The organism is Pseudomonas sp. YeP6b, assembly GCF_025642995.1.
Lineage (GTDB): Bacteria > Pseudomonadota > Gammaproteobacteria > Pseudomonadales > Pseudomonadaceae > Aquipseudomonas.
In genome coordinates, this window is sequence record NZ_CP080090.1 from 1462151 (window position 1) to 1577493 (window position 115343).

The window sequence follows — 115343 nt, forward strand, 5'->3', positions numbered from 1 at the left end:
GCTGTTGACCGTCGTTGCGGTTGCCGGGCTTGGGGGCAGGAGCACTGGGAACAGGCGCGAGCGGCTCAGCCTCGCTTTTGCCGAACATCTTCTTAAGTGCTTTGAGCACGGTGATCTCATTAATTGGTTAAGGAATGTACGCCGGCCAGTGTAATGCAAGAATCGGGCGCGGCGTAGTGCGTTGGTCATACGGCTACATAATGTATGGATTTCAGCCCAGCCGGGCGCTCAACCAGGTGCCGATATCGCGTATCTCTTCAGGTAACACTTCGTGGCCCATTGGGTATTCCTGCCATGTCACGGTGACACCACGGCTCTTCAAATGCTCGTAGGCGCTGCGGCCCATGGCGTTCTGCACCACGTCATCGTACTGGCCGTGCAGGCACAAGGTCGGAATACGCTGCTGGCTGGCGGAAATTTCCAGCTCGTCACCGAAGGTCGGCGCATAGGTGGAGAGGGCGATAACGCCACCCAGTGGTCCCTGCCATTTCAGGAAGGCGGTGTGGAAGACCACGGCGCCACCTTGGGAAAATCCAGCGAGGAAAATTCGCGAGGCGTCTATTCCGGTCCTCTTCTGCTCTTCGATCAAGTCCGTGAGCATTTTGGCGGACACTTCCAGCTCTTCCAGGCTGATCGAGCGGGCCGGGCTCATGGCCTTGATGTCGTACCAGCTGGGCATCTCGTAACCGCCATTGATGGTCACCGGACGCGTCGGCGCCTGGGGCAATACAAAGCGTGTGGACTGCAAGGTTTCCTGTAGCGCCTCGGCCACCGGCAGGAAGTCGTAGCGATCGGCACCCAGGCCATGCAACCAGATGACGCAGGCGTCTGCGGGCTTGGCGGGCTGAAGAATCAAGGGTTCGGTCATGTCTGCTCCATATATGTGCGTGCGCTCCGATAGGGTGCGTCGGAACGGTGCGCGACAGGTTGATCTGTTAAGAGAATGTCGCAAGGGTGAAAGTTTTTCTATTGACCATGGGCTGAAACGGCTCAGCCATCACTCTGGTACGGGCCTTGCTATGTGTAGGTCGATGTCAGAACTATCCCATGACGGTAACACTATCAGTGACTGCCGCTTGTGGGATAGCCACTGGAATTACCGCGACAACTTCATGCCGCTTGACCCCAAAAAAAGCCAACACGGGTTGATATCGCCTCATAAGGGTGCGCTGAGGTTGGAGCTCCGACACAACAAGAGCAAAACTGGAGGTTTGAATGAAGGTATTGAAATCCACCCTGGCCATTGTGACCGCGGCCGCTGTACTGGGTGTCAGTGGTTTTGCCCAAGCCGGCGCCACCCTGGACGCCGTGCAGAAGAAAGGCTTCGTGCAATGTGGCGTGAGTGACGGCCTGCCGGGTTTCTCGGTGCCGGATGCCAGCGGCAAGATCCTTGGGATCGATGCTGACGTTTGCCGCGCTGTGGCCGCTGCCGTTTTCGGTGATGCGACCAAGGTCAAGTTCAGCCAGTTGAATGCCAAGGAGCGTTTCACCGCGCTTCAATCCGGCGAAGTCGACATCCTGTCGCGTAACACCACCATGACCAGCTCTCGCGATTCGGGCATGGGCCTGAAATTCCCAGGCTTCATTACCTACTACGACGGCATTGGCTTCCTGGTTAACAACAAACTGGGCGTAAAAAGTGCTAAGGAACTGGACGGTGCAACCATCTGCATCCAGGCCGGTACCACCACTGAGTTGAACGTCTCTGACTTCTTCCGCGCCAACAACCTCAAATACACCCCGATCACCTTCGACACCTCTGATGAAAGCGCCAAGTCGCTGGAGTCGGGCCGTTGCGACGTGCTGACCTCCGACAAGTCCCAACTGTTCGCCCAGCGCAGCAAGTTGGCCTCGCCGAAAGACTACGTGGTGCTGCCGGAAACCATTTCCAAAGAACCACTGGGCCCAGTCGTGCGTAACGGCGACGACGAGTGGCTGGCCATCGTGCGCTGGGTTGGCTACGCCATGCTCAACGCTGAAGAAGCCGGTATCACCTCGAAAAACGTTGAAGCTGAAGCCAAGTCCACCAAAAACCCGGACGTTGCGCGTCTGCTCGGTGCTGACGGCGAGTACGGCAAAGACCTGAAAGTGAAAAAAGACTGGGTTGTACAGATCGTCAAGCAAGTCGGTAACTACGGTGAAGTGTTCGAGCGCAACCTGGGCAAGAGCACCCCGCTGGAAATCGACCGTGGCCTGAACGCGCTGTGGAACAACGGCGGCATTCAATACGCACCACCTGTGCGCTGATCGCTGATGGTTCTATCACCCGGTGGGCCAACCGCCGGGTGATGTTCTGTTCCATTATTTCCGGGGCACTTCATGCAAAATCAAATCGGCGCACCAAAGCAGAAGCTCAGCTTCAGCGATCCCAAAGTGCGTGCGTGGCTTTTCCAGATCATCACGATTGTGGCGGTGGTCTCGCTGGGCTGGTACCTCTTCAACAATACGCAAACCAACCTTCAGCACCGGGGCATTACCTCGGGTTTCGACTTTCTTGAACGCAGTGCCGGCTTCGGCATTGCTCAGCACCTGATCGACTACACCGAATCGGACACCTACGCCCGCGTCTTTGTGATCGGACTGCTCAACACCTTGCTGGTGACCGTGATCGGCGTGGTCCTGGCGACGTTGCTGGGTTTCGTCATCGGTGTGGCGCGTCTGTCGCCGAACTGGATGATCAACAAACTGGCGACGGTGTATGTGGAGGTGTTCCGCAACATTCCGCCGCTGCTGCAGATTCTGTTCTGGTATTTCGCGGTGTTCCTGACCATGCCGGGGCCGCGTGCCAGCCATAATTTCGGTGACACGTTCTTTGTCAGCAGCCGTGGCCTGAACATGCCGGCTGCATTGGCGGCTGACGGCTTCTGGCCGTTTGTGGTCAGTGTGGTCATCGCCATCGTGGCAATCGTGCTGATGACGCGTTGGGCCAACAAGCGCTTTGAAGCGACCGGGGTGCCGTTCCACAAGTTCTGGGCTGGCCTGGCATTGCTCATCGTGATCCCGGCGTTGTGCGCCTTGATGTTCGGCGCGCCGCTGCACTGGGAAATGCCCAAGCTGCAAGGTTTCAACTTTGTCGGCGGCTGGGTATTGATCCCTGAACTGCTGGCGTTGACCCTCGCGCTTACTGTCTATACGGCAGCGTTTATTGCCGAGATCGTGCGTTCGGGCATCAAGTCCGTCAGCCACGGCCAGACCGAAGCCGCGCGCTCCCTGGGCCTGCGCCCTGGGCCGACGCTGCGCAAGGTCATCATCCCGCAGGCCCTGCGGGTGATCATTCCGCCGCTGACCAGCCAATACCTGAACCTGGCGAAAAACTCGTCGTTGGCCGCCGGTATCGGTTACCCGGAAATGGTGTCGCTGTTTGCCGGTACGGTGCTCAACCAGACCGGGCAGGCGATCGAGGTTATTGCCATCACCATGAGCGTGTACCTGGCGATCAGCATCAGCATTTCCCTGCTGATGAATTGGTACAACAAGCGCATTGCGCTGATCGAGCGGTGAGGAAACACACATGAGTTCGCATACGTTCAAACCTGATATGCCACCGCCGAGCAAAGTCTTCGGGCCGATCGCATGGATGCGCGCCAACCTGTTTTCCAGCTGGCTCAACACCCTGCTGACGCTGTTGGCGTTTTACCTGATCTACCTGATTGTGCCGCCGATCCTGCACTGGGCCATCCTCGACGCCAACTGGGTCGGGACCACACGCGCTGATTGCACCAAAGAGGGCGCCTGCTGGGTGTTTATCCAACAGCGCTTCGGGCAGTTCATGTACGGCTACTACCCGGGCGATCTGCGCTGGCGCGTGGACCTGACCGTGTGGCTGGCCATCGTCGGCGTGGCGCCGTTGTTCATCTCGCGTTTTCAACGCAAGGCGATCTACGGCCTGAGCTTTCTGGTGCTGTACCCGATCATTGCCTACTTCCTGCTGCACGGCGGCATCTTCGGCCTGACCAACGTGGCCACCAGCCAATGGGGCGGCCTGATGCTGACCCTGGTCATCGCCACGGTCGGCATTGCCGGCGCGTTGCCGTTGGGCATTGTGCTGGCGTTGGGGCGGCGCTCGAACATGCCGGCGATTCGAGTGGTCTGCGTGACCTTCATCGAATTCTGGCGCGGCGTGCCGTTGATCACCGTGCTGTTCATGTCGTCGGTGATGCTGCCGTTGTTCCTGCCCGAAGGCATGGGCATCGACAAACTGCTGCGCGCGTTGATCGGCGTGATCCTGTTCCAGTCGGCCTACGTGGCTGAAGTGGTGCGCGGTGGCTTGCAGGCGATTCCCAAGGGGCAGTACGAAGCGGCCGCGGCGATGGGCTTGGGTTACTGGCGCAGCATGGGCCTGGTGATTCTGCCGCAAGCCTTGAAGCTGGTGATCCCGGGCATCGTCAACACGTTTATTGCGCTGTTCAAGGACACCAGCCTTGTGATCATCATCGGCCTGTTCGACCTGCTCAACAGCGTCAAACAAGCCGCCGCCGACCCGAAATGGTTGGGCATGGCCACTGAAGGCTACGTGTTCGCCGCCCTGGTGTTCTGGATTTTCTGTTTTGGTATGTCGCGCTATTCCATTCATTTGGAACACAAGCTCGACACAGGCCACAAGCGTTAGGAGTTGTTGTTATGAGCGAAGCGATCAAACAGCCTGTGAGCCCTGAAGGCATTATCCAGATGCAGGGCGTCAACAAGTGGTACGGCCAGTTCCACGTGTTGAAAGACATCAACCTCAACGTCAAGCAGGGCGAGCGTATCGTGCTGTGCGGCCCGTCGGGTTCGGGCAAGTCCACCACCATCCGCTGCCTCAACCGCTTGGAAGAGCACCAGCAAGGCCGCATCGTGGTCGATGGCGTGGAACTGACCAACGACCTCAAGCAGATCGAAGCGATCCGCCGTGAAGTCGGCATGGTGTTCCAGCACTTCAACCTGTTCCCGCACCTGACCATCCTGCAAAACTGCACGCTGGCGCCGATGTGGGTGCGCAAGATGCCCAAGCGCAAGGCCGAAGAAATCGCCATGCATTACTTGGAGCGTGTGCGCATCCCGGAGCAGGCCCACAAGTTCCCGGGGCAACTGTCCGGCGGCCAGCAACAGCGCGTGGCCATCGCGCGTGCCCTGTGCATGAAGCCGAAAATCATGCTGTTCGACGAACCGACCTCGGCGCTGGACCCGGAAATGGTCAAGGAAGTACTCGACACCATGATCGGCCTGGCCGAAGACGGCATGACCATGTTGTGCGTGACCCACGAAATGGGCTTTGCCCGCACCGTGGCCAACCGCGTGATCTTCATGGACAAGGGCGAAATCGTCGAGCAGGCGGCGCCGAATGACTTCTTCGACAACCCGCAGAATGATCGGACCAAGTTGTTCTTGAGCCAGATTTTGCATTGATCGACGTTTGAAGCGATAAACCCGGCCTGGTGCCGGGTTTATTTTTGCTTGTCTAGGACGCTTTGAGGGCGTCTTGCGTTTCGTTGTTGAGGGTGTAGGTGAAGGCGTTGCGCAGGTCTGCGCCTTCGGCCAGTTCTTTGGCATCGGTGAGCAAGTAGGGGTAACGATCCAGCAGGCGCATCAGCACCATCAACGGCTTGGGCGGTGCTATTTCGCCGCGTTCGTAGCGTGAGAATGCGTTGTGCCCGCCACCGGATAGCAACTCCACGGTTTGTTTTTGCGTGAGGTGCAGTTTGCGGCGGATGCGCTTCAGTTCGGCGCCCATCATCCGTCGTGCGGCGTGGAGCAGATCATCACCTGCCTTGGCATGGCGTTCGCAGCTATCGGGGTCATACATGCCGTCCTCGCACACCTGGCATTCCCAGCCCGACAGATCATCAATGCGCCGCTCCATACCTTTGATGCACAGGGTTTCGCTGCGGCCTTCAAAGCGTGTCATGGCGTCGGGGGCGCCACAGATATAGCAGTGTTGGGTGTTCATGGGTTCATCCCTTTGAAGGAGATCACCGGTGGGTTACTACCGGAGCAGTAAGTGACCTTGATGTAAATCTCCCGACCGTGTGAATGGATGTGGTAGACGTCATGCCAGACGCGGTGATCGGCATAAGTGGTCATCGACTGGTACAACATCCTGTTTTGCAGTTCGAAGACGACCGCTTGCATCTCAGTGAGATCAAGGTCGAGAGCCTCGCCGGTTTTCTTTGCCGCACGTGTGAAAGCCTTGGCACCAAGCCGCCTCACATCTGCCTTGACCACTGCCAGATCGTAATGAGGTGTGTACTTTTCCATAAGACACCTGAGTCCAACAATTACCCTCAGAGGGTAATTTTACCAATCGAAAATTCAGTTCCTTTTGTTGCCTCCGAACCCTAGTGCGTTGCCTTTGTAGGCAAGTCCGAATAGGCTGTAGGAAAATTCATCCTATGATTGGACGAAAGCGAAAAACCCATGACAGACATCGCCCCTCTGATCAAACGCTCCCTCGTTGACCAGGCCCTGGAGCAGTTGCGTCGGCGCATCACCGAAGGCAAGTGGGCCATCGGCGAGCGCCTGCCCACCGAGCCTGAGCTGTCTGCCGAGTTAGGCATCAGCCGCAACACCGTGCGCGAAGCCATGCGTGTGTTGGCGTTCTGCGGCTTGATCGAAATCCGCCAGGGCGACGGCAGTTATTTACGCTCGATGACCGACCCGCTGGGCGCGATGCGCGCATTGTCCCACTGCACCTTGGAGCAGGCGCAGGAGACGCGGCAGATTCTGGAAGTGGAGGCCATCGGGCTCGCGGCACTGCGCCGTACTGAAGACGATCTGAAACATTTACGCCAAGCCTTAAGCGTCAGCGCCGAGCTGTACCACGGTGACCTGGAGGCCTACATCAGCGCAGACCTGGTGTTCCACAAACACTTGGTCGATGCCGCGCACAACCCGGCCTTGAGCGAGCTGTACCAGTATTTCTCCGCCATTGTCGGCGCCCAGTTGCGCCAGACCCTGAATATCTCACCGCGTCGCCAGGCCGTGTTCGACCTGCATATCGCCCTGCTCGACGCCGTGGAGCACCAAGACCCGGAACGCGCCAAATCCCTCTGCCGGCAGTTGATCAATGAACCTTGAAGCCAAACGCACTACCGAACTCAAAACGCTGCTGATCGACGCCGAAGCCGACGACGACGTGGTGCAGCACACCCCGCCGGTGGTCGCGCGGCCGTGGCTGTTGCTGCTGGGCTTGATCCTGGTGGCGTTGAACCTGCGCCCGGCGCTGTCGAGCCTGTCGCCGCTACTGGCTGACGTCTCACACAGTCTCGGATTGTCGGCGGCCAAAGCCGGCTTGCTGACCACCTTGCCGGTGTTGTGCCTGGGGCTGTTTGCGCCCATGGCGCCGATCCTGGCCCGGCGTTTTGGCGCCGAGCGGGTCGTGCTGGGGATTCTGCTGACGTTGGCTGCCGGCATTATTCTGCGCAGTTCGTTCGGTGAGGTCGGCCTGTTCGCCGGCAGCCTGATTGCCGGTGCGAGCATCGGCATCATCGGCGTGTTGCTGCCGGGTATCGTCAAGCGTGACTTTGCCAAACAGGCCGGCACCATGACCGGCGTGTACACCATGGCGCTGTGCTTGGGCGCCGCGTTGGCGGCCGGCTCGACGGTGCCGCTGAGCCGGTATTTCGGCGACAGCTGGAGCATCGGCCTGGGCTTCTGGATTCTGCCGGCGCTGGTGGCGGCATTGTTCTGGTTGCCGCAAGTCGGGCAGAAACACGGCGCGCATCAAGTCGCCTATCGCGTGAAGGGTTTGCTGCGCGACCCGCTGGCCTGGCAGGTGACCTTGTACATGGGCCTGCAATCGTCGCTGGCCTACATCGTGTTCGGCTGGTTGCCGTCGATCCTGATCGGCCGTGGGCTCACGCCGACTCAAGCGGGGCTGGTGCTGTCGGGCTCGGTCATCGTGCAACTGGCCAGTTCCCTCGCCGCGCCGTGGTTGGCTACGCGGGGTAAGGACCAGCGGCTGGCGATCGTGGTGGTGATGCTGCTGACCCTCGGCGGCCTGTTCGGGTGCTTGTATGCACCGCTCGACGGCCTGTGGGGTTGGGCGATCTTGCTGGGCCTGGGCCAGGGCGGCACCTTCAGCCTGGCGCTGACCTTGATCGTGTTGCGCTCGCGGGACGCCCACGTGGCCGCCAACCTGTCGAGCATGGCCCAGGGCATCGGCTACACGCTGGCGTCCCTCGGGCCGCTGGCGGTTGGCCTGGTGCACGATTGGACCAGTGGTTGGTCGGCGGTCGGCTGGATTTTCGCGGTGCTCGGTTTGGGCGCAATCATCGCTGGGCTTGGCGCCGGACGCGCACGGTATGTGCAGGCTACCTGCGAGAAGCGCTGAGGCTACACCGTGCGTGTCCGGTTTGAGGTCGCCGTTACAGGTACTTCACTTCCACTGTTGTCGAACCATCGATAGTCACTTCACTGCTCAGGTCCATGTCCTCGGTACCGTAGATGATGCTTTGTACATGCAGGTCGACGACCAGCTCCTTCGTCGGCAGCGGTAGGTTGTCCCCGTCGATAGTGGCAACGGACATATAGTAGCCTGGCGCCCAGTCGTCTTCCTTGGCCCAAGTGGTGTTGTCCCAGGACGTAATGGTCTGCACCGCCACGCCGTCGGCGATAGGTTTTTCCAGCCACAGCAAGTAAGCGCCCAATGTTTGCGTGCCTTCGAGCATGCCCAGACGGTAGTAGGATTGAACGCCCGAGGCGCGGTTGTCGGTGGAACGAAAAGCAAATGCAAGCGCTGCGTCGCAGCTTATGGTCAGGGTCAGGGTGTGATTGCCGATGACGGTGGGGTTGTCCGGTTTCAAGTCTTTAGCGGCGATCTTGCCGTGATCAATCACGCCCCCGTTGGACATATTGGGGGTGCAGGCGCTGGGTGTGATCAGGCCCTTGACTGCCAGGTCGACACTGCTGGCAGCTGAAACACCGGTGGCAGCAGTCAGTAACACCGCGGCGGTGACGGCAGGGAAAAGCATTTTCATTTGTTGGGTACTCCTGGGGGTTGAAAGAGGTGGGTACTACAGGTAAACCACTTCCAGCGTGGCGGAGCCGTCCATGAGCGTCTCCACACTCAAGTCCAAGTTCTGCTTGGCGTTGATCACCGCTTCCAGCGTCAAGGTGCTGGTCAGGTTCTGGATAGCCGAAGGCCCGGCGGTGCTGCCGGCCACATCGGTAAAGCCGAGCAAGCTCTTGGAGCCGATATCGATGGGGTTGCTGTTGGACGTGCGCCACGCCAGGCCACCGGTGGTGGATTCGGTGCCGTAGGTCACCGGCAGGGCATCGGCCACTGTCTGTTTGGGATCGAAGCTCACCGAGTACACGCCGAGTTTGTTGCCCGCGCTGTCCAGCCCCAGCCCGTAATAGATCTCGCTGCTGACGTGGGCGCTGCCGTCGCGGTTATCGCGCATGCGCAGGGCGAAACGGCCGGGGGCGTTGCAACTGATAGTCAAGGTCAGCGACTTGAGCGGCAGCCGAGTGCCCGTGGCCTGGTTGAGGTCCTTCTGGGAGATCTTGCCGAAGTCGATCACACCGCCGGCGGACAGCACGGGGGTGCAGGCCATGGGCGTGATCAGGCCGCCGACAGTCAGTTCGGCGGTGGAGGCGGCTTGGGCCGTGGATGCGTTGGTCAACCACGCACAGGCAGTTAACGCCATCAACAACGTTTTCATAGTTAAGCTCCTATAAGTACTTCACGGTCAGCGTCATAGAGCCGTCGATGGGGACTTCTTGCGTCAACGACAGCGTGTTGGCCGGGGCGATGCTGGGCTCGATCGACACCACCGCGGTCAACCGTTGTATCGACGCCGGAGTGGTCAATGTTTTGTTGGGGGTGAATGCGCTCAGGAAGTGCGGCGACAGGATGGTCGTCGGAGCCCAGCTAGAGGGGCCACTCGAGCCGATGGGGTACATCTGGACGCCGTCGGCCATGATCGAATCGACTTCTAATATCACTGAGCCCAGCCTTTGGGTGCCGTTGATCAACCCCAAGCCGAACTTAAAGCTTTCATCGCCGGCGTAACTGGAGCCAAGGCGGTTGTCCCGTGGCTCCAGGGCCAACAAGGTCGATGCTGCGCAGTTGATCGACAGTTGCAGGCTGTGAGGGGGCAGCTTGGTAGGTTGATCGAGGTTCAGGTCGCTGGCAGCAATCTTGCCCAGGTCATACACGCCACCATTGGACAGGCTCGGTTCGCAGGCGCTAGGGGTTATCAGGCCAGTGACGCTCAGGTCAACGCTGGAGGCCGCCTGTGCCGCCAAGCCGGTGGCCAGGCATGAAAAGGCGGTCAGTAAGATCAGAATCGGTTTCATCGTGTGCCTATAAATAGTGAATTTCGAGAGTGCCCGCACCGTCCAGCCGCACCTCACTGCTCAGATCCAGTGAGCCCAAGGGCGCTATGACCGCTTCCAGGCTCAACGTGGCGTTGAGGTTTTGAATGGCGCTGGGGCCGCCGGTGCTGCCGGATGCAGCGCTAAAACCCAGGTAGCGATTGGCGCCCACGGCAGCGACGCTTGCACTGGCGCTGCTCCAGGGCTGCGTGCCGGTGGCGGAGTCGGTTTGGAATACTCGAGCGAAGTTGTCGGCGGTGATGCGCGCAGGGTCGAACAACAGCCGGTAGCGGCCGATCTTCTGTCGGCGCGCGTCCAGGCCCAGCCCATAAGCGCTTTCATCGGCGCCGCCGGTGGCTGAGCCCAGGCGATTGTCTTGCATGCGCAACGCGAAGGCGGTCGGCCCGTCGCACGTCACACTCAGTGACAAGGGGCGTGGGGCCAGGACGGTGTCCTTGTCCAGATTCAGGTCGCTGACCGACAGCTTGCCCAGCTCCACATGGCCGCCGTTGGACAGCACGGGTGTACACGCCGCCGGGGCAAAGCGCGCTTGCAGGCGCAGTTCCCGCGAGCGCCCGGCAGCGACGGCGTCGAACAACCCGGCGACATCCCAAGTCACGGCATCGCGCACCCGCGCGGCGTCTTCGCGGGCCCAGGCACTGGCGTTGATTTGCATCGACAAGTTGCGCCCGGTCACTGCCACGCCGCCGCGCATCGGCACGAGGCCGTGGTCCGGTTGCCAGTGCAGTTGGGCGCTGACAGCGGAGGGCGGCTGCCCCTGGCCCGCAATCAAACCCAACTCCACCGCCTGGCCGTCCAGCACGGCTTCGCTGACACGCAGGCCGTAGCTGCCGCGCTCGGTAAAGAGAAAGCGCTCCGGCCCCGCGCTCAGCCCGCGATAAAACACGCCCAGGTCGGTGGGCTGCGGGCAGTTCAGCGTCAGGCTGATACGCCGCTCGCCCAGCAAGCGTTCGGGCGCGGGGGCCAACGCCACGGCGCGGTTCATCAGGCCGAAGTCCAGTTGCGCCTGGCTAAGGTTGAGCTGGCATTCTTCGGCGCCCCAGGCACTGGCGCTCAGCAGCACCAGGCTCAGGGGGTAAAACGTGTATTTCAGGCCCATGGTGTGAGTCCTCATGGCTGGTGGCACCGGGCCGGTGCGGTTTCGAAATACACCTCGGGGTCGGCGTCTTCCGGCAGTTCAAAGGTGAGTCGGCAACGTGGCTGCCCCGGTGCCTTGACCCACAGCGGGCGCGGGTCAAGCACGTCGGGCAGGAACACTTGGCTGCCTTCCTGCATCAGGGTGATGAACTCGCCTTCAGTGGTGCTCACGGTTGCGCCGCGTGGCAGCGGCTGGCCGTTATCGGTGGTCACGTTCAACAGCGCACGCCGGGTGAGGGCCACACCGAATTGGACTTTGTCCACGGCACCACGGCCGGCGGCGATCACTGCCAGGCCGTTGTGGATATCGGCGTTGCGCGGCAGCGAACGGGTCTGCACTTCCACCGGGCTGCGCCCATAAGCGCTGACTTGCGGCACCACGGCCTGGCCTTGCCAGTCGGTCCATACCGGGCCGCTTGGGGTGGTGACCTTGATGCCGGCCATTTCGCCCACCGACACCAGTGCAAACGTGTCGCGCACCGGGTACGGCGAGAAGGTCACGCCGTCCCCATGCAACACCACCCCGCCGCGCGCGCCACCTTGGTAGCTGGCTCGTTCGTCGTCGCTGCGGGTGTAGTTGAAGTCCAGCTGGCTGTACCACGGCAGTGCCGACACGCCGACCGACGACTCGACTTCACGGTCACGGCTGTCACGCTCCACGCCCACTCGGTAACTCAGTTGATCGTTGAGTTGCTCGTTCACGCCCACACCCAGGCGGTGCTCGCCGCCGGCGTTGCGTGCCCACGCGCGACCACGGCGGGTTTCACCCAGCGGCACGCTGATGTTCAGGTAAATGCTGTCGTCGTTCTGCTGGCGGCCGCCTACCTGCCATTCGGCGCTGGCCGACACCGACACCCGGCCAAAACTGGTGCCCCAGGACGCCAGCGCGCGGCTGCTGCTTTCACCGTTGTAAGACGCCGTGCGTGAGACCCCGGCGCTGAATGCACCCAAGGCCGGATGCGCCCACGACGCAGTAGCGCTCTGCTGGTCGCGGTAGCGCGAGCGCTGTTGATCGTCGCTATTGCCGACGTAGGTTGAATCCTCAAGGTCGCGGTAACCCTGGGAACGCCAGGAAGCTGCGGTGCTCACCGACCAGCTGTCATTCAAGCGCTGCGACCAGGACACATCGCTTTGCACCCCGCGCTCTGTGCCCTCGCGCTTGGGGCTGGCTTGGGCTGCCTGTGCGGAGAACTGCAGTTGGCTGTCCTGCCAGGGCAACCAGCCAAGGCTTGCGCCTGCTGAGCGATAGGCGTCCGCCACCAGCCCGCCTGCGCTGAGGCTCAGTTGCGGGTGCAGCGGGCCGCTCCAGCCCGCGCTGACCACCCAGGGCTCGCGGCCATCGCTGTCGCCGATCTGGCGCACACGCCCGGCCGCCACCGAATAGCCCGGCGCCGGTAGGCCCAGGCCGAGCATAGCGGCGGGCACGGTAAAGCGGCGTTCTTCGCCGGTGGTTTCCTTGACCGTGACTTCCACGTCGGAACGGCTGTTCAAGCGGCGCACATCGGGCAGGGCAAACGGCCCGGCGGGTACCACGGTGGAGTGGATCAACGCGCCGTTCTGACGGATTTCCACCTGGGCCGGGCTGTTGGCGATACCGGTGATAGTCGCGCCCTGGTTCTGGTCTTGCAGCGCAGTTTCGGTCAGCACTTGGGCGCCGGTAATCTGCGTGCCGGCCAGCACCGGGTTGTAGAGGCTGATTTGCCCGGCCTGCAACACTGCCTGCTGCTCGGCGAATGTGCGCTGGGCGTAGGCATCCAAGTGGGTGGTGCGCGAGCGGCGGTCCTGCCAGGTTTTCACCTGGCGGCTGCGCACGATCCAGTCGCCGGCGTTGAAGCCGACTTCGGTGTTGGCTGAGCCGAAGCGGCTGGTGGTGTCGCCGAACTCGTTGTAGAGGCCGGTCAAGTCGTAGTTGAGCAGCAAGGCCTGGCCACCGGTCTGGTAGCCGGAGATGTCTTGCTGGGCAGGGCGCAGGGCGTCGGTTGACACCACCAGGGCCAGGCTCAGGGCGGCGGGGTCTTGCTCGATCACGGTTTGCGGGTAGCGTTCGATAAACCGCTGGCAGGTGGGCACCCCGTTCTCATCGGGCACTGTCAGGTTGCCCGCATCCAGCAGGGCGCGGTTGAAACAGAGGCTGCCCTGGCGGTCGAACTCCACATCCACTCGGCCGCGACGCAGGCCGTTGACACTCAAATTGACGGCATGCCGGCCTGCCGTGAAACGCGGGGCTTGCAGCAGCAGGTTGGCCAGTTCCGGGTCGATGCCGCGCCGTGACAAGGTCTGGGGGTCGAAGGAACCGGCGATCAGCGCGTCACCCGCCAGCGCTGTCTCGCACGGCAGTGCGCCGCCCAGGGTCAGTGCCAGCCCGGTGAGTAGGGTGCGTGCGCGGTGCGGTGAAACGCCAGGCACGGCGCTGCCGTCGCGGTCAGTTATTACTGTGCTCACAAGGTCGTACTCAAGTGTTGGGTGGCTTTGGCAAGCCACTCTTTTTTATAGGGCGATGAGTTTTTATAAGGTGATGAGTTTTTAGAGGGTGAGGGGTGCTTCGTAAGGTGCCACGGCAAAGCCATACACCGTGGCCGGCTGCAGTTGCACGCGGTTTGCGCCGGTGCCGCTGGCTGTTACGTTCAGGGTTTCACCCGGCAGCACATAGGTGCGCGGCAGCAGGGCCGAGCCGCTGCCGGGCAGCAGTCGCAGTTCCTGGGCCAGGCGCACCACGTAAGGGCTCGGGTTGTGCACGCTCAATTGGTCACGGTTCAGGCGCCACTCCAACCCGGTCCAGGGCGTGCGGTTGGGGGCCAGGCCCTTGGGATGCACAATCACCGGCAGGTTCTGGCGCACCGTCACACCGACTTGGGCGTGGCCGGCCTGGGCCGCCGAACGACCTTGTGGCATGCCTTCGAAGATCACCCGTTTCAAGCGTTGGGTGGCCAAGGGCTCGGGCGATTGCAGGATGAAGCGGATGAGCTGGCTCTTGCCCGGTTCGACCCGGGCCAGGGGCGGGGTGACAAACAGCAGCGTCGCCTTGTCTTCGGGAATGTCTTCAAGGGTGACGTGCAGCAGGGCCAGCTTATCGTCGGTGTTGGTCACGGTCACCGACGCTTCGCCATCGGCCTCGTTAACGATCACCACCGAGGTGTCGGGCACCATGCCGTCGGCCAGCGCCAAGGCAGGGCCGCCGATTGCCAGCGTGAGCGCAGCGAAGTAAAGACCGCTCACGCGAGCGAAGATGAAGGCGCGGGTGAAAAAGGGTAGGGCAGGCATGGCTACAAGTACCTCAGGTCAAGCACGATGGAACCGTCCAACGGCACTTCCTGTTTGAGAGTCAAATAGGCGGCGGCATTGATGGACGTGTTGATTTGCAGGCTGGCGTTCACCAGGCGGTGGGGTTCGGGCACCAGCGTGCCCGGGCGGGCGAACCCCATGTAGATGTTCGGGAAGGCATTGGACTCTGGAAACCAGGTCTCCCCTTTGTTGCTGGAGGCCAGCACGAGTAGGCGCTCGCCGTCGCCCATGGCCTCGCGAAATCCCAGGGAAACCGTGCCCAGCCGCTCGGAAGGCACATGGATATTGGTACCCAGGCCGTAATAAAAGCCCGGCCCCAGCGAGGAGTCGGCGCGATTGTCCACACCCACCAATACGTACAGCACCGGCTCGTTGCAGCTCACACTCAGGTCCAGCGTTTGAGTGGGCAAGGGGCTGAATTCGTGCTGGTTGAGGTTGCGTGCCGGCAGCTTGCCGTGGTCGACGATGCCATTGGCAGACAACGTGGGGATGCAGGCGCTGGGTGTGATCAGACCGGTAACGTTGAGCTCAATGCTGGACGACGCCAGCACCAGCGAGCTGGCACCGAGCAGGCAAAACGTGGCGATAAAGCGTGAATAAATATGCTTCATGGGATGGGGGCCGGCTGCCTGATTCATCGTGTGTGTACAGGGCAAGGGCAGACGTTTTAAGGCCTGCCTTTGCTCGACTCGGATGCCGTTACAAGTAGCGCACGGTGAGGGTCACCGAACCGTCGATGGCGACTTCGTTGGTGAGGGTCAGCTCACTGGTTTTGGCGATCTGGGGCTGAACGTACAAGTCCGCGGCCCACAGTTGGACTGGGATCGGCGAATTGACGCCGGCCACGGCGGGTGCGAGGAGGTTGTCGCGCATCAGGTTGCGCTCGGAGCTCCAAGTGACGCCACCGTCGTAGGAACCGACGCTGTTGATCGGCACGCCATCGGCGACCGAATTCAACAGCTGCAGGGTCATGTTGCCGAGTTTTTCCGTGCCGTTGATGAGGCCCAGGCCAAACTCCATCAAATCGTTGTTGCTGTCAGACCCTTCGCGGTTGTCCTTGGCCTCCATGGCCATCAGGGTGGCGGCGTCACAGGTGACGGTGAATTGCAGGATGTTTAGGGGCAGAGCGGTCTGTTTGTCGGCGTTCAAATCCTTGGCCGAAATTTTGCCGTAGTCCACCGCGCCCCCGTTGGACAGCGCCGGGACGCAGGCACTTGGGGTAATCAGACCTTTGACCGTCAGGTCGACGCTGGAGGCGGCAAAGGCAGTGCCAGCAGCCGCGAGCATCAGGCCGCCGAGCACGGTATTGAGGGACTTGCTCATGGTGTTGCTCCTAAATGAGGGACTGAGGAGAAGCTCAATTACCAGTACTTGAGTTGCAGCGTGGCCTGGCCGTCGATGGGCACTTCATCGAGCAGGGTCAGGTCGCGGGACGGCACGATGACGGTGAAGGCGCGCAGCCGCGCCCTGAGGTCTTTAATGGCGATGGGCGTGTTCGGGCCGCCCGTTGCCGCGAACGAGGTCAGTGCTTCGTGCCCCAAGTAGGGCGATAAGCTCCAGTTAGCGCCGCCGTTGCGCGAGACGATCACGTTGACTGCGGTTTCATCCGCAATCGGATCGAATAACGTGAAGGCGACACTCCCCAGTTTTTGGTCTTCAGGCGTGGTCCCCAGGCCGTGGTGCGCCGGGTTGATGGCCGAGGTGCCGGCGCGATTGTCCGCGGTGGTCAGGGTGAAAAATGTCTCGCCGTCGCAATGCACTTCAAACTGCATTTCGGAGGGGTCCAACAACGTGGGTTTAGTCTGTTGCAGGTCCTTGGCGGTCATTTTTCCATGGTCGATCACGCCGCCATTGGACAGGTTTGGGGTGCAGGCATTGGGGGTAATGATCCCAGTGACACTCAAGTCGGTATTACTGGCCGCAAATGCGCCGGGGGCGCAGGCAGCCAGCAGCAGGGCAAGAGCGGCGGGCGTGAATCTTTCCATGGGCACAGGTCCTTGTGAGCGATGCAGTGAAGCCGGTGGGTTACAGGTAGCGCAGTTCCAGGGTGGCGGAGCCGTCGATCGGTTGTTCCTGGGTCAGCGTCAGGCCACTGGTGGCGGCGATAGAGGGATGGATCGTCAAGTCGCTATTGAGCGTCATGATCGCGATGGGCGCCCAGTTGCCGCCGGCGTTGTTACCGAAGGCGGTGAGCCTGCTGCGCATCCAGATAGCGTCCTCGCTGTTCTCGATCCAGGTGGCGCCGTTGTCCCTTGAGGCCAGCTTGCTGACCGGCTGGTTGTCGGCGCGGTAGTTGGTGAGAACGATCAGGAAGTCGCCGAGCCGCTCTGTTTCATTGATGAAGCCCAGGCCATAGGAATCATCGCCAGGGCTGCTGGCCGAGCCTGCGCGGTTATCCACACCGTTGAGTGCAAACAGCGTCGCGGCCTCGCAGCTCACGCTCAATTGAAAGGTGGTGGTCGGCAATGGGGTTGCCTGGTTTTCCTGCAAGTCCTTGGCGGCGATCTTTCCATAGTCGGCCATGCCGCCCTGGCTCAGCATCGGTGTGCAGGCGCTGGGGGTTATCAGGCCTTTGACGGTCAGGTCGACGCTGCTGGCGGCGAATACAGTGCCGGCGCCGATCATCAACAGTGTCGCGGCGAGGGTGCTGAAGGGGCGAGTCATGGCATTACATCCTTGTGGTTAGCGGTGGTTTACAGGTACTTCACTTCAAGGGTGGCGGAACCGTTGATGGGGACCTCGTTGGTCAGGTTCATCCCCGCAGTGGGGGCGATAAGGGTGTGTATGCCGAGCTCTGTCGTCAGGTGCTGGACCGGAGTGGGGGCCCAACTGCCCGTTGAACGATCACCAAACGAGGCGAGATAGGAGGCCGGCCACAGATCGCCGGGAATGTTTTCCCGCCAGGTGAGGCCGTTATCCTGGGACTCGAGCACGGAGATCGGTGCGCCGTCGGCTGTTGGGGTGGCGAACACCAAGGCGTAATTGCCCAGTTTTTTTCCGTCGACCAGGCCCAGGCCATAGGTGTTTGACGGGTCATGGGAATTGCCCTGGTTATCGATGCTCTTCAGGGCCAACAGGGTTGGCGCATCGCAGGTGATCTCCAGTTGCAGGGTGTGGGTGTCAAGCGATGTCCAGTTGTCCGGCTTCAAATCCTTGGCCGCGACTTTTCCGTGGTCGACGATCCCACCGCTTGAAAGGCTGGGCGCGCAGGCGCTGGGGGTAATCAGGCCCTGGACGGTCAGGTCGATGCTGCTGGCGGCGAATACAGGGCCGGCGCCGATTATCAACAGGGTCGTGGCGAGGGCGCTGAAGGGACGAATCATGGCATTGCATCCTTGTGGTTAGCGGTGGTTTACAGGTACTTCACTTCAACGGTGGCGGAACCGTTGATGGGGACCTCGTTGGTCAGGTTCATCCCCGCAGTCGGGGCGATAAGGGTTTCCACTCTGAGTTCTGAGGTCAGGTGCTGGACCGGTGTAGGTGCCCAGTTGCCCGTTGAACGATCACCAAACGAGGCGAGGTAGGAGGCCGGCCAGATATCGCCTGGAAAGTTTTCCCGCCAGGTGAGGCCGTTATCCCGGGACTCGAGCACGGAGATTGGTGCGCCGTCGGCTGTTGGGTTGACGAATACCAAGACGTAATTGCCCAGTTTTTTGCCATCGACCAGGCCCAGGCCATAGCTGTTCAGCGGGTCATGGGAATTGCCTTGGTTATCGATGCCCTGCAGGCCCAGGAGGGTTGGCGCATCGCAAGTGATCTCCAGTTGCAGGCTGTGCTTGCTAAGGAGCGTCCAGTTGTCCAGCTTCAAATCCTTGGCCGCGACTTTTCCGTGGTCGATGATCCCGCCGCTTGAAAGGCTGGGCGCGCAGGCGCTGGGGGTAATCAGGCCCTGGACGGTCAGGTCGATGCTGCTGGCGGCAAACACGCTTGAGGCGCCGGTCACCAACAAGGTGGTGCTCAGCAGGGCGAAGAGGTTTTTCATTTAGGGCGCTCCAGTACGTTGAGCCACGCCGTGGGGACACTCGCTGCCAGTTGCTGCTGGAACGGGGTCAACGGTTGCTAGGCGGCTGTTCACTTTTTAAGAGTTGCCGGGGGCGGCGCACCGTCCCCGGCAAGAGTGGGCGGTAATCTAGCGAGGGGGGGTTATGGGGGACATACAACTATTACGACAATGACGCTGAGGAGGGAAAACAGCCTGTTCCGTGTCAGAATAGTTAACGGCTTAATGTAGGCAAAAGATCAGTTTCGTAGTTGTTGTATCGCCAAGCTGGCATTCGAAAGGCTAGCTTCGCTGCGCGATGACAGTCACTTGAGTGCTTTTGAGACGCCACAGCGTGCTCAGCCTTCAACTGTCGCGTCAGCGCTCCTCATCCAGTTCCAGGCTTATCGCTGAACCACGGGCGCTGCACCACCGACAACAACTACGAGGTGAGCGAGAGTGCTTTCGAGCGATGTCTCTTCGCAGCAGGGTCCATCGCGTTTCGTCCCCCCAGAACACTGGCGACACCTGGTGGTATTGGTGGCGGAGGATCATTCGGCCTATCGGCTGCTGCTGGGCTGGTTCATGCAAAAGCTCGGGCTGGGTCACGAGGTGGTCGGTGATGGCTGTGAAGGTTTGGCTTGCATCACCCGCAGACGCTTCGACCTGGTGATCAGCGACTGCCATATGCCGCGCATGGATGGTTATGCCCTGGCCCGTGCAATACGCCTTCACGAGCTGGAAAACGGCCAGCGACGGGTACCGATTATCGCGCTCACCGCCAACCTGCTGCCTGATGACCCCCAGCGCTGCCGCGATGCCGGAATGGATGCCTGGCTGCTCAAACCACTCACGTTCGCACAGCTGTGCGAGGTGCTTGCGCGGTGGCTGCCTGGCCCTCCGTGCGAAATGTCGGCACCGGAGTCTGAGGCCGCCATGGGCTGGCCAACTCGCGCGGGTATGGTCCAAACCTTTGGCAGCGAACAGGTGGTGGACCAGATGCTCGCCAGCCTGTTGTACGAAGCCCGCAACGACTGTGCGGACCTTGCGCATGCGCGCATCACCTCGAACACCCAAGTCGTGTTGGATCGGCTGCACCGTCTGTTGGGCGGCTTGGCGTTCTTAGGCTGCGATGATCTGGAGGTGCGGGGCAGTGTGCTGATTGAGCAGGTCCGCACCGATGGCGTGGCGGTGCACCTGTTGAGCCTGGAGGTGTTTGAGCACGACCTCGAACGCTATTTCGCGTACGTCAGTGCGCTATGACGTACTTTTTGTAGGAATTCATTCCTTCTGTTGTGGCTTTTGTATGTGGGTGCTTTCTTTTTATTTTGTAGGTTTATAGGTAGTCGCTACAGGGCATTGGGCGCGGCTGAAAAGTGCGTGCGACCGGCGGTTGTTGAAGATCGCCGGCGGGGGTATTTTGCCCGGATTCAAGTTGCCATCATCCGTGAGTATCTATGCTTCGAGTAATCATTGCCGACGATCACCCCATTGTCCGCATCGGGCAACGGGTGGTGATTGAAGCGAGCGGCCAGTGCAAAGTCGTCGGTGAAGCCAGCGGCCCCGATGAATTGCTGGTACTGCTGAGCACCACACCCTGTGACTTGCTGGTGACCGATTTCGCCATGCCCGGCGGGCTTCAAGCCGACGGCTATGTGTTGCTGAGCCTGCTACGGCGCCAGTACCCGACGCTGCCGGTGATTCTGGTCACCATGTTCGCCAACGTCGCCACCTTGCGTGCCTCTTTCGCCCATGGCGCGCGGGCCATCGTCGCTAAAAAAGCCTCGGCCAAGGAGCTGCCCTTGGCAATCAAGGCGGTTGCCAAGGGCCAGACCTACGCCAGTGAGTGCTTGCGCGAGCAGTTGATCGAGGCCGGTACGGGGGATCAATCGCAAACGCCGCAGTTGTCCGGCAAGGAGCGCGAGGTGGTGCGCATGCTCGCCAGCGGCATGACCGTCAGCCAGATTGCGGCGCGGGTCAACCGCAGCATTTCCACGATCAGCAAGCAGAAAAGCACGGCCATGCACCGGCTGTGTATCTCGACGGATGTGGACTTGTTCGCCTATGCGCGTGCCGCTGGGATGGTGCCGTAGAACGTTGCAGATAGATCACGACCGTTAACTAACCGCGCGCGCCGGTGGGATTCGTATTACGTGTATTCAGCGTGAACAAACCATCCTTTAACTTGACGCCGTTGCCCTGCCAGTCGTGTGGGCGGCATCCATTCCTAGTCTATTAGATGAGTCGAACTTTCAGGTTGGCGACGCGCCTTTTTGTGCCTGTTCAACCTGTGAATAATCGACCGAAAGTGAGCAGTGAATGCAAGCGTCTCGTGTACTTATTTCCGCCGCATTATTGCTGGCCGGTGTTTCAAATGTGATGGCCGCGTCCAGCGTGGATCTCGGTGTCGTCGGTGTGATCACACCCTCGGCCTGTACGCCAATCTTGTCCAATAACGGGGTGGTGGATTACGGAAAAATCTCGCTTCAGGAGTTCCCTGCGAACGAGAAAGAACTGCCAGACGCAACGCTGCAGTTGGAGGTTAGCTGTAATGGGCCGATGATGATGGCCGTTAAAATTACGGATAACCGCCCCGGTACCGCGACGTCTACGAATGGGGGAGGGGATACGTCAAGTTTTGGTTTGAACTTGGCGAGCAACGGTCAAAAGATCGGTCGGTACCAATTGAAAATGGCCAATGCTACCGCCGATGGTCAAGTCGGTAGCCTGATCGAATCCTGGGAGGGGAGTGATACGTGGTTGGAGGCCAACAATGCGGTCTGGCAGCCGGGGTTCAGGCGCACCGTCAGAGACCCGAGTAGCGCAGGGCTTACGCCCTTGACAATGACGGCCTTCAAAGTCGATGTCGTCGTGAGCACAACCCTCACGCGTAAGCAGTATCTGCCATCGGCTGAAGAAACAAAGATAGACGGCAGCGCCACCCTGGAGGTCAAGTACCTGTAACCCCGCCGGGCATCACTCATTCCCGTGGCGAATAGCCATGGCTTTCCGGCGTGGCGCGGACTATCGTTCAGCACCCCTGACCATCGTGCGAAACCTGCCCATGAGTGATGCCCACAACGCCCTGATCACCGAGTTTTACAGTGCCTTCCAGCGGCTGGATGCTGAAGCGATGGCAGCCTGTTACACCGACGATGTGCTGTTCAGCGACCCGGCGTTCGGCGAGCTGCGCGGGCGCGATGCCGGGGACATGTGGCGCATGCTGACCACCCGCGCCAAGGACTTTTCCCTGACGTTCGACCATGTGCGCAGCGATGAAGCCACCGGCAGCGCGCACTGGGTGGCGACCTACTTGTTCAGCGCCACCGGCAATACCGTGATCAACGATATCGGTGCGCGGTTCGTGTTTCGCGATGGCAAGATCTGCGAGCACCACGACCACTTCGACCTATGGCGCTGGTCGCGCCAGGCGTTGGGCCTCAAGGGGCTGCTGCTGGGCTGGTCGCCTGCGCTGAAAAACGCCGTGCGCGCCCAGGCGCTCAAAGGCTTGAAGGCATTCCAGGCCAGTCGTTGATAAGATTGGCGCTCCTCTGGTTTGCCGAAATGACCTGTGACTGATCTTCCTGAACCCAAACCCTGGTTCGTCTACCTGGTGCGCGCCGCCAATGGCTCGCTGTATTGCGGCATCAGCAATGACCCGGTGCGCCGTTTTGCCTCGCACCAGAGCGGCAAGGGTGCGCGGTTCTTCCTGTCCAGCCCGGCCGTGGCGTTGGTATACACCGAGCAATGCGCGAGCAAGGGCGAGGCGCTGCGCCAGGAGCGGCTGATCAAAAAGTTGAAGAAAAGCGCCAAGGAGTGCCTGGCGGCGAGTGGTTCATTGATTTGACTGATGGGTTCCCATCGCCCCCGCGCTGAGTGTTGCGGGCTAAGCTAGCGGCTCACTGACTTGAGCGGAGCCAAGCATGTCTGAGTTGATCCTGCACCACTACCCGCAGTCCCCCTTCGCTGAAAAAGCCCGCCTGCTGCTGGGTTTCAAAGGCTTGTCCTGGCGCTCGGTATTTATCTCGCCGGTAATGCCTAAACCGAACCTGATCGCGCTGACCGGCGGCTACCGCAAGACGCCGGTGCTGCAAGTCGGCGCCGATATCTACTGCGACACCGCCTTGATCGCCCGCCGCCTGGAGCAGGAAAAGTCCACACCGGCGCTGTTTCCTCAAGGCCTGGAACTGGTCACCCAAAGCTTCGCCGCCTGGGCCGATTCGTTGGTGTTCTCGCATGCCGTCGCACTGGTGTTCCAACCCGAATCCCTGGCCGTCAAGTTCGCCAAGGTGCCGCCGCAGATGCTGGAAGTGCTGGTGGCTGACCGCGCCAAATTGTTCAGCGGCGGCACTGCCGCCCGCGTGCAATTGGACCTCGCCAAGCATCAATGGCCGACGATCATCAGCCGCATCGATCAGCAATTGCAGCACCAGGCGGGCGACTTCCTGTTCGGGGAGCCGTCGATTGCCGACTTTGCCCTGGCGCACCCGTTGTGGTTCCTCAAAGGCTCGTCGGTGACGGCGCCGTGGGTGGATGCCTATCCGGCCGTCGCCACCTGGTTGAACCGGGTGCTGAGCTTCGGCCATGGCACCGCCAGTGAGATGAGCGCCGAGCAAGCCCTGGAAGTGGCGCGTAACGCGACACCTGCGGCCTTGCCGGATGAACAGTTCGAAGACTTGAACGGCTTCAAGCCCGGCCAGCAAGTCAGCATTTGCGCCACCGACTACGGCACCGACCTGGTGGCCGGCGAGCTGCTGTTTGCCGGGCGCGAAGAGCTGATCCTGCGGCGCGCCGACGAGCGCGGCGGCACCGTGCATGTGCACTTTCCACGCCTGGCTTTCCGCATTCAAGCGCAATGATCGTTCCCCTCGCTCTGGGTGGGAACGCAGCCCGTGACGCTTGCGTCGCCCCTGCGCAGGCGTCAACGGCGGGACGCGGAGCGTCCTGAGCGGCATTCCCACGCAGAGCGTGGGAACGATCGTGATAAAAATATTTGCAAACAAAGGTGAGGTAAATCCACCGCCCATCCGTGTAGTGCTTGAAACTGCGATCTATTCGCATTAACAGCGTTTTCTACACGGGTTCTCACAGCATGAAATCGACGGCGGGCGGTTGGGTAAAACAGTGGCTGGGAGCCTCGGTATTGGCGGTGTCGGGGCTGGCGTTGCTGCCCCTTGGCGTGGCGCGCGCGCAGGAGCAGCAAAGCGCCCAGTTCAACTTTGCCCTGGCGGCCAAACCGCTGCCCCAGGCCCTGAGTGATTTCAGCCGGGTCACCGGCATCAGCGTGATCTACACCGACGAAGCGCCCTACGGCCTCAGCGCCCCGGCGGTCAGCGGGCAGATGAGCGCGACCCAGGCCCTGCAACGCCTGCTCGGTCACTCAGGCTTTACCTTCCGCCAGATCGACGCCCGCACCCTGGCCCTGGAGCCCGTGCCCACCGACGGCGCGGTCAACCTCGGTGCCACCACCATCAGCGGCGCCGGCCAGACCCAGGACAGCACCAGCTACCAGCCACCGCCCACCAGCTCGGTGATGCGCTCCCATGGCCTGCTGCTGGAAACCCCGCAAACCGTCAACGTAGTGCCCGCCCAAGTGCTGCGCGACCAGACCCCACGCAACCTGGATGACGCCCTCGCCAATATCAGTGGCATCACCCAGGCCAACACCTTGGCCAGCACCCAGGACGCGGTGATGCTGCGCGGCTTTGGCGATAACCGTAACGGCTCGATTATGAAAGACGGCATGCCGGTGGTGCAGGGCCGTGCCTTGAACGCCACCGCCGAGCGCGTCGAAGTGCTCAAAGGCCCGTCCTCACTGCTCTACGGTATTCAGGACCCAGGTGGCGTGGTCAATATCGTCAGCAAAAAGCCCGAGCTGGTGCAGTCCACTTCCCTGACCGCGCGCGGCTCGACCTTTGGTGGTGGCAAGAACGGCAGCGGCGGCAACCTTGATACCACGGGCCCGATTGGCGACAGCGGCTTGGCGTATCGCCTGATCGTTGACCATGAAGACGAAGATTACTGGCGCAATTTCGGCACCCACCGCGAAACGCTGGTGGCACCGTCCCTGGCCTGGTACGGCGACACCACCCAGGTGGTGTTCGCCTATGAACACCGCGAATTCCTCTCGCCGTTCGACCGTGGTACCGCCATCGACCCCAAGACCAACCGCCCGCTGAACATCCCCACGACCCGTCGCTTGGATGAACCCTTCAACAACATGGAGGGCCGCTCCGACCTGTACCGCCTGGAAGTCGACCACGACCTGAACGACGACTGGAAGGCGCATTTCGGCTACAGCTGGAACCGCGAGACCTACGACGCCAGCCAAGTGCGCATTGTTTCGGTGAACCCCAACGGCACCCTGACCCGCAGTATGGACGGCACCCGGGGCGCGTTGACCACCGACCGCTTCACCACGATGAGCCTGGAGGGCAAGGTGAACGTCGGTGGCATGCAGCATGATCTGGTATTCGGCCTGGACGATGAGTACCGCAAGATCTATCGCGCCGACCTGATCCGCCAGTCGCAAGGCAGTGCCTTCAGCTACCTCAACCCGGTCTACGGCAAGGATGTGCAAGGCACCACCGTCAGCGCCAAGGACAGCGCTCAGACCGACCTGCTGCGCAGCGACTCACTGTTCTTCCAGGACGCCATTCACCTGACCGATCAGTGGATCCTGGTGGGCGGCGTGCGCTATCAGATGTACGACCAATACGCCGGTAAAGGTGTGCCATTCAAGGCCAACACCAACGGCAATGGCCAAGCCTGGGTGCCGCGTGCCGGCCTGGTGTACCGCTACACGGATGAGTTGTCGTTCTACGGCAGCTACACCGAGTCGTTCAAACCCAACTCCACCATTGCCGCGTTGGCCGATGGCAGCACCTTGACCGGCGACCTCACACCGGAGGAATCCAAGTCTTGGGAATTGGGGGCCAAACTCGACATTCCTGGGCGGATTACCGCCAGCGCGGCGTTGTTCAATATCGATAAACGCAACGTGTTGGTGTCGGTGGGTTCGGGGGCGAACACCATTTACAGCATTGCTGGCCAAGTGCGTTCCCGTGGCCTGGAGTTGGACGCCACCGGCCAGTTGACCGACCAATGGAGCGTGATCGGCAGCTACGCCTTCACCGATGCCGAAGACATCAAGGACAAAGACCCGACACTTGAGGGTAACCGCCTGCAAAACGTGGCCAAACACACCGGCTCTCTCTCGGCGGTCTACGACTTCGGCAATGTGTTCGGGGGTGATCAACTGCGGGTTGGCGCGGGCGCCCGTTATGTCGGCGAACGCGCTGGCGATGCCGCCAACGACTTCAACCTGCCCGGCTATACCGTTGCAGACGCGTTTGCCACCTATGACACCAAGATCGAAGGCCAGAAGGTCAAGTTCCAGCTCAATGTGAAGAACCTGTTTGATCGCACTTACTACGCCTCCGCCGCGAGCCGGGTGTTTGTGTCGCTGGGTGATGCGCGGCAGGTGTCGGTGTCCAGTACGCTTCAGTTTTAATGTGTAAAGCGAGGCTTGTTGTGGCAAGCCCGCTCGCCACGACAGCCCCCGCTCGCCACAAAGGTAAGGAGCTGGTAGCGTTGCCGCCACTGAAGACTTTGCGGGAAAACGGTACTGATGCAGTTGGGCAGATGGATACACACCAGCACCCTGTTGGTGGGCTTGAGCTTTTTACTGGGCGGCTGCGCGAGTGTTTCGCCGACCTCCAACGCCCTTGATCAATTGCTGGCCGACCCGGCGCTGCAGGGCGCCACGGTGTCGCTAATGGTGCGTGACGCGCGCAGCGGCAACACGCTTTACCAACACAACCCACGCACACGGCTGGTGCCCGCCTCCAACCTCAAACTACTGACCACCGCCGCAGCGATGGACGTATTGGGGCCGCAATACCGGTTCGCCACGCAACTGCTGAGCAACGGCATACGCCAGGGCGATCGCCTGACCGGCAACCTCTACCTGCGCGGCCTGGGCGACCCGACCATTCAGTTCGCCGACTACCAGGCCCTGGCGGCGCAACTGGCCAGCCAAGGCGTTCGCCAGGTGCAAGGCGATCTGGTGTTCGACGACACCTGGTTTGACGCCGAGCGGCTGGGCGTCGATTGGTCCCATGACGATGAAACCACCTACTACGGCGCGCAGATTTCAGCGCTGACCGTGTCCCCCAATTCGGATTTTGATGCAGGCAGTGTGCTGGTCACGGCCAAGGCGCCGGTGCGCGTCGGCGTGCCTGTGAACGTCGAGATCTTCCCGCCCACCGACTACCTGCAATTGAGCAACCGCGCCGTCAGTGGGCCGGGTAACACCTATGGCATCAACCGCCGCCACGGCACCAACCTGCTGCAGCTCAGCGGCGCCGTGGCACCGGGCCGGCAGAGCCCACAACTGGTCAGCGTCTGGGAACCGACGCAACTGGTGGCCAATCTGTTTGAACAAGCCCTCAAGCAGCAGGGCATCACCGTGCTGGGCCGTCGAGTGATGGGGGCTACCAGCCCGGCCGGCGTGACCGTGCTGGCTGAGCATCAATCGGCGCCGTTGCAGGAACTGATCACGCCGCTGCTGAAACTCTCGAACAACAACATGTCCGAAGCGTTGCTCAAGGCCATGGGCCGCCAGACCGCGAATAGCGGCACAGCGGCGGCGGGGGCGATGGCAGTGGCCGGGTTTCTCAAGCGCCAGGGTGTGGATACCGCGACGCTGAAGCAGGTCGACGGTTCCGGCCTGTCGCGGCAGAACCTGGTGTCGGCGCAAACCCTCACCGACCTGCTGCTGGCCGCGAGCAAACAGCCGTGGTTCAACGCCTGGTACAACGCGCTGCCGATTGCCGGCAACACCGACCGCATGACCGGCGGCAGCCTGAGTTATCGCCTGCGCAGCACGCCGGCTGAAAACAACCTGCACGCCAAGACCGGCTCCATGGGCGGCGTGTCGTCCTTGAGCGGCTACATCACCGACGCCCATGGGCGCCAGCTGGTGTTCTCGATGCTCAGCAACAACTACGTGGTCGCCGGCGCGCAGGTGAAGGCCTTGGAGAACCGCGTGGCGGTGGCCCTGTCACGCTGGGGCGATTGATTCAGGGCTGATAGCCCATGCGCCAACTCACGGCCCGGGTCGCCGCCAGCAAGCGCTGCGCCGCCGGGCCATCCTCGTCGGCATGGAACAGTGAAGTGGGGCCGACCACGGTCATCACCGCCGCCACGTGCCCGACCGCGTTGAACACCGGCGCCGACAACGCATCGACGCCGGGCATCAGCAAACCATGCACAAAGTGCAGGCCACGGCTGCGGATCTGTTCACAGGCGGTGGCATACGCCTGATCGTCCGCCAGCGCATGGGCGATACCGGCCTGAATCTCACGCTCGCGCAATTCCACGGTTTCCCGCGATGGCAGGTAAGCACTGAACACCAGCCCGGTGGACGAGCTGAGCAGCGGCAACACCGAGCCCAATTGTGTGACCACGGTGATCGCGCGCACCGCAGGCTCGATGTGCACCACGGTCGCGCCCTGGTTGCCCCACACCGCCAAAAAGCAGGTTTCATTCAGTTCATCGCGCAGCTCCGCCAGGGGCAGGGCACCGACCTTCAACACATCCATGCTGCCCAGCGCGGCCAGGCCCACACGCAATGCTTCGCGGCCCAGGCCATAGTGGTTGGTGGCGGTATTCTGTTCAGCAAAGCCTGAGGCAATCAGCGCCTGCAAATAGCGGTGGACCTTGCTGGCTGGCATCTGCACATGCTCGGCCAGGCGCGACAGCGAAGTGGCCGGGGACAGTTGCGCAAGGGCCTTGAGGATGTCGGTGCCGACTTCGGCCGAGCGGACTTTCTGTTTACCGGTGTCGCGGGGCTTTTCCATGGAAGGGCGAGAATCCGAGAGATGAATGGGCGTCTTTATAGCTTGACGGTCGATAGTGATCAAATTACGTTATGCGTAACTGGATTACGATAAAAACAACTTCCGCTCAGAGGATGATCCATGCACCTCGAATACCAATCGGGCTTCGGCAATGAATTCGCCAGTGAAGCCCTGCCTGGCGCGCTGCCCGTCGGCCAGAACTCCCCGCAAAAAGCCCCTTACGGCCTGTACACCGAGCTGTTCTCCGGCACTGCCTTCACCATGGTGCGCAGCGAAGCCCGCCGCACCTGGCTGTACCGCATTCAGCCGTCGGCCAATCACCCGGCGTTCGTCAAGCTTGAGCGGCAGTTGGCCGGTGGGCCGTTGGGCGCGGTGACGCCGAATCGGTTGCGCTGGAACCCATTGGATATTCCCGCCGAGGCAACGGACTTTATCGACGGGCTGGTAGGCATGGTCGCCAACTCGGGGTCGGAAAACCCCTCAGGTATCAGCATTTACAACTACCGCGCCAACCGCTCGATGGAGCGCGTGTTCTTCAACGCCGATGGCGAACTGTTGATCGTGCCGGAGCAGGGCCGGCTGCGCATCGCCACCGAGTTGGGTGTGCTGGAAGTGGCGCCGCTGGAAATCGTGGTGCTGCCGCGTGGCCTGAAATTCCGCGTCGAACTGCTGGACGCCCAAGCGCGCGGCTACGTCGCGGAAAACCACGGCGCGCCACTGCGCCTGCCGGACCTGGGGCCGATCGGCAGCAACGGCCTGGCCAACCCGCGCGACTTCCTCACCCCGGTGGCCCACTATGAAGACCACAAAAAACCGACAACGCTGGTGCAGAAGTTCCTCGGCGAACTGTGGGCCTGCGAGCTGAACCATTCCCCGCTGAACGTGGTCGCCTGGCACGGCAATAACGTGCCGTACAAATACGACCTGCGCCGTTTCAACACCCTCGGTACGGTGAGTTTCGATCACCCGGACCCGTCGATCTTCACCGTATTGACCTCGCCCACCAGCGTGCACGGCTTGGCCAACCTCGACTTTGTGATTTTCCCGCCGCGCTGGATGGTCGCCGAAAACACCTTCCGTCCGCCGTGGTTTCACCGCAACCTGATGAACGAATACATGGGCCTGATCCTGGGCGCCTACGATGCCAAGGCCGAAGGCTTCCTGCCTGGCGGCGCGTCGCTGCACAGCTGCATGAGCGCCCACGGCCCGGACGGCGAGACGTGCACCAAGGCCATCAACGTGGAACTGGCGCCGCACAAGATCGATAACACCATGGCCTTCATGTTCGAGACCAGCCAAGTGCTGCGCCCGACTCAGTTCGCCCTGGAATGCCCGCAACTGCAACCCTCTTACGACGCGTGCTGGGCCTCGCTACCCGCCACCTTCAACCCGAACCGGAGATAACCGATGACTCAACCCATGCCAACCCGCAGCTGGGTGACCTCCGCCAACGGTCACCGCGATTTTCCCCTGCAGAACCTGCCGCTGGGCGTGTTCAGCATCAACGGCTCGGCACCGCGCAGCGGCGTAGCGATTGGCGACGCGATCCTCGACCTGCATGCTGCCCTGGACGAGTTTGACGGTGAGGCGCGTCGCGCTGTCGAAGCCACCGTTGGCGGCCAACTGAACGCCTTTTTCGAACTCGGCCGTGGCCCGCGTGTGGCCTTGCGCGAACGCCTGCTGGAGTTGCTCGCCGAAGGCAGCAAGCTGCAAACCCGTGACGCGCAGGTGCTGCACCGCGCCGTTGATTGCCAGATGCACCTGCCGGCAAAAATCAGCGACTACACCGACTTCTACGTCGGCATCGAACATGCGCAGAACGTCGGCAAGCTGTTCCGCCCCGACAACCCCTTGCTGCCCAACTACAAATACGTGCCGATTGGCTATCACGGCCGCGCCTCAACCATTCGCCCCTCGGGCACCGAGGTACGTCGCCCTAAAGGCCAGACCCTGCCGGCCGGCCAGACCGAGCCAACCTTCGGCCCCTGCGCGCGCCTGGATTACGAATTGGAACTGGGCATCTGGATCGGCCAGGGCAATGCCATGGGCGACTCGATTGCGATTGGCGACGCCGCCGAGCACATCGCCGGTTTCTGCCTGCTCAACGACTGGTCGGCGCGGGATATCCAGGCTTGGGAATACCAGCCGTTGGGGCCGTTCCTGTCGAAAAGCTTCATCACCAGCGTCTCGCCATGGGTGGTGACGGCCGAAGCGCTGGAACCGTTCCGTAAAGCGCAACCGGCGCGTCCGCAGGGCGATCCACAACCGCTGCCGTACCTGCTGGACACGCGTGACCAGGCGGCCGGCGGCTTTGATATCGAACTGGAAGTGTTGCTGAGCACCGCCGCGATGCGTGAGCAAAACCTGCCGGAACATCGCCTGACCCTGAGCAATACCCAGCACATGTACTGGACCGTGGCGCAAATGGTTGCGCACCACAGCGTCAACGGTTGCCAATTGCAGGCCGGTGACTTGTTCGGTTCGGGCACCTTGTCCGGGCCGCAGCCGGGGCAGTTCGGCAGCCTGCTGGAGATCACCGAAGGCGGCAAAAAGCCGATTGAACTGGCCTCCGGCGAGGTGCGTAAGTTCCTCGAAGACGGCGACGAAATCATCCTGCGTGCGCGTTGCAGCCGCGAAGGGTTTGCCTCCATCGGCTTCGGCGAATGCCGTGGCACCGTGGTCGCGGCACGCTAAGAGGGCAGGGCGATGGAACTCTACACGTACTACCGCTCTACCTCGTCCTACCGGGTGCGTATCGCGCTGGCGCTCAAGGGGCTGGATTTCACCGCAGTGCCAGTCAACCTGCTGGTGCCACCGGGCGGTGCCAACCACCAGCCTGAATACCTGGCGATTAACCCACAAGGTCGGGTGCCGGCCTTGCGTACGGATGACGGCGAACTGTTGATTCAGTCGCCGGCAATCATCGAGTACCTGGAGGAGCGTTATCCACAGGCGCCGCTGCTGTCCAAAGACCTGGCGACCCGCGCCCATGAGCGTGCGGTGGCGTCGATTATCGGCTGCGATATCCATCCGCTGCACAACTCCAGCACCCAGAACCTGCTGCGCCAGTGGGGGCACGATGAGGCGCACGTGGTCGAATGGATCGGGCACTGGATCAGCCAGGGCTTGGGCGCCGTGGAGCAGTTGATCGGGGATAAGGGTTATTGCTTTGGCGAACAGCCGGGGCTGGCGGATGCGTTTCTGATTCCGCAGCTGTACGCGGCGGAGCGCTTCAAAGTGCCGCTGGCGGCGTACCCGCGCATCGGGCGGGTAGCGGCGTTGGCGGCGCAGCATCCGGCATTTGTGCAGGCGCATCCGGCTAATCAACCCGATACCCCTGCCACACCCTAAATCAATGTGGGAGCTGGCAAGCCAGCTCCCACAGTTGATCGGCGTCATCCTTATAAAAATAACAGGTACCTTGCGATGCACAATCAGATTGCCAGCTTTCGCGCGGCACTCGACGCCCGTCCGGTGTCGCGCTACCAGTGGTTAATCCTCCTGTTGCTGGCGTTGCTGCTGGTAACCGATGGCTATGATGCCCAGGTGCTGGGTTATGTGGTGCCGGCATTGGCCAAGGATTGGAGCCTGGAAAAAGCCGCGTTCGGCCCCGTGTTCAGCGCCAACCTGCTGGGCCTGACGTTGGGCTCGTTGCTGGTAACGCCGCTGGCCGACCGGTTCGGCGTGCGACGTATCCTGCTTGGCTGCGTGTTGATCTACGCAAGCCTCACGGTACTGATGGTGTTCGCCAATTCCCTGACCAGCCTGATGGCCGCGCGGTTTATCTGCGGCATCGGCATGGGCGGCGCGATGCCGAGCGCCATGGCGCTGATGTCGGACTATTCGCCGCCCCGCATGCGCACCTTGATGGTGACGTTGGCAGCCTGTGGTTTCTCGTTCGGCGGCGCAGCGGGCGGTTTCGTGGCGGCGGGGTTTATCGAAGGCTACGGGTGGCAGGCGGTCTTCCTGGCCGGTGGTGTGACGCCGTTGCTGCTGTTTCCTTTCCTGGTGTGGCGGCTGCCTGAGTCGCTGCCGCGCCTGTTGCGCGATGCATCGCCATATACGCGGTTGCGCACAGTCACGGCGCGCATGCTGCCCGACTGGCAACCGCCGCCGGCGAGCGAGGCCGAAAACCGCCAGGAACAAGGCAGCAAACTCACGGTGGTGGAGCTGTTCCGCAACGGCTACGCGCGCCCGACCCTGCTGATCTGGGCGACGTTTTTTGTCAGCCTGATCCTGCTGTATTTCATGATCAGCTGGTTGCCGTCGCTGCTGCTGGAAAGCGGCCTGGAATTGAAGGAAGCCAATCTGGTGACCTCAATGTTCCTGTTTGCCGGCACCTTGGGCGCGATTGGCATGGCCTGGTTTGCCGACCGCCTGAAAAGCAAAGTGCGGCTACTGTCCGGTGTGTTGGCGGCGGCTGCCGTGTGCACCGTTCTGCTCGGCTTGAACCACGATAATCCGCGCTATCTGGTGGCCTGTGTGTTCGCCGCGGGGTTCTGCATTATCGGCGGCCAGCTGACCCTCAATGCGTTCGCCAGTAATTTCTACCCGGCGCACGTGCGCGCCACCGGCACCGGCTGGGCGCTCGGAGTGGGGCGATTTGGTTCAATCCTGGGGCCGCTGTTTGGCAGCCTGTTGCTGGCAATGCATATTCCGGTGGAGCAGATTTTCTTCTTCTGCGCGATTCCGGCGGTGATCGCCGCGTTGTTGATCATTCAAGTGCGTTCGCCTGGCTCAAATGCGCCGAAGGACCCGCTGCACAGCGATATTCTCAAAGCGCCGGCCAATCACTGATTCAACGCGAATCAAATGTGGGAGTTGGCTTGCCTGCGATAGCCATGGGTGTCTACGCAACTTTTTGTGTTGCTTTTAGCCTGCGATGGTTTAGGTAGATTGAGTACATATCCGTTGCTGCGGTAACGGCTTCGTAGGGTTCCGCTCTTACAGCGGCTCACTTTTGGAAAGACCCAAAAGTAAGCAAAGGTCTTCGCCCCACCACTCGGTGCCTCGCCTAGGCTCGGCATGCCCTCACTCCGGCTTGAATCCGTGGGCCGCCGCCATGGGCCATCCTTGGCCCATCGCGGCTAACCCGGCGTCCTGCCGGGTTACCCACGGATTCAAGCCTGCGTTCGGCCATCGTGGTTAACGGGGCGCCTCAGATCAAGATCAAAAGCAGATCAAAAGCAAAGAGCACGGCGGCCTAGTAGCCGACCTGAGTGGTAGAAGCAAAAGCAAGGCAGAAGCAGAGCAGAAGCAGAGCACCACCCTATCTAGCTGATGTAATGAGATCCCAATGTGGGGCGCGGGCTTGCTCGCGAAGGCGGTGGGTCAGTTACACATGAGCTGGCTGACCCACCGCCTTCGCGAGCAAGCCCGCTCCCACAATTTTGACCGAGTTCGGCTGCCAGACCGCAGTGCTCTGCTTTTCTGTGGGAGCTGGCTTGCCTGCGATGGCATCAACTCGGTGTACTTGATAGACCGAGGTGTCTGCATCGCAGGCAAGCCAGCTCCCACATTAGATTGAGTTCAGCGTCCACTATCAGGTCGGCTGTCAGGCCGCCTTGGCTTCGCTTTTGATCTAACCACTCAGGTCGGCTACTAGGCCGCCGTGCTCTTGCTTTTGATCTTGATCTGCTTTTGATCTTAGGCGCCCCGTTAAACCACGCTGGCCGAACGCAGGCTTTGAGCGTGGGTAAACCGGCAGGACGCCGGTTTAGCCGCGATGGGCCAAGGATGGCCCATGGCGGCGGCCCACGGTCCAAAGCCGGAGTGAGGGCACACCGAGCCTAGGCGAGGTGCCGAGTGGTGGGGCAAGAGCCCTTTGGTTACTTTTGGGGCTCTTTTTCCAAAAGTGACCCGCTGTAAGAGCGGAACCCATAGCAGCCGTTACCCAAATAACGGATATGTACCCAGCGCCCCCGCGACAACCAAAGAACTCAACCCATAAAAAGATGTGTAGATACCTATGCTGCGATAGCGGTGTATCAGTGACAGATGTATGGCTGACTCACCGCTATAGCAGGCAAGTCAGCTCCTACCCCATTAATGCACCACTGAGTTGGGCGGCAGGTGCCCCAGCCGCTCTGTCAGGCGCAGGCGCTGGATCGGGTCTTCGCTGAGCAACAAGGCGTGTTCCAGGTCAAAGCGCTCGGCGCTTGGGCAATCCAGGCGCTGGTACAGACTGGCCCGCGCCAGGTAGTCGGCGGCGCTGGCATTGCCCAGCTCCAACACACGTTCGGCATCGACCAGAGCGGCCAATGGGTTATCGTTGGAGAGGTGCAACTGGCGCAGGTTGCGTGACAAGCGTTGCAGGATCGAGCGTGGTTCGGCGCTGAGCAGATGGTCGGCCTGCAACTTCAGATTCGGCCCGTACTGACGGTGCAGCAACTCGCGGCAGTCATTGGGGTACAAACGCCGCCCACCGCACGGGTCCAGCAGGTGATCGGCACCGGGCACCCGCAGCAGGAAATGCCCCGGGAAGTTCACGCCCGCCATCGGGATATCCAGGCGCCGCGCCATCTCCAGCGCGATCAGCCCCATCGCCAGCGGCTGCCCGCGTTTGCGCTGCAGCACCTTGTCGAGCAGGGCGGCGGCGGGGCGCAGGGGGGTGAAGTCGTCCTGGGCGAACCCCAGGTCATTCAGGCGCCGCAGCAGCGGCTGGCCGAGTTCATCCGCCGGCAACATGGGCATGCCCACGCTGACCTGTTGCTGCAGCACGGCGAGGTCTTGCAGGATCACCTGCGGCTGCACGGCCGGGTCATGCTCGGCAGCAATCCACAGCGCCGCTTCAAACAGCGCAGGGGGTGAACGGTCCAGGCAGGCGAAAAAGGCTGTGCGGGGATTCATTGCATTCTCCGACGGATGCCCCTGTTTTAGCCTTGCGGTGAATTTTCGTCCAGTGACTTAAGCAATATCCGACCTGCTTATGTCGCTGGGGCTGTGAAATCGGGCGGCTTATTCCAGCGCACTTCGGCAGTTTCCTGGCGTAAGCCTATACTTGGGCCTCTACCAGAAGTGATTCGGGAGCCCGACGATGTTTGCTCTCATGCACAGCACCCGCCTTGAATCGCTGCACCTGAGCATCGACCCGGCGACCGGGCTGAAGGCGGTCATCGCCATCCACAACAGCCGCCTGGGACCTGCCTTGGGCGGTTGCCGTTACCTCGCCTACCCCGACGATGAAAGTGCCGTGGCCGATGCCGCGCGCCTGGCCCAAGGTATGAGCTACAAAGCCGCCCTGGCCGGTTTGCCGGTGGGCGGCGGCACGGCAGTGATCATCCGCCCCGTGCATGTGGAGAGCCGTGCGGCACTGTTTGAAGCGTTTGGCCGCTGCATCGAAAAACTCGACGGCCGTTTCATCACTGCCATCGACAGTGGCACCTCGGTCGCCGACATGGACTGCATCGCCCAGCACACCCGCTTCGTCACCAGCACCACCGCCGCCGGCGACCCGGCGCCCCATGCCGCCATGGGCGTGTTCACCGGCATCCGCGCCGCTGCCATGGCGCGCCTGGGCAGTGACAACCTCGAAGGCTTGCGCGTGGCCGTCCAGGGCCTGGGCAATGTCGGTTACGCCCTGGCCGAGCAACTGCACGCCGCTGGCGCCGAACTGCTGGTCAGCGACATTGACCACGGCAAAGTGCAATTGGCCATGGAGCAATTCGGCGCGCACCCCATCGCCAACGACGCCTTGCTCAGCACCCCGTGCGACATCCTCGCGCCTTGCGGCGTCGGCGCCGTGTTCAATCGCCACAGCGTCGGCCAACTGCGCTGCGCCGCCGTGGCCGGTTCCGCCAGCGCGCAACTGACCAACCTGGACATCGCCGACCAGTTGGAGGGGCGCGGCATCCTTTACGCCCCGGACTACGTGATCAACTCCGGCGGCCTGATCTACGTCGCCCTCAAACACAGCGGCGCGGAGTTGGCAGGTATCACCGCCCATCTGTCCAACATCGGCACACGCCTGACGGAAATCTTCGCCCACGCCCAAGCCGAAAAACGCTCCCCCGCACGGGTGGCGGATGAGCTGGCCGAACGCCTGCTCTACCCATAAGCCAGGCATTAAAAAGGCCCTGAATCAATGATTCAGGGCCTGTTCAATTCGGGCTTTATTCCGCTGCCGGGTTCAGCAACTCGGACAGCGCGTCCGGCTGGCTCTTGAACGCCTTGGCAAATACATCGCGGTTCTTCGCCATGTAGATCCCGGCTTCCTCCACCTGTTGCTCGCTCAGGGACGGCACGGCTTTTTGCAACACTTCTGCCAGCAACTCAGCGAGTTCAAGCATCTTGTCATGACGGTCAGCTTCGGCTTTATCCATGAACAAACGCTCCAGATCTCGGCTGCTGCGGTATACCACTTCGACGGCCATTCACCACCTCACATGCCTTCACGATAGTTGTCTTTTGCGACTACTGTATTTATATACAGCTAAAAGGGTAAGCCAAACCACGGGGTTTGGGTAGCAGTTTTTTAATGTAGCTGGGAAATAGGGGTTTGCTAGAACGGAAATTTCTGACAACACGCTGAGGTTGCCGAGTAATCCTACGGTGGCTTACCTTCTCCGGGCCTTGCATCGCGGGGCCGAGCTTGGCGGCTCGAACACGAAAAAGAGAACTTTCTTGATTAATACCGGAGCCGCACCATGGAAAACAATACTCACCGTACCGCCGATGCTTTGAATTCCGAGCCGCCCGTCACGCTATTCAGCGTCACACCTACAGTGGACACAGAAACCCTTCTGGCAAACGCCAGCGAAACCCTAAGCAGCGCCCGTGAAATGGCCAATATGCTGGCATTCGACCTTGAAGGCCCGCAGCGAAGCCTGGTCTTGGCGATTCACCAACTGGTCGAAATGGGCGGCTTATTAGTCGACCGAGCGCTGGAGCAAGTCGCACCCGCCTGAGGCAAAGCGCGTAACTGTGGCGAGCGAGCTTGCTCGCGTTGGGCTGCGAGGCAGCCCCAATTCAGGCGAAGGTATTCTTCCAGTTAAAACCCATTTGCAGGTTTTAGGGGCGCTACGTGCTGGAGCGTCAGCCCGGCCCAACGGGAGCAAGTTGTGTTGTCACCCTGTGCCTCACGTCACGTCGCCATCATCTTATACCTGCCTCTGGCCTTTTTTCTGCATGCAGAACACCCGTTACGTCCAACCCGCATTATCCGGTCGAGCCGACCTAAGGAAGCATCATCGTGAAATTCAACTGGGCCGAAAAGCTGCGTCAAAATGTCCATGGGCTGGCTGAGTCGCTGGGCAATCTGTTTGTCGAGACGTTCCACTACCTGGCGTTGTTCGCCATTGGTGCGGTGACCGCCTGGGCGGCGGTGATGGAATTTTTGGGAATGCTGGAAACCGGGCACATCAAGATCGATGACATCTTGCTGCTGTTCATCTACTTGGAACTGGGCGCAATGGTCGGGATTTATTTCAAGACGAAGGTCTACGTTACTAACATTCCTAGTAGTGGCTACCAGATGCTTGCAAAGCCCGCTAATGCGGGGCCATGGCGAGCATGAACCGCTTCTGATCGCCGTGTGGTTGGTCTGATTCGTTTAATTTCTGAACAGTGGTGGGTAGGATGACGCAAGAAGTGAAATGGGCTGAAAGCCTGCGCAAAAAGCTGCATGGTGGTGCTGATTCGATTGGTAATTTATTCGTAGAAACGTTTCATTACCTCGCCCTTTTCGCAATTGGATTAATCACCGTTTGGGCTGGAGTATTTACATTTATAGATATGCTTCAACAGCCGAAAATAACGGTTGATGATATTTTGCTGCTTTTTATCTATCTAGAATTGTTAGCCATGGCGGGAATTTATTTTAAAACTAATCACATGCCCTTAAGATTTTTATTGTATATCGGCGTAACTGCATTGATTCGATTGTTGATAAGTGATGTTTCTCATCACAATGCGCCGGATACCGGAATTCTTTACGTGTGTGGTGGTGTGTTGCTGCTGGCAATTTCGATTTTGGTGGTTAGGTATTCATCTTCGAAATATCCCTCTGCAAAAGAAAAAACAGATTGAAAGAGTTGTCTTGAATGGAAGGGCTGCTTTCGGGTGGCCTTTTTTTGACTTTCAGGTTTACATTACGCGGCTTATGCTGTCAGGGTAACGGGGCAATGGGTGGGACTGACACAAATGGGAATGCCATTCAAAAGCACATTGATCAATGTGACAAAAAAGTCAGTAAATGGCGTTCATGTGAGCAGGCTGCTTCCAGTGAAGCAACACCACTATTACGACTGGAGTCGTCGTTCCGGATATTCGAACCGGTTTGTTGTTGTGAAAGATAATACTATTTGGTGGATGTCTTCTGATTCGACAGATGGCAGTAGTTGGTCAAGTGAGAATGTTCTTATTTCAGGGGTAAGTGACTTGTGATGAGAAATTCGCATAAATTATTTATGAGCTAGCCTATGAGCAGCCTGTGAAGAATAATGCTTGAGGTGAAGAATGGCACTGCTAACCAAAAATGTATTTATAGATACGCAGGTGTTTTGTAATCTCGCTTTGGATTTTTCAGCCAAAAATATTATATCGTTTGAAGAGCTTTGCCAAAAAGGCGAGCTTTCACACGTTACTAACACAGTTGTGGTGCAAGAAGTAAGAAAAAAAATTCTGGAGTTCATAATTGATGGGTTGAAAGGCATAGAAAGCTTTCAAAGGCGCTGTGGGTTTTTAAAGAATGACAAAGGAATAGCTGATAAGCTATTTCCAGAGATATCAGAATATGAGCTTAAAGAGAAAGGATATTCTGATTTTCAAGATTTTTTAGAAGCTTCTAATGCAAAAATTATAGATATGAAAAAGGTGGAAGGAAACGAAATTCTAGAAATTTTTTTCAAACAGGCTCGACCATTTGGTCTTGGAAAAAAAACAGAATTTCGTGATGCATTTTCCCTCCTGTCTTTGCGCTCACACCTGAAACGTGGCGAGAAAATGTATGTTGTATCGCTTGATGGGGACCATAAGGCTTTTTGTAGCGCACATGAACAATTTATCCATGTTGAATCATTAAATTCGCTGTTAGATATTTGCTATAAACATATAGACGAACGATCAAAATTTGTGGAGAAATTTTTAATAGAAAAAAAAGAAGATATTATTATTGCACTGAAAAATCAGATTGAGAACGCAGAAGGCTACAATGCATCGACGTGGGAGGATGCAGAAGTAGATGAGTTTAGGGTGACAGAAATCGGTGAGTTTGAGCCTGATATTACGCACCTCGACAACGATGGCTGCCGAATAAACTTCAACGTTACCGTGAAAATTGAGGTTGATGTAATTGGACCGGACACCGCAAGCGGTCGTTACGACAGGGAAGATGATATTCTCTATACGTTTGAAGATACTCAGCGAAAAGAAGAAGAAGAGCATGATTTTTCTGTCGAAATAGACTTAACCTTTGAGGCGGATGAAGGTGGGTTTATCAATGAAGATTTTGAACTGGCTGTTGAAGGGCTAACAAAAGGCATCGAGTTTGGGGTGGAAGAATATCCGTGGGAAGATCCTAGGATGTAATTTTTTTGAGTGATCATCAGCAACAGATAAGGAATTCAAGATGTATTACATTGAAGTTAAAGATAAATATAAACTTTACTATGATGAGTCGAATAATATGCGCGTCTTTTCGTTACGAGAAGGCAAGTATAATATTGATAATGACCCTAACCAAAAAATATCACCTATTTTCGTTTTGGCCGGTATTGCACTTAAAGAAAATCAGTCTGATTTGAATTTTGAAGCGCTACAGCAATCACTAAGGTTGCAAAAAACGGCAGATGAGTTGAAATTTCGAAATATTGTTGCCATCAAATCAAACTTTACGCCTCATCAAGCGTTGAAGTTTACGCTTGGAAATCGGCGGATTAGCAACATTCTTTCATGGCTGATTGATAATGATGTATCAATTCATGCGTTTTCGATAAATACTGCATATTGGTCGTCTCTCGATATAATTGAAGATTTGCTTTATTTCAATGCGGATAAAGAAGAGATTCTTAGTCAGCATTATTATAAAGACTGTTTGTATAAGATGATTAAGCTCGACAAAGTTGGGTATATTGATCTATTGAATCGCTTTGGCTATCCAAAAATTGAAAAAGAACAGGCTGTTCATTTTCTTAAAGCTCTTCATGAATTTAATCAGGAGATATGGGGAAAGCTCGTACCAAAGGATTTGGAAAGGATTGACCAAAACAGTGATTGCTCCAATCTGATGAGGTTAGGATACTTCATCTACAAGCGATTGACGCTCAACGCTGATGATCTCGAATTTCGCTTGGTTTACGAGAAGGATGAAAAGGTATTAATAGGTGATTTCTCCACATTTTATATCAATAGAATTTCGACATTTCCTGAATCTGAGCATGTGTTGGATGATGAGGATCAGGTAGAGCCGCTAATTGATTCCGTTTTTTCTGCTATGGATAAGGCGGATAAATATGATTATAAATTTATTAGCTCAGTTGGTAGTCTTCCAATCCAAGTGGCAGATTGCATCGCTGGGATATTTCGTGTCTTATTAGCATACCTTGAAGACGCATCATTGGATGACGTGACGTTTTTCAAGAAAGGGCTGAATGCTATGGAAGATGCGACTTTTTCTAAGCTGAAAAGCCTTTTAGAAAGGTCAATTGAGGAGTGCGGTCTGTTGTTCCACGCAGTCATGGTACCTGCCGACCTAGAAAAATACGAAGAGCTGTTTGCTGATCAATTAGTGCGGCATGGCCCAAATGGGATGTTTTACAACACTCAATGAGCCCATAAGGGCATTTTAGTGTATGGCGGGCCGATTTTTCAAAACAACAGTGTTAAGTACTCTAAGTGCGTTCTCGAGAGGGCCGCTTTTTATTTGAGTATATTTGACTGAGTATTCATCTGCTTTGTGGCGATTAATCGCCTGCCTCCGTTTTGATCACAAACTCAATGAGTGATTTTTCTAGTTTGGAGTTAGGGGTAGATATACTGTAAAGACAGTTCGACTTGATGTCCAAAACTACCGCGGTTCCATCTTGGTAAGACTCTATCTTCACCCTTTCAAACTCTAGTGGAACGTCTTGTATCAGCCGTTGAGCCGATAGAATTGCATTCTCGTTGCTGTAAATTGAAAAGGATATTTTGTCGTGTAGTGTAATGGTCTGGTTTGAAGAGTAAGAGTGTGTGATTTTTACACGCGAATTTTCAGAGTTTTGTATATATGTAGACAGTTCGAGTAGAGATATTTTAATCTGCGAAATAAATATTTTTGATTGAATTGCTTCCTCCAGGCTTTTTAGAAATGGTTTGATGGACTTTGATGAAGAGTCAATAGTCAGTATTAAAGATTTTTTCGTGATGCTCTGAATGCTGAATATGCATCTACTAACCTTGAAGAACGAAACTGGTTCTCCTGACTCATATATATTAAATTCGTTTAAAACGACTATTTTTTCTCTTATCCAAAATGCCCCTGTTAAAAATTCCCCGGCCGTGATTATGTCGTAAATTCCATGGTCAGATTTCGTGTTTTTATGATTTCTTATTCTTTCGAATAATGTTACTTCATCAAGGTCAATTTTTAAGCTGAAAAGTTTACGCACTTTCAGCCTCCGCACCCTTTGCTGTTGGGAGAACTGCTTGCATGAGTTTTGAAATTAAAGTTCTTGCGGTAGTTTCAATTTTTGTATGAATGTCTCGCTCTATGGTTCCTGAAGGTGGAAACCTGTTCGTTGAATACTTTTCCAGTGACATGTATCTGTAAAAACCTTTTACTTTTTGAGAGAACCTACTGCAATTTTCAGCATCTTCAAATTTTATCTCGATTTCATAAATGTCCGGTGTCGCTGAATCTTCACTACATGTCCATACTACGTGGGACGTGTAAAATCCTTTTTCATGTAATGAGTCTACCTCTTTTGAATTTAGTACTCCTTTTCCATTCAATGACGCACGAAATACATGAGTGCCAGAGTCGATATCGTCATTTTCAGCTTCAAGTTCATCTGAGCTTCCCGAGGATTTATTGATTTTTTCCGGGTTGAAAACTGAAACTTTTGAAACATCTTTTAATGAGTATCCTTTGATTGCTTTGATCAGTTCCTCTAGGAATTGTGACCTGATCTTTGGGTTGTCTAAGAACTCTAGCGAAATCGTTTCTATCTTTGGAGGTGTTTCTTTGTCGTTACAGAGGATTTCGATAAGATGGTTTACCCATTTTTCAGAGTCTTCATTATAAGGGGAGCGAAGTGTAAGTTCTCCTTTTTCTTCCGTGATTACGATGGTGGATTCTTTTGTGATTGTCTGTTGAAGTTGACTTTTATTGGGGTTTATGTCTGTGTAGGTTATTGTTAGCCTGATTTCGTTTTGATGTTTGGCAATGGTGGCAGATGCGTCTTTCGGATAGTCTTTAGAGTTTATTATACTTTTTAATTCATTTGCAGCTTGTAGCACTTCTACAGAACTTGTGTTGGTGATAAATCTTGAGGTGGTTTTCTCTCGTTGAGTGATCGACTGAAGATTCGACGTTAATTCGTCATAGTCTCTATAGCCAGTGAACATTCGGGAGTAATAGAATGAAAGGTCTTTTCTTTCTGTTTTGGGTGAGATAATAATGCCACGCTTAAAAAATATTTCTGCTAGGCTTTGATTGCTGACTTTTGAACTGTTTACGGCATCACAAATTGCTTTGTCATTTGGCATATATATGCTTTGTTTTTCTATACTCACCAGTCCAACTCCTCTTTACTAAAGAAATCACTCACGGTAGGAATGAGCTCAAACTCTATTTTTTCTATAGTTTCCGATTTACCCCATTTCTTTATGTATTCTTGGGAGGCTGTCCTAAAATAATTTTTTGCCATGTCGCTTTGGTCAGATGCAATCGCGCGTATTGATATCTTTTTGTTGCTATTTAAAATCTGGTAGTTAGATAGAGAGTCAAGCAAGAAGAACATATCTTTCCAATCATCTATTCTCGCTTTGTAGTAAATTTTGTACCCAGCATCGATGGATTTGATTGCCTCTTGCTTTGCGTTAAATAAATGTTCTTCTTGATACTCAATGATCATGAAAGGAGCAGAGATCAGCTCGAGGGTCGCTGGTCTGGAGCTTGGAAGGTTTTTGGCTTTGTGAAGGTTTAGATCGGGGTAGAAGAATTGATAGTTTGCTCTATTGAACTCCCCTCTAGAGTCGAGTTTTTCCAAGTCATCTATAACGGTCTTTATATATTTTATGCTGCTTGGTTCTAGTATGTGTATTTGCTGGTCTTTCTGTAGATCTATGTTCAGGATATTGATGTCTTGTTCGCTTTCCGCGCTAGTACTAGATTTTTTTGAGCTTTTTTTTCCATAGAAAATGTCGTAGAAAGTGCTGTCCCATCCGCCGTCGTGATTGTATACGAATAGCATGCCTCTAATTTCAAGATCTTCTTGGGTTAATGAGTATCGGGTTTTCCATTCATCGCTATAACGAGCGCAGTCTATTGAGTGTGCCAATGACTTTAATGCTTTTCGAATAGCAAATTGTTTTATTGTTCCGGTCGCGTAGCTTTTAAGATCTGTGTTAAGAGCGATTGTTTTTTCTGTGTACGGATCTATATAAGAATAAACTACGTCTGTAGGGTGATTGTGTGCTTTCTGCTCTGAGCCGGGCTCGGTTTTAGGTGGGTTATGTTTCTGGGGTAATACGCATTCGAAATTTTGGTCTGATGGAGGATGTGTGTTCCATTTCAACCAAGGAATAATTTCGTTCGCAACTTTACCAGCAATTGCGGCAATACCAGCTCTTTCTCCTCCAGCCATTTTATTTCCTTATTCCTGAGTTGATCTGCTGTCCATGCGCGAGCTTTAACTCCATAAGTCATTTTGACAAATGGCATGTTAGCAGGCTAAACGCCAGCATAGATCAAAAACTATTGGTGTCAATAACCACTGTGACCGGATTTCTTGGAAGCTTTCCAGTTCGCATCCAGCTCTTTGCCTGTGCGATGTGAGTCATTGCGCCGAGTTCGTAAAAACAAAGAATGACGCCTAGGGCGCGAAGGATCTGCTCTAGGACATCTCAAGATGTCGTGAGGGAGAAAAACTCTACAAGCTTGGCGATTGAGGATTGAGCGTGTTGAAGGTGAGGTCCAGGAACATCATCTGCATCTCAGTTTTGGAAAGTTAATATGAGCAAAAATATTAAATTTATTTTCAGAAAACTCCCGGCAATTTCGTCAAGACCAACCACATGCCGGTGCGCTTCCTGATCTACGTGGCGATCACTGCGCTGACGCGCCTGCTGATCTCCAACGTGTCCCACCACAACCCGCCGGACATCGGCATCATCTACCTGTGCGGCGGCATTCTGCTGTTGGCGTTTGCGATTCTGGTCGTGCGCTACGCTTCGTCGGCGTTCCCCTCGGTGAAAGTCGAAGGCCCGCGTCGCAAAGGCGAGGCGAGCCTGGAGACCGAGAAGGGCGAGCTTTAAAGCCCGACGCTGAAGGGTAGGGTGTGGGCGGGCGGTCGCTGCAGGAGCTTGTGGTCGCCGTCCGTCATCACCGCCAGGATTTCCATGGCGCTGTGGCCCTGCTCGATGGCGATGCCGAACTGAATACTTTGCACCAGCCGTTTGAGCCGTTGCGGGTCGTTGCGTTGTTCGGCGCTGATCATGCGTTTGGCAACCACGCCGTCCTCATTCGAGAGGGTGAGCATGATGCTGCCATCCAGCCGTTGGATGCTTAGGTTGACGCGGTATTTAGGCGTGAAGGTGTCGGTGATGATCTGAAAAGGATTGTCCATGGTGCGTTACCGCCTGATAAGAGCATGCATTCATTGACGACCGGTGTCTGGAATAGTTCGCATTGCCTGACCACCGGCCACTCCGTCGCTGAGGGTTCACAAAGTCCGTTTGCCTCATAGGCTGTACAGCAAAGGGCGTGCCGTATAGCGACCTATCTGACTGTTTCTAACCCCTGTGGGGGCGGGCTTGCCTGCGATTGCGGTGGATCAGCTTAATAATTTCTGGCTGACAGACCACTATCGCGGGCAAGCCCGCTCCCACATTGGATTGATGTTGTGGGCTATTTCAGGGCAACACAGAGAAAACGATCGCAGACAGCGCAATTAGCCCGATCACCACCACAAATACATTCGATACCTGGCCCGAGTACTGGCGCAGAGAGGGCACGCGGCGAATCGCATACATCGGCATCAGGAACAACAGGCACGCAATGATCGGCCCGCCCAGGGTTTCGATCATGCCCAGGATGCTTGGGTTGAAAGTGGCCACGGCCCAGCAGGTCAGCACCATGAACAACGCGGTGCAGCGTTCCAGCCCTTTGGACGACATTGAGCGGTTACGCCCACGCAGGGATTTGACGATCAAACCCTGGAAGCCTTCGCTGGCACCGATGTAGTGGCCGAGGAAGGATTTGGTGATTGCCACCAGCGCAATCAACGGTGCGGCGTAGGCGATCACCGGGGTCTGGAAGTGGTTGGCCAGGTACGACAGGATCGAAATGTTCTGCGCCTTGGCAGCGGCCAAGTCAGCTGGCGACAGGGCCAGCACGCAGCTGAAACAGAAGAACATCACCGTCAGCACCATCATGCCGTGGGCCGTGGCGAGGATGCCGCTGCTTTTGCGCTCGGCCTGGGCGCCGTATACGCGCTTCTGGTCGACGGCGAAGGCGGAGATGATCGGCGAGTGGTTGAACGAAAACACCATCACCGGGATCGCCAGCCACAAGGTCTTGAAGAAAGCCGGCAGCGGCATGCCCTCGCTGGCGGAGGCGAAGAACGCGCCGTTCCAGTTGGGGATTAAGCTCACGGCCAGCAACAGCAGGGCGGCGACGAACGGGTACACCAGCACGCTCATGGCTTTGACGATCACGCCCTGGCCGCAGCGCACAATGGCCATCAAGCCGAGGATCAGCACCAGCGACAGGATCGCCCGCGGCGGCGGGGCCATGTGCAGTTGGTGTTCCATGAAGCTGCTCAAGGTGTTGGTCAGCGCCACGCTGTACACCAGCAGAATCGGGAAGATGGCGAAGAAGTACAGCAGGGTGATCAGCTTGCCGGCGCCGACGCCGAAGTGTTCTTCGACCACGTCGGTGATGTCGCCGGATTTGCCTGACAGCACAAAGCGCGTCAGCCCACGGTGAGCGAAGAAGGTCATAGGGAAGGCCAGCAGTGCCAGCACGATCAGTGGCCAGAAACCGCCGACGCCGGCATTGATCGGCAGGAACAAGGTGCCTGCGCCGATGGCCGTGCCGTAGAGGCCGAGCATCCAGGTGGTGTCGTGTTTGGTCCAGCCTTTGGTCACGGTTGTTGCTATAGCAGGATTTTCGGCAGCAGGTGTACGTACATCGGTCATCGATATTGCCTCGTTATTATTTTTGCGCGGGCTCACGTTGGGGCGGGTAGAGGTGCTCCGATCAGCACTCCACCCAGCTGACCGCCAGGCCGCCCCGTGAAGTTTCTTTGTATTTGTCATGCATATCGGCGCCGGTATCGCGCATGGTGCGGATCACCCGGTCGAGGGAAATGAAGTGTTTGCCGTCACCGCGCAGGGCCATTTGCGTGGCGTTGATCGCCTTGACCGCAGCGATGGCGTTGCGCTCGATGCACGGCACTTGCACCAAGCCGCCGACCGGGTCACAGGTCAGGCCGAGGTTGTGTTCCAGGCCGATTTCGGCGGCGTTTTCCAGTTGTTCCGGGGTGGCGCCGAGGATATCGGCCAGGCCGGCGGCGGCCATGGCGCAGGCTGAACCCACTTCGCCCTGGCAGCCGACTTCGGCGCCGGAGATCGAGGCGTTTTTCTTGCAGAGGATGCCGACAGCGGCGGCTGCCAGGAAGAAATTGACCACGTCGTCGTCAGACGCGTCCGGGTTGAACTTCATGTAGTAATGCAGCACCGCCGGGATGATGCCTGCCGCACCATTGGTGGGTGCGGTGACCATGCGCCCGCCGGCGGCGTTTTCTTCGTTGACGGCGAGGGCGAACAGGTTGACCCATTCCATCGCCGACAAGGTCGAGGTGATTACGTTGGGCTTGCCGATTTCCAACAGGCTGCGGTGCAATTTCGCCGCTCGGCGTGGCACATCCAGGCCTCCGGGCAAGATGCCTTCATCGCGCAGGCCTTGCTCCACGCATTCGCGCATCACCGACCAGATATGCAGCAAACCGCTGCGGATGTCTTCGTCGCTGCGCCACGCGCGTTCGTTGGCCATCATCAGCTCGGAAACCCGCAAGCCGTGCTTGTTGCACAAGGCCAGCAGTTCGACGGCGCTGGAAAAGTCGTAGGGCAATTCAACATCGCTGGTCGGCGCGATACCGGAAGCTGCTTCGGCCGCCTCGATGATGAAACCGCCGCCTACCGAGTAATAGGTTTGTTCGCTCAGCAACCCATTGTCGCCATAGGCGTGCAGGGACATGGCGTTGGGGTGGTAGGGCAGGCTTTCGTCCAGCAGCAGGAGGTCGGTGTGCCAGTTGAAGGCAATTTCCTGTGTGCCCGCGAGCAACAGTTGGCCGGATTCGCGCAATTGCTGGATACGTGCGTTGATCGAGGTGGGGTCGACTTTGTCTGGCCATTCACCCATCAGGCCCATCACGCAGGCGCGGTCGGTGGCATGGCCCACGCCGGTGGCGGACAGCGAGCCGTACAGGCGCACCTCGACACGGCGCGTGTCACTCAGTAAATCTTGGTCGGTGAGTGCCTGGGCAAAGGTCGCCGCCGCCCGCATCGGGCCGACGGTATGGGAGCTGGAAGGGCCGATGCCCACCTTGAATAGATCGAAAACACTGATAGCCATGCTAAAGCCTTACAAGCAATGGAGTAGAAATCGCTGCCATGTTTTGTAGAGCAGGCGGAATTGGCGCGATACTGAGCCTCTGGATCGGCACTGACCAACGAATTATCCTAAGACACCCTTTAGCAGGACTAAACTCTATGCCCCGGCCCCTTCATGGTCAGACCTACGTCTGGCTGCACGTTTTTTCCTGCGCTGCGCGGCATTTGTCGTTCACCCGCTGCGCCGAAGAACTGCACATCACGCCGGGGGCGGTGAGCCAGCAAATCCGCCAGCTGGAGGAGCGTCTGGGTTTCCGGCTGTTCCATCGGCGTGCGCGCGGTGTGGAGTTGAGTGCCGAGGGGCAACGGCTGGCGGCGACGGTGGGGGAGGCTTACGGCAGCATCGATGCGGAGTTGCAGCGGCTGGACGCGGGGATGATCAGCGGCACCTTGCGCCTGCGCTCAATCCCGTCGTTTCTCGGCAAATGGCTGACCCCGCGTTTGCCGCGTTTGCAGCAACGCTTTCCGGATATCCAGCTGCGCATGGTCGCCGAAGACAGCAGCATTGCCCTGCACGAAGGCGACTTCGACTTGGCCATCGACTTGAACGACGGCAGCTACCCCGGCCTGTTATCCACAGCCCTGCTCGATGAGCAGATTTTTCCGGTGTGCGCCCCCAGCCTGTTGCGCGGCCGCCCGCCACTGCATGGCCCGGCCGACCTGGTGCATTTTCCGCTGCTGCACGACATCACCGCCTGGCGTGGGAGTTATGAATACGCCGAGTGGGAGTTTTACCTGAATGCCATCGGCTACCACCAGGCCGACGTACGGCGCGGCCACACCTTCAACCGCAACCACCTGACCATCGAAGCCGCCATCGCCGGCATGGGCGTGGCCATCGCGCGGCGCACTTTGCTCAATGATGAGTTGGAGCGTGGCACCTTGATCGTGCCGTTCGGCCTGGCCGTGCCCAATCACAAACGCTACGTGCTGCTGTATGCGCCGGGCGCACTGAGCCATCCGGGCGTACGCGCGGTACATGACTGGCTGGTGGAGGAAGCGGGGATTTTTCGCGGATTGCACCCGTTGGGAGAGGGGCAATTATGAGGTTCGCTGGGCGTAAGAAGATGTAACTAACTCCCCACCCTAACAGCGTTTTTGCTCGTCGTCAGACTTAATTTGTAATGTGGGATTTATCTTTGCAAAGGGCTTGAAATGTTCTTCTGACTGCTCAATTGTGTAGTCAAGAGGTCATGGTTTCACCACCCCGGTGTTGCAGTTTGTGACCTCCCGCGAGCTAGCTGAAATAAGGGAAGAACTATGCAAATCCAAGTCAATAGCGATAACCATATTGAAAGCAGCATCCGACTGGAGGAGTGGGTACGTACTACCATTGAGAGCACGCTCGAACGTTATGAAGAAGACCTGACCCGCGTCGAGGTCTACCTGAAGGATGAGAATGGCGACAAGCCCGGTCCCCACGATCTAAGTTGCCGCCTGGAAGCGCGGCCAAAAGGCCATCAACCACTGTCGGTCCTGCATAAGGCCGATACCCTGGAACAGGCGATTGATGGCGCAGCTACCAAGCTTGAGCATGCGCTGGAACATCTTTACGGCAAATTACGCGGCAAACCACGCGCCGCCGGGCAAGCATTGCCTAATACCAAGGTCGACGAGGCCGAGCTCGAAGAGGAATTTCTGGAAAACGAACAGGCTGCGCTTAACAGCTGATAGCTGAGTGTTTTTTCAACCCCAATCAAACGGGCCTGCATCTGCAGGCCCGTTTTCGTTTACCGCCCGCGTCGGAAGAAATACCCACTCAACATCGCCAACCCGCCCGCGCCAAGGCCTGCAAAGAGCATGGCCCAACCGGCACCCTGGCGCAGCGCCGCCCGGGCATCTGCGGGGGGCAGCACCAACGCGTCCAGCTTGCCTGCCGCAATGTTCTGGCTGATCGCGGGCCAGTCCAGCGCCGAAGTTTGGGGCAGCAGGCTGGAAAGGTGATGGCTGATGCCCAGCAACAACACCAGGCCCATCAGTGCGATGTTGAGCGCCAAGGTGATCAGCCGTGCGCTGAGGTCAATGCCTGAGGCCATGCCCGCGCGGTCGGCCGAGACGGAGCCGGTGGTGGTGTTGGTGGTCGGTGAGTTGGTCAGCGCCAACCCGACGCCGGTTATCACGCAACTGAGCAGTACCCATACGATGGTTGGCTGCTCGGCCGTATTGATCGCCGCCATGACGATAAACCCCGCGCCCATCATGCCCAGGCCCAAAGGAATGATGCGCTCGGCGCCGTAGCGCAGGGCCAGGCGCTCGGCCAGCGGCGGCACCAATAAGGTCGGCAAGGTGTAGGCGAGTAGGGCGCCGCCGGTGGTCAGCGTGTCGTAGCCCAGGCCCGCCTGGAAGTAGAGCGGCAGGTAGATCATGAACGGCCAGAAGCTGAAATTCATGCCGATCGAGCCCATCAGCGCGCCGTTGAAGCGCTGGATGCGGAACACCGAGAAATCGAACATCGGGTGCGCGCTGCGTCGCTCGACAGTAATGAACAACAGCAGCCCGGCCAACGACAAGCCTGCCCAGCCAAGCATGGCCGGCGTGCCAAAGCCGTTCTCGCTGCCCTGGGTGATGAAGTAAACCAGCGCGAAAACCGACAGCGTCAGGGTCAGCATGCCGGCGATGTCGAGGCGATGGCCGGCCGGGTCACGGGACTCTTGCACGCTGATGCGTAGCAGCACGAGTGTCAGCAAGGTCAGCGGCACATGCACCAGGAACACCCAGCGCCAGTCCGCGACCGCCAGGATCAACGCCCCCACCATCGGCCCAAAGCCCAGGCCCACACCTGCGATCACGCCCCATATCGCAAAGGCCCGAGCCCGCGCTGCCGGCTCACGGAACTGGTGCGACAGAATCGCGAACTGGCAGATCATCATTGCCCCGGCCCCCACGCCCTGGACAAACCGCGCCGCGATCAGCGTGGGCGCATCGTTCGCCAAGCCACACGCCAGCGAGGCCAAGCCAAACAGCCACAGGCACAACACCAGCATGCGCCGCCGCCCAAAGCGATCGGCCAGTGTGCCGGCTGCCATCAGTACGCTGGTGCAGGCCAGGGTGTAGGCATTCATGATCCATTGCGCGTCTTGGAAGCCCGTGCCCAGTTGCTGTTCCAGGGTTGGCAGGATGATCGGCACGCTGGAAATTTCCAGGCCGAACATCAGGGCTACGAGGCAGACGGCGGTGAGGGCTAGGCCATCTTTGGCGGTGCGCGGTGCGCTGACGGCCGATACGGCTGCGGCGGGCGGCATGGGATATTCCTTTCGATTAGGTGAGCGCACTATTCTTACGGGAACAAGATTCTTTATTTGTGATAAGTTTTCCGTTGATAAGGGAATCAAGAGCGACAATGAAATCATGGCCACACCGCGTTTTGATGGCGTTGAACTCTTTCTGCAAATCGTCGAAAGCGGCAACCTGACCGAGGCCGCCGAACGGCTGAACCTCACGCGTTCGGCCGTGGGTAAAGGGTTGGCGCGACTGGAGGCTCGCCTGGGCACGAGCTTGTTGCAGCGCTCCACGCGCCGCCAACGGCTGACCGAGGACGGGCAGGCCTACTACGAACATTGCCTGCGTGCGCTGGCCGAACTTGAAGCCGCCGAATCGGTGCTGGAGAGTGGCCGGCAACAGCCGCGTGGAAGGTTGAGGGCGAGCCTGCCGTTGGCGTTCGGTCATCACTATGCGGCGCCTGCTTTGTGGGGCTTGATGGACCGTTACCCGGAGCTGGAGATCGAGATTTCGTTCTCTGACCGGCTGATAGACCTGGCTCAGGAAGGTTTCGACGTTGCCGTGCGCATCGGCCCGCTACCGGACACCGACCGCCTGAGCGCACGCCGCCTGGGCGAGCAGTCCGTGTGCCTGGCCGCTTCACCGGCGTACTTGCAGCGTGTCGGGCGGATTGAGTGCATCGATGACCTCGCCGCACACCGAGGCATTGCCTACCGTTGCAATACCTCGCATCGCTCGGGTGTGCCGTCGCCCTTGGTGCTGGACGACCTCCAGGCCGTGGCCGACGCCGCCATTGCGGGCGTGGGCCTGGCCTGGTTGCCGAGCTGGCTGATTGCGCACTATGTACTGCGCGGCCAACTGGAAGCGGTCCTGCCGAGCTACCGCGACCAGCCTGCGCCGATCCATGTGATTTGGCCCACGGCCGCACACATGCCGGCCAAGACTCGCTGCGCCATCGATGCCTTGGTCGCCGGCACGCCGAGTTGCTTGGCAGGTAGTTAGACCCCGTTGCCATCAGGTCAGCCGATCCCCTGTGGGGCTCGACAGCTCCCCCAGTTGATCTTCTTCGTGGGTGAGATTTGGACTTGTCGCGATGCTTCTGCGAGCCGAGATCTGACCGACACAACCGATCCCCTGTGGGAGCTGTCGAGCTTTAGCGAGGCTGCGAAAGCGGTGGGTCAGGCACCTTAGATAGCGCCTGTGCCGCCGCCTTTGCAGCCTCGCTGGGGCTCGACAGCTCCCCCAGGTTTTGCACCGTTTGTAAGGTCCCACTCCTTAACTGGAGCTCTATGACTCAGGCAATCAGAACGCGATAGACGTCTGCACGTACACCGTGCGCGGCTCGCCGACGTATTTGCCCTTGTTGTTATCGTCGAACGAGCGTGTGTAGTACTGCTTGTTGAGGATGTTTTTTACCCCGACTGCCACGTTCAAATCCGACAGCTGTGGGCCGAAGTCATACGCCGCGCGGCTGCTGAACAGCATGTAGCCGGGGATGCGTCCATTGGCACCGTCGTCCGTTTCGGCCTGGGTGTTGGCGTTGTCGGCGAACTGGCTGCTCTGGTAGCTGCTGTCCAGGTTGAGCTTCCAGCGGCCTTCGGTGTAACCGACGCCCAAGGTGCCTTTGTGCTTGGACGAGAAGGGCACACGGTTGCCTTTGGTCGAGCCGTCTTCGCGGATGGTTGCATCGACGTAGGCGTAAGTGGCGTACACATCAAAACCGGCCAGCGCCGGGCTCAAGCCGTCGAGGGCGTAGTTGATGCTCGACTCGATGCCCTGATGGCGAGTCTCTCCACGGGCGATTACCGAATCGTTGGTTTGGTTGCTGTCGTACTGGTTGTCGAAGTTGATCAGGAACGCGCCGATTTCCGCACGCAGGGTGCCGTTGTCGTAGCGCGTGCCGAGTTCCCAGGTGCGGGCTTTTTCCGGTTTCACTTCGCCGCTGGTCACGCGGTTGGGCATCTGGCTGTACTGCACGCTGCCGAACGAGCCTTCGGTGTTGGCGTAGAGGTTCCAGTCTTCGGTGAGGTGGTAAAGCACGTTCAACGCCGGCAACGCGGTGTTGTAGTCGCCCTTGTATTTCACGTTGGTCAGGTTGTTGGTCTGCTGGGACTCGATCATCTCGTAGCGAATGCCCGGGGTGATGGTCCACTTGCCGATATCAATGCGGTCATCGAGGAAAAACGCATTGGCTTCAGTGGCGCCACGCGTATCGCGGTCGTTGCGGCTGTTGGTGTCGGGCAGTTGCTGGTTGGCGCTGATTGGCGTGCGGTAGCGCAACTCGTGGCCGGCTTCGTTGATGTAGCGGTAGCCGACGCCGACTTCGTGGCTGGTCGGGCCGAGGTCGAAGCCTTGGGCGAAGCGGGTTTCCAGGCCGCGTACCCAGTACTCGCGCGGCGACAGCGAGAGGAAGTTGCCCTGATCCAGGTAGCCATTACGCAACGTGGTGGTGAAGAAGGTATTGGCGGTGAATTCGCGACGGTCTTCCTGGTAGCGGTAACCGGCGTTGAACATCGTACGGCGGCCCCAGAATTTGTCGTAGGGGCGCGTGGATTGGTACGGGTCGGCCTTGTAGTCCTTGACGTTCAAACCGCCGGGCATATCGGCCTGGCCTTCGTAGTACTGCGCCATGGCGTTGAAGCTGTTGGCATCGTCGAGCTGGTATTTGCCCTTGAGGATCAAGTCGTCGATGCGCGTGTTGCTGTTTTCGCGCCAGTCGCCGCCACGGGTGCCGGAGTACAGAATCGCGCCGCCCAGGCCGTTATCGGCCGTGCCGCCGGCCAGCAGGTTACCGGTGGTCTTGAAGCCATCGTGGCTGGAAGACGGACTGGTCTCGGTCTGTAAACCGCCTTTGACGGTCGGTGCATCCGGGATTGCGCGGGTGACGAAGTTGACGATGCCGCCGACGTTCTGCGGGCCGTAGCGCACCGCGCCGCCGCCGCGAACCACGTCCACCGCATCCATATTGCCCATGCTGATCGGCGCGAAGGACAGTTGTGGCTGGCCATACGGCGCGAAGGGCACCGGGATGCCGTCCATCAGCACCGTAGAGCGCGAAGCCAGGCGTGGGTTGAGCCCGCGAATGCCGAAGTTGAGCGCCATGTCATGGCTGCCGGTGCCGTTGTTTTCCGGTGCGTTGACGCCGGGGATGCGGTTGAGCACGTCACGCGCCTGGGTCGCGCCCTGGCGCTCGAATTCCTCGCGGCGGATCACATCACGCGCGCCGGGGTGTTCGAACACGTTAGTTTGCGCCGCGTCGCCGAGCCAGTCGCCGACCACGTTTGAAGTTTGCAATTCGAGCGTGGCAGGGGCGCTCGCCGGTTGCAGGCTGTAGGCGTTTTCGCCCTCGGCGCGGGCTTGCAGGCCGGTGCCTTCGAGCAGTTTTTGCAGGCCTTCGTCGGCGCTGTAGTTGCCCGACAAACCACGGCTCTGCATACCCGCCGTGATCTCGGAACCGAAGGAAATCAGCACGCCGGCCTCACGACCGAATTGATTCAGCGCCGCTTCCAGGCTCGCCGGCGCAATGTGATACGGCTTGGCGTCGGCGGCCATGACAGGTGCCAGCGCGGTAAGACTGAGGCTGGCGCCCAGTAGGAGTTGGCGCAAGGTACGGGCGAGGAGCGTCGGTTGCTGGGGCATGAAGGGCGGTCCTGAGAAGGAAGGATCAAGGTGGCTTTCCTTCTCTGTCACGCGAGGTGTGGAAAACGGCTCATATTTTTTAAAAATAATTTACGAGCGTGCCTGGACGGTCACCCAGTAGCGGGTAAATCGCCGCACTTTCACTGGCAGGCTGACTTCCAACAGGTCGAGGATGCGTTCGCTGTCATCCAATGGGTAACTGCCGGACAGCAGCAAGTTAGCCACTTGCGGGTCGCAATTAACCTGGCCGCGGCGATAACGGCCCAGCTCGGCGAGGAATTCTTCCAGGCGCATGTGCGCAGCCACCAGCATGCCGTCTGCCCAGGCGCCGCTGTTGGCATCGGTAGGGCGCGGGGTGTCCCAGCCTTTGCGGGTGACGTTGACTTGGCGCGAGGCCTCGACCGTCAGAGCTAGGCCGCTGTAGCGGTTGGGCATCACGTCGACATGGCCATCGAAGACCGCCAGTTGGGTATGGTCGTTGAACTGGCGCACGTTCAGCCGTGCAGCCTGGCTGCTCAGCAGGCCTTGCCCGGTCAGCACGTGCAGCGGCGTATCGCCGGGGCGGGCGGTCAGCAGGATTTCGCCTTCAAGCAGGCGGACCAACCGTTGGCGGCCATCAAAATGCACATCCACCGCGCTGCCGGTGTTGAGCTGCAATTGGCTGCCATCGGCCAATTGCACCTTGCGACGCTGGCCGACGGGGCTGCGGTAGTCGGCGCTCAGCGGCGGCAGAATCTGCTGTTGGCGCAGGCTCCAGGCCGCAGCCGAACCGGCGCCGAGGATCAGCAGCAGCTTGAGGGCCTGGCGCCGGCTGCTGGATTTCGGCGCGTTCAACGCCGCGTGCGCCAGCGGCGAGGGCATGCCTCGCAGGCGTTGGTTGACGCGCTGGATATGGTCCCAGGCGCGTTGATGTTCGCTGTGGGCCTGGAGCCATTGCTGCCACGCAGCTTGCTGGCGCGGGTTGAGCGCGCCTTGCTGCATTTCCATCAGCCAGTGCACGGCTTGCTCGGCGACTTGCGTGGAGAAGTTCATAGGGCGAAGTAGCAGCGCATGGCGGCTTTGTTCAGGTGGCGTTTGACGGTGGCGATGGAGATGCCCAGTTCGGCGCCGACTTGCGCGTAGGTCAGGCCGTCGAGCTGGGCCAGCAGGAAGGCGCGTTTGGCCTGCACGGGCAGGCCGTCGAGCAGTTGGTCCAGCTCCAGCAGCGTCTGCAGGATGATTGCGCGTTCTTCTTCCGACGGCGCCACGTGTTCGGGCATTTGCGCCAAGGCGTCGAGGTAGGCGCGCTCCAGGTCCTGGCGGCGGTAGAAGTTGAACAGTACGCGCTTGGCCACGGTGGTGAGAAAGGCGCGGGGTTCGATCAGCGTCGGTATTTCCCGCGCGGTGAGCACGCGGATAAAAGTGTCCTGGGCCAGGTCGGCGGCGCTTTGCGGGCAGCCGAGCTTGCGTCGCAACCAGCCGGTGAGCCAGTGATGATGGTCGTTGTACAGAACTTCGACGGTATTGGACGGCTGCAACGCAATCACTCCACAAGCATCGGCATGCTTTAGAGAACAAGAATTGTTCGCATTGTAGGGTGCGTGACAAGGTTCGGCAATCCGGTAAGGCCGGTGATTCATCCGTTCTCTTTTGCTTATGAGAATATTTATCATTAATATTGCGCGCTGATGAACCTGGCGCCTCCTGCATGAAAAGCAAACGCACACTTCCCGTTACCTACCGTCTAGCCGTCACCTCGCGGGTGCTGGCTGCCGTGGTGGGCGGTTATCTGATGGCGTCCCTGGCAGCCGTCTGCCTGGCGCTGTGGATGCCGACGTCGCGCGCCGACGCGGTGATCACCGGGATGATGAGTTCGTTTGTGTTCTACCTGTTGGCGGTGCTCTGGTGTTTTGCCTGCCGCACGGCGTGGCGCGCCTGGGCGGGTGTGATGCTGCCGAGCGCGCTGTTTGCGACCCTGGCCGGCGTGGGTTTCTGGATGGCACGCACATGAAAGAGGGCTTTCGCCAGGCGATGGCCTGGTTGCACACCTGGGCCGGATTGATTTTTGGCTGGCTGCTGTTTGCGATTTTCCTGACCGGCACCTTGGCCTATTTCAAAGACGAAATTACCCATTGGATGCAGCCTGAAGTGCAGGCCCACCCACTGGACGATGCGCGCAGCCTGGCCGCCGCGCAAACCTATCTGCAGCACCAGGCGCCCAACGCCGCGCGCTGGTTTATCACCCTGCCTGGCAGCCGCGACCCCGGCCTGTCGGTGATGTGGCAAGACAAAGTCGACCCCGGCAAGCGCGGCAACTTCATCCAGAAAGTCCTCGACCCAGTCACCAGCCAACCCGTGCAGGCCCGTGAAACTATGGGCGGCGAGTTCTTCTACCGCTTTCACTTCCAACTGCAAATGCCCTACCCGTGGGGCCGCTGGCTGTCGACCATCGCCGCGATGGTGATGTTTGTCGCGTTGATCACCGGCATCATCACCCACAAGAAAATCTTCAAGGACTTCTTCACCTTTCGCCCGCGCAAAGGCCAGCGTTCCTGGCTCGACGGGCACAATGCGGTGGGCGTGCTGGTACTGCCGTTTCATTTGATGATCACCTACAGCAGCCTGGTGATCTTCATGAGCATGGTGATGCCCGCGCCGATCGTGGCTTCCTACGGCGACGACAGCCGTGGGTTTTTCAATGAAGTGTTCCCCAACACCAACAATGCGCCGGCGCTCGGCCAGCCGGGTAAATTGCTGCCGTTATTGCCGATGTACCAGCTAGCGCGCGAGCAATGGGCAGGCGGGCATGTTGGCCGTTTAGTGGTCAACAACCCGGGCGATGTGAACGCCTCGGTCAATGTGGTTCGGTCCGGTTCCGACCGCGTGGTGCATGATTTTGGCAGCAGTGTGTCGTTCAACGGCACCACCGGCGAGTTGTTGCGGGTCAGTGGCGAGCAGTCGCTGCCGGCGGCGATTAGTGGCAGTTTCTACGGCCTGCACATGGGCCATTTCGCCGGCCCGGTGCTGCGCTGGTTGTACTTTATCTGCGGCTTGGCGGGTACAGCCATGATCGGCACCGGCCTGGTGATCTGGCTCGGCAAGCGCCAGCTCAAGCACGCCAAAACCGGTGTGATGCCGTTTGAGCTGCGGCTGGTGGAAGTGCTGAATATCGCCAGCATGTCTGGGCTGATGATCGCTATTGCGGCGTTTTTCTGGGCCAACCGTTTGTTGCCGATGAGCTTCGCCGAGCGCTCCGACTGGGAAGTGCAGGCCTTCTTTATCGCCTGGGGCTTGAGCCTGCTGCACGCCGTGCTGCGTCGAGGCCGCCAAGGCTGGGTTGAGCAACTGAGCGTCGGCGCGTTGCTGTTTGTGGCGATTCCCCTACTCAACGCGCTGACCACCTCGCAGCATTTGGGTGTGTCACTGCTCAGCGGTGACTGGGCCATGGCCGGCTTCGACCTGACGTGCCTGGCCAGCGGCCTGTTCCTGGCCTGGGCGGCCTGGAAGATGCAGCGCCGCATGGCGCCGCAGCCCAAGGCCGAACGCGCGCAGGCATTGACGCTCAAGCAGGAGGCGAACTGAATGCTGCTCGCCCTGTTGATGTGCTACGCCGGGTTTGCCGCGTTGTGCCTGTCTACCGATCGCCATCACGGTGAATTGCTGCACAGCAAACCATCGCCCAGTCGGCGCTTGAGCCTGCGCGCATGCGGTTGGCTGCTGCTGATGCTGGCGATCTGGCCGGCCGTCGCTGGCTCGGGTTGGGCCCAGGGTTTGGTGCAGTGGTGCGCCGTCTTGATGCTCAGTGCACTGCTGCTGGTGTTGCTGCTGCCGTATCGGCCAAGGCTGGCCTTGACCCTGGCGGGCGTCGGCCTGTTGGCCAGCCCGGTTGCGGCGTTCGCCTTATTCTGAGCCTTCCATGATGATCAGCACTCCGCCGGAATCCCAAGACAGCCCGCACACCGATGCGGCCGGTGGACGTGCGCATTTCCTGCAGGTGTTTTTGTCCCAGCGCTCGCAAATGGAAGCGCTGGTCAGCCGACGCGTGGGCTGCCGCGCCACCGCGGCCGACCTGGTGCAAGACCTGTTCCTGCGCTTCTGGCGCCGGCCACTGGTGCAGGTCGAAGAGCTCAGCACTTACCTGTTGCGCTGCGCCGGCAACATCGCCATCGACCACCTGCGCAGCGAAGGTGCACGCGCACGCAGCAGCGAAGGCTGGTTGCCGGAACAGCAGGACAATCAGGGCTCCGAACCCCAGGCCGCCCTCGAAGCGGGCAATGACCTGCGCCATGTCGAGGCCGCCTTGCGCAGCTTGCCGGAACGCACTCGGCAGATTTTCCTGCTCAACCGCATTCACGGGCGCAAATACGCGCAAATCGCCAAGGCCATGGGGCTGTCCCAAAGTGCCGTGGAAAAACATATGATGCGTGCCCTCGAAGCCTGCAAAGCCAGCCTTCGCGAACCCTCTTGCCCACGTACGCCAGGGAAAGCACCGTGACCGTCACCCCCACGCCCGCCCAGGAGCAGGCCGCACTTGACTGGCTGAGCCTGCTGCACGATCAGCCCAGCAGTGGCGACCAAGCCACCTTCAGCCGCTGGCTGCGTGCCGACCCTGCGCACGTCGAGGCCTATGCCCAGGCCCAGGTGTTGTGGGAGTTGAGCGAGGTGCCGGCGCGCGCACTGGCGGACGAGGACGCCTTGGCCTTGCAGGGCTACCTCAATGCGATGAACACCTCCAAGCGCTCACGTATTGTGCGCAGGTGCAGCGCCTTGGCCATGGCTGCGTGCCTGCTGGTGATGGTCGCGATGGGCGCTGGTTGGCAGCCGTCGCGCTGGGTCGATGACTTCGGCGCCGATTATGTGACGGCGCCGGGGCAGGTGAAGACCGTGACCTTGGCCGATCAATCCCAAGTCACCCTGGATGCCGACAGCGCGATCGCCGTGGATTTCAGCCAGGGCGAGCGTCACATTCAGTTGCGTCGCGGGGCGGGCTTTTTCAATGTGACCCACACCGGCCAACCGTTTGTGGTCGAGGCCGGCAGCGGTGAAGCGCGAGTGCTGGGTACCCAGTTCGAAGTGCGCCTGCAACCGGCGGGCGCCCAGGTGACGGTGCTGTCCGGTCGGGTGGGTGTGACGCCGTCCAAGCAGGGCTCGCAGCAAGTTCTGACGGCAGGCCAGCAAGTGGCCTACGCCGAAGGTGTGGCTGAGCCCTTGCATGCCGTCGACAGCGAATCACGCCTAGCCTGGCGTGACGGCTGGCTCAATTACTACAAGGCGCCGCTCGCCGAAGTGGTCCAGGACCTGGGCCGTTATTACCCGGGCCGCATCCTGCTGCTTAACGACGAGATGGCCGCCAAACGCGTCAGTGGCAGCTTTCCGAGCAACGACCCGCAGGCGGTGTTGAATGCCTTGCAGGCGGTGTTGGGGTTTGAGCAGCACAGCCTGTTGGGCCGGATGATTGTGTTGCGTTAGCGATACATCAGGCTTCAATTTTCCTTTCGCAATTCTCCGCCAGGTCTGCGCAGGCCACGCCTCGCGGTGCCTGCGGACCTTTCACCGAACCTTCATCGCAATCACCCCAACCTGTCACCAAACCGTTACACGTGGCGCGGATCATCGCCGGGTTCCTGAGTGAGTGGTCAGGAACCTCGGCGTCGTCAGCCAACCAAGTTCCGGCGCGACTGCCCCATACCACAGAGCAACGTCAGTAAGGGATCTACAGGTGAACTACAACAATCTTTATGCCCTACTTTTAGCCTCGGGCCTGGGTGGCTTTGCGCCGCTGGTTTTGGCGGACGACGCGCAGGATGTGGGTTCGGTGAATATCGCCGGCAAACAAACCCTGGGCAACGGGCACATGATTCGCGAAGAAAGTGCCAAGGCGCGGTCGACGGTGACCAAGGAAGCCATGGACCAAATGTCGGCGACCGCCAACGCCATCGACAAGCTCAAATACACGCCAGGCATCAACGTTTCCAGCGATGACGCCAGCGGCACCAGTGGCACCAACTTCACCATGCGTGGCATGAGCTCCGACCAGGTCGGGGTGTCCGTCGACGGCGTGCCAATCAACGACTCGGGCAACTACAGCGTCTATTCAAACCAGCTGGGCGACCCGGAAAACCTCGCCGAAGTGTTTGCCACCCAAGGCTCCTCCGAGGCCGACGGCCCGCACATCGGCTCCAGCGGCGGCAACATCGGCATGATCACGATTCGGCCAACCAAAGAGTCCGGGTTGTTTGCCAAACAGACCGTCGGGTCCAATGACTTGCGCAAGACTTTCGTGCGTTTGAACACTGGCGATTTCGGCGGCCTCAGGACCTGGGTGTCGGCATCGCACCTGGAAGGTGACAAGTGGCGCGGCAAAGGCACGCTGCGTAGCGACAAAGTCGAGTGGAGCAGCCTGTTTGAAGACGGCAACGGCAACTCCACGCAGGCGACAGTCAAGTACAACAACCAGGAAAACTACAACTACAACACCCTGAGCAAAGCGCAATTTGAGAACGAAGGGCGACGCAAGGACTACGCGCAAACGCCGGTGTACAAGTCGGGTTTGCTGTCGTCGTCCTACAAGCTCAACCGCAACCCGTTCGAAAGCGTCAACGCCACGCTCACGCAGCGCTGGCAGTTGCAAGACAACCTGGCGCTGACGGTCACCCCGTATTACTACTGGGCCAACGGTGGCAGCTTCAGCGGCCAGACCGCGTCGAACCTGGGGCCCAAATCCGACAAGGCCGGCAATTACGACCTGAGCAACCTGAAATCGGCCAACTACTACCGCCCTTCGTGGACCGAAACCTGGCGCCCTGGCGTCACCGCGAAAATGAAGTGGGACATCAACGAAGAACACAGCCTGGACTACGGCTACTGGTATGAACGCGCACGCCAGCGCCAGACCCAGCCCTTTATCGGGATCAACAGTGAAGGCGCGCCCAGTGATGTGTGGGGCGACTACAACGGCGGCGGTCAGGTGGTCGACAAGAACGGCGCCACCGTCCAAGGCCGCCACTACTACACGGTCACCCCGTCGCAGAAACTCTGGGTGCAGGACAGCTGGCAAGCCACGCCGGACCTGAGTTTCGTCGGTACCCTGGCCTACCAATACGTCGAGCGTGACGGCAACAACCTCGGCAGCCTGTACGACAAAGCGGAAAAACGTAACACCCGCTACCACCAGTTCCTGCCCAGCTTCAGCGCCAAGTACCAGGTCGACGAGAGCAACCAGACGTTCTACAACGTCACCCGCAACATGCGCACGCCGCCGAACTACGTGCTGTACAACAAGGGCGACTCGGTGAGCCTGAAGTCCGAGTTGAGCTGGAACCAGGAACTCGGCTGGCGCTACAGCGAAGACGACATGGCGTTGAGCGCGACCTTGTTCTACATCAGCTTCAAGGATCGCCAAGTGTCGACCACCGACTCCGCCGGTGACTACATGGTGCTTAACGTCGGCAGCGTCGAGAACAAAGGCCTGGAATTGGAGTGGAGCGGTTTGTTGCCGCACAACTTCAACTACTACGCCTCGTACACCTATACGAAGTCGGAGCAGCAAGACAATTTGCTCAGCAAGAACGTGTTGTTGCCAACGGCGGGCAAGCAACTGGCTAACGTGCCGGAAAATATGTTCAACCTGGTGTTCGGGTATGACGACTCGCGCTTCTACGGCAACATCGCGGGCAAGTACGTCGGCAGCTTTTATGGTGATTTGACCAACAAAGAAAAAATCGACGGCCGTACGGTGTTTGATTTGAACGCGGGTATTTACTTGCCGGTGGACAAGAAGGTCATCAAGTCAGCGACCTTGCGGTTTTCAATGCTTAACGTGTTCGATAAAGAATACTTGAGCTCGGCACGCACCGTGGCGTTCAACTCGGCACCGGTGAATGGCTTGGCGCCGAGTACGGCGTATTACAACGTGGGGGAAGAGCGTACGGCGATGGTGTCGTTGGAAGCTAACTTCTAATAAGGCCACCGCTGGGCTAAATGTGGGAGCAGGCAAGCCAGCTCCCACATCAGTTGGCTCTCATACCGATTGGGTTACTTCAACGCGGCCATGATCGCTTCAGGGTTGAACTCGCGAATCAGCGTGCCATTCACGTCCACAAACGGAATCCCGCCTCCGCCCAACGCCTCATACGCCCTGCGCGCCTGGGCGTCCTTCTCGATATCCAGGGCCTGGTACGGAATGCCTTTCTGGTCCAGAAAGCGCCGGATCTGCTTGCAGTAGCCACACCACTCGGTGGAATAGAGCACCACGCGCGCCGAGGCGCGTACCTGCTCCGAAACCACCTGTGAGGGGTTGAACAGCCGCTCGATCTTGCCCCAGTTCTGGATCACCACCACGACCAGCAACACCAACAGGACTTTCTTGAGAACCCCGCCGAGCATCAGTTACGGCGCTTGAGCTGGTCGGTCAGTTGGGTTGGCAGGCCCTTGATGATCAAGGTGCCGGCGGCTTCGTCGTATTCGATCTTGTCGCCCAACAGGTGCGCTTCAAAGCTGATGGACAAGCCTTCGGCGCGGCCGGTGAAGCGGCGGAACTGGTTGAGGGTGCGTTTGTCGGCCGGGATTTCCGGCGACAGGCCGTAATCTTTGTTGCGGATGTGGTCGTAGAACGCTTTTGGTCGATCTTCATCGATCAGGCCTGAGAGTTCTTCCAGGCCCATCGGCTCGCCGAGCTTGGCTTGGCTGCTGGCGTAATCCACCAGGGTTTTGGTTTTTTCGCGGGCGGATTCGTCGGGCAGGTCTTCGCTTTCGACGAAGTCGCTGAACGCCTTGAGCAAGGTGCGGGTCTCGCCCGGGCCGTCGACGCCTTCCTGGCAGCCAATGAAGTCGCGGAAGTACTCCGAGACTTTCTTGCCGTTCTTGCCCTTGATAAAGGAGATGTACTGCTTGGACTGTTTGTTGTTCTGCCACTCGGAGACGTTGATGCGCGCCGCCAGGTGCAGTTGGCCCAGGTCCAGGTGGCGCGAGGCGGTCACATCCAGGTCCTCGGTCACTGCCACGCCTTCACTGTGGTGCAGCAGGGCGATGGCCAGGTAGTCGGTCATGCCTTGTTGATAGTGGGCAAACAGCACATGGCCGCCGGTGGAGAGGTTGGACTCCTCCATCAGCTTTTGCAGGTGCTCGACCGCCGTGCGGCTGAAGGTGGTGAAATCCTGGCCACCGTCGAAATATTCCTTCAACCAGCCGCTGAACGGGTGCGCGCCGGACTCGGCATGGAAGAAACCCCAGGCCTTGCCTTGTTTGGCGTTGTAGCTCTCGTTGAGGTCGGCAAGCATGTTCTCGATGGCGGCCGACTCGGCAAGTTCGGAGTCGCGGGCGTGGAGAACTGCAGGTGTGCCGTCGGGTTTTTTGTCGATCAGGTGGACGATGCAATGACGGATCGGCATGGGCTTCTCGGCTGGTTGAAGGGGAGCGGTTGGCCTCCCCGAAAAGTCGCCCAGTGTACCGCACCCGTTGGGCATGACGCGCTCCGAAGGGTGTTTTGGCTACCCTCCGACGCCCTATATGCCCTTTTTTCACGGTTTAGAGCGATAAAGCTGACCAAATGGGTATGTTGAAGCGGATATTTCCCCGTCTCTGTGCTAGTTTTGCCCCGTCTTACGCCAAGACTCGGCGTTAAGCGTGCATTCAGCATCTGTCAGGTCGAACCAATCCCCGTTTCAAGCATCTATAACCCCGATCTCCGTGGTTATGGCCGGGGGTGCCAGGCCATGACGGTCGGGCTCGACGGCTGACACTGCACTCTGCAATCCATATGAATTTGATAGGGAAGGAACACCACAATGGCTATTACTAAAGACCAACTGATCGCTGACCTGGCTGAAGCAGTAGACGCACCGAAAACTACCGTGCGCGCTCTGCTGGACCAACTGAGCCAAGTTGTTGCTGATCAGCTGGAAAACGGCGGCGAAATCACTCTGCCAGGCGTTGGCAAACTGAAAGTGACCGAGCGTCCAGCCCGTACTGGCCGTAACCCTTCGACTGGCGCTGCCATCGAAATCGCTGCCAAGAAAGTTATCAAGCTGGTTGTGGCCAAAGGCCTGACCGACGCTGTTAACAAGTAAGACGCAGCAAAAAAAACCGTGCTCCGGAGAGATCCGGGCACGGTTTTTTGTTGCCTGCGATTTGGCGGTAGTGGCGGATTTATTGTGGCGAGGGAGCAAGCTCCCTCGCCGCACGTTTAGTCGCGCACCCAGCGCTGGCGCCACAACTGCTGTTCGTTCTTGGTCTGGAAGGTCCAGGCCACAAAACGGCTTTGCTTCTGGCCCTGGGACATCTCCACCACCTGGCTTTCCAGCACGCCGGCTTTTCTCAGGGCGGTCTCGATCGCGGGCAAGTTCGACGCTTTTGACACCAGGGTGCTGAACCACAGCACCTTGTGGGCAAAGTGCGCACTCTCAGCGATAAGCTGCGTTACAAAGCGCGCTTCACCGCCTTCACACCACAACTCCGCCGATTGGCCACCGAAGTTCAGTACCGGCAGCTTGCGCTTGGGATCGGCCTTGCCCAAGGCGCGCCACTTACGCTCGCTGCCCTTGGTGGCTTCGTCCATGGACGCATGGAACGGCGGGTTGCACATGGTCAGGTCAAAACGCTCACCTGGCTCCAGCAGGCCCAGCAAGATCTGCTTGGGATTGGATTGCTGACGCAGTTGAATAACCTTGCTCAGGTCATTGGACTGCACGATGGCCTTGGCGGCAGCCACGGCAATAGGGTCGACCTCCGAGCCGAGGAAGTTCCAGCGGTATTCCATGTAGCCAATCAGCGGATAGACGCAGTTGGCGCCCATGCCGATGTCCAGCACCTTGACGATGGAGCCGCGCGGAATCTTGCCGTCGTTGACGCTGGCCAGCAGGTCGGCGAGGAAATGCACGTAATCCGCACGCCCCGGCACCGGTGGGCACAGGTAATCCGCCGGGATGTCCCAATGCTGGATGCCATAAAAGGACTTCAGCAATGCCCGGTTGAACACCCGCACCGCGTCCGGGCTGGCGAAGTCGATACTTTCCTTGCCATAAGGGTTGATGATCACGAATTTCGCCAGTTCCGGCGTGGTCTTGATCAGCGCCGGGAAGTCGTAACGGCCCGTGTGGCGGTTGCGCGGGTGCAAGGTGGCCTCTTTGCGCGGCGCGACGGGTTTGGCCGTGGCTGCGGTTTTAGGCTTCTTGCGCGGTGGTTTAGGTGTGCTGGGGGCGGTCATGTTGACTCTGGAGTAGGCTCAAAAATGGCGGGTATTATCCCACATTCATGAGGGAAAACAGGAATATCTACCGGTGGAGCAAAACCAGAGTGGGCAGCCTATTCGAAATAATAGAAAGCCTAGTTATTCCTTAAGGGTTAGCTGACCTGTGATTTCTGACAGTAGATTGCCGCCGTTTGAGCGTGTAAGTTTTTTAGTTGCAACGCAAAAAAAACTGACTTCAATTTACTTAAAGGAATAAGTACTCTGTGATGACGTTGGCGGGAGCGATGTTGCTGGCGATGAACGCATGGGCGGCTGGCACGAGCCCTTCGCAAAATAAGATGCAGGGTGTGGCTGAGGGGAGCATCATTGTAGAAAACGCAGGCGCTAGTTCTTTTTATGTCAGCGACACTGATCCAACCGTTGGCTATGCCAGCCCTCTTAGTATTGATGTGGCCGGGTCTGCTATTCGAGTGGGCAAGGAACTCGAAATTAAAAATCGAGGTTCAAAGGCAACGACAATTGGTACTAAAAATACCACGCTGGCTGCACCGCTCACTCTTCCAGCAAAAAGCGGTGTTTTATTTATTAATACGGCTGGCGGGTGGGTGTCCCATGGTGTCATGTCGGATAACACACCTCCACCACCGGGGGCTCCCGCGTCAGGTCAGGTAAATGTTCCGCCTGTGTCGAATTAGGGGTGAGGCGGTGAGGGGTTAACACCTTAAGTCTAGGGTGGTCGGTCGCAGATATTAACGATCTGCGATCGATTTAGAGTGATCGATGCGATCATAGTGAAAGCCTTGTTGCGTCAATTCATTAATCAAATCGCTTAACAGTACGTTGCTGGCTGATCTGATCGTGGCATTGTTGGGGGGCATGTCGAGTACAGTTAAATTGGACGCTGCAGTTTCCAGCTGCGTCCCATCTGCGGAGTAAGGTGTGTAATAAAACTTCAAGTCTGGGTTCGGGGCTAAACCATTATTTCCAACTAATTATGCTATAGGGATAATGAAAAAAATCCGCCTGTAAAGTGATTGACTCTGTGAAAGCTTAGACTGCATTCATTAATATATGTTCACCACTCTTTGATTCAGTTATTTGGGTTCTCCTGAAAAAAAAGATTGCCCTGGCCAAAAACAATTAAAGGTGCAGAGGCTTTATCCCAGAGTAATACGGCTTTCCAGTGCGCCAATATTGTCAATGTTGACAGTTATTTATAATGTTTGCGATGACCCTTGTTTGTGCTTTGATACCGTTAATTTTGAGCAAAAAAAAGAGACCCGAAGGTCTCTCTTTTTAATCCAGTATTTATTTACAAACTGGAAATCCGTGCATGTTGCTCCGCCAACTTGCCCAGCGCCTGTTCAGCTTCGGCCAACTTGGCGCGCTCCTTATCGATCACCTCAGCCGGTGCCTTGTCGACGAACGCCGCGTTGGACAGCTTGCCGCCAACCCGCTGCACTTCGCCTTGCAGGCGCAGGATTTCCTTATCGAGACGGGCCAGTTCCGCACCCTTGTCGATCAGGCCGGCCATCGGCACCAGCACTTCCATGTCGCCGACCAGCGCGGTCGCGGACAATGGTGCTTCAGCGCCGTCAGCCAATACGGTGATCGACTCCAGCTTCGCCAGCTTTTTGAGCAGCGCATCGTTCTCGGTGAGGCGGCGCTGATCTTCGCTACTGGCGTTCTTCACAAACACGGCCAGTGGCTTGCCCGGCCCGATGTTCATCTCGGCGCGGATGTTGCGCGTGCCGAGCATCAGGGTCTTGAGCCATTCGATATCGCTTTCGGCGGCCTCATCAATGCGTGCTTCGTTGGCCACCGGCCAAGGTTGCAGCATGATGGTCTTGCCTTCGATACCGGCCAGCGGCGCGAGGCGCTGCCAGATTTCTTCGGTGATGAACGGCATGAACGGGTGCGCCAGGCGCAGCGCCACTTCGAGCACGCGTACCAAGGTGCGACGTGTGCCACGCTGGCGTTCGACCGGCGCGTTTTCGTCCCACAGCACTGGCTTGGACAGTTCCAGGTACCAGTCGCAATACTGGTTCCAGATGAACTCGTACAGGGCTTGTGCGGCCAGGTCGAAACGGAACTGATCGAGTTGGCGGGTCACTTCGGCTTCGGTGCGCTGCAGTTGCGAGATGATCCAGCGGTCGGCCAGGGACAGCTCATAGGCTTCGCCGTTCTGGCCGCAGTCTTCGCCTTTGTCCAGCACGTAGCGCGCGGCGTTCCAGATCTTGTTGCAGAAGTTGCGATAGCCTTCGACGCGGCCCATGTCGAACTTGATGTCGCGACCGGTGGAGGCCAGCGAGCAGAAGGTGAAGCGCAGGGCGTCGGTGCCATAGCTGGCGATGCCGTCGGCGAACTCGTCGCGGGTCTGCTTCTCGATCTTCTTCGCCAGTTTCGGCTGCATCAGGCCCGAGGTGCGTTTCTGCACCAGGGTTTCCAGGTCGATACCGTCAATGATGTCCAGCGGGTCGAGGACGTTGCCCTTGGACTTGGACATCTTCTGGCCTTGGCCATCACGTACCAGGCCGTGCACGTAAACGGTCTTGAACGGCACCTGCGGCGTGCCGTCTTCGTTTTTCACCAAGTGCATGGTCAGCATGATCATCCGGGCAACCCAGAAGAAGATGATGTCGAAGCCGGTGACCAGCACGTCGGTGGAGTGGAATTTTTTCAGGAACTCGGTCTGCTGCGGCCAGCCCAGGGTAGAGAACGTCCACAGGCCCGAGCTGAACCAGGTGTCGAGTACGTCGTTATCCTGTTGCAGCGCAACGTCCGGGCCGAGGTTGTGCTTGGCACGTACTTCGGCCTCATCGCGGCCCACATAGACCTTGCCCGACTCGTCGTACCAGGCTGGAATACGGTGGCCCCACCACAGCTGACGGCTGATGCACCAGTCCTGGATGTCACGCATCCACGAGAAGTACATGTTTTCGTACTGTTTAGGCACGAACTGGATACGGCCATCTTCCACGGCAGCAATCGCAGGTTCAGCCAACGGCTTGGTCGACACGTACCACTGGTCGGTCAGCCAAGGCTCAATGATGGTGCCAGAACGGTCGCCCTTCGGCACTTTCAGGCCGTGGTCGTCGACGCTCACCAGCAAGCCGGCGGCGTCGAAGGCTGCAACGATCTGCTTACGTGCTTCAAAACGGTCGAGGCCGGCGTATTCGGCCGGGATTTTGCCGTCGATGCTCTCGTTCAGCGTGCCGTCCAGGTTGAACACCTGGCAGGCTGACAGTACGGCGGCGTTCTTGTCGAAGATGTTCAGCAGCGGCAGGTTGTGGCGCTTGCCGACTTCGTAGTCGTTGAAATCGTGGGCCGGGGTGATTTTCACGCAGCCGGTGCCGAATTCAGGGTCGCAGTAGTCGTCCGCGATGATCGGGATGCGACGACCCACCAACGGCAGCTCAACGAACTTGCCGATCAGCGCCTGGTAGCGCTCGTCGTTCGGGTTAACCGCGACGGCAGCATCGCCAAGCATGGTTTCCGGACGGGTGGTGGCGACGATCAGGTAGTCGTTGCCCTCGGCGGTCTTGGCGCCGTCGGCCAACGGGTACTTGAGGTTCCACAGGAAACCTTTCTCGTCGTGGTTTTCCACTTCGAGGTCGGAAATCGCCGTGTGCAACTTGGTGTCCCAGTTGACCAGGCGCTTGCCGCGGTAGATCAGGCCGTCTTCATGCAGGCGCACGAAGGCTTCTTTCACCGATTCCGACAGACCGTCGTCCATGGTGAAGCGCTCGCGGCTCCAGTCGACGGACGAACCCAGGCGACGGATCTGACGGCTGATGTTGCCGCCGGACTGATCCTTCCATTCCCAGATCTTTTCCAGGAATTTCTCGCGGCCCAGGTCGTGACGGCTCTGGCCGGTGGCTTCGAGTTGGCGTTCCACCAGCATCTGGGTGGCAATGCCAGCGTGGTCGGTGCCCGGTTGCCACAGGGTGTTACGGCCCTGCATGCGGCGGAAGCGGATCAACGCATCCATGATCGCATTGTTGAAGCCATGGCCCATGTGCAGGCTGCCAGTGACGTTCGGTGGCGGAATCATGATGGTGTAGGAATCGCCGGCACCTTGTGGGGCGAAATAATTCTCGGACTCCCAGGTGTTGTACCAGGAAGTTTCAATGGCGTGCGGCTGGTAGGTCTTATCCATGCGCGGCGGGACCCTATTGGCATTTATTCAGGAAAGCCGGCAAGTATAACGGGGGATAGGGCGCAGGGCGAGGTGAAGACAGGCTTGAGATGTACGCAGTGCAAATGTGGGAGGGGGCTTGCCCCCGATAGCAGTGGGTCAGTGACTGATAAGCTGGCTGACCCAGCGCTATCGGGGGCAAGCCCCCTCCCACAGTAGATCCAGGTGTGGCTCAGGACTGGTATTGGCTGAGCAACCGTTCCATCCGCGCATCCAACCTGCGTTTGATCTCGGTTTCGATATGCGGCGCAAAGTCGTCGATCACATCCTGCATGATCAGTTGCGCAGCGGCGCGCAGCTCGTTGTCCAGGTGCAGCAGCAGGGCGTCTGGCGTCTTTTCGGTAGCCGTCGCAGCCGGCGCGGGCTCTACAATCGGGGCTTTGGCGACAGGCTGCGGTACGGCGGGCTTGCCACCGACCATGTCGAACAACAGCGGAATCTGTACCTCACCGTCGACCGTTTCGGTCAGCAGCGGCGGTTGCAAGCCATCATCACCGAGCAACTGTCGGATCGACTCAAGGTCGTCCAGCAGGTGGTCGTCTTTTTTTGTAGGTTTTGGCGTGTCCATCATGTACTCAAAGTCGTTGTAGCCGGTGATCTTGCAGAGAATAGCCCTGTTCGCGGTAGAAACGGAAACTCTCCCGCGCGGCTTGACGAATAGCCGGATCTTCCACCACCACTTCCGCCACACGGGCAAACGCTTTGGCAAAAGCCGGTACTTTCAGGTCCAGGTTGACCAGCAGGTCATGGTGATCGCCGCAGCTGTCGCCTAAACCCAACACAATCAGGCCTTCGGGTTCGGACTCGGCAGGGCCGTGGGGCACGAAACTTTCGCCCTTGAAGCGCCACAGGCGGGCGTCGAGGTCGTTACGTTGGGCGGCATCGCTGCAATGCAGGTAGATGCGGTGGCCCATGCGCCAGGCTTTTTCGGTGAGTTTGCAGGCAAAGTCCAGGCGCGCAGAGGGATCGGCGCTGGGCAATATATAGAAGTCGACTTGGGTCATTGCGGTTCCTGAGACCGGGGCGCCATGGGGGCCGCCCCGGAATCTTCAGTTTCAGGCTTTGGCGCGATCCAGCAGGTATTGGGTCAGCAGTGGCACCGGACGGCCAGTGGCGCCCTTGTCCTTGCCGCCGCTGGTCCAGGCCGTGCCGGCAATGTCCAAGTGCGCCCAGTTGAAGTTCTTGGCAAAACGCGACAGGAAGCAGGCAGCGGTGATGGTGCCGGCTTTCGGCCCGCCGATGTTGGCGATGTCAGCGAACGGGCTGTCCAGCTGTTCCTGGTACTCATCGAACAGCGGCAGTTGCCAGGCGCGGTCGTCGGCAGCCTTGCCGGCGCTGAGCAGTTGCTCGATCAGCTCATCGTTGTTACCCAGCAGGCCCGAGGTGTGGGCGCCCAGGGCAACCACGCAGGCACCGGTCAGGGTGGCGATGTCGATCACGGCTTGCGGCTTGAAGCGCTCGGCGTAGGTCAGCGCATCACACAGCACCAGACGGCCTTCGGCGTCGGTGTTGAGGATTTCCACCGTCTGGCCGCTCATGGTGGTGACGATATCGCCCGGACGGGCTGCGCCGCCGCTCGGCATGTTCTCGGCACACGCCAGGATGCACACCAGGTTGATCGGCAGCTTGAGTTCCAGCACGGCACGCAGGGTACCGAACACGCTGGCGGCGCCGCCCATGTCGTATTTCATCTCATCCATGCCTGCGCCCGGCTTGAGGCTGATGCCGCCGGTGTCGAAGGTGATGCCTTTGCCGACCAGGGCGTAAGGCTTCTCGGACTTCTTGCCGCCGTTATATTGCATCACAATCAGGCGGGGTGGCTGGTCGCTGCCCTGGCCTACGGCATAGAACGAGCCCATGCCCAGTTCCTTGATCTTCTTCTCGTCCAGCACTTCAACCTTCAGGCCCTTGAACTCTTTGCCCAGTGCCTTGGCTTGCTCGCCCAGGTAGGTTGGGTGGCAGATGTTTGGTGGCAGGTTGCCCAGGTCGCGGGTGAACGACATGCCTGCAGCGATGGCCTGAGCGTGGGTCACGGCGCGCTCGACTTCAGCCTGGGCGGCCTTGATAGTCAGCAGGGTGATTTTCTTCAGGGCGCGCGGTTCGGCTTTCTGGCTCTTGAACTGGTCGAAAATGTAACCGCCATCCACCAGGGTTTCGGCCAGCAGGCGGGTCTTGCCGTAGCTGTCGCGGCCTTTTACGACGATTTCATCAAGTGCCAATGCTGCATCGCTGCCGCCCAAGCCCTTGAGGGTGGTGAGGATACCGCTGATGATCTTGCGGAACGGGCGGTCGCCCAGTTCGGCTTCCTTGCCCACGCCCACCAGCAACACGCGGTCGGCTTTGAGGTTAGGCAGGCTTTGCAGCAGCAGGCTCTGGCCGACTTTGCCGGCCAGGTCGCCGCGCTTGAGCACGGCGCTGATGGCGCCACCGCTCAGTTCATCCAGTTGCTTGGCGGCGACGCTGAGCTTGCGGCCTTCGCCGACGGCGACCACGAGGGTGGCGGTTTTCAACGTTTCGGGGCTAACGCTTTTTACAACCAATTCCATTTTCGGGTCCCTTATAAAGGTCTGTGAGCCTGAGTCTGTACGCAGGCTTTCAAGCGTGGCAGCTCTGTAAACCGCCCGCGACAAAGGCCGCAGTTTGAACCTCGCCGGCGGAACCTGACAACCCTTGGCGCACGCTTTGTGCGCGCGCATGAGGTTGCGCAGTGACAGGCGCGGTCAATCACAGGATAATGCGCCATCTTTTTAGCCGGCCTGTGTAAACGGGTCGACTCGGTATGCTTGCTTGTTTGGCCGCCTTAGCCTGACAACCCTGGAGTGTCTGGTTTGATCGTCTTCCGTTATCTATCCCGCGAAGTCCTGTTGACCCTGAGTGCCGTGAGTGCGGTGCTGTTGGTCATCACCATGAGTGGTCGTTTCGTCAAATTTCTCGCCCAGGCCGCTTCCGGCGCCCTGGATCCGGGCTCGTTATTCCTGATCATGGGCTTTCGTCTGCCGGGCTTTTTGCAGCTGATCCTGCCACTTGGCCTGTTTCTCGGCATTCTGCTGGCCTATGGCCGGTTGTACCTTGAAAGTGAAATGACCGTGCTTTCCGCCACCGGCATGAGCCAGCAGCGTTTGCTTGCCATGACCATGGTGCCGGCCACCGGCGTCGCCCTGGTGGTGGCGTGGTTGAGCATGAGCCTGGCGCCTCAGGGGGCCATGCAGTTCCAGCTGCTGCTGAACAAGCAGGATGCGATGACCGAGTTCGACACCCTCGAGCCAGGGCGCTTTCAGGCGCTCAACGATGGTTCGCGGGTGACCTACACCGAAACCATGACCAATGACCGTGCCAACCTCGGTGGTGTGTTTATTTCGCAGAAAAACCTCGGGGAGAACCAGAAAGATCGCGGTATTTCGATTCTGGTGGCCAACAGTGGGCGCCAGGAAGTACGCCCTGACGGTTCCCGCTACCTGATCCTGGAAAATGGCTATCGCTACGACGGCAGCCCCGGCTTCGCGGATTATCGAGCGATCAAGTACGACCTCTATGGCGTCATGCTCGCCAAGCCTGAGATCAGTGAAGAAGTTACCGACCGCGACGCGCTCCCGACGGCGTCACTGTTCGGCAGCCAGGAACTGCGCTCCATCGCCGAGCTGCAATGGCGCATTTCCCTGCCGCTGTTGGTGTTTATCGTGACCTTGATGGCCGTGCCGCTGTCCCGGGTAAACCCGCGTCAGGGCCGTTTCCTCAAGCTGTTGCCGGCGATCCTGCTGTACATGGCCTACCTGACCATCCTGATTTCCGCCCGTGGCTCCCTGGAAAAAGGCAAGTTGTCGCCGGTCCTGGGGCTGTGGTGGGTACACGGGATTTTCCTGATGATCGGCCTGGGGCTGCTCTACTGGGAACCTATCCGTTTGAAAATGAAGAGCCGTCGTGGCCTGAAGGAGTTGGCTCGTGACTAAGCTCGACCGCTACATTGGTAGCAGCGTACTGATCGCCATCCTGGCGGTATTGGGCATCATTCTCGGCTTGGCCTCGTTGTTCGCCTTTATTGATGAAGTGAGCAACGTCACCGACACCTACACGGTCACCGACGTGCTGAGCTACGTGGCGCTGACCGCGCCACGTCGTCTGTACGACATGATGCCGATGGCCGGCTTGATCGGCTGCCTGATCGGCCTGGGCAGCCTGGCCAGCAACAGTGAACTGACCATCATGCGCGCCGCCGGTGTTTCCATCGGTCGCATCGTTTGGGCGGTCATGAAACCCATGCTGCTGCTGATGGCCTGCAGCGTGCTGATCGGCGAGTACGTGGCGCCGCCGTCCGAAGCCACGGCCCAGGCCAATCGTGCCCTGGCCCAGGGTTCGGGCGATGCGCAAAGCGCCAAGCACGGCCTGTGGCACCGCCAAGGTGATGAATTCATCCACATCAACGCCGTGCAGCCGGGCGGCCTGTTGATTGGTGTGACGCGCTACACGTTCGACAAAGAACGCCACATGCTGACCTCCAGTTTCGCCAAGCGCGCGCAGTATGATGCCGAGAAGTGGACGCTCAGCGACGTCAGCACCACTCACTTCCGCAATGTGGGCCAAGGCAACAATGCCAGCACCGAAGTGATCAATGTGCCGACCGAGCCATGGGATATCGCCCTGAAGCCGGAACTGCTCAATACCGTGGTGATGATCCCGGAAAGTCTGCCTATCTCCGGTTTGTGGAGCTATATCCACTACCTTAAGGATCAGGGCCTGAATAACGGCCGCTATTGGTTGGCATTTTGGGTCAAGGTGTTACAGCCGGTTGTGACTGCTGCGCTGGTGTTGATGGCGATCTCGTTCATCTTCGGCCCGCTGCGTTCCGTGACCCTTGGCCAGCGGGTGTTTACCGGCGTGCTGGTGGGCTTCACCTTCCGCATCGCCCAGGACCTGCTCGGCCCGTCTAGCCTGGTATTCGGTTTCTCGCCGCTGTTTGCGGTGCTGGTACCGACGGCTATCTGCGCCCTGGCCGGGTTCTGGCTGTTGCGCCGAGCCGGTTGATACCGCGCTTATGAACAAAAAATGCCCCGTTCGAGAGATCGGGGCATTTTTGTTCTGGTCAGCAAAGATGACGTTTGGCCTGAGCATCAGGTACAATTCCCGGCTATTTTTCAGCGGGCAATCTGCCTGCAGCCTTTTTGAGTGTTGATCCGTGAGTGATTTGAGTCATATCCGCAATTTCTCCATCATCGCCCACATTGACCATGGCAAGTCGACGCTGGCCGATCGATTCATCCAGATGTGCGGTGGCCTTGCCGAGCGTGAAATGGAAGCCCAGGTACTGGACTCCATGGACCTCGAGCGTGAACGCGGCATCACCATCAAGGCCCACAGCGTTACCCTGTACTACACCGCCAAAGACGGTATCAGGTACCAGCTGAACTTCATTGACACCCCCGGCCACGTTGACTTCACCTACGAAGTCAGCCGCTCGCTGGCAGCCTGTGAAGGCGCCTTGCTGGTGGTCGACGCGGGCCAGGGCGTTGAAGCCCAGTCCGTAGCCAACTGCTACACCGCGATCGAGCAGGGCCTTGAGGTCATGCCGGTACTGAACAAGATCGACCTGCCTCAGGCCGATCCGGACCGCGTCAAAGAAGAAATCGAAAAAATCATTGGCATTGACGCCACCGACGCCGTCGAGTGCAGCGCCAAGACCGGCCTGGGCGTTGACGAAGTGCTCGAGCGCCTGGTCAAGACCATTCCTGCGCCAACCGGCAACTACGAAGATCCGCTGCAAGCGTTGATCATCGACTCCTGGTTCGACAACTACCTGGGCGTTGTTTCCCTGGTACGTGTACGCCACGGCCGGGTGAAGAAGGGCGACAAGATCCTGGTTAAATCCACCGGCAAGATCCACCTGGTGGACAGCGTCGGCGTATTCAACCCCAAGCACACCGCCACCACTGACCTTAAGGCCGGTGAAGTAGGCTTCATCATCGCCGGTATCAAGGACATTCACGGTGCACCGGTTGGTGACACCCTGACCTTGAGCTCCACCCCTGACGTCGACGTGCTGCCGGGCTTCAAACGCATCCAGCCGCAGGTTTACGCTGGCCTGTTCCCGGTCAGCTCCGACGACTTCGAGGACTTCCGCGAAGCCCTGCAAAAGCTGACCCTCAACGACTCGTCGTTGCAGTACACCCCGGAAAGCTCCGACGCGCTGGGCTTCGGCTTCCGTTGCGGGTTCCTGGGCATGCTGCACATGGAGATCATCCAGGAGCGCCTGGAGCGCGAATACGACCTGGACCTGATCACCACCGCGCCAACGGTTATTTTTGAACTGTTGCTGAAAACCGGTGAAACGATTTACGTCGACAACCCGTCCAAGCTTCCAGATCTGTCCTCCATTGAAGACATGCGCGAGCCGATCGTGCGGGCCAATATCCTGGTACCGCAGGAACACCTGGGCAACGTGATTACCCTGTGTATCGAAAAACGTGGCGTACAACACGACATGTTGTTCCTCGGTACCCAAGTGCAAGTGACCTACGATTTGCCGATGAACGAAGTGGTCCTGGACTTCTTCGACCGTCTCAAATCCACCAGTCGCGGCTATGCTTCGCTGGATTACCATTTCGATCGCTACCAATCGGCTAATCTGGTGAAACTGGACGTGCTGATCAATGGCGACAAGGTCGATGCCCTGGCACTGATCGTGCACAAGGACAACGCCCACTACAAAGGTCGGCAGTTGACCGAAAAGATGAAAGAACTGATTCCGCGCCAGATGTTCGACGTCGCGATCCAGGCCGCCATTGGCGGGCAGATCATTGCACGGACCTCCGTCAAGGCACTCAGAAAGAACGTACTGGCCAAATGCTACGGCGGTGACGTAAGCCGTAAGCGCAAGCTGCTTGAGAAGCAAAAGGCCGGTAAAAAACGCATGAAGCAAGTGGGTAACGTGGAAATTCCACAAGAAGCCTTCCTTGCGGTGCTCAGGTTGGATAGTTAGGTCCTATGTCGCTAAATTTCCCGCTGTTGCTGGTCATCGCCGTTGCCGTTTGCGGTCTCCTGGCGTTGCTCGATCTGGTGTTCTTCGCCCCGCGTCGTCGGGCGGCTATCGCTTCCTATCAGGGCAGCGTCAGCCAGCCTGATGCGGTGGTGGTCGAGAAGCTGAACAAAGAGCCTTTGCTGGTTGAATACGGCAAGTCGTTCTTCCCGGTGTTGTTCATCGTGCTGGTACTGCGTTCGTTCCTGGTGGAGCCGTTTCAGATCCCTTCGGGGTCGATGAAACCTACCTTGGACGTGGGCGACTTCATCCTGGTGAACAAGTTTTCCTACGGGATCCGCTTGCCGGTAATCGACAAGAAAGTCATACCGGTCGGTGACCCGCAGCGCGGCGATGTGATGGTGTTCCGCTACCCAAGCGACCCGAACGTCAATTACATCAAGCGCGTCGTGGGCCTGCCGGGTGATGTGGTTCGCTACACCAGCGACAAGCGCCTGCTCATCAACGGTGAGTCGGTGGCCGAGAAGCTGATTGGCGCTGAGCCGAACACCTTGGGCAGCGCTGAGCTGTACCAGGAAAAACTCGGTACGGTAGAGCACGAAATCCGCAAGGAAATGAGCCGCTACCGCGCGATGCCTGATGGCGAGTGGAAAGTGCCTGCCGGGCACTACTTCATGATGGGCGACAACCGCGACAACTCCAACGACAGCCGTTACTGGGATGACCCTAATATTCCCAAGGACCTGCTGGGCATGGTTCCCGACGAGAACATTGTCGGCAAGGCCTTTGCGGTTTGGATGAGTTGGCCGGAACCCAAACTCAGCCACCTGCCGAACTTCTCGCGGGTCGGGCTGATCAAGTAATACAGGCGGCGCTGTGAACACAGCGCCGAATGCTTTTCTGGGGTTGGGACAATGTATCGTCCGGCCTCATGCGGCACCCACCAGGATTTGAATTTGAACACTGCGTCAATCTTCGATGGCCGCCGGTGCCACCAACTAGATATGGATAAACCGTGACCGTTTCTCTCAGTCGTCTCGAGCGCCAGCTCGGCTACACCTTCAAGGATCAGGAATTGATGGTCCTTGCCCTCACACACCGCAGTTTCGCGGGGCGTAATAACGAACGCCTCGAATTCCTCGGTGATGCCATTCTCAACTTTGCCGCCGGTGAGGCGCTGTTCGAGCGTTTCCCTCAAGCGCGCGAAGGCCAGCTGTCGCGCCTGCGTGCACGCCTGGTGAAAGGCGAGACCCTGGCCGTGCTGGCCCGTGGTTTCGGCCTGGGCGAATACTTGCGCCTGGGTTCCGGTGAGTTGAAAAGCGGCGGTTTCCGTCGTGAGTCGATCCTGGCCGATGCGCTCGAAGCATTGATCGGTGCGATCTACCTGGATGCCGGCATGGAGACGGCCAAGGAGCGCGTGGTCGCCTGGCTGGCTTCGGAGATCGAAAGCCTGACGCTGGTCGACACCAACAAAGATCCCAAGACCCGCCTGCAGGAATTCCTGCAGTCGCGCGGTTGCGAACTGCCACGCTACGAAGTGGTGGATATCCAGGGAGAGCCGCATTGCCGCGTGTTCTTCGTGGAATGTGAAATCACCTTATTGAATGAAAAAAGCCGAGGTCAGGGTGTGAGCCGTCGTATTGCCGAACAGGTAGCGGCGGCTGCAGCACTGATTGCCCTGGGCGTGGAGAATGGCCATGACTGATTCAACCGCAACACGCTGTGGCTATGTTGCCATCGTCGGCCGCCCGAACGTGGGCAAGTCCACGCTGCTGAACCACATCTTGGGCCAGAAGCTGGCGATCACCTCGCGCAAGCCGCAGACCACCCGTCACAACATGCTGGGCATCAAGACCGAAGGCGCCGTGCAAGCGGTCTACGTCGACACCCCGGGCATGCACAAAGGTGGCGAGAAGGCGCTTAACCGCTACATGAACAAGACCGCTTCGGCGGCGTTGAAAGACGTCGACGTGGTGATCTTCGTGGTCGACCGCACCAAGTGGACCGACGAAGACCAGATGGTTCTCGAGCGTGTGCAGTACGTCACCGGCCCGTTGATCGTTGCGCTGAACAAGACCGACCGCATCGAAGACAAAGCCGAGCTGATGCCGCACCTGACGTGGTTGCAGGAACAACTGCCGAACGCCCAGATCATGCCGATCTCGGCCCAGCACGGTCACAACCTTGAGGCGCTGGAACGCGTGATCGCCGGTTACCTGCCGGAGAACGAGCACTTCTTCCCGGAAGACCAGATCACCGACCGCAGCAGCCGTTTCCTCGCCGCCGAACTGGTACGCGAGAAAATCATGCGCCAGATGGGCGCCGAGCTGCCGTACCAGATCACCGTTGAAATCGAAGAGTTCAAGCAGCAGGGCAAAACCCTGCATATTCATGCGCTGATCCTCGTTGAACGTGACGGCCAGAAGAAAATCATCATTGGCGACAAGGGCGAGCGCATCAAGCGCATCGGCACCGAAGCGCGCAAGGACATGGAATTGCTGTTTGATTCCAAGATCATGCTTAACCTGTGGGTGAAGGTTAAGGGTGGTTGGTCCGATGACGAGCGCGCGCTGCGCTCCCTCGGCTACGGCGACCTGTAATAGGCCTCCAGTAACACCGCAAGACAAATGTGGGAGCGGGCTTGTGTGGGAGCTGGCTTGCCTGCGATAGCATCACCTCGGTACAACTCAAGGACCGAGGTGCCTGCATCGCGGGCAAGCCCGGCTCCCACACAAGCCCGCTCCCACATTGGATAGTCGCAGTTTTCAAGGCCGTGCTTGTCAGCGAGAACCCCATGTCCCAAACCCCACCTCCCAGTCAACTCGCCTACGTGCTGCACAGCCGCGCCTACCGCGAGACCAGCGCCTTGGTGGACTTCCTCACGCCCCAAGGCCGCCTGCGCGCAGTCTTGCGTAGCGCCCGAGGCAAGGCCGGCACGCTGGCCCGGCCATTCGTGGCCTTGGATGTGGAGTTTCGTGGCAAGGGCGAGCTGAAGAACGTCGGTCGCCTGGAAAGCGTCGGCACCTCCGCTTGGCTCAATGGCGAAGCACTCTTCAGCGGCCTCTACCTCAATGAACTGCTGATTCGCCTGCTGCCCGCCGAAGACCCGCACCCGGCGGTGTTCGATCACTACGCCGCCACGTTGTTAGCCCTGGCCGAAGGCCGCCCCCTGGAGCCGCTGCTGCGCGCTTTCGAATGGCGCCTGCTCGACGACTTGGGCTACGGCTTTGAACTGAGCAACGACCTGCACGGCGATCCCATCGCCGCAGACGGCATGTACCGCCTGCAAGTCGACGCCGGCCTTGAGCGTGTGTACCTGCTGCAACCGGGCCTGTTCCGCGGCACTGAGTTGCTGGCCATGAGCGAAGCCGACTGGACCGCTCCGGGCGCTTTGTCTGCCGCCAAGCGCTTGATGCGCCAGGCGCTGGCCGTGCACTTGGGTGGCCGGCCGCTGGTCAGTCGCGAGTTGTTTCGAAAGCCCTGACAACCCCGTGTATGCTGTGCAGCGTTTCTTTCCCTTTTCAGGAGCGCTTCCGTGACCACCAGCAATCGCATTCTTCTTGGCGTGAACATCGACCACGTCGCTACCCTGCGCCAGGCCCGGGGCACCCGTTACCCTGACCCGGTCAAGGCCGCGCTGGACGCCGAAGAAGCGGGTGCCGACGGCATCACCGTGCACCTGCGCGAAGACCGCCGCCACATCCAGGAGCGCGACGTGTTGCTGCTCAAGGACGTGCTGCAAACCCGCATGAACTTCGAAATGGGCGTCACCGAAGAAATGATGGCGTTCGCCGAGCGCATCCGCCCGGCGCATATCTGCCTGGTGCCGGAAACCCGCCAGGAACTGACCACCGAAGGCGGCCTCGACGTGGCCGGCCAGGAAGCGCGGATCAAAGCTGCCGTGGAACGCCTGTCGAAGATCGGCAGCGAAGTCTCGCTGTTCATCGACGCCGACGAGCGCCAGATCGAAGCCTCGCGTCGCGTAGGCGCGCCGGCCATCGAACTGCACACCGGCCGTTACGCCGATGCCACCACGCCCACCGAAGTGGCTGACGAGCTGCAACGCATCATCGACGGCGTAAAGTGCGGCCTGAATGAAGGCCTGATCGTCAACGCCGGCCATGGCCTGCACTACCACAACGTCGAAGCCGTGGCGGCGATCAAAGGCATCAACGAACTGAACATCGGCCACGCGCTGGTGGCGCATGCGCTGTTCGTCGGTTTCAAAGGCGCGGTCGCCGAGATGAAAGCCCTGATTCTGGCTGCCGCCAAGGCCTGATACCACAACCTATGGTCAGCGGGCTTGCCACAAGACCCAATGAAATCGCAAGTGCGGCAATGCGAAGCCTTACTGTTTAGCCGGGTCAGGTGTATCGTATCTGCCCTTTGCGGGCCTATGGCTCGCGGCAGATACGTGAGGTTGTTGTGTCCCAAACTTTTTCCCGTCGACAAATCCTGGGTGGTCTTGCAGGCCTGGCCGTAGTGGGCGTCGGTGCCGGTGGCGCCTACCGCTACTGGCTGGGAAAAGTCGCCGAGGCCGAAGCGGGTCACGATTACGAGCTGATCGCCGCGCCGCTCGACGTGGAACTGGTGCCGGGGCATAAAACCCAAGCCTGGGCGTTCGGCCCATCGGCGCCGGGCACCGAGTTGCGTGTGCGTCAGGGCGAATGGCTGCGGGTGCGCTTTATCAACCACCTGCCGGTCGCCACCACCATCCACTGGCACGGCATCCGCCTGCCGCTGGAAATGGACGGTGTGCCTTACGTCTCGCAATTGCCGGTGCTGCCTGGCGAATACTTCGACTACAAATTCCGCGTGCCGGACGCCGGCAGCTACTGGTATCACCCGCATGTGAACAGCAGCGAAGAACTCGGCCGTGGCCTGGTCGGCCCGTTGATCATCGAAGAGCGTGAACCCACCGGTTTCAAACACGAACGCACCCTGAGCCTGAAAAGCTGGCACGTGGACGAAGAGGGCGCCTTTGTCGCCTTCAGCGTGCCCCGAGAAGCCGCGCGTGGCGGCACGGCCGGGCGGCTGTCGACGATCAATGGCGTGTCCCAGGCGGTCGTCGATTTGCCTGCCGGGCAGATCACCCGCGTGCGCCTGCTCAACCTCGACAACACGCTGACTTATCGCATCAACATTCCCGGCGTCGAAGCGCAGATCTATGCGCTGGACGGCAACCCCATCGAGCCGCGCCCAATGGGCAAGGAATACTGGCTGGGCCCGGGCATGCGCATTTGCCTGGCGATCAAAGCGCCGCCGGCCGGTGAAGAACTGTCGATCCGCAATGGCCCGGTGCGCCTGGGCACCTTTCGCTCGGTGGTCAACACCGACGCGCCCAACGAATGGCCACCGGCGCTGCCGGCCAACCCGATTGCCGAGCCGGACCTGGCCAATGCCGAGAAACTCAACTTCAATTTCGAGTGGGTCGGCACTGTATCAGTGGACAACGGCAAGCCGCCAAGCCTATGGCAGATCAACGGCCAGGCCTGGGACATCACCGACAAGACCTGCGCCGACCGCCCGATTGCCAAGCTTGAGAAGGGCAAGAGCTACATTTTTGAATTGAAGAACATGACCCAGTACCAACACCCGATCCACCTGCACGGCATGAGCTTCAAGGTGATCGCCTCGAACCGCCACAAGGTGATCCCGTACTTCACCGACACCTACCTGCTGGGCAAGAACGAGCGCGCTCGCGTGGCGTTGGTGGCGGATAACCCAGGGGTGTGGATGTTCCACTGCCACGTGATCGACCACATGGAAACCGGCCTGATGGCCGCCATCGAGGTGGCGTGATGCGCCAGGTTCGCCCTACAGCGATCATCGACCGCAGCCGCGACCAGGACTTCATGCGTGAAGCCCTGGCCCTCGCCGCCCAAGGCGCGGCACTGGGCGAAGTGCCCGTGGGCGCAGTGCTGGTGCAGGACGGTGAAATCATCGGCCGTGGCTTCAACTGCCCGATCAGCGGCAACGACCCCAGCGCCCATGCCGAAATGGTCGCCATCCGCGCCGCCGCGCACGCCATCAGCAACTATCGTCTGGTCGGCAGCACGCTGTATGTGACCCTGGAGCCCTGCAGCATGTGCGCGGGCCTGATCGTGCATTCGCGCATCGCGCGGGTGGTGTACGGTGCGCTGGAGCCCAAGGCTGGGATCGTGCAAAGCCAGGGGCAGTTTTTTACCCAAGGGTTTCTTAACCATCGGGTGCTGTTTGAAGGTGGGGTGTTGGCCGAGGAATGTGGGACGGTGTTGAGTGAGTTCTTTAAGGCTCGCCGAGCCAAACCCGCACTCTAAAGAATACTGAAAACCAATGTGGGAGCTGGCTTGCCTGCGATAGCGGCGTATCAGTCACTGATGAATTGACTGAAAGATAGCTATCGCAGGCAAGCCAGCTCCCACATGTTGATCTCCATTTTTTTCAGGGAGATTCGGGTTACTTCTTCGCGATGATCACTGCCCGCATCGGCGCCGGCAGCCCTTCAATGGTCTTGCTGTGATCCTCCGGATCCAGGAAATCACTCAGCGACTGGAACTTCATCCACGGCGTCCCGCGCTGTTCCTCGACCGTGGTCACGCTCACATCCACGCAGCGCACCTCACTGAACCCCGCACGTCGCAGCCACAGCATCAGCGCCGGCACCGATGGCAGGAACCACACGTTGCGCATCTGCGCGTAGCGGTCTTCCGGCACCAGTACTTGCTGCTGATCGCCTTCCACCACCAAGGTTTCCAGGACCAGCTCGCCGCCTTTGACCAAGCAATCTTTCAGTGCCAGCAAGTGCTCGATGGGTGAGCGACGGTGATAGAACACGCCCATGGAAAACACCGTGTCGAAGCCTTCCATGTTTGGCGGCAAGTCTTCAAACGGGAACGGCAGGTGCCAGGCGTTCGGCGCCGACAGGTAGCGCTGCACGGCCTGGAACTGGCAAAAGAACAGCCAGTTCGGGTCTACGCCAATCACGCTGTCAGCCCCGGCGCCGAGCATGCGCCACATGTAGTAGCCGTTGCCGCAGCCCACATCGAGGATGCGCTTGCCGTTCAAATCCAGGTGCGGCGCAACGCGCGACCACTTCCAGTCCGAACGCCATTCGGTGTCCACATGCACGCCGAACAGGTGGAACGGGCCTTTGCGCCACGGGCTCAAGCCCATCAACGCGGTGTGCATTTGTGCACGGGTGGCGTCGTCGCAAGCGGTATCCAGCGTCAAGCCGTTGAGCAAGTCGACTTCGCTGGGCTGGATGTTCGGCAACGCATCCAGCGCACTCTGCCAACGCTCCAGGTCGCCGTGACCCTTTTCCATCTTGCTATCGAGTTGCGCTTGCAGGCCCTGGGCCCAAACGGCCAAAGGAGTGCCAACCAAGTGGCGGGCGAGGGGAGACAAATCAATCATGGCAAGGCAATCAACGAGGCAAAGTTAAGACACTGGAACCACGGCACGACTTTCGAGAACCCGGCGGCCAGCAGGCGTTCGCGGTGTTCTTCGAGGCTGTCGGGCTTCATGACGTTTTCGATGGCGCTGCGCTTCTGGGCGATTTCCAGTTCGCTGTAGCCGTTGGCGCGTTTGAACGCGATGTGCAAATCGGTGAGCAGCGCATGCTCTTGTGGGTCATTGAAACGCAGCTTTTCCGAGAGGATCAACGCACCGCCCGGCAACAGTGACTGGCGGATGCGCCCGAGCAACGCCAGGCGCTCATCGGGGGCGATAAATTGCAGGGTAAAGTTCAGCGCCACCACCGAGGCCGGCTGGAACTGCAACGCGAGGATATCGCCCTCAATCACCTCCACCGGCAACAGCTCCTGGAACATCGAGTCCTGGCCATTGAGGTATTGGCGGCAACGCTCGACCATCGCCGCCGAGTTATCCACCGCGATCACCCGGCAGCCGTCGGTACGCACATGGCGGCGCAGCGCTTGAGTGACTGCGCCCAGAGACGAGCCCAGGTCGTAGAGCACGCTGTTGGGTTGGGCAAATTGCGCCGCCAGCACGCCGAGGTTCTCGACGATGGTCGGATAACCGGGCACCGAGCGCTTGATCATGTCCGGGAACACCCGCACCACGTCCTCGTTAAAGGCGAAGTCTGGCACCTGGGGCAGGGGCTGGGCGAATAGGCGATCGGGTTCTTTGCTCACGGCTGTTCCGGCGACGAAGGGGGAAAGGCCGGCATTTTAGCCAAATTGGCCCTCGGATGCGCGGGTTGTCTGATGGAAAGCCGAGGCGGTGATGCCCCACTGACCGAGCCAATACGTGGTAATCAACAAATACGGTGCCGCTTCAAAGGCGACCACAAACCGATTGATGCCGATGAGTGTGTCGGAAAACACAAACGACACCGCACCCGCCGCCGCCAGCAGGGCCGATTGCTTGGGTACGTTACTGCCCAGCCGTGCCAATGCACGCCAGAGCATGGCGCTGATCACCAGTGCATAAACCACGACGGGTATCAGCAAATCGCCCAGGCCATGGGAAATCAGGATGCCCAGCAAGATAGCGCCCACGCCCAGCGCCAATACCAGTGGCAACACCGCTAGGCGGCGGCAATCGCTGAAGTAGGCTTTCAAGTACGCCAAGTGCGCAAACAGAAAGGCGCCGAGGCCAAAGATAAACAGGTCGCCCGGCCATGCGAGCAACACATCGCCCACCAGGGAAAAAATCAGCCCCAGGCTGATCCAGCGTCGATAGTCGGTGGGCGGCGCATCATGCAGCCAGCCCAGCAGCGCCAATACCGGCAGCGGTTTAACCAGCAGGCACAACAGCGCTGCATGAGTGGCCAAACCGTAGAAAAAGGTGCCAGCGCCCATTAACGCAAGAATCAACCAAGGCATATCAGTTCACCGTAATGGCGCAGTCGAAGGTTTCGGCGGGTTCGGCTTCCGGTTCCCAGGGTTGCTGGGAGGTCAGGCGCAGACGGCCTTGGCCGGCAGCAAACGCCTGGAAGCGCCAGGTCGACTGGCCACCGCCACCGATCACACCGGATTCTGTGCTGCTGTAAACCTCAGGGCTGAGCGCGCGCAGCACGCCGCCGGCGGAATCCTGGATGGCCCAGCGGTAGCCGGTGGTGGGGTTACTTGGCAAGGTGAGGGTCAGGTTTTGCCCTGTTTTAAGCAGGAGCGGGCAGGCGCTCTGGTTTTCCACTGTGACGTTTTGCTTCGGTGCGCTGGCGCACGCGGCCAGCAGGGTAAGGCTCAAGGGGAGAAGCAGGCGGGCAGCGGTCATAGGGGCTCCGTTGTTTGGCGACGAAGGGCGAGCATAACCGAAGATGAGACAAGGTGTGACAGCGGGGGATTTGATTGTTCCCACGCTCTGCGTGGGAATGCAGCCCGGGACGCTCCGCGTCCCAAGAGCGGACGCAGAGCGCCCAGAGAGGCATTCCCACGCAGAGCGTGGGAATGATCGATCAGAAGAGCACCTTCGCCACATCCGCAAAGCGCTTGGCAAAGTGCACGGTCATGCCTTCTTTCAGGTACTCCGGCAGTTCTTCAAAACTACCGCGGTTCGGCTCCGGCAAGATCAGCTCATGAATCTTCTGGCGCCGCGCCGCGATGACCTTCTCACGCACCCCGCCAATCGGCAGTACATGCCCGGTCAGCGTCAGCTCGCCGGTCATGGCCACGCCTTTTTTCGGCGGCTGGTTACGCGCCAGCGACAGCAGCGCACTGGCCATGGTTACGCCCGCGCTCGGGCCGTCTTTCGGTGTGGCACCTTCCGGCACGTGCAAGTGCACGAAGGCTTCGTCGAAGAACTTCGGGTCACCGCCAAACGACTTCAGGTTCGAACTGATGTAGCTGTAGGCAATCTCGGCGGACTCCTTCATCACCTCACCCAACTGCCCGGTGAGCTTGAAGCCGCGATTGAGCGTATGGATGCGCGTCGCCTCGATCGGCAAGGTCGCGCCGCCCATGCTGGTCCAGGCCAGGCCTGTGATCACGCCAGTGCCGGACAACACTTGTTCATTGCGGAACACCGGCATGCCCAAGGAGCTTTCCAGGTCTTTGTTGCCGATCTTGATCACCGAGTCCGGCTCATCCAGCAGCTTGACCACGGCTTTACGCACCAGTTTGCCCAGCTGTTTCTCCAGCTGGCGCACCCCGGCTTCGCGTGCATAGCCGTCAATCAACGCGCGCAGGGCGCCGTCGCTGATGCTCAGGCTCTTTTTCGACACGCCGGCTTTTTCCAGCTGTTTGGGCCATAGGTGGCGCTTGGCGATGGCAACTTTTTCTTCAGTGATGTAACCCGACAGGCGAATCACTTCCATCCGGTCGAGCAGCGGGCCGGGGATTGAGTCCAAGGTGTTCGCCGTGCACACGAACAGCACTTTGGACAGGTCCAGGCGCAGGTCCAGGTAGTGATCTAGGAATTCGACGTTCTGTTCCGGGTCGAGGGTCTCCAGCAGCGCCGACGCCGGGTCGCCCTGGTAGCTCTGGCCCATCTTGTCGATCTCGTCGAGCATGATCACCGGGTTCATCACTTCCACATCTTTGAGCGCCTGCACCAGCTTGCCCGGCAGGGCGCCGATGTAGGTACGGCGATGGCCCTTGATCTCGGCCTCGTCGCGCATGCCGCCGACGCTGAAGCGGTAGAACGGCCGGCCCAGGGACTCGGCGATGGATTTACCGACGCTGGTCTTGCCCACGCCCGGCGGGCCTACCAGCAACACGATGGAGCCGGCGACTTCGCCTTTATAGGCGCCCACCGCGAGGAACTCGAGGATGCGGCTCTTAATGTCATCCAGGCCCGCATGGTGTTTATCCAGCACCTTGCGCGCGTGTTTCAGGTCGAGCTTGTCTTCGCCATACACGCCCCACGGCACTGAGGTGGCCCAGTCCAAGTAGTTGCGGGTTACGGCGTATTCCGGCGAACCCGTTTCCAGGATCGACAGTTTGTTCATTTCTTCGCTGATGCGCTTTTGCGCCTGGGTCGGCAGCACTTTGCCCACCAGGCGTTGTTCGAACTGCTCGACGTCTGCGCTGCGGTCGTCCTTGGTCAGGCCCAGCTCTTGCTGGATGACCTTGAGCTGTTCCTTGAGGAAGAACTCGCGCTGGTGCTCCCCGATCTTGCGGTTCACCTCGGCAGAGATTTCCTTTTGCAGGCGCGCGACTTCGACTTCCTTGCGCAGCATCGGCAGCACTTTTTCCATGCGCTTGAGCATGGGCACGCAGTCCAGCACTTCCTGCAACTCGTTACCGGTGGCCGAGGTCAGCGCGGCGGCGAAGTCGGTAAGCGGCGACGGGTCGTTGGGGCTGAAGCGGTTGAGGTAGTTCTTCAACTCTTCGCTGTACAGCGGGTTGAGCGGCAGCAGTTCCTTGATCGCATTGATCAGCGCCATGCCGTAGGCCTTGACCTCGTCGGTCGGCTCGGTCGGCTGGTGCGGGTATTCGACCTCCACCAGGTACGGTGGGCGGTGGTGCTTGAGCCAGGTCTTGATGCGCACACGGGTCAGGCCTTGGGCGACGAATTGCAGCTTGCCGTTCTCGCGGCTGGCGTGGTGCACCTTCACCAGCGTGCCGTACAGCGGCAGGCTGGAGGTGTCGAAGTGGCGTGGATCTTCTGGCGGGGTGTCCATGAAGAACAGCGCCAGGGAATGGTGGTCGGATTTGCTCACCAGCTCCAGGGTCTCGGCCCACGGTTCTTCATTGACGATCACCGGCAGCACTTGCGCTGGGAAGAACGGCCGATTGTGGATCGGGATGATGTAAACCTTGTCCGGCAGATTTTGCCCGGGCAGGGCCAGGCCGGTGTTGGACGATGTTTCGTGTTCAGCGTTTTCCGGATCGGCGTAATCGTTCAGGTCGATGTCCGGGAATTCTTGCTGGTCGCTCATGGGGCACCTGCATAAGGAAGTATGCAAGTTAGATGGGGCGGTGCAGCGGTGGTTTCAATGGCCGGGCGCAGTTAGCAACATATTGCATAATATTTTCGACAGCGGCGCTTTACACCTGTGGGAGCTGGTTTGCCTGGGTTTAGGTAGATTGGGTACATATCCGTTGCTGCGGTAACGGCTTCGTAGGGTTCCGCTCTTACAGCGGGTCACTTTTGGAAAAGAGCCCCAAAAGTAACCAAAAGGGCTCTTGCCCCACCACTCGGTGCCTCGCCTGGGCTCGGCATGCCCTCACTCCGGCTTGAATCCGTGGGCCGCCGCCATGGGCCATCCTTGGCCCATCGCGGCTAACCCGGCGTCCTGCCGGGTTACCCACGGATTCAAGCCTGCGTTCGGCCATCGTGGTTAACGGGGCGCCTCAGATCAAGATCAAGATCAAAAGCAAGAGCACGGCGGCCTAGTAGCCGACCTGAGTGGTAGAAGCAAAAGCAGGGCAAAAGCACAGCAGCACACTCTCTGTCTGATGTACCGAGATCAACTGTGGGAGCGGGCTTGCTCGCGAAGGCGGTGGGTCAGCCAGCTCATGTGTAACTGCCCACCGCCTTCGCGAGCAAGCCCGCTCCCACAATTTTGACCGAGTTTAGCTGCCAGCACCGTGGCGCTCTGTTTTCTGTGGGAGCTGGCTTGCCTGCGATGCAGGCACCTCGGTGTATCAGGCATAACCAGTTGATGCCATCGCAGGCAAACCAGCTCCCACATTAGATTGAGTTCAGCCATCAAGATCAGGTCGGCTGTCAGGCCGCCTCGGCTTTGCTTTTGATCTAACCACTCAGGTCGGCTACTAGGCCGCCGTGCTTTGATCTTGATCTTGATCTTAGGCGCCCCGTTAACCACGCTGGCCGAACGCAGGCTTTGGGCGTGGGTAAACCGGCAGGACGCCGGTTTAGCCGCGATGGGCCAAGATGATGGCCCATGGCGGCGGCCCACGGTCCAAAGCCGGGGTGAGGGCACCGAGCCTAAGCGAGGTGCCGAGTGGTGGGGCAAGAGCCCTTTTGGTTACTTTGGGGCTCTTTTTCCAAAAGTGACCCGCTGTAAGAGCGGAACCAATATCGGCCATCACCCAAATAACGGATATGTACCCAGCGCCCCCGCGACAACCAAAGAATAACCCATAAAAAGATGTGTAGATACCTATGCTGCAATGGCGGTGCATCAGCCACTGATGTGTTGGCTGGCAGACCGCTATCTCAGGCAAACCAGCTCCCACATTTCAGAGCACGTGGGGTCAGCTGATCTTGTGGAGGTAGGCGGGAATCGGTTGTTCCGGTAGCACCGACAACACCTTCAAACGCTGCAACATACGCTGACTGGCCCGTTGCAAATGCTCACGCAAATTCAGCGCCGCCGCATCGAAGGCGCCGTGCAGCAATAGCTCCAGAATCAAGCGATGTTCGGCGAGCATGGCGGGATCTGCGCCTATCCCCAGTAAACGGTAGAAAATTCGGCTGATGATCATCGGGCTCTGGCCCTGGCGAATCAGCGCGGCGATCTTGCGGTTTTGCAGGCCGGCCAGGCAGCGCTGGTGCAAGTCCTCCTCGATCTGCTCGATGGCTTGCAGGCTGCACTGCGGGCTTTGCTGGGCCTCCAGCACGCGCTGCAACATGGCCTCAAGCATCTCGCGGTCCAGGTTTGGCGCGCTCTGGCGCAGGGCTTCGGGTTCCAGGCAGGCGCGCAGTTCATAGTCTTCGGTGACTTCGCGCGCGGTCAGCGGCCCCGCCAGCCATTGGGAGTAAGGCTCTTTTTCCACCAGGCCACGGTCGCGCAGGCGCATCAGCGCTTCACGCACCACGGCGCGGCTGACACCGTAGTGGTCGGCGGCGGCTTGCTCGTCCAGGCGGTAATGGCCGAAGGCGATGCAGGTGGACAGCGCCGCGCCGATTTCCTCAACAATCCGCTCGCCCAGCGGCCGGGTGTCTACCAGCTCGTCGTCGCCATTAAGGCCCAGGTGTGCATGGCTCAGCGGCAGGCGCAGCGGCTCCATGACCAGGCCTTCGGGGTTGATCAGGTAACCGCGTCCGTTGAAGCGGCAGATCAGGCCTTCATCGTGCAGCAGGTCCAGCGCCTTGCGCACCGGCACGCGGCTGGTGCCGAACAGCTCGGCCAGCGGCGCTTCCAGCAAGACCAGCCCGTGGCGGGCGGTGCCGTTGACGATGGCGTCACGCAACACGGTGTGAATCATCGCGTAACGGGAAGCGGAGGCGGACGCTGCTTTCATCTGCTTCTCTAGGTAAAGAGTGGATGGGTTTGTAGGAAAGTGGCTACGGATTCTCTCATAGTTGCCGCTGTCACTCTGCGCCACGGTGGTGGCACTTTTTTGGGGCCTTACCCGTCACGTTGTTACTTTTCTGCACCAAAATGTATTGATTAATAAAAGATACATTATTTCATTCAAGGTCTGTTCCAGCACCTTCATCCGATATTTTTGCCGCCTACAAAACCATCTAGTCCGTAGCTCCAGGCAATAAAGCGCATTCGCGAAAAATGCGTGTTGAGAGACTGGCACGAAAGCTGCCTTTGTAAAACGTACATTTTAATAATATGTACGTTTTAAGAGGGTCATCTTGATGTCAGACGCCACCTCAATGGCCGAAGCTTTTGCCAGTGGTCGCAGCGACCCGGTGCAGGTCCTCGAACAGGCACTGGTTCACGCGAGCCTGGCCCCCAGCGTGTTTATCTCCCTGACGGCCGAGCGTGCCCGCCGAGAAGCTGAAGCCAGCGCCGCTCGTTGGCGTGCCGGCCAGCCGTTGAGCGTGTTCGATGGTGTGCCGCTGGCCTGGAAAGACCTGTTTGACGTCGCCGGCAGCATTACCACCGCCGGCGCCAACTACCGTCGCGAGGCGCCAGCCGCGTTGCTCGACGCGCCGAGCGTGGGGCTACTGTGTCGCGCCGGGATGGTCAGTATCGGCAAGACCAACCTCAGTGAACTGGCGTATTCCGGCCTGGGCCTGAACCCGCATTTCGGCACGCCCTACAACCCGAGCGGCAGCGATCAACCGCGCATTCCCGGCGGTTCATCCTCGGGTTCGGCCGTTGCCGTGGCCGCGGGTATCGTGCCGATCGCCATGGGCACTGACACCGCCGGTTCGATCCGCATCCCCGCAGCATTCAATGGCGTAGTGGGCTACCGCAGCAGCAGCCGGCGCTACAGCCGCGACGGCGTCTTCCCGCTGGCGCACACCCTCGACAGCCTCGGCCCGCTGACCCGCAGCGTGCGCGATGCGCTGACGATCGACGACCTGCTCAACGGCCGTGCGCAAACCCACACCGCCCGCAGCCTCAAGGGCCAGCGCTTTGTGCTTGAGCAGGGCACGCTGGAAGACATCGAGCCGGCCGTACGCAATAACCTGCTGCGCGCGGTGGACCAACTCAAGGCCGCGGGCGCGCTGATCGAGGTGCGTGCGTCCGCCACCTTCCAGGCCACCCTCAACCTGATCAAGCAGGACGGCTGGCTCGGCTCATTCGAAGCCTTCGCCCTGCACGAAGCCTTGCTCGACAGCCGCGACGCCGAGCAACTCGACCCGCGCGTACGCCGCCGCCTCGAAGCCGCGCGCGCACTGCCCGCCAGCCAATTGCTGCACCTGATCGACGCGCGCTGCCGCTTGCAATACCAACTGGTCGACGAACTCGACGGCGCCTTCCTGATTACCCCCACCGTCGCTCATGTCGCACCGCCGTTGGCCGCCCTGGAGGCAAACGATGACCTGTTCGTGAAAACCAACCTCGCCACCCTGCGCCTGACCATGCCCGGCAGCTTGCTCGACATGCCGGGCGTTGCCCTGCCCAGCGGCCGTGATGCCCTGGGCTTGCCCACCGGGCTGCTGCTCAGTGCCCCGACGGGGGAAGACGCGCGGCTGTTGCGCGCGGCGTTGTCCGTCGAATCCGTAATGACTATTTAAGGAGACACACCATGGCTAAAGACATCCTCTGTGCATTTGGCGTCGACGTAGACGCAGTCGCCGGCTGGCTCGGTTCCTACGGCGGCGAAGACTCGCCGGACGACATCTCCCGTGGCCTGTTCGCCGGTGAAATCGGCGCGCCGCGCCTGCTCAAATTGTTCGAACGCTACGGCCTGCGCTCCACCTGGTTTATCCCTGGCCACTCGATGGAAACCTTCCCGGAGCAGATGAAGGCGGTGGCCGATGCCGGTCACGAAATCGGCGTGCACGGCTACAGCCACGAAAACCCTATCGCGATGACGGCCGAGCAGGAAGAAATCGTCCTGGATAAGTCCATCGAACTGATCACCCAAGTCACCGGCAAACGCCCGACCGGCTACGTCGCGCCCTGGTGGGAATTCAGCAAGGTCACCAACGAGCTGCTGCTGAAAAAAGGCATCAAGTACGACCACAGCCTGATGCACAACGACTTCCACCCCTACTACGTGCGCAAGGGTGACAGCTGGACCAAGATTGACTACAGCCAGCACCCCGACACCTGGATGAAACCCTTGGTGCGCGGCGAAGAAACCGACCTGGTGGAGATCCCGGCCAACTGGTACCTCGACGACCTGCCGCCAATGATGTTCATCAAAAAAGCCCCCAACAGCCACGGCTTCGTCAACCCGCGCCACCTGGAAGAAATGTGGCGCGACCAGTTCGACTGGGTCTACCGCGAGCACGAACACGCGGTGTTCACCATGACCATCCACCCCGACGTGTCCGGCCGCCCGCAAGTGCTGCTGATGCTCGAGCGTTTGATCGAACACATCCAGAGCCATGCCGGCGTGTGCTTCGTCACCTTCGACGAAATCGCCGACGACTTTATCCGTCGCCAACCGCGTTCCTGACCCTTAGCCCACACCCCCGAGGCGCGATCTATGTCCATCTACAACAAGCTTGACCTGACTGGCTGGAAACCCCGGCAACTGACGTCCAAGGAGGTGCGCTTCGCCACCTGGATCGCGTTTTTCGCCTGGGTGTTTGCGGTGTACGACTTCATTCTGTTCGGCACCTTGCTGCCGGAGATCGGCCGACACTTTGGCTGGGGTGAAGTGGAGCAAGCTGAGATCGCGACCTGGGTGGCGGTGGGCACGGCGGTGGTCGCCTTTGCGATTGGCCCTGTCGTCGATAAGTTGGGGCGGCGCACAGGCATTATTGTCACCGTGGCCGGTTCCGCGCTGTGCTCGGCGCTGACGGCGATTGGCGGGGCGTGGGGTAAGTCGCCGCTGATTCTGATCCGTTCGTTGGGCGGCCTGGGCTATGCCGAGGAAACCGTCAACGCCACGTATTTGAGCGAGCTGTATGGTGCTTCTGAAGACCCGCGCCTGACCAAACGTCGCGGGTTTATCTACAGCCTGGTGCAGGGCGGCTGGCCGGTCGGTGCATTGATCGCCGCCGGTTTGACCGCGCTGCTGCTGCCGATTATCGGTTGGCAGGGTTGCTTCATCTTTGCCGCTATCCCGGCCATCGTGATTGCGATCATGGCGCGCAAGCTTAAGGAAAGCCCGCAGTTCCAGATACACCAGCGCATCAGCGAGCTGCGTAAAAGCGGCGCGGTGAAAGAAGCGCAAAACGTCGCCGTGACCTACGGCGTGGACTATGACGAACACAGCAAGGCCGGCCTCAAAGCCGCCTTCCGTGGCCCGGCTCGCCGCGCCACGCTGGTGATCGGCGCCGCGCTGTTGCTCAACTGGGCGGCGATCCAGGTGTTCAGCGTGCTGGGGACTTCGGTGATCGTCAGCGTGCACCACCTCTCGTTCGAGAACTCGCTGATCATCCTTGTGCTGTCGAACCTGGTGGGTTACTGCGGCTACCTGACCCACGGCTGGATGGGCGACAAGATCGGCCGTCGCAATGTTATCGGCTTGGGCTGGATGCTCGGCGGCCTGGCGTTTGCCGGGATGCTGTTTGGCCCCAGCAATATGCCCATGGTGGTCGGGCTGTACAGCCTGGGCCTGTTCTTCCTGATCGGGCCGTACTCGGCGGCGCTGTTCTTTATCAGCGAGAGTTTTCCTACCAGCATCCGCGCTACCGGCGGCGCGATCATCCATGCCATGGGCCCGATTGGTGCGGTGGTCGCCGGCTTCGGCGCCACCCAAGTGTTGTCCGCCGGCAGTGACTGGCAGACCGCCGCGCTGTGGTTCGGCGCGCTGCCGTGCTTTTTGTCCGGCGCCTTGATGTTTGCCGCCCGCCATGTGCGCCCGGAAACCGTTCAGTAAGGAGTGTTTGATGAGCCGTAAAGTTGCCTTGATTACCGGTGCCGCCAGCGGCATCGGCCAAGCCCTCGCCGTGGCCTATGCGCGCAGCGGCGTGGCGGTGGTGGGCGGGTATTACCCGGCTGACCCGCATGACCCGCACACCACCGTGGCCCAGGTAGAAGAAGCCGGTGGTGAATGCCTGATGTTGCCGCTGGACGTGGGTGATACCGCCTCGGTAGACGCGCTGGCCGCGCAAGCCGTGCAGCATTTTGGCCGCCTCGATTACGCAGTGGCCAATGCCGGTTTATTGCGGCGTGCGCCGTTGTTGGAGATGACCGATGCGTTGTGGAACGAGATGCTCAATGTCGACCTGACGGGGGTGATGCGCACCTTCCGCGCGGCCACCCGGCATATGGGCGAGGGCGGGGCGCTGGTGGCGATTTCGTCGATTGCCGGCGGTGTGTATGGCTGGCAGGAGCACAGCCATTACGCCGCGGCCAAGGCCGGCGTGCCGGGGTTGTGCCGGTCGCTGGCGGTGGAGTTGGCGCCGTTGGGGATCCGTTGTAATGCGGTGATTCCGGGGTTGATCGAGACGCCGCAGTCGTTGGATGCGAAGAACTCGTTGGGGCCTGAGGGGTTGGCGAAGGCGGCGCGGGCGATTCCGTTGGGCCGGGTTGGGCGGGCGGATGAGGTGGCCTCGTTGGTGCAATTCTTGACCAGCGATGCGTCGAGTTATTTGACCGGGCAAAGCATCGTCATCGACGGTGGCTTGACTGTGCGCTGGCCGGACTGACTCCACGCTCTGCAAAAAAGGTGGGAGCTGGCTTGCCTGCGATGGCGGTGGAACAGTTGAAATATTTGTAGCTGACCCGCCGCTATCGCAGGCAAGCCAGCTCCCACAGTGGACCGTGTTTGCCTTAGGAGATTCTGCATGCATCAACTCACCCACCGCCGCGCCGTCATCACCGGTGCCGGCAGCGGCATCGGCGCTGCTATCGCCCGCGCCTACGCCGCCGAAGGCGCGCGGCTGTTGCTGGCCGACCGCAACGCCGCCAGCCTTGCCGAAACTGCCATCTCATGCCGCAACCTCGGTGCCGAAGTGTTCGAATGCCTGGCTGACGTCGGCACTGTCGAAGGCGCCCAGGCCAGCGTCGACCGCTGTGTCGAGCACTTCGGCGGCATCGATATTTTGGTCAATAATGCTGGCATGCTTACCCAGGCGCGTTGCGTCGACCTCTCTATCGAGATGTGGAACGACATGCTGCGAGTCGACCTCACCAGTGTGTTCGTGGCCAGCCAGCGCGCCTTGCCGCACATGCTTGCGCAGCGCTGGGGGCGGATCATCAATGTGGCCTCGCAACTGGGCATCAAGGGCGGCGCCGAGCTGACCCACTACGCCGCCGCCAAGGCTGGCGTGATCGGTTTCACCAAATCCCTGGCGCTGGAAGTGGCCAAGGACAACGTGCTGGTCAACGCCATTGCGCCGGGCCCTATCGAAACGCCGCTGGTGGGCGGCATCAGCGCCGACTGGAAGCGCGCCAAGGCCGCCGAATTGCCCCTGGGCCGTTTCGGCCTGGCTGATGAAGTGGCGCCCACCGCCGTGCTGCTCGCCAGTGAACCGGGCGGCAACCTGTTCGTCGGCCAGACCCTGGGCCCGAACTCCGGCGATGTCATGCCATGAGCGAGGTGTAGCCATGTGCGGACTCTGCGGCTTGCTCGGTGAAGACCTGCACTGGAGCGACCCCTTAGGTGATGAACTGCCACGGCGCCGCGAACGCTTGCGCCGGATCGCTGCGATCAACCAAGTGCTGGCGGTGTTCCGGCTCAAGGTCGAAGACTTCCAGGGCGCGTCGTACCTGCTGTTGGGCGCCACCGGCAAGCAAGAACTGGCGAGTGGCCTGGATCAACTGTGGCAGGCGGCTGAAAACATGCTCGGGCGCCCGCTGGACCCGCTGGATCCGCGCTTGCTTGATCACTTGGAGTCATCATGAGCATCGCCCTCAATGTCATCACCGGTTTCCTCGGCAGCGGCAAAACCACCTTGCTCAAGCGTCTGCTACAAGGCGAAAGCCTTGGCGACACCGCGTTGCTGATCAACGAATTCGGCGATGTCGGCATCGACCATCTGCTGGTGGAAGAAGTGGCGCCGGACACCGTGCTGCTGCCCAGCGGCTGTGTCTGTTGCTCGATCCGTGGCGAGCTGAAAGACGCGTTGCTCGGCTTGCTACAACGGCGTGAGCGCGGCGAAATTCCGGCGTTCAAACGGGTGATTCTTGAGACCACCGGCCTGGCTGATCCGGCGCCAATCCTCGCCACGCTGAACAACGACGTGCAGCTGCGTGGGCGTTTCCATATTGGCCTGGTGATTACGTTGGTCGACGCCAGCCACGCTACCCTGCAAGAACGCCTGCACCCGGAATGGCTGGCCCAGGTCGCCGCTGCAGACCGCCTGTTGCTGAGCAAGACCGACCTGGCCGGCGACTGTGATGCACTGCGCGCGCACTTGCAGGCACTCAACGCCGGTACGCCGATCCTCAATACCCATGAGGTTCACAGCGGCGACCAACTGCTGCTCGGCGAAGGGTTGCGCAGCGCCGAACCGGCTGTTGAAGTCAGCCGTTGGCAATTGCACCAAACCACCACCGCCACCCACGGCGCGGCGCAAGTGTGCTGCCTGAGCTTCGACCAGCCGCTGGACTGGGTTGGCTTCGGGGTGTGGTTGTCGATGCTGCTAAGATGCCACGGCGAACGAATCCTTCGCGTCAAAGGACTGCTCAACGTGAACGCAAGCTCGGCCCCTATCGTCATTCATGGCGTGCAGCATTGCCTGCATGCCCCGGTGCACTTGCCCGCGTGGCCGGGCACCGACCGCCAATCGCGGCTGGTGTTTATCCTGCGTGGCCTCGACCCGGCGCTGTTGCGGCGTTCCTTTGAAGTGTTCTCCCGACGGTTTGCCGCATGATCACGTTACGCGTGCTCGGTACCTCCGTAACCTTGCTGGAATGTTTGCGCGTGCGCGCCGAACAGGAATTGGGTATTCGCCTGGTGTACCAGGTACACGACGTTGCGCAGGCCCAGCGCATCGCGGTGATGCAGCCCGACAGCTACGACCTGTACGACCAGTGGTTCCACAACGTCGACTTCGTGTGGCCGGCGCGCGCGATCCAGCCCATCGACACGCGGCGAATCGCGCTGTGGCATGAGATCAACGACCTGCCCAAGCGCGGTCGCTTGTCGGCCAACGATCGCTTGGGCAGCGGCAGCGTGCCCAGTGAGCGCCTGTTCGTGCAGCACGACGGCAGCCTCGGCAGCACCGTGACCGATCGCATCAGCATGCTGCCGCTGACCCACAACGCTGACAGTTTTGCCTACCGCCCCGAACGTTTGCCCGAAGGCTTCAGCCACGGCAATGAAAGCTGGGGCTGGCTGCTTGACCCGGCCTGGCGTGCACGCACCGCGTTGCAAAGTGATGCCGCGATTGGCGCCCTGGACGCCGCGTTGGCAGTGCAAGGCGCGGGGCTGGCGCAGTTCAAGGACATCGGCAATATGAGCATCGAAGAGATCGATGTGCTCGCCGACATCCTGGTGCGCAAGCAGAAGGGAGGGCACTTTGCGGCGTTCTGGTCGGACGATGAAGAGGCGGCGCAGTTGATGCTCAGCCCCAGCATCGATATCCAGAGCCTGTGGTCGCCGACCTTGATGCGTTTGCACCGTGCCGGGGTGAAGTACCGGCTGGCGGTGCCCCGCGAAGGCTATCGGGCTTGGTTTGGCGGGTTGTCGTTGTCACGCCATGCCCAGGGCTCGGTGTTGGATGCGGCTTACGCTTATCTGAATTGGTGGTTGTCCGGCTGGCCTGGGGCGGTCATGGCGCGCCAGGGCTATTACATCGGCAACCCGGCGCGTACGCGCGATCATTTGAGCAGTGCCGAGTGGGATTATTGGTATGCTGGCAAGCCTGCCCGGGAGGAGTTGTTGGGCAGTGATGGTTTGCCGTTGATTGATGTCGGCGATGTGCGCGATGGGGGTTCCTATGCGCAACGCATGGGGCACATTGCGGTGTGGAACTCGGTGATGGATGAGCACAATTATCTGGTGCGCCGGTGGGGGGACTTCATGCGGGCGCGCACCGCTTAGATCAATGAGTGCCATGGCGTCAATAGACTGACGATGATGTTCCTGTCTTTGTTGGGTGTACTTATCCCAAGTCCCAGCTAATCTGCTAAAACAAAATATCCAATAAAAATAGATGTTTTTTTGACGCCAGGGCAGCAGTCGCCAGGAACACGTATGACAAAGGGACGGATTGGCAAAGAACGGCGAACGCTGCCGGAGGGCACGGCAATGCAGTGGCGCCACACCTTCCAAACCCGCATAGCCGGGGTGTTGGCGCTATTGCTGCTGGTGGTTATGGCCGCCACCTATTTTGCGGTCAAGGCCGCCACTACTCGCGCGGTAGAAAACCAGGCACAGGTGCAACTCACGACCGGCAGCCAAGTGTTCGAGCGCCTGCTGGACCTGCGCGGGCGGCGCCTGCAATACGGGTTGGACTGGCTGACTGTCGACGGGCCCTTCAAGCAAGCGGTGATCGAGGGCAAGACCGAATCGATTCAGGCGGCGCTGCGTCGCCATGGCACGGGCCTGCACTCCAGTGAGGTATTTGTGTTGAGCCTGGATGGCAAGGTGATCGTCAGCACCTTACCCGTACTGACCTACGGCCAGTCGTTTCCCTATGAGGAGGCTTTGCGCCATGCGCGGCGCAGTGGCCAGCAGATGCTCATCGTCGCCTTGGACGGGCAACCGTATTTGCTGGTGCAGGATGAAGTGCTCGACCCCGAGCCCATCGCTCGCGTGGTCATGGGTTTCCCCATGGGCAAGTTGTTCGCCAATGAGCTGCGCTCCATGAGCAACCTTGAAGTGTCGTTCCTCAGCGTGCAGGACGGCCGCGCGGGCGAGCTGTTCAGTACCCAGCCCGAGGCCTACCAGACCACCGTCATCAGTACGCTGCGCGAAGCACACCTGAACCCTGAAGCCCAGATCTCCGTGTTTTATGGGCAGCGTGTGCTCAGCCAGGTGCTGCCGTTGGCCAACACCGGCGATGGTGATGAGGTACGCGTGTTGCTGCAAAGCCCGCTCGACCATGCGCTGGAGTCCTTTGCGCCGCTGGACCGGCAGTTCCTCGGGATCGCCCTGGCGGTGCTGTTGGTGTCGCTGGCGGCGGCGTTGCTGCTCGCGCGCCGCGTATCGCGCCCGCTCAACGCCTTGGTCGAGGCCGCCGAACGCATTGGCGCCGGTGACTACCGCACGCCGGTGCGGGTGCGCAGCCACGATGAATTCGGTTTGCTCGCCCGCGCCTTCAATGCCATGCAAAGCGGTATTGCCGTGCGCGAGCGCCAACTGGCGCATAACGCCCTGCATGACCCGCTCACCGGCTTGCCCAATCGCGCCCTGGCCATGGAACGCCTGGGCAGTGCGATCAGTGCGCGGCGGCCCGTGGTGTTGCTGTACCTGGGGATTGAAAACTACCGGGTGATCAACGAAGGCTTCGGCCCCCAGGGTGTAGAGGAAATGCTCCGTGAAGCCAGCCGATGCCTGTCCATGAGCCTGCTGGCCAGCGACACCGCCGCGCGCATTGCCGGCAGTGAGTTTCTGCTGTTGCTGGAAAATACCGAGATCGACCGTGCCGTGGCCCGCGCCGACCGCTTGTATGGGCTGCTCACCGAACCCCAGCGCATCGGGCATGACGAAGTGCGTCATGAAGTCAGCATCGGCATTGCCGCATACCCCACCGACGGCCAGCAGGTGGAAGAGCTGATCAGCCGCGCCGCGATCGCCCGGCATGATGCGGCGAGCCTGCCCGGGCATCTGCAGATCTACCAGCAGGACCGCGACCTGGCGCACCAACGCCAGATCACCTTGATCCGCGACCTGCGCCGCGCCGCCATCGAAGGCGAATTGTTCCTGTGCTACCAGCCCAAACTCGACCTCAACCATGGCCATGTGCACCAGGCCGAAGCCTTGCTGCGTTGGCAGCACCCAACCCTGGGCCAGGTGTCCCCTACCGAATTCATTCCCTTGGCCGAGCGCACCGGCAGCATGGGTGGCTTGACCTTGTGGGTGATCGAGGAGGCGATCCGGCAAATCGCTGATTGGGCACAGCGTGGTTTGCACATGCAGCTCTCGGTGAATATTTCGGTGGACGATCTGGGCGATGATGACCTGGCCATTCGCGTCACCGCGTTGCTGGTGCAATACAACGTATTGGCCGAGCAGTTGATCTTCGAGATCACCGAAAGTGCGATCATGCACAACCCGCAGCAGGCCCTCAGCGTGCTGGAGCAACTGCGCGGCTGTGGCATCAGCCTGTCGGTGGATGACTTCGGCACCGGCTATTCATCCCTGGCGCAATTGCAGCGTTTGCCGGTGCAGGAATTGAAGATCGACCAGTCCTTCATCCGCAACCTCGACAGCGCCAGCGGTGACGGCGTGATCGTGCGTTCGACCATCGAAATGAGCCACAACCTGGGGCTCAAGGTGGTGGCCGAAGGCGTGGAATTTGAGCCCAGCCTGAAGCTGCTCAAACAGTGGAAGTGCGACACGGCCCAGGGTTACCTGATCAGCCGGCCGTTGACTGCCATGGCGTTTGAGATGTGGATGCGGCGTGAGCGCGTACCGACTTAACCGCGGTTTAAACCACCAGGGTTTGCAATAACGCCCATAGCCTTTCGACATGCGCGCGTTCGGTGCCCAGAGCGCCGATGGACACGCGCACCATCCAGCGTTCGTCGAGGATGGCGGGGGTGACGTAGGCGCTGCCTGACTGGTTAAGCCTGTCTGCCCAGGCACGCGTGTGATTATCCAGCGCCTCGCCGTTCAACCCTGGCGGTTCATGGCGAATACACAAGGTTTGCAGGGCGGGCGCGGCCACCAGCTTCCAGTGCTCGCTGCCTTCAATTTGCTCCGCCAGCCAGCGTGCATTGGCCAGGTCTCGCCGTAGCCGCGCTTGCAGTCCGCTGACGCCCTGCTCACGTATCAGGAACCACAGCTTCAGGGCGCGGAAGCGGCTGCCCAGGGAAATCCGCCAGTCGCGGTAGTTTCTGACTTGGCCGTCGGCGTTGGACTGCAGGTAGCTCGGGTTGGTGGTCATGATGCGAATCAAATGCTCGGGGTCGCGAACAAAGTACACCGAGCAATCGAAGGCTGCGCCCAGCCATTTGTGCGGGTTGAGGACCAGGGAATCCGCTTTTTCGATGCCATTCCACAGTGCCCGGCACTCCGGCAGGATCATCGCGGCGCCGGCCATGGCCGAGTCGACATGCAGCCACACGCCATAGCGTTGGGTGAGTTCGCCAATCGCATCCAGAGGGTCGATCGCCATGGCCGCCGTGGTCCCCGTGGTGGCAATCACCACGCAGGGCCGGTTGCCGGCGGCCAGGTCCTGTTCGATCGCTTGCGCCAATGCCTGCGGCGACATAGCGTTGTGTTCGTCGGTGGCTACCGTGCGGATATTGTTCTGGCCGAATCCGGCCAGGATGGCCGCCTTGTTCACCGAACTATGCGCGTGGGCGGAGGTGTAGACGATCAGCGGTGCGCCGCGGGTTTGCAGGCCGTCATGCATCAGTGCGTACTGGGAGCTACGTTCCCTGGCGCTGATGAGTGCCACCAGGGTGGAGGTGGATGCAGAGTCCTGGATCACACCGCTCCATTCACGGCTCAGGCCGATCATGTCGCGCAGCCAATCGGTGGTGACTTCTTCAATTTCGGTGAGCGCCGGGCTTGATTGCCAAGACAACCCCACGACACCCAGGCCGGTGCTCAGGCAATCGCCCAGCACTGAGGACAGCTCCACATTGGACGGGAAGAAACCGAAAAAACTTGGATGCTGCCAATGCAGCAGCCCGGGCATGATCAGTTTTTCCACATCGCCCATGATGTGTTCGAACGGTTCGGCGCTTTCAGGTGGGCTCACCGGCAGGGCGGCTTTGATTTCGCCAGGTACCGTGGTGGGTTGTACGCCGCGCTGCTCTATATTTTGTCGATAGTCTGCGATCAGGTCGATCATGGCGTAGCCATGGCGACGGAATTCCTCGGGTGTCATAAAAAGATGTCCATATGCAAGCGTGTTAAAAGTATTAGCACCAGAAATAAAACGGCTCGCCAGCGTTGTAGCCGATAAACGACTGCATGCTGATGCGTTTTCCCGAATCGAACCCGCAAATGGCGTGGGGGCGGCGGGTATTGATGATCACGAGTTCGTTCTTTCGTGGCTGGATTCGCAGTGGCTTTTGTAAGCGGTGCTCGGGCAGTTGAGCGCCCTCGAAACGCTTCACCTCGTCATAGGCAAAAGCCTCGGTATCCCAGATGACCAACTCTCCCCCCGCAGGCGGCGTTTCAATATAAATATTGGCGCTGAATTGATGTTCCAGTTCAGCAATTGAGAGGGGCAGGCAATCAACATGGGGCACCTTTTCCGAGAGGTGCGCCGTCTCGGGAAACATGGCGCGGATAATCCCGCAAAACATCGGTTGGCCTTGAAACGCAGCGGCTACTGCGCCTTGCGGCCAGATGTCCTGGAGCTGTTCCATGAGCAGTTGGATGGGCGGCTTTTCTGGGGCACAGATGCTGTCGATCACGCTGCGCATATGGGCCGCGTCAGCATAATATTTGTGTTGCGCATCACTGCCTGCGGCCTTGCCGTAGGTGGAGTTGAACGGTGTTCCCCAGCGATGTACACCATAGAAGTGCTGTACGACGCGGCCATTCTCGTAGGTTTCATGACTGTATTGTTCCAGCGTGGCGGTTTCGTCGAGGGTGTGACTTAACTGTGCGCTGGTTTTCTCGCTCGCAAACTGGGGGACTCGAATAGCGAGTACGGCTCCGCTGATAAGTTTTTCCAAACTTGAAGTGTCGAGATAGTTAAGTTCTATGACTTTTGCTGATTTAGACAGGGTTGGGTTTAGCGCGGTATGGTCCATCATGTAGAGAAACTCCCTTTAAAATTTATCTGTGCGCACCTGTATTACGCAGGGCGTGCGCATTAAATTAGTTTTAAGGGCTCAGAGGGAGGATAGGATTTTTCTTCAACTGCCAGTTTTTACGGGCCAGTGACCCGCTCGTTAATGTGTTTTTATTTTTTCAGGGCGAAAAAAAGGCGGCTACCCATCAGGTAGCCGCCTTTGTTTTACCGCCGGTTCTACTTAATCCGGCAGTTTGAACGCCATCACATAGTCACCCTGCTTGGTGCCCAGCGAGCCGTGACCGCCGGCCATGACCAGCACGTACTGCTTGCCGTCCTTGCCGGTGTAGGTCATCGGTGTGGTTTGCGCGCCTGCAGGCAGGCGGCCTTCCCACAATTGCTTGCCGTTTTTCACGTCATAGGCACGCAGGTACTGGTCGAGGGTGCCGCTGAGGAAGGCCACGCCACCGGCAGTGGTGAACGTACCGCCCAGGCTAGGCACACCCATGGTCAGCGGGATTGGAACCGGCGAGCTGTCACGCACGGTGCCGTTCTTGTGCATCCAGATGGTTTGGTGGTTGGTCAAATCGACCGCGGCCACATAACCCCACGCCGGTGCCTGGCACGGCAGGCCCAGAGGCGACAGCAGTGCTTCGAGGATCACGCCGTACGGCGCGCCTTTGTTCGGCTGTACGCCTTCGGTTTCGCTGACGCGTGGGCCTTGCTTGGCAATGTCGGCGGCCGGGATCAGTTTCGATTTGAACGCCATGTAGCTCGGGTTCACGAAAGCAATCTGGCGAACCGGGTCGACGGAAATGCCGCCCCAGTCGAACACGCCGAAGTTACCTGGGTAAACGATCGAGCCTTGCAGCGATGGCGGGGTGAACGGACCGTCGTAGCGCATGGATTTGAAATCGATCCGGCACAGCATCTGGTCGAACGGGGTTACGCCCCACATGTCGCGTTCTTTCAACGGCGGCGGCATGAAGTTCAGGTCGGACTTCGGTTGAGTCGGCGAGGTGTGATCACCGGCCACTGCGCCTTGCGGTACAGGGATTTCGTTGATCGGCACCACCGGCTTGCCGTTGCTGCGATCCAGCACGTAGATGCTGCCTTGCTTGGTCGACGCCATGACGGCTGGCTTGACGCCGTCAGCGGTCTTGATGTCGATCAGCGAAGGCTGGCCGCCCACGTCCATGTCCCACAGGTCGTGATGGGTGAACTGGAAGGTCCACTTCACGTGGCCGCTGTCGATGTCCAGGGCGGTCAGGCCGGCGCTGTATTTTTCCGAATCTTCGGTACGGTCGCCGCCGTATTGGTCGGGCATTTGGTTGCCCATCGGCAGGTAGAGCATGCCGAGTTTTTCATCAACGCTGAACATGGACCACATGTTCGGCGAGTTGCGGGTGTAGGTTTTGCCTTCGGCCAACGGGGTGGTGTCGTCCGGGTTGCCGCTGTCCCAGTTCCACACCAGCTTGCCGGTGTGCACGTCGAACGCACGGATCACGCCGCTCGGCTCGTCGGTGGAGACGTTGTCGGTCACGTGACCGCCGATCACGACCAGGTTCTTGGTCACGGCCGGTGGCGAGGTGGAGTAGTAACCGCCGGGTGCGAAGCTGCCGATGTTGGCACGCAGGTCGACCTGGCCTTTGTCACCGAAGTCTTCGCACATTTTGCCGGTGTCGGCGTCCAGGGCGATCAGACGGGTGTCGGCAGTCGGTACGAAAATGCGTTTTGGGCATACAGCGCTAACCGGAGCAGCGCTGGCGCTGCCGGTAGGGCTTTGCTCGGAAGCGTACACAGCGTCATCGTGATACGACACGCCACGGCAGGTCATGTGTGCCCAACCCTTGAAGTTCGCGGCGCCTTCGCTGCTGATCTTCGGGTCGAAACGCCAGATTTCTTTGCCGGTGTCCGGGTCCAGGGCAATCACCTGGCTGTGCGGGGTGCACACGTAGAGCATGCCGTTGACTTTCAGCGGGGTGTTTTCCGCGGTGGTTTCACCGGGGTCGCCTGGGCCAGGAATGTCGCCGGTGCGATAGGTCCACGCCGGTACCAGCGTGTGGGCGTTTTGCGGAGTGATCTGCGCCAATGGTGAGTAGCGATCACCAAAGGCCGAGCGGCCATAGGAGTTCCAGTCGCCATCGGCCTGGGTCGGCGCAGCGCTGGCCATGCCAGGCACGGCGTCGCGGTCCAGTTGGCCGGTCTTGACCATTTCACCCGGGTTGGTGAATTGGCTGGCCAGGGCGGCAGCACCGGCGAGCACCACGGCGACGCTCAGGGCGCCAGTGCCCAGCGGCGCGGGTTGGCCACGCAGCAACGGACGGCGAAACCACGGCAGCAGCAGGACGATGCCCAAGGCAAACAGCAGCGCCAGGCGCGGCACCAACTGCCACCAATCCAGGCCGACTTCCCACAGTGCCCACACGGTACTGGCGAACAACACCAATGCGTACAAGCCCAGCGCAGCGCGGCGGGTAGCCAGCAGCAGGACGCCGGTGAGGGCGATACCGATACCGGCCAGCAGGTAGTACAGCGAACCGCCAAGCATGCTCAGCTTAACGCCGCCGGCCAGCAAGGCCAGCCCCATGATCAGCAGCAAGACGCCTAGCAGCCTGGGCAGCAGGCGGCTTGGACTTGAAGCACCATCAGTGCTCATAGTGTGTTTCTCCGTGACGTTGGAATTATGTAACCCCGTGCTTCACTGTAGATGACGATTCAGCGCGGGCTTGGTTCAGCGTTAATTCGGTTTTTCTGGGGATAAGAGGGTTATCCACAGGCGGGCGATTTATCCCCGGGTGCAGGCTGGTAAGAGACAGCGCTGTCTTCGAAGAGAGAAAATTTCAGCAAGATGGGGTCGACCGCGGAAGTGAAACGTTTCAGTTTGTTGCCGCAAGGATAAAGGGCTGGTGCACCAAGAGAAAGCACAAATCGCAAGATGCATCATTTCAGATTTGGTAACAGTGACAGAACGTCGCGCGACAGATCTTTCCTGCGCTCTGCGTGGGAATGCCGCTTGTGACGCTCTGCGTCACGGTTTACAGGGCGGACGCGGAGCGCCCAAGGCGGCATTCCCACGCGGAGCGTGGGAACGATCATTGGAGGCTGTTGTGGCGAGCGGGCTTGCCACAGTAAGCCCGCTCGTTACGACAGCCCCGCTGGCCACGACAAACTGCACTTGCCAGCGGAAGCCGCTTTCACAGGGGCTTAGAAGGTGGTGCGCAGACCCACTTGCACGCTTCTGCCCGGTGCCGGGGCGATGTCGCGCAGGATCGAGCTGGCATAGCGCACGGTCTGGTTGGTCAGGTTTTCGCCGTTGACGAATGCCAGCCACTGGCTGCCGCCGACATTGAAGCGATAACCCGCGCTCGCGCCCAAGGTGGTGTAGCCATCGGTGCCGCTTTCGTTAGCCGGCGCACGCCCTTGGCCCGCCGCGTGTTCCACGTCGATCCGCGCCTGCCAGCGGTCCAGTTCCCACAGCAAGCCGCTGTTCAAGCGCAGCGGTGCAATGCGTGGCAAGGCTTCGCCGGTATCGAGGTTGGTGGCACGGGTGTAATCGCCCGACAGCTCAAGGGCGAACTTGCCGTAGGCACCTTCGCCGAGTTTCCAGTGATCTTGGGCTTCGAAGCCTGCGAAACGTGCACGCACGCCGGAGTATGTGTACTCAGGGATGCCGCCTGCGTCTTGCTCACCTTCGTCGTTCAGCGTACGACCGGTGCCCAACAGACCGATGTAATTGGAGAAGCGGCTGTAGAACACGCCGAAGCTGCCCTTGTGGGTGCCATTGTCAAAGCGCAGCGCCAGGTCGCTGGACACGGCTTTTTCTTTCTTCAGGTTGGCGTCGCCCAGCTCGTAGGTGCCGGTGGCAACGTGGGCACCGTTGGCATACAGCTCGTAGAAGGTCGGTGCGCGCTCGGTGTAGCCCAGGGTCGCGGCCAGGGACCAGATCGGCGTGAGGGTGTAGACCGCGCCCGATGACAGGCTGCCGGCCGTGAAGTCATTGGACTTGTCGGCACCGGCGAACCGTTCGTTGCCCTTGGCGTTCGGGTCGACGTTGGTGTGTTCCAGGCGCCCACCGAGGCTGAGTTTCAGGCGTTCGGTGGCTTGCATTTCTTCGAGGATAAACAGCGCACCGGCGTTGGTGTCGGTCTGCGGTACGAAGGCTTCTTCGCCCAGGGCCGAGAACTCGTTACGGGTTACCTGTGCGCCGACCACGCCGTCAAACGGGCCGATCGGCTGGTGGCGCGCTTCAACGCGGGCCTCATAACCTTTGTTCTTGAAGACGGTGCCGGTTTCGCCGCCTTCGATTTCGCGGTGTTCGTAGTCGGTGTAGCCCGCGTCGAGTTTCACCGAGGTAAACGGGCCTTGCAGGTTGCGGATCTCGGACGCAAAGGCGTAGTGATCCTGCTTCATGCGGATGCGCACATCCTGCTCGGCGGGTGAGCCGTAGTTGGCGTCGTAGTTGCTGTAGGACAGCCCGGCGTAACCGTCGTCCCAGGTGTAGGAACCGCCGACTGCGCCGCCGTCCTGACGGCCGTCGCTGTTGCCCAGACGGCCGTTCTTGCCGGGGCCGTCGTCGGTTGGCGGGGCGTGGCGGCTACGCGCCTGGCCAGGGATTTTCAGGTCGTTGAATTCCCGCGCATTCGCGTCCAGGTGCAGGGCGAAGGTGCCGTTGCCGGCCTCCAGTTTGCCGGCGCTGCTGCGGGTGGTGTCGGCGCCGCCGTAGCGCAATTCACCGGCACCGTGGATGCCTTCGATGGCTTCGGTGGGGATGCGGTTATCGAAGGTGTTGACCACGCCGCCGATGGCGCTGCCGCCGTACAGCAGGGCGGCCGGGCCGCGCACGATCTCAATGCGCTCGACGTTGACCGGGTCCAACGGCACCGCGTGGTCGTAGGACAGCGACGACGCATCCAACGCGCCCACGCCGTTGCGCAGGATGCGAATGCGGTCGCCGTCCTGGCCACGAATGATCGGCCGGCTGGCGCCTGGGCCAAAGTACGAAGACGACACACCCGGCTGCTTGTTCAAGGTTTCGCCGAGGCTGCCTTTTTGTTGCAGGGTCAGGTCATCGCCTTCCAGCACCGTGGTGGGCGAGGCGAGTTGTTCGCTGCCCAGCGGGTTGCCGGTGATGACTTGGGGTTGCAGCTCAAGGGCGTGGGCTTCAGAGCAGATCAGCAGAGCGGCAGCGAGCGGGGTCAAGCGCCACAGGGAAGAGAGGGACATCGGTACATTCCTTGGCAAAACGGCAGAAAAGAGAAGGCTTAAAACGGTATCGGGCACGTTACTTTTGATAGGTATGGTTACAATATAACATCTCTTTTTGGTCGTGAAGCGGAACTTTCTGCTGATGATCATTCCCACGCTCCGCGTTACCCGTACGCCTGCCTTGATCCTTGCGCGAATGGCGGGACACAGAGCGTCCCAGGCGGCATTCCCACCCAGAGCGTGGGAATGATCATGCGACTACAGTTAATGCAGTGCTTCCACCGGTACGCCCCGTCGGCTAAGGTGCGCGGCTGTGTTTCCTCTTTTTGCAAAAGGCCCGGCATGACCGCGACAAGCAACGACCCGCTCCACGGTGTGACCCTGCAGCACGTCCTCACCACCCTGGTGGAACATTACGAATGGGCAGGCCTGGCCGAGCGCATTGATGTGCGCTGTTTCAAGAGCGACCCGAGCATCAAGTCGAGCCTCACGTTTCTGCGCAAAACCCCGTGGGCGCGGGAGAAAGTCGAAGGGCTGTACGTCAAGCTGATGCGCACCAAACGCCCGTTGGACTGAGCCAATGAAGCGCTTTATCGCGGCGTCGGCGCTGGCCGGTTGGGTGGGGTTGGCGATCCAGCAATACCTGATTCTGTATTCGCGCTGGGACGCAGGCGCCAGCCTGCTGGGCGGGCTGATCAGCTTCTTCAGTTTCTTCACTGTGCTGACCAACACCTTGGTGGTGGTGGTGTTGAGCTATGCGCTGGTCAGTCGGGATTCAGCGGCAAAACGATTTTTCCTGGCGCCCCCGGTCAGCAGCGCAATTGCCGCAAGCATCATCGTGGTGAGCCTGGCCTACAACCTGCTGCTGCGGCATTTGTGGAGCCCCCAAGGCTTTCAATTTATTGCCGACGAATTGCTCCATGACGTGATGCCGGTGCTGTTTGTCGTGTACTGGTGGCGGTGCGTGCCCAAGGGGTTTTTGCGCCTCAAGCACATCGGCGCCTGGGTGATTTACCCCGTGGTGTATTTCGCCTATGTGCTACTGCGTGGGCATTTGCTTGGGCAGTATCAGTACCCGTTCATTGACGTGGACACGCTCGGTTATCCACAAGTGTTTGTGAATGCCGGGGGGATTCTGGCGGGGTTTATCGTGATCGCATTGGCAGTGGTGGGGCTGGATAAAATCTTGAAGCCAACCCGACATTAAATGTGGGAGCAAGCTTGTGTGGGAGCGGGCATGCCTGCGATAGCATCAACTCGGTGTAACAGATAAACCGAGTTGTCGGCATCGCGGGCAAGCCCGGCTCCCACAGTTGATTTGAGTCCGGCTTTACTCTTCTTCGCTACCTTCCGCACGCCAGTAACCCACGGCCTTGAGGAACGCTTCATTGACCTGATGCGTGTCCAGCAGCACACGCCGCACTTGGCGCGACAGCTTGGTTTCCGTCGCCACGAAGCTGTACAGCGAACCGCTCGGCAGTGTCAGTGTGCGAACGGTCTCGAGCAGGTCGCCCTGGCCGCGTATCACCCAGATCACCTCCACATCCGCAGCACTTTTCAGCGATTGCTGTTCCGCCGCATTGGCGATTTCAATCACTGCCAGCACCTTACGGCCCGCCGGTAATTCTTCCAGGCGCCGCGCAATGGCGGGCAGGGCGGTTTCGTCGCCGATCAGCAGGTAGCTGTCAAAAATATCCGGCACGATCATCGAGCCGCGTGGCCCGCCGATGTACAGGTGCTGGCCGACCTGCACCTGCTCGGCCCAGGTTGAGGCAGGGCCATCGCCGTGCAGCACGAAGTCGATGTCCAACTCGCCAAGGCTCAGGTCGAAGCGCCGTGGCGTGTAGTCGCGCATGGCTGGTTGCGGGCCCTCGCCCTTAATGTTGAAGGTCGGGCTTTGCAGTGCGGCCTGTTCGGCGGCGTTCTGCGGGAACAGCAACTTGATGTGGTCGTCGCTGCCCAGGCTGATAAACCCTGCCAGTTCCGGCCCGCCCAAGGTGATGCGGCGCATGCGCGGGGTGATGTCGACCACCCGCAGCACGTGCAGGCGACGCCGTTTGATTTCGTGGGTAACGCGGTGGATAGCTTGCGTATTCATTGGTTTTTCCCGTCGGCAATAGCTTGAGCGGTGCCGTTGAGCAGCGCCGCGACACGAACGATTTCTTCCGGGCTCCATTGCCCGTGGTGCGAATGCAAGGCGTGGCGCAGGTTGTGCACCGCTTCGTGGATCTCGGGTGGGCGGTCCTGGCCCCGCAGCGCGCGCTTGCTCACGTCGATGCGCATGCGCACACCGTCCAGCGCAACGGCTTGCTCGCTTAAGAAGAGACGACCGGCGTCGGTGATTGTGTAACGTTTTTTTCCACCATCGGCGTCGCCCTGGATCAAATCGCTCTCTTCCAGAAAGGTCAGGGTCGGGTAGATCACGCCGGGGCTTGGGGTGTAGGCGCCGTCGAACAAGCTTTCGATCTGGCGGATCAAGTCATAGCCATGGCACGGCTGTTCGGCGATGAGGGCTGGCAGCAGCAGTTTCAAATCACCGGGTGCAAACACCCGGGGGCCGCGACCGCGGCCGGCGCGGGGGTCAAAACCGTCGCGCTGGTGAGGATGGTCTCGCATGGTAGGCGCCTCTATGTGTGTCTAGATATAACGTAAGATATATCTTACGAGCTACGCAAGGGCTCCTGACAGACGGTCTGCTGCTGCTCATGCATGCTCGTGCTTCGTTAGTTGCTTTGCCCAAGTAAATGTTATTGTTTTTTAGTTCATGTAATCCTGTTCTTACATACGGGTCTTACGCTAAAGAATTCTCATTAATCCTCATGTAGTTCAATTCTTACAGCTGGTTTTAAAGTTTTGGCACATTGCCATAATTTTCCTATGTGTCTTGATGTAACCCGGCTACGCCATTCAGCGAATTACCCGGCTTACATCCGCTGGTTTGAAATAGAAACTTGCCTCGCCTCGAACGGGTCCTGATTAGCAATACAAATAGTTGGAGAAACGCTTCATGCACCACAGCGTGATCCAAACGTTTGCTGAGTTGATATCAGGCACTACCACCGCTCGGCGCTTGCTGAATAAGTCCTACGCACCATTGCGGCAGGGTTTTTTATGACATTTATCAATGTGTGAGTACTTGCTAATGAAAACCAAAATGAAAACTGCGCTGTTGTCTATCGGGCTGCTGATGGGTTCGACTTCCGTTGCTCTTGCGGCCGATGGAACGGTTACGTTTTTGGGTTCGGTCCACTCCGGTGCTTGCTCTATCAAGCCTGACTCTGTTGACCAGACAGTTAACTTGGGTGCGATCGCCAAGCATCAACTGGAATCGGGCGGCAAGTCTGAAGCCCGACGCGTGCTGATCGAACTTGAAGGCTGCGACCTGACTGGCCTCACCGATAACACGGTGACGACCACCTTCACCGCTGCACCTTCCAGCGCTGTTCCGGGTGCGATTGGCACCGTGGGTGGCGCGGGCGGCGTGGGCATCATGATGAGCCATGGCGGTAAAGCCATTGAACTGGGCGTACCGACCACCCCGCAGGCCATTTCCACCGGTAATAACACGTTGGAATTCGGTGCCTATGTACAAGGCGCGGCAACCGGCGCAATCGTCCCAGGTGGTTTCAGCGCAGTCACCAACTTCACCTTGGCTTATCAGTAAGTTTTGCCCCCGCCACTTCGGTGGTGGGGGGCAACTTGGCGGGAGATAAAGGTGAACACATTCATAAGTCTCGCTATTGCCTCTTCCTTGATGTTGCTCCTCAGCCCTTGCGCTTTCGCCCAGGCGCCTGCGCAAGGCGAGGGTGTGGTCACGCTCGGAGGCGAGGTCGTTGACTCAGCCTGCGGGCTGGAATTGGCCAGTGTCGATCAAGCCATCGATATGACCCCTGAACCCATCGGCCGGCTGTTGCGCAACGCGAGGGGCGAGGTACATCCCTTCGAGCTGCGTTTGGTCAATTGCTCACTGAGTCGTCCCGACCCGTCGCGCCCCGGTGCAAGCCTGCCGGATTGGCAGCATATGCGCGTGACGTTTGACGCACCGACGGACCGAGCCGGGCAATCCTTTGCGCTGTTTGGCAACTCAGAGGGGGTGGCGCTGCATATTGCCGACGCTTTGGGCCAGGAGAGTGTGCCGGGCGTGCCAATGGCGTTGGTTCCATTGGTGGATGGCGACATGACGCTTAGCTACACGATGTGGTTGGTCGGCAACGGATCACCACTGACGGCCGGGCCTCACAGCGCCGCAGTGCGGTTCAAGTTGGAATACTTTTGAACATTGATGGACTGCTTTCATGTTGAATACGTCGAAAGTTAAAAATACGCTGCGCCCAAGCTTGTTTGGCGGGTTGATATCACTGGCGGGAACGGCATTGGGTGCCGGGGATATCGAGTTTAATACCGACGTTCTTGATCTGAGTGATCGCTCCAATATTGACTTGTCCCAGTTCGCGCGCAGTGGTTTTATTCTGCCGGGTACTTACTCGATGGTGGTGCAGATTAATTCACAGGCGCTCTCTGAGCAGTCGGTGGCGTTCTACCCTCCCGATAATGATCCCAAAGGCAGTCAGGCCTGTATATCGCCCGCGCTCGTGCAGCAGTTGGGGCTTAAAGAGTCCGACGCAGACAAACTGACGTGGTGGAAAGGCGGGGAGTGCCTGGACACAGAAGGCTTGCCGGGCATGGAGGTCAGTGGCGACCTGGCCACCTCCACACTGAGCATCAGCCTGCCCCAAGCCTACCTTGAATACAGCGACATTAATTGGGACCCGCCCTCGCGTTGGGATGAAGGCGTGCCGGGGCTGTTGGTTGACTACAACCTGACGGCGCTGACCAGCTACCGCAGGGACAACGGCAACCGTAATAATCTCTCAGGTAACGGCACAATTGGCGCCAATGCCGGGGCTTGGCGCCTGCGTGCCGATTGGCAGGGGCGTGTCGAAAAAACACGCGATGGCGGGTCCGGGCCGCAACGGCTGGAGTGGAGTCGCTACTACGCTTATCGCGCCATTCCAGCGCTCAAAGCGCGCTTGGTGGTGGGCGAGGATTACCTGTATTCGGACCTGTTCGACAGCTTCCGCTTTACCGGTGCCGCGCTCAATTCGGATGAAAGCCAGCTGCCACCTAACCTGCGCGGCTACGCCCCGGAAGTGGTCGGCGTGGCCAAGACCAATGCCAAGGTCGTTATCAGCCAACAGGGACGTGTGTTGTATGAAACCCTGGTGGCAGCAGGCCCTTTTCGCATTCAAGACCTCAATGACGCCGTCAGCGGCAGGCTGGATGTGCGGGTGGAAGAGCAGGATGGTTCGGTGCACACCTCTCAGGTCGATACGGCCGGTGTTCCCTACCTGACACGCCCGGGTCGCGTTCGCTACAAACTGGCGACGGGGCGGCCGTCCAATCTCCAGTACGGCGCCGAGGGCGACTTTTTCGGCACGGGTGAATTCTCCTGGGGCGTGAGTAATGGCTGGTCGCTGTTTGGCGGGGGCATCACCGATAACAACTATCGAGCGCTTTCCGTTGGGGTGGGTCGAGACTTGTTGGCGTTCGGGGCCATTTCGTTGGATGCCACACAGTCCCGC

At 59.5% G+C, this 115343-nt stretch carries 106 protein-coding genes and 2 pseudogenes (2 of these 108 running past the window's edge); 60 read left to right on the plus strand and 48 right to left on the minus strand.

Annotated features, from left to right (window positions below; genetic code table 11):
* Positions 1-115, minus strand: partial view of an ATP-dependent RNA helicase RhlB gene (gene rhlB, locus KZH41_RS06525; protein WP_094951925.1) — the 5' end (the start) only. Its footprint begins 1355 nt before the window's first position; the window shows 115 of its 1470 coding nt (coding positions 1-115); it begins with the start codon at positions 113-115; its stop codon lies beyond the left edge, outside the window.
* A 96-nt stretch (positions 116-211) separates the two neighbouring features.
* Positions 212-868 carry an alpha/beta hydrolase gene (locus tag KZH41_RS06530; protein ID WP_094951924.1) on the minus strand — a complete coding sequence of 219 codons (657 nt, stop codon included), beginning with the start codon at positions 866-868 and terminating at the stop codon, positions 212-214.
* Positions 869-1215: 347 nt separating this feature from the next.
* Here KZH41_RS06530 and KZH41_RS06535 point away from each other — a divergent pair, with 347 nt between their 5' ends.
* From KZH41_RS06535 to KZH41_RS06550, 4 genes are all read left to right on the plus strand, one after another.
* Positions 1216-2247 (plus strand): amino acid ABC transporter substrate-binding protein, encoded by a 1032-nt coding sequence (locus KZH41_RS06535; protein WP_094951923.1) that lies wholly within the window; start codon positions 1216-1218, stop codon positions 2245-2247.
* 72 nt (positions 2248-2319) lie between these two features.
* Positions 2320-3501, plus strand: a complete 1182-nt coding sequence (locus KZH41_RS06540; protein ID WP_094951922.1) for an amino acid ABC transporter permease — start codon at positions 2320-2322, stop codon at positions 3499-3501.
* Positions 3502-3511: 10 nt separating this feature from the next.
* A complete protein-coding gene (locus KZH41_RS06545) occupies positions 3512-4609 on the plus strand; it encodes an amino acid ABC transporter permease (protein WP_094951921.1) in 1098 nt (365 codons plus the stop codon).
* 11 nt (positions 4610-4620) lie between these two features.
* Positions 4621-5385, plus strand: coding sequence for an amino acid ABC transporter ATP-binding protein (locus KZH41_RS06550; protein ID WP_003171943.1), 765 nt, complete (start codon positions 4621-4623; stop codon positions 5383-5385).
* Positions 5386-5437: 52 nt separating this feature from the next.
* Here the strand turns inward: KZH41_RS06550 and KZH41_RS06555 are convergent, their stop codons facing one another.
* Both KZH41_RS06555 and KZH41_RS06560 read right to left on the minus strand, forming a co-directional pair.
* A complete protein-coding gene (locus KZH41_RS06555; protein WP_094951920.1) occupies positions 5438-5926 on the minus strand; it encodes a type II toxin-antitoxin system MqsA family antitoxin in 489 nt (162 codons plus the stop codon).
* Positions 5923-6234 (minus strand): type II toxin-antitoxin system MqsR family toxin, encoded by a 312-nt coding sequence (locus KZH41_RS06560; RefSeq protein WP_263274545.1) that lies wholly within the window; start codon positions 6232-6234, stop codon positions 5923-5925. Before KZH41_RS06560 ends, KZH41_RS06555 begins: the two co-directional genes overlap by 4 nt.
* A 159-nt stretch (positions 6235-6393) precedes the next feature.
* On the opposite strand from KZH41_RS06560, the gene KZH41_RS06565 reads away from it, so the two are divergent.
* Together KZH41_RS06565 and KZH41_RS06570 are read left to right on the plus strand one after the other, a co-directional pair.
* Positions 6394-7053 (plus strand): FadR/GntR family transcriptional regulator, encoded by a 660-nt coding sequence (locus tag KZH41_RS06565; RefSeq protein WP_094951930.1) that lies wholly within the window; start codon positions 6394-6396, stop codon positions 7051-7053.
* On the plus strand, positions 7043-8308 hold the full coding sequence (locus KZH41_RS06570) for a CynX/NimT family MFS transporter (protein WP_263274546.1): 1266 nt from the start codon (positions 7043-7045) through the stop codon (positions 8306-8308). The genes KZH41_RS06565 and KZH41_RS06570 overlap by 11 nt, the downstream gene beginning before the upstream one ends.
* 34 nt (positions 8309-8342) lie before the next feature.
* Here the strand turns inward: KZH41_RS06570 and KZH41_RS06575 are convergent, their stop codons facing one another.
* From KZH41_RS06575 to KZH41_RS06630, 12 genes are all read right to left on the minus strand, one after another.
* Entirely contained in the window at positions 8343-8954 is a 612-nt protein-coding gene (locus KZH41_RS06575) for a DUF1120 domain-containing protein (RefSeq protein ID WP_263274547.1), read from the minus strand.
* Positions 8955-8990: 36 nt separating this feature from the next.
* On the minus strand, positions 8991-9641 hold the full coding sequence (locus KZH41_RS06580) for a DUF1120 domain-containing protein (RefSeq protein ID WP_094951916.1): 651 nt from the start codon (positions 9639-9641) through the stop codon (positions 8991-8993).
* 10 nt (positions 9642-9651) lie between these two features.
* Positions 9652-10278, minus strand: coding sequence for a DUF1120 domain-containing protein (locus KZH41_RS06585; RefSeq protein WP_263274548.1), 627 nt, complete (start codon positions 10276-10278; stop codon positions 9652-9654).
* Between the two features lie 7 nt (positions 10279-10285).
* A complete protein-coding gene (locus KZH41_RS06590; RefSeq protein ID WP_263274549.1) occupies positions 10286-11416 on the minus strand; it encodes a DUF1120 domain-containing protein in 1131 nt (376 codons plus the stop codon).
* 11 nt (positions 11417-11427) lie between these two features.
* A complete protein-coding gene (locus KZH41_RS06595; RefSeq protein ID WP_263274550.1) occupies positions 11428-13896 on the minus strand; it encodes a fimbria/pilus outer membrane usher protein in 2469 nt (822 codons plus the stop codon).
* An 81-nt stretch (positions 13897-13977) separates the two neighbouring features.
* Positions 13978-14715 (minus strand): fimbria/pilus chaperone family protein, encoded by a 738-nt coding sequence (locus KZH41_RS06600; protein WP_094951912.1) that lies wholly within the window; start codon positions 14713-14715, stop codon positions 13978-13980.
* A 2-nt stretch (positions 14716-14717) separates the two neighbouring features.
* A complete protein-coding gene (locus KZH41_RS06605) occupies positions 14718-15347 on the minus strand; it encodes a DUF1120 domain-containing protein (protein WP_094951911.1) in 630 nt (209 codons plus the stop codon).
* Positions 15348-15435: 88 nt separating this feature from the next.
* Positions 15436-16059 carry a DUF1120 domain-containing protein gene (locus KZH41_RS06610; protein ID WP_242154562.1) on the minus strand — a complete coding sequence of 208 codons (624 nt, stop codon included), beginning with the start codon at positions 16057-16059 and terminating at the stop codon, positions 15436-15438.
* A gap of 38 nt (positions 16060-16097) precedes the next feature.
* Positions 16098-16721: a DUF1120 domain-containing protein gene (locus KZH41_RS06615; protein ID WP_094951909.1), complete on the minus strand. Its 624-nt coding sequence runs from the start codon at positions 16719-16721 to the stop codon at positions 16098-16100.
* 40 nt (positions 16722-16761) lie between these two features.
* Positions 16762-17400 carry a DUF1120 domain-containing protein gene (locus tag KZH41_RS06620; protein ID WP_263274551.1) on the minus strand — a complete coding sequence of 213 codons (639 nt, stop codon included), beginning with the start codon at positions 17398-17400 and terminating at the stop codon, positions 16762-16764.
* A 29-nt stretch (positions 17401-17429) separates the two neighbouring features.
* Positions 17430-18059 (minus strand): DUF1120 domain-containing protein, encoded by a 630-nt coding sequence (locus KZH41_RS06625; RefSeq protein WP_263274552.1) that lies wholly within the window; start codon positions 18057-18059, stop codon positions 17430-17432.
* A gap of 29 nt (positions 18060-18088) precedes the next feature.
* Positions 18089-18718, minus strand: coding sequence for a DUF1120 domain-containing protein (locus KZH41_RS06630; RefSeq protein ID WP_094951906.1), 630 nt, complete (start codon positions 18716-18718; stop codon positions 18089-18091).
* Between the two features lie 537 nt (positions 18719-19255).
* On the opposite strand from KZH41_RS06630, the gene KZH41_RS06635 reads away from it, so the two are divergent.
* The 8 genes from KZH41_RS06635 to dacB all read left to right on the plus strand — a co-directional run bounded on the left by KZH41_RS06635 (position 19256) and on the right by dacB (position 27797).
* Positions 19256-19978, plus strand: a complete 723-nt coding sequence (locus tag KZH41_RS06635) for a response regulator (protein WP_263274553.1) — start codon at positions 19256-19258, stop codon at positions 19976-19978.
* Positions 19979-20172: 194 nt separating this feature from the next.
* Positions 20173-20808 carry a response regulator transcription factor gene (locus KZH41_RS06640; RefSeq protein WP_242154567.1) on the plus strand — a complete coding sequence of 212 codons (636 nt, stop codon included), beginning with the start codon at positions 20173-20175 and terminating at the stop codon, positions 20806-20808.
* Between the two features lie 226 nt (positions 20809-21034).
* On the plus strand, positions 21035-21679 hold the full coding sequence (locus KZH41_RS06645) for a DUF1120 domain-containing protein (protein ID WP_094951903.1): 645 nt from the start codon (positions 21035-21037) through the stop codon (positions 21677-21679).
* A 100-nt stretch (positions 21680-21779) separates the two neighbouring features.
* A complete protein-coding gene (locus KZH41_RS06650) occupies positions 21780-22250 on the plus strand; it encodes a nuclear transport factor 2 family protein (RefSeq protein ID WP_263274554.1) in 471 nt (156 codons plus the stop codon).
* Positions 22251-22286: 36 nt separating this feature from the next.
* Positions 22287-22562, plus strand: coding sequence for a GIY-YIG nuclease family protein (locus KZH41_RS06655; protein ID WP_025855645.1), 276 nt, complete (start codon positions 22287-22289; stop codon positions 22560-22562).
* 76 nt (positions 22563-22638) lie between these two features.
* Positions 22639-23574, plus strand: coding sequence for a glutathione S-transferase family protein (locus tag KZH41_RS06660; RefSeq protein ID WP_263274555.1), 936 nt, complete (start codon positions 22639-22641; stop codon positions 23572-23574).
* Between the two features lie 233 nt (positions 23575-23807).
* Complete coding sequence (locus KZH41_RS06665; protein ID WP_263274556.1) at positions 23808-26228, plus strand: TonB-dependent siderophore receptor; 2421 nt, start codon at positions 23808-23810, stop codon at positions 26226-26228.
* Positions 26229-26345: 117 nt separating this feature from the next.
* Positions 26346-27797, plus strand: a complete 1452-nt coding sequence (gene dacB / locus KZH41_RS06670) for a D-alanyl-D-alanine carboxypeptidase/D-alanyl-D-alanine-endopeptidase (protein ID WP_242154574.1) — start codon at positions 26346-26348, stop codon at positions 27795-27797.
* Position 27798: 1 nt separating this feature from the next.
* Here the strand turns inward: dacB and KZH41_RS06675 are convergent, their stop codons facing one another.
* Complete coding sequence (locus KZH41_RS06675) at positions 27799-28578, minus strand: IclR family transcriptional regulator (protein ID WP_094951899.1); 780 nt, start codon at positions 28576-28578, stop codon at positions 27799-27801.
* Between the two features lie 120 nt (positions 28579-28698).
* Here KZH41_RS06675 and hmgA point away from each other — a divergent pair, with 120 nt between their 5' ends.
* The 4 genes from hmgA to KZH41_RS06695 all read left to right on the plus strand — a co-directional run bounded on the left by hmgA (position 28699) and on the right by KZH41_RS06695 (position 33375).
* On the plus strand, positions 28699-29982 hold the full coding sequence (gene hmgA / locus KZH41_RS06680) for a homogentisate 1,2-dioxygenase (protein WP_263274557.1): 1284 nt from the start codon (positions 28699-28701) through the stop codon (positions 29980-29982).
* A 3-nt stretch (positions 29983-29985) separates the two neighbouring features.
* Positions 29986-31272 (plus strand): fumarylacetoacetase, encoded by a 1287-nt coding sequence (gene fahA, locus KZH41_RS06685; RefSeq protein WP_094951897.1) that lies wholly within the window; start codon positions 29986-29988, stop codon positions 31270-31272.
* Positions 31273-31284: 12 nt separating this feature from the next.
* Positions 31285-31929, plus strand: coding sequence for a maleylacetoacetate isomerase (maiA, locus tag KZH41_RS06690; RefSeq protein WP_094951896.1), 645 nt, complete (start codon positions 31285-31287; stop codon positions 31927-31929).
* A 75-nt stretch (positions 31930-32004) separates the two neighbouring features.
* Entirely contained in the window at positions 32005-33375 is a 1371-nt protein-coding gene (locus KZH41_RS06695) for an MFS transporter (protein ID WP_094951895.1), read from the plus strand.
* 1248 nt (positions 33376-34623) lie between these two features.
* Here KZH41_RS06695 and KZH41_RS06700 read toward each other — a convergent pair.
* Positions 34624-35427, minus strand: coding sequence for a SirB1 family protein (locus KZH41_RS06700; protein WP_263274558.1), 804 nt, complete (start codon positions 35425-35427; stop codon positions 34624-34626).
* A 187-nt stretch (positions 35428-35614) separates the two neighbouring features.
* On the opposite strand from KZH41_RS06700, the gene KZH41_RS06705 reads away from it, so the two are divergent.
* Complete coding sequence (locus tag KZH41_RS06705; protein ID WP_094951396.1) at positions 35615-36634, plus strand: Leu/Phe/Val dehydrogenase; 1020 nt, start codon at positions 35615-35617, stop codon at positions 36632-36634.
* A 55-nt stretch (positions 36635-36689) separates the two neighbouring features.
* Here KZH41_RS06705 and KZH41_RS06710 read toward each other — a convergent pair whose 3' ends face one another.
* Positions 36690-36950 (minus strand): YebG family protein, encoded by a 261-nt coding sequence (locus KZH41_RS06710; protein WP_003188807.1) that lies wholly within the window; start codon positions 36948-36950, stop codon positions 36690-36692.
* Between the two features lie 273 nt (positions 36951-37223).
* Here KZH41_RS06710 and KZH41_RS06715 point away from each other — a divergent pair, with 273 nt between their 5' ends.
* The 5 genes and pseudogenes from KZH41_RS06715 (at position 37224) to KZH41_RS06735 (ending at position 41344) form a co-directional block, all read left to right on the plus strand.
* Positions 37224-37484 (plus strand): DUF6124 family protein, encoded by a 261-nt coding sequence (locus KZH41_RS06715; protein WP_242154578.1) that lies wholly within the window; start codon positions 37224-37226, stop codon positions 37482-37484.
* 284 nt (positions 37485-37768) lie between these two features.
* Positions 37769-38011 (plus strand): annotated as a pseudogene (locus KZH41_RS06720) (phosphate-starvation-inducible PsiE family protein); the annotation flags it as partial.
* 143 nt (positions 38012-38154) lie between these two features.
* Positions 38155-38604: a phosphate-starvation-inducible protein PsiE gene (locus tag KZH41_RS06725; RefSeq protein ID WP_263274559.1), complete on the plus strand. Its 450-nt coding sequence runs from the start codon at positions 38155-38157 to the stop codon at positions 38602-38604.
* Between the two features lie 429 nt (positions 38605-39033).
* A complete protein-coding gene (locus tag KZH41_RS06730; RefSeq protein ID WP_263274560.1) occupies positions 39034-40104 on the plus strand; it encodes a PIN domain-containing protein in 1071 nt (356 codons plus the stop codon).
* A 40-nt stretch (positions 40105-40144) separates the two neighbouring features.
* Entirely contained in the window at positions 40145-41344 is a 1200-nt protein-coding gene (locus tag KZH41_RS06735; protein ID WP_263274561.1) for a DUF3800 domain-containing protein, read from the plus strand.
* Positions 41345-41477: 133 nt separating this feature from the next.
* Here KZH41_RS06735 and KZH41_RS06740 read toward each other — a convergent pair whose 3' ends face one another.
* The 3 genes from KZH41_RS06740 to KZH41_RS06750 are packed head-to-tail and all read right to left on the minus strand — an operon-like array spanning position 41478 to position 44363.
* The gene (locus tag KZH41_RS06740) at positions 41478-42164 is read right to left on the minus strand and encodes a hypothetical protein (RefSeq protein ID WP_263274562.1); all 687 of its coding nucleotides are present in this window, start codon (positions 42162-42164) and stop codon (positions 41478-41480) included.
* A complete protein-coding gene (locus tag KZH41_RS06745; protein WP_263274563.1) occupies positions 42157-43290 on the minus strand; it encodes a hypothetical protein in 1134 nt (377 codons plus the stop codon). The genes KZH41_RS06740 and KZH41_RS06745 overlap by 8 nt, the downstream gene beginning before the upstream one ends.
* Positions 43287-44363 (minus strand): hypothetical protein, encoded by a 1077-nt coding sequence (locus KZH41_RS06750; RefSeq protein WP_263274564.1) that lies wholly within the window; start codon positions 44361-44363, stop codon positions 43287-43289. The genes KZH41_RS06745 and KZH41_RS06750 overlap by 4 nt, the downstream gene beginning before the upstream one ends.
* A 406-nt stretch (positions 44364-44769) precedes the next feature.
* On the opposite strand from KZH41_RS06750, the pseudogene KZH41_RS06755 reads away from it, so the two are divergent.
* Positions 44770-45033, plus strand: a pseudogene (locus KZH41_RS06755) (phosphate-starvation-inducible PsiE family protein); the annotation flags it as partial.
* On the opposite strand, the gene KZH41_RS06760 reads toward KZH41_RS06755, so the two are convergent.
* The 3 genes from KZH41_RS06760 to KZH41_RS06770 all read right to left on the minus strand — a co-directional run bounded on the left by KZH41_RS06760 (position 45030) and on the right by KZH41_RS06770 (position 48355).
* On the minus strand, positions 45030-45344 hold the full coding sequence (locus KZH41_RS06760) for a DUF3509 domain-containing protein (RefSeq protein ID WP_094951394.1): 315 nt from the start codon (positions 45342-45344) through the stop codon (positions 45030-45032). The pseudogene KZH41_RS06755 and the gene KZH41_RS06760 overlap by 4 nt on opposite strands.
* A 286-nt stretch (positions 45345-45630) precedes the next feature.
* A complete protein-coding gene (locus KZH41_RS06765; RefSeq protein WP_242154580.1) occupies positions 45631-46917 on the minus strand; it encodes a serine/threonine transporter in 1287 nt (428 codons plus the stop codon).
* 61 nt (positions 46918-46978) lie between these two features.
* A complete protein-coding gene (locus KZH41_RS06770) occupies positions 46979-48355 on the minus strand; it encodes an L-serine ammonia-lyase (protein WP_094951392.1) in 1377 nt (458 codons plus the stop codon).
* A gap of 137 nt (positions 48356-48492) precedes the next feature.
* On the opposite strand from KZH41_RS06770, the gene KZH41_RS06775 reads away from it, so the two are divergent.
* Both KZH41_RS06775 and KZH41_RS06780 read left to right on the plus strand, forming a co-directional pair.
* Complete coding sequence (locus tag KZH41_RS06775) at positions 48493-49440, plus strand: LysR substrate-binding domain-containing protein (RefSeq protein ID WP_263274565.1); 948 nt, start codon at positions 48493-48495, stop codon at positions 49438-49440.
* 213 nt (positions 49441-49653) lie between these two features.
* Positions 49654-50064, plus strand: a complete 411-nt coding sequence (locus KZH41_RS06780) for an HPF/RaiA family ribosome-associated protein (RefSeq protein WP_094951390.1) — start codon at positions 49654-49656, stop codon at positions 50062-50064.
* 59 nt (positions 50065-50123) lie between these two features.
* On the opposite strand, the gene KZH41_RS06785 is transcribed toward KZH41_RS06780, so the two are convergent.
* Positions 50124-51635 carry an MFS transporter gene (locus KZH41_RS06785; protein WP_094951389.1) on the minus strand — a complete coding sequence of 504 codons (1512 nt, stop codon included), beginning with the start codon at positions 51633-51635 and terminating at the stop codon, positions 50124-50126.
* A gap of 106 nt (positions 51636-51741) precedes the next feature.
* On the opposite strand from KZH41_RS06785, the gene KZH41_RS06790 reads away from it, so the two are divergent.
* Complete coding sequence (locus KZH41_RS06790; protein WP_263274566.1) at positions 51742-52614, plus strand: LysR family transcriptional regulator; 873 nt, start codon at positions 51742-51744, stop codon at positions 52612-52614.
* Between the two features lie 300 nt (positions 52615-52914).
* Here KZH41_RS06790 and fecA read toward each other — a convergent pair whose 3' ends face one another.
* The 3 genes from fecA to KZH41_RS06805 all read right to left on the minus strand — a co-directional run bounded on the left by fecA (position 52915) and on the right by KZH41_RS06805 (position 56768).
* Positions 52915-55251 (minus strand): TonB-dependent Fe(3+) dicitrate receptor FecA, encoded by a 2337-nt coding sequence (gene fecA / locus KZH41_RS06795; protein ID WP_263274567.1) that lies wholly within the window; start codon positions 55249-55251, stop codon positions 52915-52917.
* Positions 55252-55341: 90 nt separating this feature from the next.
* On the minus strand, positions 55342-56283 hold the full coding sequence (locus KZH41_RS06800; protein ID WP_263274568.1) for a FecR domain-containing protein: 942 nt from the start codon (positions 56281-56283) through the stop codon (positions 55342-55344).
* A complete protein-coding gene (locus tag KZH41_RS06805) occupies positions 56280-56768 on the minus strand; it encodes a sigma-70 family RNA polymerase sigma factor (protein ID WP_094951385.1) in 489 nt (162 codons plus the stop codon). The genes KZH41_RS06800 and KZH41_RS06805 overlap by 4 nt, the downstream gene beginning before the upstream one ends.
* A 170-nt stretch (positions 56769-56938) precedes the next feature.
* Between KZH41_RS06805 and KZH41_RS06810 the strand changes: the two genes are divergently transcribed.
* From KZH41_RS06810 to KZH41_RS06835, 6 genes are all read left to right on the plus strand, one after another.
* Complete coding sequence (locus KZH41_RS06810; protein WP_094951384.1) at positions 56939-57241, plus strand: DUF3649 domain-containing protein; 303 nt, start codon at positions 56939-56941, stop codon at positions 57239-57241.
* Positions 57238-58812 carry a PepSY-associated TM helix domain-containing protein gene (locus KZH41_RS06815; protein ID WP_242154586.1) on the plus strand — a complete coding sequence of 525 codons (1575 nt, stop codon included), beginning with the start codon at positions 57238-57240 and terminating at the stop codon, positions 58810-58812. The genes KZH41_RS06810 and KZH41_RS06815 overlap by 4 nt, the downstream gene beginning before the upstream one ends.
* The gene (locus KZH41_RS06820; protein ID WP_094951382.1) at positions 58813-59139 is read left to right on the plus strand and encodes a DUF3325 domain-containing protein; all 327 of its coding nucleotides are present in this window, start codon (positions 58813-58815) and stop codon (positions 59137-59139) included. It begins immediately after the preceding gene.
* A gap of 7 nt (positions 59140-59146) precedes the next feature.
* Positions 59147-59725: an RNA polymerase sigma factor gene (locus tag KZH41_RS06825; RefSeq protein ID WP_094951381.1), complete on the plus strand. Its 579-nt coding sequence runs from the start codon at positions 59147-59149 to the stop codon at positions 59723-59725.
* Positions 59722-60699, plus strand: a complete 978-nt coding sequence (locus KZH41_RS06830; protein WP_242154588.1) for a FecR family protein — start codon at positions 59722-59724, stop codon at positions 60697-60699. The genes KZH41_RS06825 and KZH41_RS06830 overlap by 4 nt, the downstream gene beginning before the upstream one ends.
* A gap of 250 nt (positions 60700-60949) precedes the next feature.
* Positions 60950-63190, plus strand: a complete 2241-nt coding sequence (locus KZH41_RS06835) for a TonB-dependent receptor (protein ID WP_242154590.1) — start codon at positions 60950-60952, stop codon at positions 63188-63190.
* Between the two features lie 74 nt (positions 63191-63264).
* Here KZH41_RS06835 and KZH41_RS06840 read toward each other — a convergent pair whose 3' ends face one another.
* Together KZH41_RS06840 and yejK are read right to left on the minus strand one after the other, a co-directional pair.
* A complete protein-coding gene (locus KZH41_RS06840; protein ID WP_263274569.1) occupies positions 63265-63615 on the minus strand; it encodes a glutaredoxin family protein in 351 nt (116 codons plus the stop codon).
* Positions 63615-64619: a nucleoid-associated protein YejK gene (gene yejK / locus KZH41_RS06845; RefSeq protein WP_048720332.1), complete on the minus strand. Its 1005-nt coding sequence runs from the start codon at positions 64617-64619 to the stop codon at positions 63615-63617. Before yejK ends, KZH41_RS06840 begins: the two co-directional genes overlap by 1 nt.
* A gap of 396 nt (positions 64620-65015) precedes the next feature.
* Here yejK and KZH41_RS06850 point away from each other — a divergent pair, with 396 nt between their 5' ends.
* Entirely contained in the window at positions 65016-65297 is a 282-nt protein-coding gene (locus KZH41_RS06850) for an HU family DNA-binding protein (protein WP_003188840.1), read from the plus strand.
* Positions 65298-65413: 116 nt separating this feature from the next.
* Here the strand turns inward: KZH41_RS06850 and rlmF are convergent, their stop codons facing one another.
* A complete protein-coding gene (gene rlmF, locus KZH41_RS06855) occupies positions 65414-66433 on the minus strand; it encodes a 23S rRNA (adenine(1618)-N(6))-methyltransferase RlmF (RefSeq protein ID WP_094951378.1) in 1020 nt (339 codons plus the stop codon).
* Positions 66434-66681: 248 nt separating this feature from the next.
* On the opposite strand from rlmF, the gene KZH41_RS06860 reads away from it, so the two are divergent.
* On the plus strand, positions 66682-67113 hold the full coding sequence (locus KZH41_RS06860) for a hypothetical protein (RefSeq protein WP_141240562.1): 432 nt from the start codon (positions 66682-66684) through the stop codon (positions 67111-67113).
* 617 nt (positions 67114-67730) lie between these two features.
* On the opposite strand, the gene KZH41_RS06865 is transcribed toward KZH41_RS06860, so the two are convergent.
* The 4 genes from KZH41_RS06865 to KZH41_RS06880 all read right to left on the minus strand — a co-directional run bounded on the left by KZH41_RS06865 (position 67731) and on the right by KZH41_RS06880 (position 73162).
* Positions 67731-70577 (minus strand): valine--tRNA ligase, encoded by a 2847-nt coding sequence (locus KZH41_RS06865; RefSeq protein WP_094951377.1) that lies wholly within the window; start codon positions 70575-70577, stop codon positions 67731-67733.
* A 211-nt stretch (positions 70578-70788) separates the two neighbouring features.
* The gene (locus KZH41_RS06870) at positions 70789-71184 is read right to left on the minus strand and encodes a DNA polymerase III subunit chi (RefSeq protein WP_263274570.1); all 396 of its coding nucleotides are present in this window, start codon (positions 71182-71184) and stop codon (positions 70789-70791) included.
* A gap of 7 nt (positions 71185-71191) precedes the next feature.
* Positions 71192-71620, minus strand: a complete 429-nt coding sequence (locus KZH41_RS06875; RefSeq protein ID WP_263274571.1) for a DNA polymerase III subunit chi — start codon at positions 71618-71620, stop codon at positions 71192-71194.
* A gap of 51 nt (positions 71621-71671) precedes the next feature.
* Positions 71672-73162 (minus strand): leucyl aminopeptidase, encoded by a 1491-nt coding sequence (locus KZH41_RS06880; RefSeq protein ID WP_094951374.1) that lies wholly within the window; start codon positions 73160-73162, stop codon positions 71672-71674.
* A gap of 282 nt (positions 73163-73444) precedes the next feature.
* Between KZH41_RS06880 and lptF the strand changes: the two genes are divergently transcribed.
* From lptF to tadA, 10 genes are all read left to right on the plus strand, one after another.
* Positions 73445-74563 (plus strand): LPS export ABC transporter permease LptF, encoded by a 1119-nt coding sequence (gene lptF, locus KZH41_RS06885; RefSeq protein WP_094951373.1) that lies wholly within the window; start codon positions 73445-73447, stop codon positions 74561-74563.
* The gene (gene lptG, locus KZH41_RS06890) at positions 74556-75635 is read left to right on the plus strand and encodes an LPS export ABC transporter permease LptG (RefSeq protein WP_094951372.1); all 1080 of its coding nucleotides are present in this window, start codon (positions 74556-74558) and stop codon (positions 75633-75635) included. The genes lptF and lptG overlap by 8 nt, the downstream gene beginning before the upstream one ends.
* Before the next feature lie 151 nt (positions 75636-75786).
* Complete coding sequence (gene lepA / locus KZH41_RS06895) at positions 75787-77586, plus strand: translation elongation factor 4 (protein WP_094951371.1); 1800 nt, start codon at positions 75787-75789, stop codon at positions 77584-77586.
* Positions 77587-77591: 5 nt separating this feature from the next.
* On the plus strand, positions 77592-78446 hold the full coding sequence (lepB, locus tag KZH41_RS06900; RefSeq protein ID WP_094951370.1) for a signal peptidase I: 855 nt from the start codon (positions 77592-77594) through the stop codon (positions 78444-78446).
* A 152-nt stretch (positions 78447-78598) separates the two neighbouring features.
* Positions 78599-79288, plus strand: coding sequence for a ribonuclease III (rnc, locus tag KZH41_RS06905; protein ID WP_094951369.1), 690 nt, complete (start codon positions 78599-78601; stop codon positions 79286-79288).
* Positions 79281-80183, plus strand: coding sequence for a GTPase Era (era, locus tag KZH41_RS06910; protein ID WP_032886448.1), 903 nt, complete (start codon positions 79281-79283; stop codon positions 80181-80183). The genes rnc and era overlap by 8 nt, the downstream gene beginning before the upstream one ends.
* A 194-nt stretch (positions 80184-80377) precedes the next feature.
* Positions 80378-81067, plus strand: coding sequence for a DNA repair protein RecO (gene recO / locus KZH41_RS06915; RefSeq protein ID WP_094951366.1), 690 nt, complete (start codon positions 80378-80380; stop codon positions 81065-81067).
* 51 nt (positions 81068-81118) lie between these two features.
* Complete coding sequence (gene pdxJ, locus KZH41_RS06920; RefSeq protein ID WP_094951365.1) at positions 81119-81862, plus strand: pyridoxine 5'-phosphate synthase; 744 nt, start codon at positions 81119-81121, stop codon at positions 81860-81862.
* A 146-nt stretch (positions 81863-82008) separates the two neighbouring features.
* Positions 82009-83385 carry a multicopper oxidase family protein gene (locus KZH41_RS06925; RefSeq protein ID WP_094951364.1) on the plus strand — a complete coding sequence of 459 codons (1377 nt, stop codon included), beginning with the start codon at positions 82009-82011 and terminating at the stop codon, positions 83383-83385.
* Positions 83385-83882, plus strand: coding sequence for a tRNA adenosine(34) deaminase TadA (gene tadA, locus KZH41_RS06930; protein WP_094951363.1), 498 nt, complete (start codon positions 83385-83387; stop codon positions 83880-83882). Before KZH41_RS06925 ends, tadA begins: the two co-directional genes overlap by 1 nt.
* Positions 83883-84021: 139 nt before the next feature.
* On the opposite strand, the gene cmoB is transcribed toward tadA, so the two are convergent.
* The 6 genes from cmoB to KZH41_RS06960 form a co-directional block, all read right to left on the minus strand.
* Positions 84022-84978, minus strand: coding sequence for a tRNA 5-methoxyuridine(34)/uridine 5-oxyacetic acid(34) synthase CmoB (cmoB, locus tag KZH41_RS06935; protein WP_263274572.1), 957 nt, complete (start codon positions 84976-84978; stop codon positions 84022-84024).
* Positions 84975-85718: a carboxy-S-adenosyl-L-methionine synthase CmoA gene (gene cmoA, locus KZH41_RS06940; RefSeq protein WP_094951361.1), complete on the minus strand. Its 744-nt coding sequence runs from the start codon at positions 85716-85718 to the stop codon at positions 84975-84977. Before cmoA ends, cmoB begins: the two co-directional genes overlap by 4 nt.
* Positions 85719-85754: 36 nt before the next feature.
* Positions 85755-86411 (minus strand): lysoplasmalogenase, encoded by a 657-nt coding sequence (locus tag KZH41_RS06945; protein WP_094951360.1) that lies wholly within the window; start codon positions 86409-86411, stop codon positions 85755-85757.
* Between the two features lies 1 nt (position 86412).
* Positions 86413-86802: a protease inhibitor I42 family protein gene (locus tag KZH41_RS06950; RefSeq protein ID WP_263274573.1), complete on the minus strand. Its 390-nt coding sequence runs from the start codon at positions 86800-86802 to the stop codon at positions 86413-86415.
* Between the two features lie 181 nt (positions 86803-86983).
* Positions 86984-89407 carry an endopeptidase La gene (gene lon / locus KZH41_RS06955; protein WP_094951358.1) on the minus strand — a complete coding sequence of 808 codons (2424 nt, stop codon included), beginning with the start codon at positions 89405-89407 and terminating at the stop codon, positions 86984-86986.
* 1282 nt (positions 89408-90689) lie between these two features.
* A complete protein-coding gene (locus KZH41_RS06960) occupies positions 90690-91679 on the minus strand; it encodes a GntR family transcriptional regulator (protein WP_094952998.1) in 990 nt (329 codons plus the stop codon).
* Between the two features lie 349 nt (positions 91680-92028).
* Here KZH41_RS06960 and KZH41_RS06965 point away from each other — a divergent pair, with 349 nt between their 5' ends.
* The 9 genes from KZH41_RS06965 (at position 92029) to KZH41_RS07005 (ending at position 102278) form a co-directional block, all read left to right on the plus strand.
* The gene (locus tag KZH41_RS06965) at positions 92029-93360 is read left to right on the plus strand and encodes an amidase (protein ID WP_263274574.1); all 1332 of its coding nucleotides are present in this window, start codon (positions 92029-92031) and stop codon (positions 93358-93360) included.
* A gap of 11 nt (positions 93361-93371) precedes the next feature.
* Positions 93372-94250, plus strand: a complete 879-nt coding sequence (locus tag KZH41_RS06970) for a polysaccharide deacetylase family protein (protein WP_263274575.1) — start codon at positions 93372-93374, stop codon at positions 94248-94250.
* Between the two features lie 30 nt (positions 94251-94280).
* Positions 94281-95621: an MFS transporter gene (locus KZH41_RS06975; RefSeq protein ID WP_242154601.1), complete on the plus strand. Its 1341-nt coding sequence runs from the start codon at positions 94281-94283 to the stop codon at positions 95619-95621.
* 10 nt (positions 95622-95631) lie between these two features.
* Positions 95632-96393: an SDR family NAD(P)-dependent oxidoreductase gene (locus KZH41_RS06980; RefSeq protein WP_094952995.1), complete on the plus strand. Its 762-nt coding sequence runs from the start codon at positions 95632-95634 to the stop codon at positions 96391-96393.
* Between the two features lie 138 nt (positions 96394-96531).
* Positions 96532-97281, plus strand: coding sequence for an SDR family NAD(P)-dependent oxidoreductase (locus KZH41_RS06985; protein ID WP_094952994.1), 750 nt, complete (start codon positions 96532-96534; stop codon positions 97279-97281).
* Between the two features lie 13 nt (positions 97282-97294).
* Positions 97295-97591, plus strand: coding sequence for a hypothetical protein (locus KZH41_RS06990; RefSeq protein ID WP_094952993.1), 297 nt, complete (start codon positions 97295-97297; stop codon positions 97589-97591).
* Positions 97588-98562, plus strand: a complete 975-nt coding sequence (locus KZH41_RS06995; RefSeq protein WP_094952992.1) for a CobW family GTP-binding protein — start codon at positions 97588-97590, stop codon at positions 98560-98562. The genes KZH41_RS06990 and KZH41_RS06995 overlap by 4 nt, the downstream gene beginning before the upstream one ends.
* Entirely contained in the window at positions 98559-99734 is a 1176-nt protein-coding gene (locus KZH41_RS07000; protein WP_094952991.1) for an ABC transporter substrate-binding protein, read from the plus strand. The genes KZH41_RS06995 and KZH41_RS07000 overlap by 4 nt, the downstream gene beginning before the upstream one ends.
* A gap of 207 nt (positions 99735-99941) precedes the next feature.
* On the plus strand, positions 99942-102278 hold the full coding sequence (locus KZH41_RS07005) for a putative bifunctional diguanylate cyclase/phosphodiesterase (protein ID WP_094952990.1): 2337 nt from the start codon (positions 99942-99944) through the stop codon (positions 102276-102278).
* A 7-nt stretch (positions 102279-102285) separates the two neighbouring features.
* Here KZH41_RS07005 and KZH41_RS07010 read toward each other — a convergent pair whose 3' ends face one another.
* From KZH41_RS07010 to KZH41_RS07025, 4 genes are all read right to left on the minus strand, one after another.
* The gene (locus KZH41_RS07010) at positions 102286-103695 is read right to left on the minus strand and encodes a pyridoxal phosphate-dependent decarboxylase family protein (protein ID WP_263274576.1); all 1410 of its coding nucleotides are present in this window, start codon (positions 103693-103695) and stop codon (positions 102286-102288) included.
* 34 nt (positions 103696-103729) lie between these two features.
* Positions 103730-104575 carry a 2OG-Fe(II) oxygenase gene (locus tag KZH41_RS07015; RefSeq protein WP_094952988.1) on the minus strand — a complete coding sequence of 282 codons (846 nt, stop codon included), beginning with the start codon at positions 104573-104575 and terminating at the stop codon, positions 103730-103732.
* 219 nt (positions 104576-104794) lie between these two features.
* Positions 104795-107212 carry a glucose/quinate/shikimate family membrane-bound PQQ-dependent dehydrogenase gene (locus KZH41_RS07020; protein ID WP_242154606.1) on the minus strand — a complete coding sequence of 806 codons (2418 nt, stop codon included), beginning with the start codon at positions 107210-107212 and terminating at the stop codon, positions 104795-104797.
* 548 nt (positions 107213-107760) lie between these two features.
* Complete coding sequence (locus KZH41_RS07025) at positions 107761-109779, minus strand: TonB-dependent receptor (RefSeq protein ID WP_263274577.1); 2019 nt, start codon at positions 109777-109779, stop codon at positions 107761-107763.
* A 324-nt stretch (positions 109780-110103) separates the two neighbouring features.
* Between KZH41_RS07025 and KZH41_RS07030 the strand changes: the two genes are divergently transcribed.
* Both KZH41_RS07030 and KZH41_RS07035 read left to right on the plus strand, forming a co-directional pair.
* Positions 110104-110337, plus strand: a complete 234-nt coding sequence (locus KZH41_RS07030) for a VF530 family DNA-binding protein (protein WP_048720273.1) — start codon at positions 110104-110106, stop codon at positions 110335-110337.
* 4 nt (positions 110338-110341) lie between these two features.
* Positions 110342-110968, plus strand: a complete 627-nt coding sequence (locus tag KZH41_RS07035) for a Pr6Pr family membrane protein (RefSeq protein WP_242154610.1) — start codon at positions 110342-110344, stop codon at positions 110966-110968.
* 123 nt (positions 110969-111091) lie between these two features.
* On the opposite strand, the gene KZH41_RS07040 is transcribed toward KZH41_RS07035, so the two are convergent.
* Both KZH41_RS07040 and KZH41_RS07045 read right to left on the minus strand, forming a co-directional pair.
* Positions 111092-111859: a siderophore-interacting protein gene (locus KZH41_RS07040; RefSeq protein ID WP_094950945.1), complete on the minus strand. Its 768-nt coding sequence runs from the start codon at positions 111857-111859 to the stop codon at positions 111092-111094.
* Entirely contained in the window at positions 111856-112377 is a 522-nt protein-coding gene (locus tag KZH41_RS07045) for a PadR family transcriptional regulator (protein WP_094950944.1), read from the minus strand. Before KZH41_RS07045 ends, KZH41_RS07040 begins: the two co-directional genes overlap by 4 nt.
* A 538-nt stretch (positions 112378-112915) precedes the next feature.
* On the opposite strand from KZH41_RS07045, the gene KZH41_RS07050 reads away from it, so the two are divergent.
* The 3 genes in view from KZH41_RS07050 to KZH41_RS07060 are tightly spaced (at most 51 nt apart) and all read left to right on the plus strand, a layout consistent with a single transcriptional unit that may run on beyond the window.
* Positions 112916-113425 carry a fimbrial protein gene (locus tag KZH41_RS07050; protein ID WP_256589255.1) on the plus strand — a complete coding sequence of 170 codons (510 nt, stop codon included), beginning with the start codon at positions 112916-112918 and terminating at the stop codon, positions 113423-113425.
* 51 nt (positions 113426-113476) lie between these two features.
* Positions 113477-114037: a fimbrial protein gene (locus KZH41_RS07055; RefSeq protein ID WP_094950942.1), complete on the plus strand. Its 561-nt coding sequence runs from the start codon at positions 113477-113479 to the stop codon at positions 114035-114037.
* Positions 114038-114056: 19 nt separating this feature from the next.
* Positions 114057-115343, plus strand: partial view of an outer membrane usher protein gene (locus KZH41_RS07060; RefSeq protein WP_263274578.1) — the 5' portion only. 1341 nt of this gene lie beyond the right edge of the window; only the first 1287 of its 2628 coding nucleotides appear in the window; the start codon lies at positions 114057-114059; the stop codon falls past the right edge of the window.

Bases quoted from the DNA above. Each gene is read 5' to 3' on its own strand.
- KZH41_RS06530 (WP_094951924.1), bottom strand. From the start codon at position 868: ATGACCGAACCCTTGATTCTTCAGCCCGCCAAGCCCGCAGACGCCTGC.
- KZH41_RS06535 (WP_094951923.1), top strand. From the start codon at position 1,216: ATGAAGGTATTGAAATCCACCCTGGCCATTGTGACCGCGGCCGCTGTA.
- KZH41_RS06540 (WP_094951922.1), top strand. From the start codon at position 2,320: ATGCAAAATCAAATCGGCGCACCAAAGCAGAAGCTCAGCTTCAGCGAT.
- KZH41_RS06545 (WP_094951921.1), top strand. From the start codon at position 3,512: ATGAGTTCGCATACGTTCAAACCTGATATGCCACCGCCGAGCAAAGTC.
- KZH41_RS06550 (WP_003171943.1), top strand. From the start codon at position 4,621: ATGAGCGAAGCGATCAAACAGCCTGTGAGCCCTGAAGGCATTATCCAG.
- KZH41_RS06555 (WP_094951920.1), bottom strand. From the start codon at position 5,926: ATGAACACCCAACACTGCTATATCTGTGGCGCCCCCGACGCCATGACA.
- KZH41_RS06560 (WP_263274545.1), bottom strand. From the start codon at position 6,234: ATGGAAAAGTACACACCTCATTACGATCTGGCAGTGGTCAAGGCAGAT.
- KZH41_RS06565 (WP_094951930.1), top strand. From the start codon at position 6,394: ATGACAGACATCGCCCCTCTGATCAAACGCTCCCTCGTTGACCAGGCC.
- KZH41_RS06570 (WP_263274546.1), top strand. From the start codon at position 7,043: ATGAACCTTGAAGCCAAACGCACTACCGAACTCAAAACGCTGCTGATC.
- KZH41_RS06575 (WP_263274547.1), bottom strand. From the start codon at position 8,954: ATGAAAATGCTTTTCCCTGCCGTCACCGCCGCGGTGTTACTGACTGCT.
- KZH41_RS06580 (WP_094951916.1), bottom strand. From the start codon at position 9,641: ATGAAAACGTTGTTGATGGCGTTAACTGCCTGTGCGTGGTTGACCAAC.
- KZH41_RS06585 (WP_263274548.1), bottom strand. From the start codon at position 10,278: ATGAAACCGATTCTGATCTTACTGACCGCCTTTTCATGCCTGGCCACC.
- KZH41_RS06590 (WP_263274549.1), bottom strand. From the start codon at position 11,416: ATGGGCCTGAAATACACGTTTTACCCCCTGAGCCTGGTGCTGCTGAGC.
- KZH41_RS06600 (WP_094951912.1), bottom strand. From the start codon at position 14,715: ATGCCTGCCCTACCCTTTTTCACCCGCGCCTTCATCTTCGCTCGCGTG.
- KZH41_RS06605 (WP_094951911.1), bottom strand. From the start codon at position 15,347: ATGAAGCATATTTATTCACGCTTTATCGCCACGTTTTGCCTGCTCGGT.
- KZH41_RS06610 (WP_242154562.1), bottom strand. From the start codon at position 16,059: ATGAGCAAGTCCCTCAATACCGTGCTCGGCGGCCTGATGCTCGCGGCT.
- KZH41_RS06615 (WP_094951909.1), bottom strand. From the start codon at position 16,721: ATGGAAAGATTCACGCCCGCCGCTCTTGCCCTGCTGCTGGCTGCCTGC.
- KZH41_RS06620 (WP_263274551.1), bottom strand. From the start codon at position 17,400: ATGACTCGCCCCTTCAGCACCCTCGCCGCGACACTGTTGATGATCGGC.
- KZH41_RS06625 (WP_263274552.1), bottom strand. From the start codon at position 18,059: ATGATTCGTCCCTTCAGCGCCCTCGCCACGACCCTGTTGATAATCGGC.
- KZH41_RS06630 (WP_094951906.1), bottom strand. From the start codon at position 18,718: ATGAAAAACCTCTTCGCCCTGCTGAGCACCACCTTGTTGGTGACCGGC.
- KZH41_RS06640 (WP_242154567.1), top strand. From the start codon at position 20,173: ATGCTTCGAGTAATCATTGCCGACGATCACCCCATTGTCCGCATCGGG.
- KZH41_RS06645 (WP_094951903.1), top strand. From the start codon at position 21,035: ATGCAAGCGTCTCGTGTACTTATTTCCGCCGCATTATTGCTGGCCGGT.
- KZH41_RS06650 (WP_263274554.1), top strand. From the start codon at position 21,780: ATGAGTGATGCCCACAACGCCCTGATCACCGAGTTTTACAGTGCCTTC.
- KZH41_RS06660 (WP_263274555.1), top strand. From the start codon at position 22,639: ATGTCTGAGTTGATCCTGCACCACTACCCGCAGTCCCCCTTCGCTGAA.
- KZH41_RS06665 (WP_263274556.1), top strand. From the start codon at position 23,808: ATGAAATCGACGGCGGGCGGTTGGGTAAAACAGTGGCTGGGAGCCTCG.
- dacB (WP_242154574.1), top strand. From the start codon at position 26,346: ATGCAGTTGGGCAGATGGATACACACCAGCACCCTGTTGGTGGGCTTG.
- KZH41_RS06675 (WP_094951899.1), bottom strand. From the start codon at position 28,578: ATGGAAAAGCCCCGCGACACCGGTAAACAGAAAGTCCGCTCGGCCGAA.
- hmgA (WP_263274557.1), top strand. From the start codon at position 28,699: ATGCACCTCGAATACCAATCGGGCTTCGGCAATGAATTCGCCAGTGAA.
- fahA (WP_094951897.1), top strand. From the start codon at position 29,986: ATGACTCAACCCATGCCAACCCGCAGCTGGGTGACCTCCGCCAACGGT.
- maiA (WP_094951896.1), top strand. From the start codon at position 31,285: ATGGAACTCTACACGTACTACCGCTCTACCTCGTCCTACCGGGTGCGT.
- KZH41_RS06695 (WP_094951895.1), top strand. From the start codon at position 32,005: ATGCACAATCAGATTGCCAGCTTTCGCGCGGCACTCGACGCCCGTCCG.
- KZH41_RS06700 (WP_263274558.1), bottom strand. From the start codon at position 35,427: ATGAATCCCCGCACAGCCTTTTTCGCCTGCCTGGACCGTTCACCCCCT.
- KZH41_RS06705 (WP_094951396.1), top strand. From the start codon at position 35,615: ATGTTTGCTCTCATGCACAGCACCCGCCTTGAATCGCTGCACCTGAGC.
- KZH41_RS06710 (WP_003188807.1), bottom strand. From the start codon at position 36,950: ATGGCCGTCGAAGTGGTATACCGCAGCAGCCGAGATCTGGAGCGTTTG.
- KZH41_RS06715 (WP_242154578.1), top strand. From the start codon at position 37,224: ATGGAAAACAATACTCACCGTACCGCCGATGCTTTGAATTCCGAGCCG.
- KZH41_RS06725 (WP_263274559.1), top strand. From the start codon at position 38,155: ATGACGCAAGAAGTGAAATGGGCTGAAAGCCTGCGCAAAAAGCTGCAT.
- KZH41_RS06730 (WP_263274560.1), top strand. From the start codon at position 39,034: ATGGCACTGCTAACCAAAAATGTATTTATAGATACGCAGGTGTTTTGT.
- KZH41_RS06735 (WP_263274561.1), top strand. From the start codon at position 40,145: ATGTATTACATTGAAGTTAAAGATAAATATAAACTTTACTATGATGAG.
- KZH41_RS06750 (WP_263274564.1), bottom strand. From the start codon at position 44,363: ATGGCTGGAGGAGAAAGAGCTGGTATTGCCGCAATTGCTGGTAAAGTT.
- KZH41_RS06760 (WP_094951394.1), bottom strand. From the start codon at position 45,344: ATGGACAATCCTTTTCAGATCATCACCGACACCTTCACGCCTAAATAC.
- KZH41_RS06765 (WP_242154580.1), bottom strand. From the start codon at position 46,917: ATGACCGATGTACGTACACCTGCTGCCGAAAATCCTGCTATAGCAACA.
- KZH41_RS06770 (WP_094951392.1), bottom strand. From the start codon at position 48,355: ATGGCTATCAGTGTTTTCGATCTATTCAAGGTGGGCATCGGCCCTTCC.
- KZH41_RS06775 (WP_263274565.1), top strand. From the start codon at position 48,493: ATGCCCCGGCCCCTTCATGGTCAGACCTACGTCTGGCTGCACGTTTTT.
- KZH41_RS06780 (WP_094951390.1), top strand. From the start codon at position 49,654: ATGCAAATCCAAGTCAATAGCGATAACCATATTGAAAGCAGCATCCGA.
- KZH41_RS06785 (WP_094951389.1), bottom strand. From the start codon at position 51,635: ATGCCGCCCGCCGCAGCCGTATCGGCCGTCAGCGCACCGCGCACCGCC.
- KZH41_RS06790 (WP_263274566.1), top strand. From the start codon at position 51,742: ATGGCCACACCGCGTTTTGATGGCGTTGAACTCTTTCTGCAAATCGTC.
- fecA (WP_263274567.1), bottom strand. From the start codon at position 55,251: ATGCCCCAGCAACCGACGCTCCTCGCCCGTACCTTGCGCCAACTCCTA.
- KZH41_RS06800 (WP_263274568.1), bottom strand. From the start codon at position 56,283: ATGAACTTCTCCACGCAAGTCGCCGAGCAAGCCGTGCACTGGCTGATG.
- KZH41_RS06810 (WP_094951384.1), top strand. From the start codon at position 56,939: ATGAAAAGCAAACGCACACTTCCCGTTACCTACCGTCTAGCCGTCACC.
- KZH41_RS06815 (WP_242154586.1), top strand. From the start codon at position 57,238: ATGAAAGAGGGCTTTCGCCAGGCGATGGCCTGGTTGCACACCTGGGCC.
- KZH41_RS06820 (WP_094951382.1), top strand. From the start codon at position 58,813: ATGCTGCTCGCCCTGTTGATGTGCTACGCCGGGTTTGCCGCGTTGTGC.
- KZH41_RS06825 (WP_094951381.1), top strand. From the start codon at position 59,147: ATGATGATCAGCACTCCGCCGGAATCCCAAGACAGCCCGCACACCGAT.
- KZH41_RS06840 (WP_263274569.1), bottom strand. From the start codon at position 63,615: ATGCTCGGCGGGGTTCTCAAGAAAGTCCTGTTGGTGTTGCTGGTCGTG.
- yejK (WP_048720332.1), bottom strand. From the start codon at position 64,619: ATGCCGATCCGTCATTGCATCGTCCACCTGATCGACAAAAAACCCGAC.
- KZH41_RS06850 (WP_003188840.1), top strand. From the start codon at position 65,016: ATGGCTATTACTAAAGACCAACTGATCGCTGACCTGGCTGAAGCAGTA.
- rlmF (WP_094951378.1), bottom strand. From the start codon at position 66,433: ATGACCGCCCCCAGCACACCTAAACCACCGCGCAAGAAGCCTAAAACC.
- KZH41_RS06865 (WP_094951377.1), bottom strand. From the start codon at position 70,577: ATGGATAAGACCTACCAGCCGCACGCCATTGAAACTTCCTGGTACAAC.
- KZH41_RS06870 (WP_263274570.1), bottom strand. From the start codon at position 71,184: ATGGACACGCCAAAACCTACAAAAAAAGACGACCACCTGCTGGACGAC.
- KZH41_RS06875 (WP_263274571.1), bottom strand. From the start codon at position 71,620: ATGACCCAAGTCGACTTCTATATATTGCCCAGCGCCGATCCCTCTGCG.
- KZH41_RS06880 (WP_094951374.1), bottom strand. From the start codon at position 73,162: ATGGAATTGGTTGTAAAAAGCGTTAGCCCCGAAACGTTGAAAACCGCC.
- lepB (WP_094951370.1), top strand. From the start codon at position 77,592: ATGTCGCTAAATTTCCCGCTGTTGCTGGTCATCGCCGTTGCCGTTTGC.
- era (WP_032886448.1), top strand. From the start codon at position 79,281: ATGACTGATTCAACCGCAACACGCTGTGGCTATGTTGCCATCGTCGGC.
- recO (WP_094951366.1), top strand. From the start codon at position 80,378: ATGTCCCAAACCCCACCTCCCAGTCAACTCGCCTACGTGCTGCACAGC.
- tadA (WP_094951363.1), top strand. From the start codon at position 83,385: ATGCGCCAGGTTCGCCCTACAGCGATCATCGACCGCAGCCGCGACCAG.
- cmoB (WP_263274572.1), bottom strand. From the start codon at position 84,978: ATGATTGATTTGTCTCCCCTCGCCCGCCACTTGGTTGGCACTCCTTTG.
- KZH41_RS06945 (WP_094951360.1), bottom strand. From the start codon at position 86,411: ATGCCTTGGTTGATTCTTGCGTTAATGGGCGCTGGCACCTTTTTCTAC.
- KZH41_RS06950 (WP_263274573.1), bottom strand. From the start codon at position 86,802: ATGACCGCTGCCCGCCTGCTTCTCCCCTTGAGCCTTACCCTGCTGGCC.
- lon (WP_094951358.1), bottom strand. From the start codon at position 89,407: ATGAGCGACCAGCAAGAATTCCCGGACATCGACCTGAACGATTACGCC.
- KZH41_RS06960 (WP_094952998.1), bottom strand. From the start codon at position 91,679: ATGAAAGCAGCGTCCGCCTCCGCTTCCCGTTACGCGATGATTCACACC.
- KZH41_RS06965 (WP_263274574.1), top strand. From the start codon at position 92,029: ATGTCAGACGCCACCTCAATGGCCGAAGCTTTTGCCAGTGGTCGCAGC.
- KZH41_RS06970 (WP_263274575.1), top strand. From the start codon at position 93,372: ATGGCTAAAGACATCCTCTGTGCATTTGGCGTCGACGTAGACGCAGTC.
- KZH41_RS06975 (WP_242154601.1), top strand. From the start codon at position 94,281: ATGTCCATCTACAACAAGCTTGACCTGACTGGCTGGAAACCCCGGCAA.
- KZH41_RS06980 (WP_094952995.1), top strand. From the start codon at position 95,632: ATGAGCCGTAAAGTTGCCTTGATTACCGGTGCCGCCAGCGGCATCGGC.
- KZH41_RS06985 (WP_094952994.1), top strand. From the start codon at position 96,532: ATGCATCAACTCACCCACCGCCGCGCCGTCATCACCGGTGCCGGCAGC.
- KZH41_RS06990 (WP_094952993.1), top strand. From the start codon at position 97,295: ATGTGCGGACTCTGCGGCTTGCTCGGTGAAGACCTGCACTGGAGCGAC.
- KZH41_RS06995 (WP_094952992.1), top strand. From the start codon at position 97,588: ATGAGCATCGCCCTCAATGTCATCACCGGTTTCCTCGGCAGCGGCAAA.
- KZH41_RS07000 (WP_094952991.1), top strand. From the start codon at position 98,559: ATGATCACGTTACGCGTGCTCGGTACCTCCGTAACCTTGCTGGAATGT.
- KZH41_RS07005 (WP_094952990.1), top strand. From the start codon at position 99,942: ATGCAGTGGCGCCACACCTTCCAAACCCGCATAGCCGGGGTGTTGGCG.
- KZH41_RS07010 (WP_263274576.1), bottom strand. From the start codon at position 103,695: ATGACACCCGAGGAATTCCGTCGCCATGGCTACGCCATGATCGACCTG.
- KZH41_RS07015 (WP_094952988.1), bottom strand. From the start codon at position 104,575: ATGATGGACCATACCGCGCTAAACCCAACCCTGTCTAAATCAGCAAAA.
- KZH41_RS07020 (WP_242154606.1), bottom strand. From the start codon at position 107,212: ATGAGCACTGATGGTGCTTCAAGTCCAAGCCGCCTGCTGCCCAGGCTG.
- KZH41_RS07025 (WP_263274577.1), bottom strand. From the start codon at position 109,779: ATGTCCCTCTCTTCCCTGTGGCGCTTGACCCCGCTCGCTGCCGCTCTG.
- KZH41_RS07030 (WP_048720273.1), top strand. From the start codon at position 110,104: ATGACCGCGACAAGCAACGACCCGCTCCACGGTGTGACCCTGCAGCAC.
- KZH41_RS07035 (WP_242154610.1), top strand. From the start codon at position 110,342: ATGAAGCGCTTTATCGCGGCGTCGGCGCTGGCCGGTTGGGTGGGGTTG.
- KZH41_RS07040 (WP_094950945.1), bottom strand. From the start codon at position 111,859: ATGAATACGCAAGCTATCCACCGCGTTACCCACGAAATCAAACGGCGT.
- KZH41_RS07045 (WP_094950944.1), bottom strand. From the start codon at position 112,377: ATGCGAGACCATCCTCACCAGCGCGACGGTTTTGACCCCCGCGCCGGC.
- KZH41_RS07050 (WP_256589255.1), top strand. From the start codon at position 112,916: ATGAAAACTGCGCTGTTGTCTATCGGGCTGCTGATGGGTTCGACTTCC.